Origin of the sequence: Blautia sp. HCP3S3_C4 (assembly GCF_052064095.1) — a bacterium.
In the GTDB taxonomy this organism is placed as follows: domain Bacteria; phylum Bacillota; class Clostridia; order Lachnospirales; family Lachnospiraceae; genus Blautia_A.
Map to the genome: position 1 here is coordinate 173,015 of NZ_JBQHWF010000001.1, position 115,343 is coordinate 288,357.

A 115,343-nucleotide genomic window follows, 5' to 3' on the forward strand; every position below is an offset into this window, starting at 1 on the left:
GCGGTATGGCCAAATGCCCATGGGACAGAAACCCTGGGAGAGGTAATCGCCAATTCCTGTAATGATGCCATGATGCAGATCGGTGCAAAAATGGGAGCCAAGCAGTTTGTAAAAGCCCAGAGCCTGTTTAATTTTGGAACAAGAACCGGCATCGATCTTCCTAATGAAGGTGCCGGCATTATCCATACAGAGGAGTCCATGGGTGAGACAGAGCTGGCCTGCTCAGCTTTTGGACAGGGATTTACCTGTACTATGATCCAGGAAATCAATGCTATGTGTTCTGTTATCAATGGGGGCTATTATTATCAGCCTCATCTGGTGACAAGGATTCTTGACAGTGCGGGAAGTACAGTCAAAACCATGACACCGACTCTTTTGAAGCAGACGATCTCCTCAGGGATTTCCAGTGACATCAGAAGCTATATGGCTTTGAGTGTACAGCAGGGTACCAGCCGTCACTCCAAGGTACAGGGCTACAGCTCAGGCGGTAAAACAGGTACTGCAGAGAAATATCCCCGTGGAAATAATAAATATCTGGTATCCTTTATCGGATTTGCGCCGGTGGATGATCCGGCAGTGGTAATTTATGTGGTTGTGGATGAGCCCAATACAGAGGAACAGGCAAACAGTACTTATCCGCAGTACATTGCCCAGGGTATCCTCTCAGAGCTTCTTCCCTATCTGAATGTAAAGCCGGATGAATCCGAGGACGGAACCATTCCTGAGACAGAACTGTGGGAAGGATTTTCCGGACATCTGAAGAGTACTACAGGCAGTAACCTGGATGAGAATGGCAGACTGGTAGATGCCCAGGGAAATCTGATCGACTGGGATGGTAACCGTATAGATGAAAATGGATATCTTCTGGACAGCAATGGTGAACATCTGCTGGACGAACAGGGCAATTACAAATTGTCTGAAAATCTGCCGGAAGCTTCTTCTCAGAATGGAACAGCCACGGAATCAGCAGAGGACGGTGTTTCCAACCTGGATGCACCTGCACCCCCTGAGGGGGATGAATCAGATACCACTGAGGATAACAATGCAGAATCTGAAGGAATTACCAATGAGGAAGCAGGACTGGAATAAAATATTTTTTAAATAAATATTCTGTAAATAACAAGTAAAGTGATACCCCTGGGGAGAAAAATCATATATTACTATGACTTTTCTCTTCAGGGGATTTTTGATGAAAAAACTGATGACATTTCATAAGAAAAAAAGCTGGACTGTTTTTCTCTGCTGTGTTCTGATCATGGCAGGACTTATAGGAAGGCTGGCTTATCTTATGTGTTTTTGTCCTGAACGCTATTATGACAGGGCAGAAGAGCTTCATGAAAGAGAACGGGACATTAAGGCGGCCAGGGGGCTTATCCTGGATGCCAGGGGGAAAGTATTGGCTTCTAACCGGACAGTCTGTACAGTTTCTGTTATTCACAGCCAGATCAGGGATCCAGAGAAGATCATCCGGATTTTGGCAGAAAAGCTGGGAATGAAAGAAGAGGATGTAATGAAAAGAGTAGAAAAGATTTCTTCCATAGAGAGGATAAAGACCAATGTAGATAAAAGTACAGGAGATGCTATCCGGGAATGCAGGCTGGACGGGGTAAAGGTGGATGAGGATTATAAACGATACTACCCATATGGAAGCCTGGCTTCCAGGGTTCTGGGATTTACAGGAGGTGATAATCAGGGAATTATCGGGCTGGAAGTAAAATATGATGAAATATTGAAAGGAAAACCGGGAAAGATCCTTACTACCACAGATGCCAGAGGCATAGAACTGGACAGCCTGGGTGAGCGGAGAAAGGAGCCGGAGGAAGGGAAAAGCCTGTGGTTAAGTCTGGATATTAATATTCAGAAATATGCTCAGCAGGAGGCGTTGAAGGTAATGGAGGAAAAACAGGCAGAAAGAGTTTCTATTCTGATCATGAATCCTCAGAATGGAGAAATTTATGCCTGTGTTAATGTACCTGAATTTGATCTGAATGATCCTTTTACTCTGAATACCCCAAGGGATACAGCCGAAATGACAGAGGAGCAAAAGCAGGAACGTCTGAATCAGATGTGGAGAAATCCCTGCCTGAATGATACCTATGAACCGGGATCTACCTTCAAGATCATAACAATGGCTGCAGGGCTGGAAGAAGGGGTAGTATCTGTGGATGACAGGTTTTACTGCCCGGGATATATCCTGGTAAAGGATCGCCGGATCCACTGCGCCAAAAGAACCGGCCATGGTCCCCAGAATTTTGTAGAGGGAGCACAGAATTCCTGTAATCCGGTGTTTATCCAGGTAGGTCTTCGGCTGGGAGTGGACAGATATTACAGATACTTCCGAAAATTCGGGCTGCTTACCAAAACTGGTGTGGATCTGCCGGGAGAAGCCAGGACGATCATGCACCAGGAAAAAAATATGGGAGAGGTAGAGCTGGCTACGGTTTCCTTTGGACAGTCCTTTCAGATCACGCCCATTCAGCTGGCTGTTACTGTCAGTTCTCTGATCAATGGAGGACGGCGTGTGACACCGCACTTTGGAACTGCAGTATCTGACAGAGAACAGACAAAAGCAGAAGAACTGGTTTATCCTGTGAAGGAAGGAATTGTTTCTTCCGAAACCTCCGGACAAATAAGAGAAATTCTTGAAAAAGTTGTTTCTCTGGGATCAGGAAAAAATGCCGGGATCCAGGGATATCACATTGGCGGAAAAACAGCAACATCCCAGACACTGCCCAGAAGTTCCTGCCGATATATTTCCTCCTTCCTGGGATTTGCGCCTGCAGAAAATCCTCAGGTGCTGGGCCTGTGTATTATTCATGATCCAAAAGGAGTTTATTACGGGGGGACCGTTGCAGCACCGGTGATCCGTAGTATTTTTGAAAATATACTTCCCTATCTGGGAATCGAAAAAACGGGGGAAAACAGCTCAGAGGGTTGATAAATATAGAGAAAAGACTTATACTAAGAATTGCTTTAAAATCAAAAAACGAAAGAATGAATGAGGTGTGAGATGGAATTTCAAGTTGTAATCCCTGTACTGATCGCATTTGCCATCAGCGTTATATTAGGACCGGTCATCATTCCTTTTCTCAGGAAACTGAAGATGGGACAGACGGAGAGAACAGAGGGTGTACAGTCTCATCTGAAAAAGGCGGGAACTCCTACTATGGGCGGTGTGATTTTTCTGATTGCCACAGCTGTGACTGCTCTGTTTTATGTAAAGGATTATCCAAAGATCATTCCTGTATTGTTTCTGACACTTGGATTTGGAATCATCGGCTTTCTTGATGATTATCTGAAGGTTGTTCTGAAACGTTCGGATGGTCTGATGCCTGCACAGAAGTTTTCTCTTCAGGTTGTGCTGACTGCAATTTTTGTATTTTATATTGTCAGATATACAGATATTTCTCTGACTATGCGGATTCCGTTCTGGAGCGGACATTTTCTGAATCTGGGATGGCTTGCCTATCCGATACTGTTTTTTGCAGTGATCGGTACTGTAAACGGAGTGAACTTTACAGATGGACTGGATGGTCTTGCTTCCAGTGTGACTCTCATTGTAGCAGTGTTCTTTTCTGTGGTATCTATTGGACTGAAATCAGGCATTGAGCCGATCACCTGTGCAGTAGTAGGTAGTCTTATGGGATTTCTTTTATTCAATGTTTATCCGGCGAAGGTGTTCATGGGTGATACCGGTTCCCTTGCCCTGGGAGGCTTTGTGGCTGGTACAGCCTATGTGATGCAGATGCCTTTATTTATCCTGTTGGTAGGTCTGATTTATCTGATCGAGGTGCTTTCTGTTATGATCCAGGTAACATATTTCAAGGCAACTCACGGAAAACGTATTTTTAAGATGGCACCGATCCATCATCATTTTGAACTGTGCGGATGGTCTGAGACCAGAGTGGTCGCAGTCTTTTCTGTGGTGACGGCTGTGATGTGTATGATCGCTCTGCTGGCTTTATAAGGAGGAAATTATTATGGAATTACAGGGAAAAAAGGTTCTGGTGTTTGGATCCGGCAAAAGCGGGATCGGAGCATCTGATCTTCTGGCAAAGGTAGGTGCTGTTCCTGTTATTTATGACGGAAATGCAGATATTGATAAAGAGGCAGTAGTACATAAAACCAACGGAACCTATCCATTAGAGATTTATGCAGGAAATCTTCCGGAAGAAGTAATTGACAGTCTGGATTTGGTGGTTTTAAGTCCTGGTGTACCTACAGATATTCCGGTTGTAAAGAACTTTTATTCAAAGGGGATTCCGGTCTGGGGAGAGGTAGAACTTGCTTTCCGGGTGGGGGCAGGCGAAGTACTGGCCATCACCGGTACAAACGGTAAGACAACTACCACTGCGCTTCTTGGAAAGATTATGCAGGATGCAAGGGAATCTGTATTTGTGGTAGGAAATATCGGAACCCCTTATACTTCCAAAGCGCTGGAGATGAAACCTTATTCTGTAACAGTGGCAGAAATCAGCAGTTTTCAGTTAGAGACCATTGATCTGTTTGCACCGAAGGTTTCTGCGATTTTGAATATTACAGAGGATCATCTGAATCGTCATCATACTATGGAGGAATACATCCGGGTAAAAGAACTGATCACCAAAAATCAGGGAACTGAGGATATCTGTGTCCTGAACTATGAGGATGAGGTTCTGCGTGAATTTGGTAAAAATCTGGTGCCGAGAGTGGTATATTTCTCCAGTGAGAGAGAACTGGAACAGGGTATCTATCTGGATGGTGATAAGATTATTCTGAAAGATGGAAAAGAAACCATAGAAGTGGTGAGAACAGAAGAACTGAAGCTCCTTGGTAAGCATAATTTTGAAAATGTAATGGCTGCAGTAGCCATGGCTTATTATGATGGGGTCAGTATGGAAAGTATCCGTAAGAGTATCTGCGAATTTACTGCAGTGGCTCACAGAATTGAGTATGTGACAGAGAAGAACGGGGTAGTTTATTACAATGACTCCAAGGGAACCAATCCGGATGCTGCGATCAAGGGAATCCAGGCTATGAATCGCCCCACACTGCTTATTGGCGGAGGTTATGATAAAGAATCCGGTTATGATGAATGGATAGAAGCTTTTGATGGAAAAGTGCGATACCTGGTACTGATCGGGCAGACAAAGGAGAAGATTAAAGAAGCAGCAGAGAAACATGGTTTTCATCATATTATTCTCTGCGAAGATCTGAAAGAGGCTGTTAATGTATGTGCCCGGAAAGCAAATCCCGGAGACGCGGTACTTCTTTCTCCTGCCTGCGCAAGCTGGGGACAGTTTGATAATTATGAGCAGCGTGGAGATATGTTTAAGGAATATGTGAGAAATCTGTAGAATATGATTAGATAAGGCCCTCTTGAGGAGACTGTGATGGTGTCAGAGAGACGGACAGATTTTGAAAAAACAGATATTGTAATGCTGGTGCTGGTGGTAGTGCTGACTGTGTTTGGTCTTGTAATGCTGCTTTCTGCCAGTGAATATAACGGCAGAGTGCGCTTCGGCGACTCTGCCTACTATTTTAAGAAACAGCTGTTTGCAGCAGCTCTGGGACTGGGAATCATGTATCTGATCATGAACCTGGACTATCATTTTTTTGTAAAGCTGGCTCCGATGGCATATCTGGTTTCTGTCGTGTTGTCTGTTGCTGTTCTTTTTGTTGGACAGGAGATCAACGGTTCCAGAAGATGGCTGAATCTGGGCCCCTTATCCTTTCAGCCTTCAGAGTTTGCAAAGGTAGCAGTTATTCTTTTTCTGACCTGGCAGATAGACAGATGGAAAAAGAAAACAGACAGTCTGTGGTTTATGTTCAGAACCATGCTTACACTGCTTCCTATTGTGGGGATTGTGGGATCCAACAATCTGAGTACTGCCCTTATTATTCTGGGAATTGGTGTGGCGCTTATTTTTGTTTCAAATTCCAGATATCTGCCTTTTATAGGAGTAGGAGTACTGGGAATCGGTTTTGCTGTTATTTTTCTGGCTGCAGAAAGCTATCGCCTGGAACGGCTGGCAATCTGGCGAAATCCGGAAAAGTATGAAAAAGGATTTCAGACAATTCAGGGTTTATATGCCATTGGCAGTGGGGGGATTTTTGGAAGAGGACTGGGAAACAGTCTGCAGAAGCTGGGCTTTGTCCCGGAAGCCCAGAACGATATGATATTTTCTGTAATCTGTGAGGAACTGGGGCTTGCAGGAGGCGTAGTACTGATCCTCTTGTTTGTATTGCTCTTGTGGAGACTTTGTGTGAGTATTATGCATGCCCCGGATCTTCAGGGTGCTTTGCTCTGCGGAGGGATTATGGGGCATCTGGCTATGCAGGTGATTTTGAATATAGCGGTAGTTACCAATACCATACCAAACACGGGAATAACGTTGCCCTTTGTCAGTTATGGAGGCACCTCTGTGGTTTTTCTCCTGGGTGAAATGGGGCTGGCACTGGGAGTGAGCAGTCACAGAAAAGGAGTTTATACATATAATAGGAAGTAAGAGGCCCTTTAGGGGTGAAAAATTTGACGGAAATACATGTGGTAGGTGGAAAGTCACTGGCAGGAAATATTTCCATACAGGGATCAAAAAATGCAGCATTGCCTATGATGGCTGCAGCACTGATGCACAGGGGACTCAGTATACTGAAAGGATGCCCAAAGATTTCTGATGTATTCTGCATGGAAGAGATACTGGAAAATCTGGGGGCTGTTACCTGGTGGGAGAATCATGACCTGTATCTGGATTGTACCAATGCGGACAAAACAGAGATACCAGGGGAATTTACCAGAAGAATGCGTTCTTCCGTTATTCTCCTGTCAGCAATACTGGCACGAAACCACAGCTGCAGAATGGGGTACCCGGGAGGCTGCGTCATCGGAAAAAGACCTATAGATATTCACCTGATGGTATTAAAGAAGCTGGGAGCTGTTATCCGGGAGGAAAAATCCGGACTTAAGGGGAAATGCATCGGATTCACAGGTGGATACATCTGCTTTCCCAGAGTAAGTGTGGGGGCTACACAACAGGCGGTGATGGCTTCTGTTCTGGCTGAGGGAGATACTGTCCTGGAAAATTGTGCCAAAGAACCGGAGGTGGTCTGGCTTTGCCGTTTCCTGAAATCCATGGGTGCCAATATAAAGGGAGAGGGAACAAAACAGATCCGAATATGTGGAGTAAACAGGCTGGAATCCGGGAATTTTGTGATACCGCCGGACAGAATCGTAGCCGGAACCTATATCTGTGCAGCTGCAGCAGCAAGAAGTGAGATTACTCTTTCGCGGGTACCAGTGGAGGAAATGAAGGCCTTCCTGGAAGTATATCAGAAAATAGGTGGACAATATTACGGGAAAAGTGGTACACTAAAAATCAATGGAAGAGAGGCGTGTCGTCCTGTGCCATTTGTGCAGACAGAAATCTATCCCGGATTTCCCACAGATCTGCAGGCACCGCTTATGGCTGTTCTCACAGGAAATCCTGGAGAGAGTGTCATACAGGAGCAGATTTTTGAGGACAGATTCGGCAGCGCCTGTCAGATGAGAAAAATGGGTGCACATATTGAGATAACAGGAAACCGGGCCAGGATCACCGGAGGATTTCCGCTAAGAGGAACAGAAGTGGAAGCAGGAGATCTGAGAGGCGGGGCAGCACTTGTACTGGCCGCACTGATGGCAGAAGGAGAGACCTGTATCCGTGGTGCTGAGCTGATCGGACGGGGATATGAACATATCTGTGAAGATCTGAAAGCTTTGGGCTGCAGGATATGGCAGTCCGGTACCAGAAAGAAGGAATATGAATAAAAAAACAAAAAAAATAACAGCATATATTGTTGGCCTGGGCCTCCTGGCAGCAGCAGTTGTTTTATTTACTTATTATAAAGTAGATTCTGTGCAGGTCAGAGGAACCACTCATTATTCAGATGAAGAAGTAAAAAAGATGGTGCTGCGGGGACCGCTGGCCTCTAACTCTGTGCTTGCACCGATGATATACAGCACAACAGATACAGATGATGTTGCTTTTGTAGATGCATTCAAGGTGACCCAGATCAACCGGAATACAATCTGTATCAGTGTAAAAGAGAAAAAGCCTGTGGGGTGTATTCATTATCTGGACAGTTATGTTTTTTTTGACAGAAATGGTATTTTTGTGGAGGGCTCCAAAACCAGGGATGAGTCTGTACCTTATTTTGACGGGATTCAGGTAAACAGTGTTGTTATGGATGAGAAGCTGGATATCAAAGGAGACTCTGTACTGAATACAGCAGTTGCGCTGTCCACTATTTTCCAGAAAAATGAAATGATACCGGATCACATCCAGTTTGACAGCAGTTATTCCATCAGTCTGATTTACGGTGACATTACGGTACAGCTGGGCAAGGATGAAGATTTGGAGGAAAAGATGAACCGGGTGATTGCGATTCTGCCTAAGCTCACGGGCAAGAAAGGAATCCTTCATATGGAAAGTGTTTCTACAGATACCAATACCTTTGAGGAAGAGAAGGAGCCTGTGACAGCAGAAAACTGGAATGGCGGATATGATGAGCAGGGAAATTATACCGGGGACGGTGAATATGATGAAAATGGTAATTATGTGGGTGCCAGACCCCGGACTGCCCTGGATGAAGCCATAGAAAACTGGAATGGTGGATATGACGAAGAGGGAGATTATACAGGAGAAGGCGAATATGATGCCGATGGCAATTATGTAGGACCAAAGCCAACCCAGGAGTCACTGGATGCTCAGGAAAACGAATCTGATGGCACTTCCGCAGATGAGGAAAGTTCAGGGGAAGAAAGCCAGAGTGAAAATGAAAGTGATTATAACGGGGATGACAGCGGAGATTACGATGAAGATAATGAAGATTACAGCGGCGATTATGACAGTGGGTACAATGACAGCTATGACAGTGAGTATTGAGAGTCTCCTGTAAACCCGGAAAAACAGGCTCCCGCAGCATAAAAGAGAGAAGTTTCCCGAAAAAAAGTAGAAAAAAACGAAATTAATGGTTGATTAATTTCCGAAAAAAATATATGATATATCTATATGTAGCTATGACATAAATTACTGAGAAGGATATCAGATAGAAATAAAGGAGGAAGTACATTGTTAGAGATTATGTCAAATGAGGCTGAATCATCTGCAAAGATTATTGTAATTGGCGTAGGTGGAGCCGGAAATAATGCAGTAAACAGAATGGTGGAGGAATCCATCGGGGGAGTAGAGTTTGTAGGTGTAAATACTGATAAACAGGCTTTAACTCTCTGCAAAGCTCCGACTGTACTTCAGATTGGCGAAAAGATAACTAAGGGACTTGGTGCAGGAGCACAGCCTGAGGTTGGGCAGAAAGCTGCAGAAGAGAGCATTGAAGAAGTGAAACAGTTAATGGAGGGCGCAGACATGGTGTTCGTTACCTGTGGTATGGGTGGCGGAACCGGAACAGGTGCTGCACCTGTAATCGCTGCTGCAGCGAAGGAAATGGGTATCCTGACAGTCGGCGTAGTTACCAAGCCTTTCCGTTTTGAGGCAAGAACACGTATGAATAATGCCCTTGCAGGTATTGAGAATCTGAAGAAAGCAGTTGACACACTCATCGTTATTCCAAACGATAAATTACTGGAAGTTGTAGACCGCCGGACAACCATGCCGGAGGCTCTGAAGAAAGCTGATGAGGTTCTTCAGCAGGCTGTACAGGGTATTACAGACCTGATCAACCTGCCGGCACTGATCAACCTTGACTTTGCTGATGTTCAGACAGTTATGACAGATAAGGGAATTGCCCACATCGGTATCGGTGAGTCAAGAGGAGATGACAAGGCTATGGAGGCTGTTCAGCAGGCTGTATCCTCACCTCTTCTGGAAACTACCATCAAGGGTGCTACTCATGTAATCATTAATATCTCCGGAGACATCTCTCTTATGGATGCAAATGATGCAGCAAGCTATGTACAGGAGCTTACCGGAGAGGATGCAAATATTATCTTTGGTGCTATGTATGATGATACTGTTGCTGATTACTGCAGAATTACAGTAATTGCCACAGGTCTGAATGATGAGAATCTTCAGGCAGCCCCTTTCGGAAAAAGAAACACAGCTTCTTCCTTTGGTGCAAGAAGACCTTCTTCCCAGCCATTAGGAGCTAGTAGTACAGTTGCTTCAACAACTGCTGCACCTACTCTGAATATGCCGAGCTTCAGTCTTCCGACTATGAATGCAACACCATTCGGAACAACGAAGACACCTTCCAGCACAGTTCAGAAAAAGGATATTCAGATTCCGGATTTCCTGAAAAACAGATAATCATATGAGAAATGCAAAGGCATGTCTGATGGGACATGCCTTTTTGTATTTTTTCGGAAAAAATCAGAGGTACTGGAAAGTGCTGCATTTTGTATCAGCAGAGCTGTGGGCACCGGAACCCTCTACCTGAATAGAAGAGGCTGTACATTTACAGTCACTGTTATAGGTGCAATTGTGGGCCTGACAGTCAATCTGAATTTTCTCACAGCCACAGCCGCAGCTGTAGCGGTCAGTCACAGAACTGCCGGAACGTTCCTGGAAACTGTCGCAGTTGGTTTCATTGGGGGAAGCTGCATTTTTACCATTGATGTCAATATTACCTCTGGAACAGAGCTGGTCCTTGTTGTAAATACAGTTTGCTGCTGAACATTTCAGAATAGTCATAATTTTGATATCCTCCTTTGGTTGGTATTATTATTGGGCCAGAACAGATTTCTGCTCCTGACCTTCTACAGAATAAGGATGCCCGGAAAAAATAAAAATATGTATACAGAAAAATATTCGGAAAAACAAAAAAGTACTTGACTTACGGGGTGAAACGTGATAGTTTATATGAGTACGTAAGAAAACAAAGCAGAGTTCCACTCTCACCTTAGCGCATTATGGCTGCGGCTTGGGTTTATATTACACAGTGACCAGGGGCAGATTCTGTCAGTGGGTGTGATAACAGAGTGTGGATTTTGTCCACGCTTTTTTTCTGCGTAGATGACAATGAGGGCGACGAGAAGTTATGAAAGTCTATCTAAGGTATGGAGGTGCACTACAATTAGCAATTTAATGATTAATGAACAGATCAGAGACAAAGAGGTACGCTTGATCGGATCGGACGGAGAACAGCTTGGCATCATGTCCGCTAAGGAAGCGATGTTTAAAGCCCAGGCAGCAGGACTTGACCTGGTAAAAATTGCCCCTCAGGCAAAACCACCGGTATGCAAGATCATTGATTATGGTAAATACCGTTATGAGCTTGCGAGAAAAGAGAAGGAAGCAAAGAAAAAGCAGAAGACCATCGATGTCAAAGAAGTGCGACTTTCACCGAACATTGATACCAATGACCTTAATACGAAAGTCAACGCCGCCAGAAAGTTTCTTTCCAAGGGTGACAGAGTAAAAGTAACCTTACGTTTCCGCGGAAGAGAGATGGCACATATGGCAAACAGCAGACATGTGCTGGATGATTTTGCTGAACTTCTTGCTGATGTGGCAACAGTGGAAAAGGCACCTAAGGTTGAAGGCAGAAGCATGACTATGTTTTTAACGGAAAAGCGTTAAATATAATAGAGATACAGATTAAGGAGGAAATTACAATGCCAAAAATTAAAACTTGTAGAGCAGCAGCAAAGCGTTTCAAAAAAACAGGTACAGGAAAGTTAGTAAGAAATAAAGCTTATAAGAGCCATATCTTAACAAAGAAATCTCAGAAGAGAAAGAGAAATTTAAGAAAATCTACTGTTGTTGATTCTACTAATGTTAAGAGCATGAAGAAAGCATTACCATATTTATAAGATCTAATAGAAGAAGACGAACAGGAGGAAATTTGAGAAATGGCAAGAATTAAAGGCGGATTAAACGCAAAGAAAAGACATAATCGTACATTAAAGCTGGCTAAAGGTTACAGAGGAGCCCGCTCCAAACAGTATAGAGTAGCAAAACAGTCTGTAATGAGAGCCCTTACAAGCTCTTATGCAGGAAGAAAGCAGAAAAAACGTCAGTTCAGACAGCTCTGGATCGCTCGTATCAATGCAGCTGCAAGAATGAACGGTTTATCCTACAGCAAAATGATGCATGGTCTGAAAGTTGCTAATGTAGATATCAACAGAAAGATGCTTGCAGAGCTTGCAGTAAATGATGCAGAGGGATTTGCAGCACTTGCTGAGATCGCTAAGAAAGCAATCGCTTAATTTTTAATTTATCATAAGAATTTTGTAGTAATTAAAGATGTATGGAGAAACACAGATGTGTCTTTCCATATGTCTTTTTTTATGTTAACCGGATTCTTTTCCCGGTTTGCAGGAAAAGGTTTTGGAAAAAATGGTAAAAATGCAACAAAAGCAGGTATTGAAATATTGCCATAGACGGTCAAATGTCCCTATATGACGGAAAAAAATATTGGAATTTCACAAATTTCCCTTGCACAGGGAAATATAAGATGTTATAATTCTTACATTATAAATAAGGATGTCAGGGAAGCCAAAGCCGGCTGAAGCATACCGGCTGGCTTTTTGCTTATATGCCATTAGTAAAGAGGGTAAAGATGTCCGGCAGACCCCTGACAGAGATAATCAAGGAGGAATTATTATGAAAAACTGGAAAAAAGCAGTAAGCCTTACTGCAGCTGCAGCAATGGTAATGGCAACAATGGCTCCGGTATCTGTATTTGCAGAGGACGAGACATTCAAAATCGGCGTAATCGGACCTATGACAGGTGATTATGCACAGTATGGTACAAACGTATATAATGCTACCAAGATTGCAGTAGATGAGATCAATGCAAACGGTGGATTCAACGGTTATCAGGTAGAGGTTCTGGATGCAGGCGATGACCAGGGAGATCCGGAGAAAGCAGTTAATGCATATAATGACCTTCTTGACAAGGGAATGCAGATGCTTTGCGGAACAGTAACTTCCGGTTCCTGTATTGCTGTAGGTGCTGAAGCTGCTGAGAGTACTTTCCTTTTCACACCATCCGCAACTGCACTGGACAGCATCACATCCGGAAGCAATGAATTCCGTATGTGCTTTACTGATCCGGCTCAGGGAACCAAATCTGCACAGTTTATTTCCGAACATAAGATTGCTACAAAGGTAGCTGTTCTTTACGATTCAGCTGCAGATTATAATTCAGGTGTTCATGATGCTTTTGTAGAAGCAGCAGCTGAGGGCGGACTTGAGGTTGTTGCAGATGAAGCTTATACAACAGACAGCAATACAGATTATTCTGTACAGCTTTCCAAGATCAAAGACAGCGGCGCAGAGCTTCTGTTCCTTCCGAACTATTATTCAGACAATGCCCTGATCCTTCAGCAGGCATCTGAAGCTGGTATGACAGATATTAAATTCTTCGGTGTAGATGGTATGGATGGTATTCTGAATGTAGAGAACTTTGATACTTCTCTTGCAGAAGGAGTTATGCTTCTGACACCATTCTCTGCTACAGCAACAGATGAAAAGAGCCAGAATTTTGTAAAAGCTTACGGTGATGCCCATAACGGCGAGGTACCGAACCAGTTCGCAGCAGATGCATATGACGTTGTTTATGCAATGCAGCTTGCAGCAACAGATGCAGGAATTACACCGGATATGAGCAACGAGGATATCAGTGCAGCAATGGCAGCATCTATGCTGAACATTGAACTGGATGGTATCACAGGTAAGGCAAAATGGACCGAGGATGGAGAATGTGATAAAGAACCAAAAGCATTCGAGATCAAAAACGGTGAGTATATTGAGATGAAATAATCCAGACAGTGGATCTATAACATTAATATCAGAAGACATTGGGGGTCGGGGGACGGTTTCCGGTATGGAGACCGTCTCCCTTCTCTGTTCTGTCTGATTTACTTATTTATTTAAGAGGTGCGTTATGAGTTTTATATCTTATCTGAAAGACGGCATCAGTCTTGGCAGTATTTATGCGATCATTGCACTGGGATACACCATGGTTTACGGTATTGCAAAAATGCTGAACTTTGCTCATGGTGATGTTATCATGGTAGGTGCTTATGTGATTCTGACCTGCATTACACGTGGGGGAATGTCACCGGTTCTTGCAGTGATTCTTTCCGTTGTAGTCTGTACTGTTCTTGGTGTTGTAATTGAAAAGGTTGCCTACAGTCCGCTGCGAAAGGCTTCTTCCAACCTGGCAGTACTGATCACTGCTATCGGTGTCAGCTATCTGCTCCAGAACCTGGCTCTTCTGATCTTCGGAGCAGATGCCAAGAGCTTCGTGTCGGTAGTGAAAGTTCCGTCTGTTTCTCTGTTTGGAGGACAGCTGGTGATCAAGGGAATTACTATTGTGACAATTCTTGCATGTATTGTTATCATGGTAGGACTTTCCCTTTTTGTAAAAAAGACCAAGCCCGGTCGTGCCATGCAGGCAGTATCTGAGGACAGAGATGCAGCACAGCTGATGGGTGTCAATGTAAATGCTACTATTTCCCTGACCTTTGCTATTGGTTCCGGACTGGCAGCAATTGCAGGCCTTCTTCTGTGTCAGACATATCCTACCCTTACTCCTTATACAGGAGCTATGCCTGGTATCAAGGCCTTTGTGGCAGCGGTATTCGGCGGAATCGGTTCGATACCGGGAGCTATGGTGGGCGGAATCCTTTTGGGTATCCTGGAGATTTTCGGCAAGGCCTATATTTCTTCTCAGGTTGCAGATGCAATTGTGTTTGCAGTGCTGATCGTCGTGCTCCTTGTGAAGCCTACCGGTTTGTTCGGCAAGAACATCCAGGAGAAAGTGTAAGGTGGACGGTATGAAAAAAGTAAAAAATAAAACAACACAGAATAATATGATCAATTATGGGATTGTAATCCTGTTATTTGTGATCGTACAGGTTTTGAGTTCTACAGGCAACCTGTCCAGACTTCTCACAGGACTTCTGGTTCCCATTTGTGTCTATACGATTGCAGCGGTTTCCCTGAATCTTGTGGTAGGATTTTCCGGAGAGCTGAGTCTGGGACATGCAGGATTTATGTGCGTAGGTGCTTTTTCCAGTGCTTTATTTTCCCATGCAATGTCAGATATTCCCCAGATTCCCAGATTTATCCTGGCAATCTTGGTAGGTGCAGCTGTAGCAGCTGTATTTGGTCTGATCATTGGTATCCCTGTACTTCGTCTCAGGGGAGACTATCTGGCTATTGTAACCCTGGCCTTTGGTGAGATCATTAAAAATCTGATCAATGTCCTGTATATAGGGGTTGATGACAATGGACTTCATGTGGCAACAAGCTCAGCAGGACTTCATCTGGAGGCAGGCGGAAAGCAGATTCTCAAAGGTGCATTAGGAATTTCCGGTACAGGTGCGCTTTACAAGGATATTAAGAGTTCCTTCTTTATTATCGGTGTGATCCTGCTTCTGATCACTCTTTTCATTGTACAGAATCTGGTTCATTCCAGAAGTGGACGTGCAATCATGTCTACCAGGGACAATCGTATTGCAGCAGAGTCTGTGGGAATCAATATTACGAAATATAAGCTGCTGGCGTTCACCATTTCAGCAGCCCTGGCAGGTGTGGCAGGTGTGCTTTATGCCCACAACCTTTCCCTGCTGAAGGTTTCTGTATTTGATTATAATATGTCCATTCTGGTTCTGGTTTATGTAGTTCTGGGTGGAATCGGAAATATCCGCGGATCTATTATTGCAACCATCATTCTTTATGCTTTACCGGAGCTTCTCCGTGGATTTGCAAATTATCGTATGCTGATTTATGCCATCGTACTGATCGCCATGATGCTCTTTAACTGGGCACCTGCTGCCAGAAACTGGAGAGCAAGGGTGATGGAGAAAGTTCGTGGATCAAAAAATAAAAGGGAGGTGGCCTGATCATGGCAATGCTGGAAGTAAATCATCTGTCTATTCAGTTTGGCGGTCTCCGCGCAGTAGACGGATTTAATATGACCATTGAAAAAGGTCAGCTCTATGGTCTGATCGGACCTAACGGTGCAGGAAAGACTACCGTATTTAACCTCCTTACAGGTGTGTACAAACCAACAGAGGGAATTATCCGTCTGGATGGCGAGGACATTACCGGAAAAAGCACTATTGAGATCAACAAGGCCGGAATTGCCCGAACCTTCCAGAACATCCGTCTTTTCAAAGAGCTTTCCGTGTTGGATAATGTTAAAGTAGGGCTTCATAATCATCATACATACTCTACTCTTACCGGTATTCTGAGATTGCCGAAATATTATAAGGTAGAAAAGGAAATGAATGAACGTGCCATGGAAATCCTGAAGGTTTTTGATCTGGACAGGGAGGCAGAGACCCTGGCCGGCAATCTGCCTTATGGTAAGCAGCGTAAGCTGGAGATTGCCAGGGCACTGGCCACAGATCCCAAGCTTTTGCTTCTGGATGAGCCGGCTGCAGGTATGAATCCCAATGAAACTCAGGAACTGATGGATACCATCCGTTTTGTGCGTGAGCATTTTGATATGACGATTCTTCTCATTGAGCATGATATGAAACTGGTTGGCGGTATCTGTGAGAAGCTGACAGTCCTGAACTTTGGTCAGGTTCTGACTCAGGGAGAGACTGCTTCAGTGCTGAAGGATCCTGCGGTTATCACTGCATATCTGGGAGAATAGGAGGAACAAATCAATGGCAATGTTGGAAGTAAAGGATCTCCAGGTGTATTATGGCGTGATCCAGGCATTGAAGGGGATTTCTTTTGAGGTTAACCAGGGTGAGGTTATTGCACTGATCGGTGCCAATGGTGCCGGCAAGACCACTACTCTGCAGACTCTCACAGGAATTCTTTCCCCAAAATCCGGAAGTATTGTATTTGAAGGCAAGGATCTGACCAGAACGCCTGCCCATAAGATCGTAGAGATGGGAATGGCCCACGTTCCGGAGGGACGTCGTGTATTTGCAGATATGAGTGTATATGAGAATCTGCTTATGGGTGCTTATACCAGAAAAAATAAGGCGGAAATAGAGGACAGTCTGAAAAGTGTATATAAAAGATTCCCAAGACTGGAAGAACGTAAAGGCCAGAGAGCCGGAACTCTTTCAGGCGGTGAACAGCAGATGCTTGCCATGGGACGGGCACTGATGAGCAAACCAAGGATTATTCTTATGGATGAGCCGTCTATGGGACTTTCCCCCATTTTTGTAAATGAAATCTTTAATATCATTAAAGAGGTAAGTGACAGTGGAACTACAGTTCTGTTGGTGGAACAGAATGCAAAGAAGGCATTGTCCATCGCTGACAGAGCTTATGTACTGGAAACAGGCAGTATCACCCTGGAGGGAAAAGCCAGTGACCTGCTGAACAATGAGTCTGTGCAGAAGGCTTATCTGGGTGAGTGATACCACATAATAATAGAATGGAACAGGAGGGGTTTTTATGGAAAATTTTGCAATTACCATTGCAAGGCAGTATGGAAGTGGCGGACGTACTGTTGGAAAAATGCTGGCAGAGAAGCTGGCAGTGCCTTTTTATGACAAGCAGATTATTCAGATGGCATCTGATGAGAGTGGCATTGATGTAAAGCTCTTTGGACAGGTAGAGGGAGGTATGAGTGTGAAGCCTTCTCTGTTTAATAAGAGTGGTCTGTATAAGGGGGATTTGATTCCACCTACAGATAAGGGATTTATTTCAGATGAAAATCTGTTTAATTATCAGGCAAAGGTTGTAACAGATTTGGCTGATAAGGAGTCATGCGTAATCGTTGGACGGTGTGTAAATTATGTGTTTAAGGACCGGCCGAATACTCTTCGTGTGTTTGTTCATGCTCCCTGGGATTTCCGTGTAGAGAAATCCAGAGGAAAGATCAGCGGCGGTGATGAGGAAATTGAGAAGTTTCTGCGTAAGGATGATAAGCGGAAACAGGAATATTACAGGAGATTCGCAGGCGGGGACTGGAGTGATGCCACGAATTATGATCTGTGTCTGAATGCCGGGAAACTGGGATTTGAGAAGTGTGTGGAGGCTATTCTGGCACAGATGGAAGTGATGGGAATAGGGAAGTAAGATAAAGTAAAGAGGGACGCCGAGCAATCATATTTGATTTTCTGTGCGGTTTCGGTGTCTAAGTAAATCTAGGTATAAAAAAAGCTGCTAAATGCGTTCATAAAAAATCCAAAACTCGCCTTACGGCTCAGACAGTTGGATTTTTTATGAACAACGCAGCTTTTTTTATACTAAGATTTACTAAGACGCCTGCAAATGCACTGAAAATCAAATATGATTGCTCGGCTGTTTTATTACTTTATACGGAAGGTACAAGGTAAATCATGAGGGGGACTTGATTTTTTTCTGGTAGTCTTTTAGGGTTTTTTCGTAGCCTATGTCGCTTAGTTCGTAGAAGTGATCGTTTGCAATCTCATTGGGGAGGTATTGCTGGTCTACGTAGTGGTTGGGGTAGTCGTGGGCGTATTTGTAGCCGATGCCGTGGCCGAGTTTTTCGTGGCCGCCGTAGTGGGCGTCCTGGAGGTGGGGTGGGACTGTTGTTTGGGTTCGTTTGACGGAGTCCATGGCTGCGAAGATGGCGTTGACTGCGGAGTTGCTTTTGGGAGCGCAGGCCATGTAGGTGACTGCCTGGGAGAGGATGATCTGGGATTCGGGCATTCCTACCCTCTCTACTGCCTGGGCTGCTGCGACGGCTACGCAGAGGGCCTGAGGGTCTGCATTCCCGATATCCTCGGAGGCTAGGATCATAATCCTGCGGGCGATGAATTTAACGTCTTCTCCGGCGTAGAGCATTTTGGCCAGGTAGTATACGGCTGCATCGGGATCAGAGCCTCGCATACTTTTGATAAAGGCGGAGATGATGTCGTAGTGGTTATCTCCGTTTTTGTCGTAGCGTACGACCCGTTTCTGGATGCATTGGGATGCCACATCAAGAGTGATATGGATGAATCCGTCTTCGCTTCTGGGAGTGGTAAGGATGCCAAGCTCAATGGCGTTGAGGGCATTTCTGGCATCTCCCCCGGCCATGTCTGCAAGGAAGTCCAGAGCATCAGTATCTATTTGAGCTTTGTAGTTTCCCATTCCTTTTGTCTTATCATTGATTGCACGAAGGATGAGTTCTTTGACTTCGGAAATTTCAAGGGATTTCAGCTCAAAGATGATAGAACGGGAGATCAAAGCGGCATTGACTTCAAAATAAGGATTTTCGGTTGTAGCGCCGATGAGAATAATAGTTCCATCTTCCACGAAAGGAAGGAGGTAGTCCTGCTGGCCTTTATTGAAGCGGTGGATCTCATCAATGAAGAGGATGGTTTTCTTTCCGTACATGCCCAGATTCTGCTGTGCTTCTTTTACTACGGCTTCCATATCTTTTTTTCCTGCTACAGTGGCATTGATCTGAGTAAATTCTGCGCTTGTGGTGTTGGCAATAACCTTTGCCAGAGTGGTTTTTCCTGTTCCTGGAGGACCGTAGAAGATAACAGAGGTCAGTTTGTCTGCTTTGATGGCTCTGTATAATAAGGTATCCTTTCCAATGATATGCTGCTGGCCTACCACTTCGTCCAGAGTAGCAGGGCGCAGCCTGGATGCTAATGGGGATTCACGGTCAAGGGTTTTTGATTTTGCATATTCAAATAAATCCATAGTATTTCTCCATAATAATATAATAAAGAAAATGTGTGAGCTATAAAAGCTCCTCCATTATTTTACCGTATATTTCCTGGCTGTGGGCAGGCCATTTCTGGCACATGGATTTGGCAGCTTCCAGATTGGGGGCAGCGATGTTCAGGTCAATGAGAGAATTCCCTTTCTCTATAAGCTGACATCGCACAGAATAATCTCCCTGCTTGGTAATATAGTAATCAGCAGAGGTGACAATTCTGTCTTCTGCCTTAAATCCTGCAGAGTTCAGATATTCCTTTACTTCCTGCTTGATTTCGGAAGACAAATCCTGCTGGAAAAAGGAGAGGGTTTTGCACCCATCTTCTGTAATCCGGTAATGTGAGGTGTTAGAGCGGGTATCCTTATTTACAAGCTCTGCTTCTACAAGCTCTGAAAGAGCCTGCTGGAGATGAAAATAATTGGTGTATCCCCGATCAAGGATAAATTCGGAAATCTGGGAATTAGTCAGTGTATCATCTGCGTTCTGAAGCATGTATAATACGATGAGTTTATAAATAGTATAAGGTGTTGCCAATTGGAATCCCTCCCTTTCAATTGATCTGCCAATTTGTTTGCCTGCCCTGATAATTATGGCTTTCTTTCATCTGATGGTGTAAAAGATTCAGTACCTCCCGCTTCCTGCTGGCCCACAATGGGGCTATGAGGAGATCCTTGGGACCGTCACCGGTGATTCGGTGGATCACCATATCCGGTCTGAGGTGTTCCAGACAGCTGATTACCAGAGAAATATATTCGTCTCGTTCATAAGTGCAAAACAGGCCCTTTTCATAATCAGAGGCCAGATCAGTTCCCCGGAGTACATGGAGCAGCTGTAGCTTGATCCCCTGGATGTCCTGGTGATTCAGATACTCCATAGTGTTCAGGATATCCTGGGTACTTTCTCCGGGAAGACCGAGAATGGTGTGAACGATTACTTCTATGTCTTCACTGCGTAAGCGCCTGACTGCATCTTCAAAGCAAGACAGGGGATAGCCCCTGCGTATGTAGGCCGCAGTTTTTTCGTGAATGGTCTGCAGTCCCAGTTCTACCCACACAGGCTTCTGCCGGTTCAGCCTGGAGAGAAGTGTTACCACATCCTTCCCCAGACAGTCAGGTCTGGTGCCTATGGATAATGCTGCAATACCCGGATGTGACAGGGCTTCTGTAAATATTTTTTCCAGATATTCCACAGGTGCATAAGTATTGGTAAATGCCTGGAAATAAGCGATATATTTATGTATGGGTCTTTTGGCCGAAAGGATGGAAATCTGTCTGTCAATCTGTTCGGTGATGGACAGACTGCTGTCTGCGGCGAAATCTCCGCTTCCTCCTGCACTGCAGAAAATGCAGCCTCTGGTTCCAAGCTTTCCGTCCCGGTTGGGACAGGACATCCCACCGTTTAGTGTTACTTTATAAACTTTTTCTCCGAACCGTTCCCTGAGCATATAGTCCAGAGAGTGGTAAGGCTTTTCTCCCCATTTCATCATACAGCCGGTGTATTCCGTGAAGTATCATCAGGAGTTTCCTCAGAACCTTCTGCTGAGATTTCGTCCTTTTCGGGAATGATATAATTATCGAAAATCTTTACCAGGAAATGCCCGTTGATAAAAGCAAGCAGGGCAAAGCCCACCAATATAAAAAGCAGAATGGCCACGGACTGTACCCGGAAGTCCGGAATAAAGAAAATGGCGGCAGGTGCAATGGTGATCAGAGCCATAAGGATGGTATAGGGCAGATGCATGATGGACATCAAAAAAGCATTCCGGAAAGTATTTTTTACAGAGTTGTAAAACTTTGCCAGTACCGGATAAATGTACAGGAATACTGCCAGATAAATAATACCTAAGGCGATAAAGATGATATATAATACGTTGGACATGGAACCGCCCATCTGTCTGACGATATTCGTATCAAAATATAATACTCCGGCTATAAGGAGCATGATAAGATTGATAATGGTTGACTGCTTGAAGTTCTGCTTAAAGGACTTGAAAAAGCTTCTGATAATGTAGGATTCCTCATTTCGTGCCATTTTCAGGGTGACATAGTGAAGGGCTGTCAGGGAAGCTCCGATAGTAACAACCGGGAGACAGCAGATGACAAAAACCACATTCAGCATAAACAGATCTGCAGCCCTTCCCATAAAGCTGAAAAATTTGTTGTCCATATTAAAAAGTTTATCCATTTTAATAACTCCTCGTATAATAAGTTTGTATTGGGTTTACCTATAAGTATAACCAATCACACTGGAAAAAGCAAATTTTTTTATGGATCAAGAAGCTGGTCAGCAGTGACAAAATCATAGCCTTTTTCTGTAAGCTCATCAGCGATGGCAAGTGCTGCCCTGACAGAGCTGTCATAGCTGTCATGCATGAGGATGATGGAACCATCCTGCACATTTTTGCGCACAATATCCAGAATACTTTCGGGATTCTGACTTTGCCAGTCCAGAGTATCCACATCCCAGAATACGGGAAGCATGGTGACAGGAAGCTCCAGATCCTTTTTCCAGGCTCCGTAAGGTGGTCTGAGACAGGTAGGGTAGGTTCCGGTAATATGGTAGATCAGGCTGTTTGTCTTTAGAATTTCCCTGCTGGCTCTGGAAGGAGAAATTTTGTCCAGCTGTACATGACTCCAGGTGTGGCAGCCGATCAGGTGACCGTCCTTCTGCATCCGGAGAAGCAGCTCTTTATTTTTCAGGATATTTTCGCCCAGGAGAAAAAAGGTGGCATGTATGTTTCTTTTGCGTAAGCCCTCCAGCAGAAGTGGAGTGTATTTGGCATTGGGGCCATCGTCAAAGGTCAGGGCAACCCGTGGAGCTTCTACTTTTGTAACAGATGTTCTGCCGGCAGTTTGGTTGAGAGAATTTTCAGTGGTTGTATAAAAATGGCAGAACAACAGAAAAATACAGAGAAAAACCGGAATGATCCAAAACAGGAATCTGTGAATTTTCATATTCTATTTTCCGCGGCAAAGCTACTGTTTACGCTGTGTCCAGTAACCTGGCAAATTATTATTTAATTATATATATAAAAAAAGAAAGCAAATGATGCAGATTTATTGTATAATGAAATTTATCAAACAAAAGGAATGACAATTATGAAAAAGAAAGGGATGACTCTCGGGCTGCTCCTGTCAGGAGCGGGGATTCTGATTTTGCTGTATATGACAGGAGAGTCTTATTTAAATGGTCTGGCAGGTTCAAACCGGCAGATGCAGGCAGATACAAAGGAATATATGTATAAATATGATATGATCGTGGATAATCCGGAGTCGTCTTTTTGGCAGGCTGTGTATGCAAGTGCAGAAAAGTGGGCCAGGGAGAACGACAGTCTTCTGGAGCTTAAGGGAACAGATGAGGAGTCTCAATATACCAAATTGGATTATATGAATGTAAGTATTGCATCCAGGGCAGATGGAATTATCCTTCAGTACAGTGGGGAGGATGGCCTGGAAGATAAGATTGATGAGGCTGTTGCAGATGGAATCCCGGTGGTGACTTTGATGAATGATGCTGTTCACAGCAAGCGCCAGACCTTTGTAGGGGTAAGTGATTATCAGCTTGGAAGTGCCTATGGCGAAAAGGTGGCAGATTATGTTACCCGGGATACGAAGAATATTCTGATTTTATTGAAAAGAAACATTGATGATATGAATCAGAGTCAGATATACACGCAGATCAGCAATGCTGCCCAGGCAAAAACAGGAGCCGGACAGCCGGTAACTGTAAGTGTGAAAAATCTCCTTTCTTCCGGTACCTTTGGGACAGAGGAAGCGGTTACGGATATCTTTCAGCAGAGAAATAAAGTGCCGGATATTCTGGTATGTATGGATGCAGACACTACAGAGTGTGCCCGCCAGGCAGTGCTGGACTTTAATCTGGCGGGAAAAGTAATCATCATCGGCTATTATACCTCTCCGGATATCCTTACAGCTGTGGAAAAAGGAGTACTTGCCCTGACCTGTGATGTGGATACAGAACAGATGGGAAAATACAGTATAGAGGCACTGACAGAATTTCAGAAAGATGGCAGATCCAATTCCTATTATAATGTAGATATTAATTTCCTGGATAAGGATGCAGCCAGGTCATTACGAAGGGAGGGATTGTCGGAATGAAGCGAATCCGCTGGAAAGATTTTTCCCTTGTAAGTAAAATTGTCATAGAGGTGGGACTGATCGCAGGACTGCTTTTTACGATGAACCTGTTATTCTATGTGCGGATCAATATTTCCATGCAGAAAATGGATAATGTATATGCCAGCAATGCCCAGCTGACAGATTTGTCTCAGGTATTTGAGCAGGTACAGGACAATATGTATGAATATCTGAAAGTAAAAAGTTCTCAGTCCCTGATGGATTATTACCAGAATGAAGCCAGGTACAGAAATGAACTGGAGAAGCTCAATGACAAAAATATCAATGATTCGGTAAAGCTTCTGGAGCGTAATATCCGGAAAATGTCTGAGACCTATCTGGACTGTACTGCTGAGACAGTCGCAGCCAAGAGAGGCAGGAATGTAGAAAAATATAAGCGGAAATATGAGGATTCCATCAGACTCTACAGTTATATTCAGACAGCCATTGATGAATTAAATAATCAGCTTTTTAAGGAGAATACCAGCAGCTATTCTGTATTACGTCAGATGATGCGGTATCTGGAGACCAGTAATATAATTTTTATGCTTGTGATCGTGGCAGTGGGAATGCTCCTGCTGATCATGGCAACCAGAGGAATGTTCCGTTCGCTGACCAGTATGGCAGAGACTGCCCAGCTGGTGGGACAGGGAAATTTCCATATGAAAATGCCGGATACTGATTCTCAGGATGAGCTGGGGGAGGTAACCAGGGCTTTTAACACTATGGTGGAGAATCTGGATGTCTATATGGCGAAGACAAAGGAAAGTATGGAGAAGGAGCAGCAGATGATGGAAAGAGAACTCCTGATGGAGAATCATCTGAAGGAGGCTCAGCTAAAATATCTTCAGTCTCAGATCAATCCTCATTTCCTTTTTAATTCCCTGAATGCAGGCGCGCAGCTGGCCATGATGGAGGATGCGGAGAAAACCGGAATCTTTGTGGAAAAGATGGCAGACTTTTTCCGGTATAATGTAAAGAAGGGACAGGAGGATGCTACTCTGGGAGAGGAGCTGGAGGCAGTAGACAACTATATTTATATTTTGAATGTGCGGTTTGCAGGGGATATTCATTTTAGCAGTGACGTGGATGAATCTGTGGAGAATGTCCGTGTGCCAAGTATGATCCTTCAACCGGTAGTGGAGAATGCAGTGAACCATGGAATCAGGGATATTGACTGGGAAGGTCAGATTCATCTTACGGTGACCAGGGATCCAAGGGGAATCTGTATCAGTATCTGTGATAATGGCAAGGGTATGAGTGAAGAAGAGATTCAAAATGTGCTTTCCGGAAATAAGGAACACAGTACCCAGGAGGGAGATTCTACTGGAATCGGCATGAATAACGTGATCAGCCGTCTGGAGCTTTATTATGAGCAGCCGGATCTGCTGGAAATTTACAGTGAGGGTGCAGGAAAGGGAACAGAGGTAGTGATTCACATACCTCTCATAAGGTAAGAGTGACATGTACAGAATTTTGCTTGCAGATGATGAAGGTATCATGCTGGAATCATTAAAAAAAATCATAGAATCTAATTTTGGAAATGAATGTGAGATCCACACTGCCAAATCAGGCAGAGTGGTGGTGGAACAGGCGCAGGCTTATCCGCCGGATATCTGTTTTATGGATATTCAGATGCCGGGGATCAGTGGAATCCAGGCTATCAGGGAAATCCAGAAGTTTAACAGCTCAGTGGTTTTTGTGATTATTACTGCTTATGATAAATTTAATTATGCCAAGGAAGCAGTAAATCTGGGGGTAATGGAATTTCTCACCAAACCGGTCAATAAAAAGGTGATTCTGGAAGCCTGTATGAAGGCTATGGAAAAGGTAGACCAGACCAGGCAGAAACGCAGTGATGATTTGAAAATCAGGGAAAAACTGGAAACCGTGGTACCTATGATCGAGAGTGGATATATCAATAATATCCTGCTTCAGGATGATTTTGTTACCTACCAGGATAATTATACAGAGCTTCTGAATATTCATCAGAAATATGGATATATGGTAGTGGTAGAGTTTGGAGATTCCATGGAAAATGGAGTTTTGAGTAATGCTGTGGGAGCCGGTGTGAGAGCGAACCGTTTTTATTCTACTTTCCGGGAGATTGCCCAGGATTTCTTTGAATGTCTGGTGGGGCCTATTATGGGAAACAGAATTGTGCTGCTGGTGCCCTATGAGGAGAATACAGAGGATTATGAAGAACGTGTGGCAATCGTTACCAGAGCCAGAAACATGGTACACAAGCTGGAAAACCGTATTGACAGTATGTTCCGCTGTGGTATTGGAAGGGTGAAGGAGCTTGGAAGTGTGAAGGAATCCTTTCAGGAGGCTGTGGTAGCTCTCAGGGAGAGTGTCAGCCATGTGGTGCACATTGAGGATGTACCGGTAGCCCAGAAGTATGACGGTGAATATCCTAGAGATCTGGAATCCAGGTATGTGCGGAGGATCCTTGACAAGGATGCTGCTGGTGCCCTGAATTGCGTAGAGGGATTTTTTACCTGGATGATGGGACAGCCATCTGTTTCCAGAGAAGATGTGGAAATCAAGATCCTGGAACTTGTGATGGATGTAGAACGCCGTGCCTTTTTGGCAGGTGCTATGAAATATAATGTAAACTACAGGAGAAGCTACATCCGTGAACTGCAGTCCTGTGCTGACATGAATGGACTGAAAAACTGGTTTCTGGATAAGACCAGGGATATCTGTGCCAGAATGGAGGACTCCAGGGAGAAAGAAGAACTCAGTATTATTGAGAAGGCACGAAGTTATATTAATGAGAACTTCCGCAGGGACATTTCCCTGGATGATGTTTCCAGGGAAGTGGATATCAGTCCCTATTATTTCAGTAAGCTGTTCAAACAGGAGACAGGTAAGAATTTTATTGAATATCTTACGGAGATCCGTCTTCGCAGTGCCAGAGAGCTTTTACAGAATTCACAGTATTCCATCAAGGAGATCTGTGCGCAGTCCGGTTACAGTGATCCTAATTATTTCAGCAGGATATTCAAAAAGTATGAAGGTGTGACACCCAGTGAATTCAGAGAACATCGGAGATAGATGGCTGCGATGGTGGGAAGATCAGGCAGAAAACAGACAGCGGAGAATTGTTCAGGAAGAGGATAAGGTAAGAAAAAAGATGAAATGGCAGGTCGAAAACAGCAGGAAAAAAAGAAAATTTGTGACTGGGATCTTATGGATCGTGTTATGCCTAGGAATTTTACTTCTCACAGGCTGCGGTACTTCCGGAAAAACAGAAGCAGATCAGAAGAAAGCAGATTCCGGAGAGGAAGTGCAGACTGAGAAAAACGATAAAGTCCAGATCGGACTGACTGTGGACTCTTTTGTGATCGAGAGATGGATCCGGGACAGGGATGCTTTTGTAGCTACAGCCAGAGAACTGGGAGCTGAGGTAAATGTGCAGGATGCAGGGGCTGATTCCAAAGAACAGATCAGCCAGATTGAATATTTTATCAGTAAACAGATGGATGTGATCGTAGTGATCGCCAGAGACTGCGGAGCACTCAGTGAGGTGATCCAGAAAGCGCATAATGCGGGAATTAAGGTGATTTCCTATGACAGACTGATCCACAATGCAGACGCGGATCTGTATATTTCCTTTGATAATGGAAAGGTAGGGGAGATTATGGCCCAGTCCCTGATAGATGCTATTCCTCAGGGGGGAGATATTTTTATGATCCAGGGCTCAGCTGCAGATAATAATGTTACTATGGTCAGGAAGGGCTTTGACAAGGTTCTGAAAAACAGTAATCTGAAAGTGGTTTATGAAGCGAATTGTGATGCCTGGACAGCGGAGCTTGCTGTGGGCTATGTGGAGGAGGCACTGGAAAAGTATCCTCATGTTCAGGGAATTATGTGTGGAAATGATGATATTGCCAGCCAGGTGGTACAGGTGCTGGCAGAGAATCAGCTGGCCGGAAAAGTGGTTGTGGCAGGACAGGACTGTGACCTGGCTGCCTGCCAGCGGATTGTAGAGGGAACCCAGTATATGACTGCGTTTAAATCCATTGAGGATCTGGCCAGGGAAGCTGCTCAATATGCAGTTGAAATGGGAAAAGGAACGGAGGTATCCAGTATGCCCGGCGTGACGGATACCATCAATGACGGAACCTATAATGTGCCGGCAGTGATCCTGACTCCTATAGCAGTGACCAGGGACAATATTGATGAAGTGATTATTGACGGAGGTTTCCACAGAAGGGATGAAGTATATCTGAATGCAGATTATAATTAGACTGGTATTTCGAAAACGATATAGCACATTTTAGTGACAAAAATGTCTTGTATGATACAGGACATTTTTTATTTTCAAAAAAATGTCTTGTTGTTTGCCAACCATGTCCAGATGTCTCTGTGTTATAGTAACATCATCAAAGAAAACGTATCAAACGTATAAAAAGAAACGGAGGTTTTTACAATGAAAAAGAAACTGGTATCTGCAATCCTTTGCGCATCAATGGTAGCTGGAATGGTAGTCATCCCGGGTGTGGCTGTTAAAGCGGATGACAAGAAGCTGATCGGTGTTACAATGCCTACCAAAGACCTTCAGAGATGGAATCAGGATGGCGAGAACATGAAGAAAGAGCTGGAAGCAGCAGGCTACGAAGTAGACCTTCAGTATGCATCTAATGACGTAAGCACACAGGTTTCACAGCTTGAGAACCAGGTAGCTAACGGATGTGACCTTCTGGTTGTAGCATCTATCGACGGAAGTAGCCTTGGCGAGCCACTGAAACAGGCAAAAGAAGCAGGAATCCCGGTTATCTCTTATGACCGTCTGCTTATGAACTCAGATGCAGTTACATACTATGCAACATTCGATAACTACAAAGTAGGCCAGAAACAGGGCGAATACTTAGTAGATGCACTTGATCTTGACAATCAGGACGGACCGTTTAATATTGAGCTGTTCACAGGTGATCCTGGTGATAATAACTGTAACTTCTTCTTTGGCGGAGCAATGGATGTACTTCAGAAATACATCGACGAAGGTAAACTGGTAGTAAAATCCGGACAGACAGAATTCGAGCAGGTTGCAACTGCTAACTGGGACAGCGCAAAAGCTCAGGACAGAATGGATACTATTATTGCCGGTAACTACTCTGACGGAACAAACCTTGACGCAGTTCTCTGCTCCAATGACTCTACAGCACTTGGTGTAGAAAATGCTCTTGCAGCTTCCTACACAGGAGAATATCCGATTATTACAGGTCAGGACTGTGACACACCAAACGTTAAGAACCTTGTAGCAGGAAAACAGGCTATGTCCGTATTCAAGGATACACGTGCTCTTGCATCTGCAGTTGTTAAAATGGTTGATTCTATCATGAAGGGTGAAGAACCGGAAGTGAACGATACAGAATCCTATGACAACGGCACAGGAATCATCCCAACATATCTTTGTGACCCGGTTGTTGTAACTGTTGACAACTACAAAGAAATGCTGATCGACTCCGGATACTATACAGAAGATCAGATCAAATAATACAAATTATGCAGTAAAACGGATGAAATTATCCGTTTCAGATACAGGCGGGGAATTCCCGCCTGTATCAATCTTGGAATCCTGTTATCAGGATTCTTTCATGAAAAGGGAGGGAAACAGAATTGGCTAAGATACTTCTGGAAATGAAAAATATCACCAAAACTTTCCCAGGTGTAAAGGCATTGGACAACGTCAATCTTCAGGTAGAAGAAGGCGAGATCCACGCTCTGGTAGGCGAGAACGGAGCAGGTAAATCTACTCTGATGAATGTATTAAGTGGTATTTATCCGTATGGAACTTATGAAGGCAACATTATTTATAACGGTGAAATCTGTAAATTTAATACAATTAAAGACAGTGAAGAAAAAGGAATTGTAATTATCCACCAGGAACTGGCGCTGATTCCATATATGACGATCGGTGAAAATATGTACCTGGGTAATGAAAGAGGAAAATCCTTCTCCATTAACTGGAATGAAACTTATGGAGAAGCAGACAAGTATTTGAAAATAGTAGGACTGGAGGAATCCTCCAGAACTTTGATCAAGGATATTGGTGTAGGTAAACAGCAGCTGGTAGAGATTGCAAAAGCACTGGCAAAGAATGCAAAGCTTCTGATCCTGGATGAGCCCACTGCATCCTTAAATGAGGATGATTCCAAGGCACTGCTGGATCTGCTGCTGAAGTTTAAAGCCCAGGGAATGACTTCTATTATCATTTCCCATAAATTAAATGAAATTTCTTATGTTGCGGATAAGATTACTGTTATCCGTGATGGTTCTACCATTGAGACTCTGGATAAGAAAAAGGATGATTTTTCCGAGCAGCGTATTATTCAGGGTATGGTTGGCCGTGAGATGACTGATCGTTTCCCGAAACGTCCGGATGTAAAGATCGGAGATGTTTCCATGGAAGTGAAAAACTGGAATGTTTATCATCCTCTGTATTCAGAACGTAAAGTAGTGGATAATGTATCCTTTAAGGTGCATAAGGGAGAGGTTGTAGGTATTTCCGGACTTATGGGTGCAGGACGTACAGAGCTTGCCATGAGTATTTTCGGAAAGAGCTATGGAACAAAGATTTCCGGTCAGGTATTCATGAACGGAAAAGAAGTGAAGCTGAATACTGTACAGGAAGCAATTGATAATAAACTTGCTTATGTTACAGAAGACAGAAAAGGAAATGGTCTGATCCTTTCCAAATCTATTAAGATGAATACTTCCCTTGCAAATATGAGGGGAATCACTAACGGAAAGGTTATTGACGCAGATAAAGAGTATGCGGTAGCAGAGGAATACAGAAAGAAACTGAAAACGAAATGTCCGTCTGTGGAGCAGAATGTAGGCAACTTAAGTGGTGGTAACCAGCAGAAGGTCCTTCTTGCAAAATGGATGTTTGCAGAACCGGATATTCTGATTCTGGATGAGCCTACCCGAGGTATTGACGTAGGTGCGAAATACGAAATTTACTGTATTATTAACGATCTGGTGGCAGCAGGAAAATCTGTTATCATGATTTCTTCTGAACTTCCGGAAGTACTTGGAATGTCAGACAGAATCTATATTATGAATGAGGGCAGGTTCGTAGGCGAAGTCGGCAAAGAAGAGGCTACCTCTGAGCTGATTATGTCCAAAATCGTAAAATCAGGAAAAGGAGCGTAAAGAAGATGGAAAAAAAGATTAGTTTTTCAGAGATATTAAAGAAATATACCATGGTGATCGTTCTTGTTCTGGTAGTCATCATGTTTGCAGTAAACACAAAGGGTGTTATGCTTCTTCCGCAGAATGTGAATAACCTTGTGGCTCAGAATGCATATGTATTTATCCTTGCAACAGGTATGCTGTTCTGTATTCTGACAGGTGGTAACATCGACCTTTCTGTTGGTTCTGTTGTATGCTTTGTGGCAGCTGTTGGTGGTAAGATGATGGTTCTTAACAGCATGAACCCATATCTTACAATGCTGGTTATGTTAATTACAGGTATTGCCATCGGTGCATGGCAGGGATTCTGGATTGCATATGTGAGAATTCCTCCGTTTATTGTAACTCTGGCTGGTATGCTTGCATTCCGTGGCCTTTCAAACGTAGTTTTACAGGGACAGACACTGGCACCAATGCCGGATTCTTACCTGGCACTGTTTAACAATTATATTCCGGATCCATTTGGGAAAGAGGGATTTAATCTTATCTGTTTTGTAGTTGGTATTATTGTCTGTATTGCATATGTGTTACTTGTTCTGAAGAACCGTGCAGACCGTGTGAAGAAAGGATACAGTGTAGATCCTTTTGGCGGTGTTGCAATTAAGATGATCCTGATCTGTGTAGTTATTCTTGCTTTTATGTTCCGTCTGGCTCAGTATAAGGGTATTCCCAATTCTCTGATCTGGGTAGCTGTGATCATTGCAATTTATACATATATTGCTTCTAAGACAACTACAGGACGTTATTTCTATGCAGTTGGTGGTAATGAGAAGGCTACAAAGCTTTCCGGTATTAATACAAATAAGGTTTATTTCCTTGCTTATTTAAATATGGGTCTTCTGGCTGCTATTGCAGGTATGGTTACTATGGCTCGTCTGAATTCTTCCAATCCTCAGGCTGGTACAAACTTTGAGATGGATGCGATCGGTGCTTGTTTCATTGGTGGTGCTTCTGCTTATGGCGGAACCGGTACAGTTCCGGGGGTTATCATTGGTGCGTTACTGATGGGTGTTCTGAACTTAGGTATGAGTATTATGGGTATTGATCAGAACCTGCAGAAGGTTGTTAAAGGTCTGGTTCTGCTGGCAGCAGTTATCTTTGATGTTGTTAGTAAGAGGAAATCCTTTATTGTGAAATAAAAAATTGTATATTCCTCCTTGAATAGGAATTTTTGGCAGGGCTTGCAGGGTGCAGGTCCTGTTTTTTTACCGAATCAAGTAAGTCTCCTGCTTTAATTGCGAATATCTGTTTGACTTGACAGGGGACGCGCAGAAAAATAGTGTGTTTGATGTGCGGTTTCGGCATCTAAGATATTCTAAGGTCAAAAAAATCTGCTAAAGGCATGAGCCGGCTTCTCAAACTCGCTTCGTCGCAGACTCCGCTCAGACAGTGATACAGCCGGCTCATAACGCAGATTTTTTTGACCTAAGAATATCTAAGATACCTGCAAATGCACATCAAACACACTATTTTTCTGCGCTGGCTGCTGGCAATTTTTGGGGTGTTGGCTTGAGTAAAAATGGATGGATTGAAAATTTGCTTGTGGAAGGGTGGAGGATGGTCGTATAATTAGAGGGAATATTGTACGAAGTGAGGAGTGGGTTGTTATGAGATATAGTTCTGTGTTGGATTTGCATACGCATACGGTGGCCAGTGGGCATGCGTATTGTTCGTTGAGGGAGATGGCGAAGGTTGCTTCTGAGAAGGGGCTGGAGGTTCTGGGGGTTACGGAGCATGCACCGGGGATGCCGGGGACTTGTCATCAGTATTATTTTGATAATCTCAGGGTGGTGCCCAGGGAGATGTATGGGATTCAGCTTCTTCTGGGATCTGAGGTGAATATTCTGGATGCCTGGGGGACTGTGGATCTGCCGGAGAGGACTTTGGAGAGGATGGATGTGGTGATTGCCAGTCTGCATATTCCATGTATGAAGCCGGGGTCTAAGCTGGAGAATACAGAAAGCTATCTGAATGTGATGAAGAATCCTTATGTAAATATTATCGGTCATCCGGATGATGGGAGATATGAGATTGATTATGAGGCATTGGTTCAGGGAGCGAAGGAGTATGGGAAGGTCCTGGAGCTGAATAATCATTCTATGGAGCCGGACTGTAACAGGCAGAATGCGGTGGAGAATGACAGAGAGATGCTGGAACTGTGTAAGAAATATCAGGTTCCGGTGGTGATGGATAGTGATGCTCATTTTGACTTGCTGATTGGGGAGTTTGATCTGGCGAGAAATCTTTTGGAGAAACTGGATTTTCCGGAGGAACTGGTGCTTAATCGTTCTGTAGATGCGATCAGAAAGTATGTAAATCGAAAAATCTGACAAACTGCGGAGCAGCTATTGGGTGTAGAGCCATGTAGAGAAGTGGATTGCGAATATCCGCTTGACGTTTTGAACAAATATGGAATATTTTGACCAAATTTGATTAAATAATTCCTTATAAACTACTTGCCTCGCATATTTTAACGTGTTAAAATAGCACTGTTAGAAATATAATACGGACACAATAAAAACAAATGTCCGTGTGGCAAAGACTAGAGTTCTAAAAGGAGCGGGAAAAATGAGTAAAAAAATCAGAACAGAGGCCGTGGATCATCTTTTTGAAGCGATTCTGTGCCTGAAGGATAAGGAAGAGTGCTATACTTTTTTTGAGGATGTATGTACGATCAATGAGCTGCTTTCCTTGTCACAGCGTTTTGAAGTAGCAAAAATGCTGATGGATAAAAGAACATATCTTGATATTTCAGAGAAGACCGGAGCTTCCACTGCAACGATCAGCCGTGTGAATCGTTCATTGAATTATGGAAATGATGGTTATGAAATGGTATTCTCCAGGATGGATGAGAAGGAATCTAAAGGGGAATAAGATAGTATAAGAATAAATAAGTGCAGAACTCTCCCATATCAATCGATTTATGAAGATTGATGTGGGAGAGTTTTTGGATAAACAGGAAAAAAAGTTATGAAAAAAAAGAAACCTAAAATAGAATTACGCTATTATTACATGCCTGCAGGAAGTCCTATCCTTCCTCTTCTGGGAGAGCGCTGGGTGCAGAATTATGGGACGGGTGTGGAGAATCTGCATTTTCATAATTTTATGGAAATTGGGTTTTGTTATTATGGGGATGGGATTCTTATGCTGGGTGAAGAAGAAAATATGTTTTCGGGACGGGAGTTTAGTGTGATTCCGGAGAGATTTCCGCATACAACGGACAGCAGAGAGGGTACTATTTGTAAATGGGAGTATCTGTTTGTGGATGTTGAGGGATTTTTGAAAAAGAATTGCGAGACACCGGTGCAGGCGGAGAAAATGATACGCAGAATCAATTCAAGAGCATTATTTTTGAAAGCAGAAGAAGAGCCGTTTGTAGCGCAGTGTATTCTTAAAATTATGGATATTATGCGTTATGAGGAAGAATTTTATCTGCAGGAGGCCAGTGGTCTGTTGTTGACATTGTTGGTGCAGATTGCCAGAATGAATGGAACGCCGGAGCAGGAGAGGCTTTATGAAGAGCAGAGCAGGAGTATGCGGATCATCTCGGATACTCTGGATTATATTGCGGATCATTACAGGGAAAATATAAAGGTATCGCAGTTGTCTGCGAACTGCCATTTAAGTGAATCTCATTTTCGCAGGTTGTTTTCGAAATGTATGCATATGAGTCCTGTAGAATATATGAATCTGGTGAGAATACGGACTGCCTGTGAGTATCTGAAAAAAACAGACAGGGCTGTAGCTGACATTGCGACAGAATGTGGCTTTACAACGGATTCTACTTTTAACCGAAATTTCCGGAGTCTTATGGGAATATCACCGGCGGAGTGGAGAAAAAAAGGGGAAAATTATGAGCAGCAGCTGTTGAAGTTTGATATTCGAACGGAAGAAGGCTGGTAAGTCGGAATATTCAAAAATTGTAAAGATTGAAAATAAATATTATATGATCGAATTTGCAAACTGAATAGAAAAATGAGATGTTATAATCGGAACTATAAAGAGAACTTATAACTATTTGATGGGTCGTTACAGATTTAAATGAATAATTGAGAAGCAGTTATTCGGTATAGAGCCACGCAGCGAAAGCGGATGATTTTATCCGCTTGACGAGATTTTGAATCGGATAGTAAGAATAAGGAATTAATAGAAATTCTCAGCACATTAATATCAGGAGGAACAAGATGAAAACATTTGATTATTCACTGGTAAAAGATCCGCAGTATTTTTGCGATAACCGAATGGAAGCTCATTCAGATCATGTATATTATAAAGATAAAAAAGAAATGCAGACTGCATTACAGGAAGGGGATGGGACTTCTTTTCGTTACTGTCTGAATGGTCTGTGGAAGTTTCATTATGCCCGTAATTATGCAAATGTGATTCCGGGGTTTGAAAAGGAAGAGTATTGCTGTTATGACTGGGAGGATATTCATGTACCGGCACATATCCAGATGGAAGGATATGATGCACCCCAGTATGCTAATGTCCAGTATCCATGGGAAGGACATGAGGAAATTTATCCCGGTCAGATTCCGGAGAGATTTAATCCGGTTGCAAGCTATGTGAAATATTTTACAGTGCCGGAACATATGAAGGGAAAGAGATTGTTTATTTCTTTCCAGGGAGCAGAGAGCGGATTTGCACTATGGATGAATGGAGCCTTTGTTGGCTACAGTGAGGATTCTTTTACTCCATCTGAGTTTGAACTGACAGATTATCTTAAAGATGGACAGAATAAGCTGGCAGCACAGGTATTCAAATGGACTTCCAGTAGCTGGTGCGAAGATCAGGACTTTTTCCGTTTTTCCGGGATTTACAGAGATGTGTATCTTTATACAGTTCCGGATACTCATGCATATGATCTTCAGATCCGTGCAATCCCAGAAGAGAATCTGGATGCAGCAGATCTTGAAATTAAGGTAAAGACATGGGGAAAAGGAAGCATTGTTTTCAGACTTGAGAAAGATGGAGAATGTGTGCTGGAAGAGAAAAAATCTCTTACAGAAGCTGGAAATGAAGAAGCAAATGCAGAGCCATTTTATATTCAGAAAACAAATAGCAGCAAGACTGTACAGAACAGCTTTGCATGGAAAATCAATAATCCAAAATTATGGAGTGCAGAAGATCCGCAGCTCTATGATCTTACAATTGAACTTTATGACGAAGCAGGAAATATTCAGGAAGTGATTCCTCAGAAGGTTGGATTCCGCCGTTTCGAGATGAAGAACGGCATTATGACTCTGAACGGAAAGCGTATCGTGTTTAAGGGCGTAAACCGTCATGAATTCAGTTCTGTCAGCGGCAGACATGTATCAGAGGAAGAACTACGCAAGGATCTTCGCATTATGAAGCAGAATAATATCAATGCTATCCGTACCTGTCATTATCCGGATACATCACTGATCTATCAGCTTTGTGATGAATATGGTATTTATATGATCGATGAGACAAACCTGGAATCCCATGGTTCCTGGGATGTGGCGGAATTTACAAAGGATTATACTCATGTTGTTCCTCACAACAAACCGGAATGGCTGGATATGATGCTTGACCGTGCCAACTCCATGTATCAGAGAGACAAGAATCATCCGGCAATCCTGATCTGGTCCTGTGGAAATGAATCTTTTGGCGGAAAAGATATCTATGAAATGTCTCAGCTTTTCCGTAAGAATGACTCTACCCGTCTGGTACATTATGAGGGACTTTTCCATGACCGCAGTTATAATGATACCAGTGATATGGAAAGCCAGATGTATCCGTCTGTAGAAGCAATCAAAAAGTTTCTGGCAAAGGATGACAGTAAACCGTTTATCTGCTGTGAGTATACACATGCCATGGGAAATTCCTGCGGTGCCATGCACAAATATACAGATCTGACAGATACAGAGCCAAAATATCAGGGGGGATTTATCTGGGATTACATTGACCAGTCTATTTATAAGAAAGACCGCTATGGACAAGAGTTCCAGGCATACGGCGGCGATTTCGGAGAACGCCCTACAGACTATAATTTCAGTGGTAACGGAATCGCATATGGCGGTGACAGAGAGCCATCTCCCAAGATGCAGGAAGTGAAATTCAATTATCAGAATATTACAGCAGAGGTGACAGCTGATACAGTAAAAGTGATTAACAAGAACCTCTTTGTAAATACAGATACTTTTGACTGTAAGGTAACACTTGCAAAGAATGGAAAAGTGATTTGTACAGAAGCACTGGAAACAGCAGTTGAGCCATTGAGTACGAAAGAATATAAACTGCCTTTTGAAAAGGCTGAGGCAGCCGGAGAATATACAATTACTGTTTCCTTCCATCTGAAAGAGGAAGAAATATGGGCACCTGCAGGTCATGAAATTGCGTTTGGACAGTATGTATATCAGGTGAAAGAGGATGTTCCGGATGGAAAATCAGATTCAGCAGAAACAGCGATTACAGCGGAAAAAGATGTATGTGTATCAGATGCGTTTGTAAAGAAGCCACAGATCATCCGAAGCACACACAACATTGGTGTCCGCGGCGAGCACTTCGAAGTAATGTTCTCCGTCCTCAATGGTGGTCTGGTTTCCTATAAATATGCGGGCAAAGAGATGATCGAGGCAATCCCGAAACCAAACTTCTGGCGTGCACCAACAGATAATGACTGTGGAAATCTTATGCAGATGCGCTACGCACAGTGGAAAATTGCCAGCATGTATTTAAGCCACAAAGAATACAGAAAAGGTGCATACGGCCCATCCAATTTACTACAGGCAGAAGAAACAGACCACTCTGTAAAAGTAACATTTACCTATCTGATGCCAACCACACCAGCCAGTGAGTGTCAGCTCACCTACGAAGTATTCGGCGATGGAAAGGTGAAGACAACTTTAACTTATGACCCTGTAAAAGAACTTGGTGATATGCCGGAATTTGGGGTGATTTTCAAATTCAATGCAGATTACGACAATGTTCAGTGGTATGGACTGGGAGAAGCTGAAACCTATGCAGACCGTAAAAAAGGTGCAAAACTGGGCGTTTATCAGAACAAAGTTGTGGACAACATAGCAAGATACATGGTACCGCAGGAATGCGGAGCAAAAGAGGAAGTACGTTGGGCGAAAGTCACAGATCGCAAGGGCAGAGGAATGTACTTTGAAATGGATGGAGAATCAATGATGTTCTCTGCACTCCCATACACTCCACATGAGATGGAAAATGCCATGCATCCATATGAACTCCCACAGATTCATTACACAGTAGTACGCGTAGCCAAAGGCCAGATGGGAATCGGCGGTGACGACAGCTGGGGAGCATATACCCATCAGGAATATCTGCTGAATGCAGACGGAAAGATGGAATTCTCCTTTAGCTTTAAAGGGATTTAATATAGTTTATTTGTTAAAAAAGCCATTTTCAGTCAGAAAGTGGCTTTTTAATAATGCTAATAATATTTGTTGAAAATAAGTGGAACAGGATGTATGATTACAGAAAAAGGAGAAATTATCTTATGTATCAGGCAGATGAAAAACGTTATGAAACTATGAAATACCACCGCTGTGGTGCCAGTGGGCTGATGCTGCCGGAGTTATCTCTGGGTTTATGGCATAATTTCGGAGATACCGGTGTTTATGAGAATATGAAGCAGATGTGCTTCACAGCATTTGATAATGGAATTACACATTTTGACCTTGCAAACAACTATGGCCCACAGCCTGGAAGTGCGGAGGCAAATTTTGGAAAAATCCTGAGAGAGGAATTTTCTGCATACAGAGATGAGCTGATTATCAGTACAAAGGCCGGTTACGACATGTGGCCGGGACCTTATGGAAACTGGGGAAGCCGTAAGTATCTGATCGCCAGTCTTGACCAGAGCCTGAAACGTCTTGGTCTGGATTATGTAGATATCTTCTATCATCACAGAATGGATCCGGAGACTCCTCTGGAGGAGACTATGGAGGCTCTGGCACAGATTGTCAGAAGCGGAAAGGCATTGTATGTTGGAATCTCCAACTACGATGGTGAGACAATGAAACGCGCCGCAGATATTCTGGAAGAACTGCACTGTCCGTTTATCATTAATCAGAATTCGTATAATATTTTTAACAGAACGATTGAGAAAAATGGTCTGAAACAGGCAGCAGCAGAGAGGAGAAAGGGAATTATTTCTTTCAGTCCTCTGGCGCAGGGAATGCTCACAGACCGATACCTGAATGGAATCCCAAAAGACAGCCGTGTCAACACAGACGGACGTTTTCTCCATGCAGACCAGTTCAGTGAGGAACGTCTTAACAGTATCCGCAGCCTGAATGCAATTGCAGCAGAGAGAGGCGAAAGTCTTGCTCAGATGGCACTGAAATGGATTCTCCGCGACGGAATCGTAACCAGCGTTCTCATCGGGGCATCCCGTCCACAGCAGATCCTTGAGAATCTGAAAGTGCTGGACAGTGCATCCTTCAGTGAAGAGGAATTAAAGAAGATAGATGAGTGTTCACTGGCCTTATGATATAGCCGGGAGTTAATGGTTGTTTATAAAACAGGAGAGCAGACTATATATTATGGAAGATTCATATGTCTTACAATTACAGGAACCAAAATTCAAAGAATTTTATCTAAGCTACAGCGGCTACGCACAATGCGGGCCGCTGCATTGCTATGGCCCGGCATCCCGTCCACATTATCTGATCCATTTTGTAGTGAAAGGAAAAGGAATGTATCAGGTGTCCGGACAAAAACATTATCTCACTGCTGGACAGGGGTTTCTGATCGAGCCGGGCACACAGACTTTCTATCAGGCAGATAAAGATGATCCCTGGAGTTATCTTTGGATTGGAGTAGGCGGCACCAATGCAGGAAAATATATTCGGGATATCGGATTAAACAGCGAGCAGTTGATCTTCCGTTCGGAAAGTGGAGAAGAGTTAAAGAAAATTGTGCTGGATATTCTGAAACATACAGAAAGTACCACCTCAAATCTGTATTATCTGCAGGGACGATTATATGATTTCTTTTCAGTTCTTACAAAAGATGTGGTGATTGATACTTATCTGGGTAATTCAAAAGAAAAGAAATATAGAAGCGAAAGCAAGTATGGAGCATATATCAAAGAAGCTATGGCATTTATAAAAAATGAATATGCCTGTGGAATCGGAGTACAGGAACTGGCAGAGCATTTAAATGTTAACCGCAGTTATCTGTACACGATCTTTATGAATGAACTTCATATTTCACCAAAGGACTTTCTGCAGAAATACCGTATTACAAAGGCAAGGGAATTGCTGGTTCTTACGGAATTGTCTGTAGAATCAATTGGAAAATCCTGTGGCTATGGAAATGCAGAACGATTTGCCAGGGCATTCAAACATGAAACAGGACTGACACCAACGCAGTTTCGCAGGCAGGACAGAAGTAAAAACCGCAGAAACCTGGAAGTATCAGAGGATGGGCTGGAACAGCTGATCAACAGTTAACATTTTAAAGGTTCAGACAAACATAATGCCATAACGCCTCAGAATAACTTTCTCTATAATAATGTATATGATATCAGCACAGCCGCGGAGCAATCCGTGATATCAAGTTAGGGTCAAAAAACCTTTTGCCCCTGACATCATGCATATTGAATCTATTATAAAAAGGGGACAGTTATGAGTATTATTTTTCATGAAAGTTCAAACACATTCCATTTATACAACAATGACATCAGTTATATTATGTGTGTGCTTCCAAATGGACATCTTGGAAATCTCTATTTTGGGAAAAGAATCCATGACAGAGAAGATTTTTCATATCTTCTTGAGATGAAGCAGCGACCAATGACAGCCTGTGTTTATGAGGGAAACCGCAAATTTTCGCTGGAGCATCTGAAACTGGAATATCCGGTGTATGGTAGTTCTGATTACCGTTATCCGGCAATGGAGATCCTTCAGGAAAACGGCAGCAGGATTTCTGATTTTACTTATGTAAGTTATACAATTGCAGCTGGAAAACCAAAACTTCAGGGACTTCCGGCTACATATACTGAGAAAGACGAAGAAGCCCAGACCTTATGTGTAAAATTGAAAGATGAAGTAACAGGAATTGTATTGGAATTGCTTTATACTATTTTTACACAGAGGGGAATCATCACCAGAAGTGCCAGATTTACAAACGAGGGTGCATCATCAGTACATCTGTTAAATGCAATGAGCCTCAGCCTTGATCTGCCGGACAAGGATTATGTGTGGATGCAGTTTTCAGGTGCATGGTCCAGAGAACGTCATGTGAAAGAACGCAGATTAGAGCAGGGAATCCAGTCTATGGGAAGCATCAGAGGAAATTCTTCCCATGAACATAATCCCTTTATTGTGCTCCGACGTCCGTCAGCAACAGAAAATGCAGGAGAAGTGATGGGATTCAGCCTGATCTACAGCGGAAATCACAGAATGCAGGCAGAGGTGGATACTCATGATACAACCCGCATCACTGTGGGAATCAATCCCCAGAATTTTGACTGGAAGCTGGACTGTGGTGAGAGCTTTCAGACTCCGGAAGCAGTAGTAGTATTTTCTGATAAGGGTCTGAATGGAATGAGCCAGACCTTCCATAAATTATATCAGAAGAGACTGGCAAGAGGTTACTGGAGAGACCGTCCCAGGCCAATCCTTAACAATAACTGGGAAGCTACTTATTTTGATTTTACAGAGGACCGTCTGGTGGAAATTGCTGCAAAGGCAAAGGAATGTGGTGTTGAATTATTTGTGCTGGATGACGGATGGTTCGGTGCACGAAGCAACGATTATACAGGACTTGGTGACTGGGCGGCAAACAGAGAGCGTCTTCCGCAGGGAATCAAGGGAATTGCAGACAGGATTGAAGAGATGGGTATGAAATTTGGTCTGTGGTTTGAGCCGGAGATGGTGAATAAGGATTCCGATCTTTACCGTGCACATCCGGACTGGATCCTGCAGACACCCCAGAGGCATTCCTGTCATGGCAGAAATCAGTATGTGCTGGATTTCTCCAGAAAAGAAGTGGTGGACTGTATTTATGAGATGATGTACAAAATCCTCTCAGAAGCAAAGGTTTCCTACATTAAATGGGATATGAACAGAAGTATTACGGAATGTTATTCAGCTGCACTTCCTGCAGACCGTCAGGGAGAAGTGTTCCACAGATATATTCTCGGAGTTTATGATCTGTATGAGCGGTTAAATACTGCATTTCCGCAGATTCTCTTTGAGTCCTGCGCAAGCGGTGGCGGACGTTTTGATCCGGGAATCCTTTATTATGCACCACAGGGATGGACCAGTGATGATACAGATGCGGCAGAGCGTGTGAAAATCCAGTACGGCACAAGCATGTGTTATCCCGTAAGCTCCATGGGAAGTCATGTTTCTGTAGTACCAAACCATCAGTTAAACCGCAAAACTCCGTTACATACAAGAGCAAATGTAGCTTATTTTGGAACTTTCGGATATGAGCTGGATCTGAATAAACTGTCTGATGAGGAAATCAGTGAAGTAAAACAGCAGATCACTTTTATGAAAGAATACAGAGAACTGATCCAGTTTGGAACTTTTTACAGACTGAAAAGTCCTTTTGAGGGCAATGAAACAGCGTGGATGACAGTCAGCGAGGACAAAAAGACAGCGCTGGTATTCTGGTACAGAGAAAGAAATGTAGTAAACGCAGATTTTACCCGAGTACGGCTTCAGGGACTGGATCCGGATCTTATCTACAGAAATGAGTATAATGGAACAGAAAACTACGGGGATGAGCTGATGAATCTGGGACTGCTCACCACAGACTGTACAGCAGGTGAACCTACAAGTGAAGACGAACCATGCACAGACTATGAGTCCAGAATTTATGTTTTAACTGCAAAATAATAACCGAATCAGGTAAGCTCCTTATGAAGGTTGCGAAAAGCAATAGACAGAAATAAAAAATCAACAAAAAGCAGGCAGAACGATCACACGGGATCGTCTACCTGCTTTTCGTTAAATTTATCCATCATTTCTTTATGAGTCTTATAATTCTTCGGACTCATTCCAAACTTCTTCTTAAAAGCTTTTGAAAAAACAAGTTGGTCTTCATAGCCCACATTATTAGCAATCTCTTTAACAGACAGACTGGTGCTGACCAGAAGACTGGCTGCTTTATGCATCTTATAATCAATGAGGAAGGTCTGTGCGGACATTCCAAGCTCTTTCTGAAAGGAACTGTTCAGATAGGCACGGCTGATTCCGATATTATCTGCAATATCAGAAATCCCGATTCCCTTTTGATACATATCTTTAATATATTCAATGGCAAGCTCCACATAGACACTGGTGCTGTAGGCATATTTGGCATTTTTTTTGTTCTGTGCAGACTGCTTTTCATGAAAGCCGGCAAGCTCGGCTAACAACAGAATCAGATAAGCCTGGCGCCTTAGATCATTGGCTTTGGAAAGCTGCTTATGATTCAGCATATAATCGATGTGTTTCAGGATTATTTTCTGATCCGGTGCAGGAAGTACTAATTGATTTTTGGAAAATCCACATTCTTTTACCATTGAGTGAGCTCGGATTCCGCGAAAACCGATCCAGGCATAAGTCCAGGGATTGGTTTCATCAGCACCGTATGTGACTGGTTCATTTGGATAAATTACAAACATCTGTCCGGGAGTAAGGCTCCAGGTCTGACCTCCGGCAGAATAGAATCCGGTACCGTCCAGCACAAAATGGATGATGAACTCATCTCTTGGCATGGAACAGATATGTCCGGGCGGGCAGTGTTCTTTGCCCGTATGGATCAGACTGATATCAAGGGAGCCTTCTTTCAGGTTTTCAAGACAGCGGAAAGTAGCGCTGTCCGTATATTTTACATTTGGCATTTGCGCAATTCCTTTTTCTATTTTCATTGACTGCAGATATTGTTGATATAAAGACATAAGGGCTGATATCATGCAAATACGCATAAATTCAAGCCTTAGTTGACATTTTACCATAAATTCAGCGTTTTTTCCATAACGATTATGACATAAATTCATTTCATTAGTCCATTTAAAAAAATAGACAAAAACGTATAATAAGAATCACAAGGAACACGTCGAAACGACGAATAAAGGAGGATGTATATGAGAAAAAACATGAAAAAACTCACAGTCGCAACAGTGATCGGTGCTATGACAGTTACTGCACTTGCACCAGTAAGCGCACAGGCGAAAGACAAAACTCTGACAGTTGCAATCTGGGATAACGGACAGAAAGCCGGACTTCAGGAAATCATGGATGAGTTTACAAAAGAGACCGGAATCAAAACGGAACTTCAGGTAGTAGAGTGGAGCAGCTACTGGACACTTCTTGAAGCAGGTGCATCAGGCGGAGACATGCCGGACGTATTCTGGATGCATTCCAATGAAGCTGTAAGATATATGTCCAATGATATCTTACTTGATCTGACAGACAAGATTGCAGACAGCGATAAACTGGAAATGGACAAATTCCCGGAAGATATCAAAGAAATGTATCAGTGGGACGGAAAAACATACGCAGTACCGAAGGACATCGATACAATTGCTATGTGGTACAACAAAGATATGTTTGATGAAGCAGGAATTGACTATCCGGACGGAAACTGGACATGGGATGAATTCTATGACATTGCAGAGAAACTTACAAAAGAAGACGGAAGCCAGTACGGTTTTGCAGCAAACCCGTCTAACGAGCAGGATACATGGATGAATATTGTTTACTCCATGGGCGGATGTGTACTGACAGATGACAACAAATCCGGTTTTGATGATCCAAACACTATCAAAGCAATGGAATTCGTTGACAAATGCGTTAAAAATGTAATGCCTCCTGCATCTACAATGTCCGAAACAGGTACAGACGTACTCTTCGGATCTGGCAAGGTAGCTATGATTTCTCAGGGATCCTGGATGGTATCTGCTTTCAAAGACAACGATTACATCAAAGAGCACTGTGATGTGGCAAGACTTCCGAAAGATGCTGAAACAGGAGAGAGCGTATCTCTTTACAATGGTCTTGGATGGGCAGCATCTGCAAACACAGATATGCCAGACGAAGCTTTCCAGCTTATTGAGTGGTTCGGTACAAAAGATATGCAGCAGAAACAGGCTGACCTTGGTGTAACAATGGCAGCTTACGAAGGAATGTCCGATGGATGGGTTAACAGTGTTGACTGCTTCAACTTACAGCCATACATGGATGCAATGGACAATATCGTATTCAGACCACACACAAATGCAACACTTGCATGGTGGAACCCAATGTGTGAAGAACTGAAGAAACCATGGAATGATGAAGAAAGCATGGATGATGCATGCAAGAATATCGTTACTATTATGAACGATGCCATCGCAGAAGAGTCTTATTAATTGATATTCAGCAAAACTATTTATAAAAAATAAGAAACGGAAAAGCTGCCGCAGAAAAGATTCCGATTATGTGATAACCGCAGAAGTCACAAAGGGTATGCTCATATGCGGCAGTTTTCCATTCAAATCAGCAACAAAATTTTACGATAAGAAGGAGTGAGAGCCGTGGCAAATCCAAAAAAAGGTACCAGTCAGGCGCGGAATGAATTCATCTGGGGATGGGCGTTCATTCTTCCTACAATGCTTGGCCTGATCATCTTAAATATTTATCCCATATTTAAGACCATTTATGAGAGCTTTTTCAAGACCGGAGATTTCGGTAAGGGAAATATCTTCATTGGTTTTGACAACTATGTAAAGCTGTTCCACGATGCGGAAGTATGGCAGGCATTATTAAATACATTTAAATATGCCATTGTGGAAGTTCCGTTTTCTATTGCTATCGCACTTGTACTGGCAGTTTTATTAAACCGTAAAATGAAAGGCCGTGCTGTTTACAGAACAATTTTCTTCCTGCCTATGGTTGCTGCTCCGGCTGCGATCGCCATGGTATGGAGATGGCTGTTTAACTCAGAATTCGGTCTTCTCAATCACATTTTTCACACAAAGATCAACTGGATCTCTGATCCGAGGATCGCAGTTTATGCGATCGCAGTGATCGGTGTATGGTCTATCATCGGCTACAATATGGTTCTTTTCCTGTCCGGTCTGCAGGAAATCCCAAGAGATTATTATGAAGCAGCAAGCATTGACGGAGCAACTGGTGTGAAACAGTTCTTCCATATTACAATCCCGCTGCTTTCACCGACCATCTTCTTTGTAATGGTTACCCGTGTTATCGGTGCCATGCAGGTATTCGACCTGATCTTCATGGTTATGGACAGAAATAATCCTGCACTTTACAAAACACAGTCACTTGTTTACCTGTTCTACCAGAATTCCTTTGTACAGAATAACAAAGGTTATGGTTCAACAATCGTCGTACTTCTTCTGGTTGTAATTATGATCATGACAGTATTCCAGAACATTGCTCAGAAGAAGTGGGTTCACTATAACTAAGGAGGGATAATTATGGCAGCAAGAGATAAAGCAAACAGAGTTCTGATCCATGTTATCCTGATACTGGTATCTATTACCATGCTGGTTCCTTTCTTATGGATGATCCTGACAGCTTTCAAAACCATGACAGAGGCAACTTCTGTCAACCCGTTCGTAATTCTCCCGTCTACATGGAGATGGGACAGCTTTAAAGAAGTTATTGAAAATATGGATTTCTTACATCTGTATATCAATACATTGCTTCTGATCCTGGGCCGTGTTGTATGCGCGGTTCTGACAGCAACACTGGCAGGCTATGCATTTGGACGTCTGAACTTCAGGGGGAAAAACCTGATGTTCTCTCTGGTTCTTTTCCAGATGATGGTTCCTGGACAGATCTTCATTATCCCACAGTACTTAATGGTAAGTAAAATGGGAATGCTCAATACCATTTTTGCCCTGGTATTTCCCGGTATTGTTACTGCATTTGGTACATTTCTCCTCAAACAGGCTTATATGGGACTTCCGAAAGATCTGGAAGAGGCAGCACGTCTTGACGGATGTAACATCGGTCAGACCTTCCTGTTCATCATGGCTCCTCTGACACGTTCTTCCATGGTGGCACTGGGAATCTTCACAGCAGTATTTGCATACAAAGACCTGATGTGGCCTCTGATCTGTAACAAAGATGTAATGCCTCTGTCAGCAGCACTTGCAAAAATGCAGGGACAGTACACCAACAATTATCCGCAGCTGATGGCAGCATCTCTGCTTGCATGTATCCCGATGATCGTACTGTATCTGATCTTCCAGAAGCAGTTCATCGAAGGTATTGCAACATCCGGTGGTAAGCTGTAATAAAATCTGAGCAGCACAGGCAGGCTTTGTTATAAAATCAGACCAGAGATTGTAGCAGGGCTTGCCTGAAACTGGATTTAACTGATAAACTGCGGAGCAGTTATTCGGTGTAGAGCTACGTAGCGAAGCAGATTGCGAATATCCGCTTGATTAAAGTTCAGAGAAAGTAAACTGAATATAAAATAAAAAAAGATAAATGACAGGAAAGGAAGAGGTAGATAGAAATGAAACCAGGAAGTCTCTTTGACAGAATATTTGGATTTTTAGGTCAGTTGATCGCATTAAATTTGCTGTGGATCGTGTGCTCTCTTCCGATTATCACAGCAGGGGCATCCACCACTGCATTATTTTACTGTACATTGAAACTCCATAAAGATGGAGATATCAGAGTACTTCATGATTTTTTTAAGAGTTTTAAGCAGAATTTCAGGCAGTCCACACTGATCTGGATTCTGATGGCTGCAGCAGGAATATTTATTTATATGGAAAAAGAAGCTCTGGCAACAATGCCGGTATCCATGTCACAGATTTTTAATTATGTGATCTTTGCTGTATATATTCCTCTGGTGGCAGTTGCACTGTATGTATTTCCAACAGTTGCAGCATTTGAAAATAAAACAATGACTTTGATCACAAACGCATTTTATTTTGCGGTTAAACATATAGGTTATGCCTTAGCTGTGGCAGTGATCACAATCCTGCCAATGACAATGACACTTGTAGATGCAAAACTTTTCCCGGTATATCTGCTGATCTGGCTGATGTTTGGGTTCTCCCTGACTGCCTATGCAGATTCCTGGTTTATGTGGAAACTGTTCAAGCCCTACTTCAAAGAGGAGGAAGAGGAACATCACTACGTGGACACAGAACCTGATCAGTATGCGTTTTAACCGAAACAAACAGCGATACCTGGTTACATAAAAAATAGATAGAACATCTATAAAATAGAAAGAACAAAGAAATGAGAGGTACAGAGTATGGAATGGATCAAATATCACGAGGCAGAGAAAGTATTCGACCTGAGAACAGAGCACAGCACTTATCAGATGCAGGTAAGAGAGTATGATACTCTGGTTCATCTGTATTATGGAAGTCCGGTAGGCGATGCGCTGATCACAGACAGGATCGTATGTGTGGACAGAGGATTTTCAGGAAATCCTTATGAGGCAGAAAAGGACAAAACATTTTCATTAGATACCCTGCCACAGGAATATACTGCATATGGAAATGGTGATTATCGTATCAATGGCCTGGAGACTGAGCAGGCAGACGGCAGTGATACTGCAAATATGAAATTTGAGTCCTATGAGATTACAAAAGGAAAGTACAGCCTGAAAGGGCTTCCGGCAATGTTTGCAAAGGAAGATGAGGCAGAGACACTGGAAATTGTTTTGACAGACCGTGTCAGCGGACTGAAAGCACATCTTCTCTATGGTGTATTTCCTCATCTTGATGTGATCACCAGAGCGGTACGCCTGGAAAATACAGGTACAGCACCGGTTACAGTAAAAAAAGCAATGTCTATGGAAATGGACTATGAATACAGAGAACTGGATGCAGTCCATTTCTATGGCAGACACAATATGGAACGCCAGATGGAGAGAACTCATCTTGGACATGGCAACTGGTCTGTAGGAAGTATCCGCGGTACCTCCAGCCATCATCACAATCCATTTGTAATCCTTTGTGACAGAAATACAGAGGAAACCTATGGAGACTGCTATGGATATGCACTTGCATACAGTGGAAACTTCTTATTTGAAACAGAAGTGGACCAGGTAGGACATACCCGTGTGGCAATGGGAATCCATCCATATCATTTCTCCTGGACACTGGAACAGGGAGAGAGCTTTGAGACACCGGAAGTGATCATGGCATATTCAGCAGAAGGCTTTGGAAAACTTTCCAGAATCTATCATGATGCATACAGAAGTAATCTGATCCGCAGCAAATATACAGAGCAGCCAAGACCAATCCTGGTAAATAACTGGGAAGCAACTTATTTTGATTTTGACGCAGATAAGATTTACCACATTGCAGAAGAGGCAAAAAATATCGGACTGGATATGTTTGTCTTGGATGACGGATGGTTTGGAAAGAGAGACAATGACTGGTGTGCACTTGGTGATTGGGAAGTAAATGAAGAGAAGATTAAAGGCGGACTTCCCGCACTTGCAGAGAAGATTCATGGACTTGGACTGAAATTCGGTCTGTGGGTAGAGCCGGAGATGATCTCTGAGGACAGTGATCTGTACAGAGAACATCCGGACTGGGCACTAAAGATCCCGGGACGTGCCATGAACCGAAGCAGACATCAGTTAAATCTGGATATTACCAGAAAAGAAGTACGCGAACATATTATGAACCAGATTTTTAAGGTTCTGGATGCATGCAAGGCTGATTATGTGAAATGGGATATGAACCGAAGCGTAGATAACGTATTCTCAGCAGCTCTTCCAAAGGAACGTCAGGGAGAGGTTTACCACAGATATGTGCTGGCTGTTTATGAAATGATGGAAAGCCTGGTGCAGAGATATCCGAATCTTCTGTTTGAGTCCTGCTCAGGCGGAGGCGGAAGATTTGAGGCAGGAATGCTTTACTATTCTCCGCAGATCTGGTGCAGTGACAATACAGATGCTATTGACAGACTGAAAATCCAGTATGGTACATCCTTCGGATATCCCATAAGTGCAATGGGCGCACATGTCAGCGTATGCCCGAACCATCAGTCCGGAAGAACGACTCCTTTTGAGACAAGAGGAATTGTTGCATCCGCAGGTACCTTTGGCTATGAGCTGGATCTGATGAAGATGTCCGAAGAAGAGAAAAAGACAGCCAGAGAGCAGATTCTGAAGTATAAAGAAATGGAGCATCTGGTACAGTCCGGAGACTATTATCGTCTGGTGAATCCATTCGAAAACAACAACCATGTACTCTGGCAGTTCGTATCAAAAGATAAGAAAGAAACGGTTGTATGCGGAGTAAGACTCCACAGTGAAGCAAATCCTTATATTTATCTTTTCTACCCACAGGGGCTGGATGCTGATATGAAATACGAAGACACAGCAACAGGAAAAGTATATACAGGTGCAGCTCTTATGAAGGCAGGTCTGCCTTTGCCATTGACAACAGGAGATTACCAGCCGGTTAAATTTACATTCAGAGCGGTAGAAAAATAATCAGTGATGTTCGCAGGGTAAACTATAAAAACCAGGAATCACTTATCAATAACAGATAGGTGTATTTCTGGTTTTTTTATTATGGAAATGGCAAAAATTCGTTCTTGAACAGTATTCGTTTGATTATGAGCAGTCAGTTATTTCTTCTTTTTGGAATCCTGTTCTGCTGGTGGATTCATCCCATCGATCAGATGCTCGATCATCATCTTTTTTACATAAACATCGAAGCTTAAAAGACAGATAAAGGAAAAGCGTTTGAGAATTTCCTGGTCTTCTTCATCTGCATCTTTGAAAGTCCCCTGTGCTGTTTTATATTTGCGGAGCAGATCCTTTTTCAGAGATTCGATCTGATCCTTCTCCATGCTGAAAACTTCATTATATATATAGGTCATATCCTTTTCTGTCATAGACTTGAAATATTTCTGCACAATCGGTGTGAATAAAGTCTGTATGTCATTGATAGACAGGATATTCTTGAAATAGTAAATAAAGATCAGCATAAGTACATGCTCTTTGGAATAACGCTTCTTTTCCGGCGAGGGAAGAAGCTTATTTTTGGCGTAATTATTAATCATGGTCTTGGTCAGAATCTTGTCATCCCCGTAGCGCTTGGTGGCAGCCAGCTGTTCTTCCATGAAGGTTGTGACCTGATCCATGTATAAGTCAATATTTGGAATATCTTCCGGTTTAATATAGTCAATCCTGGAAATACTGGACAGAATACTGTTGATCATGTCTTTTTCATCGATTGTCATCTTTCATCACCTCTGTCCCCTATTATATAGTTTCAAATACTACTTGTAAATGTTTTTTTTACTGAATTAGCAAAATGGATTGTAAAAACGTCCGCATTTTATAGTTACTGTCAGACTGAACAATAACAGCAGTACGCCCAGCGCCAGCGTGAGAAAATCTCTGCGTGCAAAAGGCCTTTGGGTGTACCAGGTGCGTTTTTTGTTTTTGCCGAAGCCCCGAAGTTCCATTGCATTGGAGATGGTATCGATCCGGTTCAGACTGGTAAGAATCAACGGCAGCAGTATATTAACGGAGTTTTTTAGCCTGGAAAAGAATCTTTCATTTTTTCCCAGCTCCACACCTCTGGCCTGCTGAGCCTGGCTGATGCTGTGATAATCTCTCTGGATATCCGGAATATAGCGCAGGGCAATGGACACAGAATAGCCTACCTTATAGGAAATACCGATACTGTTTAAGCTTGCCGCAAATTCGCTGGGATCAGTGGCAGAGATAAACAGGATGGCTACAGGCAGGGCTACAAAGTATTTCAGAGAAATATTGACCATATAAAACAGCTGCTCTGCGGTCAGGTCATATCGCCAGAATAAATGGCATAGTACGTGGTGTGTGCCGTACAGATGGGTTCCCTGATTGGGGTCGAACAAAAAGATAAACAGATTGTTCAGCAACAGGAACACTAGCATAAAGATCATCATAAACCGTACTTCCCGAATCTTAATTTTGCTTAGTCTGAAAGCAGCTATGCTTACTGCCAGGAGTCCGAGCAGCACCCAGGTATTGTAGGTGATCATACTTGCAAAGGTAAAGAGCAGGAAGAATGCCAGTTTGGTAGTTCCGGTCAGTCTGTGAATCACACTTTTTCTTGGAAGATAATTTAATACAGTATTAGCGGCCATTGTCCCGTACCTCCCTGTCTTCTTCAATAAAACGTTCCACAAAGGCTTCCGGCGGAGTGATACCGCATCGGTTAGCGAGAGTGAAAAGACTGGTTTCTTTTAACGCGGCCTGAGTGATCAGGGATTCATCACAGAGAACTGCGGCTGCACTTCGGTCTGCGATCAGCTGCCCGTCAGAGAAGACCAGAGCTCTGGGCGTATATTCCAGCATCAGATGCATATCATGAGTGATCATTATAACGGTAACTCCGCGTTGGTTGAGTGTACGGAGAAATTCCATGATCTCTGTATAATGATGAAAGTCCTGTCCTGCAGTAGGCTCATCCAGAATGATCAGTTCCGGATCCTGTACCAGCACGCTGGCAATGGTTACACGTTTTTTCTGACCAAAGCTGAGGGCAGATACCGGCCAGTTACGGAAGGGATAAAGTCCGCAGATTTTTAATGTATTTTCCACTTTTTCGCGAATCTGGTCTTCTGCCATACCGGTATTTCTCAGACTTAGGGCTACCTCGTCAAAAATCATGGTCTTTGAAATCATCTGATTTGGATTTTGCATGACATATCCGATATATTTAGCGCGGCGACGGATATTTTCTCCGGAGAAATCTTTGCCATTAAAAAGTAAGGTTCCCTGATCAGGTGTTTCGAACCCGCAGATCAGCTTGGACAAGGTAGATTTACCTGCACCGTTGCGTCCTACAATGCTGACCATTTCTCCCTTGTATATGGTAAGAGTTACATCCTTTAGTGTGGGGCGGTTCCGGGTATATCCAAAGCTTAGGTTCTTTATCTCAAGGAGCGGTTCCGGTGTGCCGGAAGTCTCAGAAAGTTCTTTTTGATGAAACCAGTTTTGAAGCATTTTCTGATCTGTCTGATCCAGAATCAGAGAATTTACATGTGAGGGCTTTTTGCATGGCGCAATTTCAATTCCGGCATAACGCATAGCGGTCACATACAGAGGCTCACGGATTCCGTTATCTGCCAACAGGGTAGTGGAGAGCAGTTCGTCGGGATGAAGGTCTGCCAGGATTTTTCCCTCATTCACCAGAACGATCCGGTCCACATTTTTCCAGAGGACATCCTCCAGACGGTGTTCAATGATCAGAACAGTGGTGTCAGTTTTCTGCTGGATCTCATCGATCAGCTCGATGGCCTGTTTGCCTGTAGCAGGATCAAGGTTTGCCAGTGGTTCGTCAAAAAGCAGGATCTTTACCTGGTCTACCATGACTCCGGCCAGGCTGACGCGCTGTTTCTGTCCACCGGATAATTCGTGAGGTGCATAGTCCAGGTGATCCTGGATTCCCACCAGTTCAGCAGCATGTCTGGTGATACTGTGCATTTGTTCTTGTGGCATACAGCTGTTCTCCAGCGCAAAGGCAATATCCTCTCCCACAGTCAGACCGATAAATTGTCCGTCTGGATCCTGGAGTACAGTGCCTACATGTGCAGAGAGTTCAAAGATGCTGCTGTGTGGAGCATCTACACCGTCTACAATAAGAGAACCTGTGCATTCTCCGGGATTGGAGAAAGGGTTCAGACCATTGATACAGCCTGCAAGCGTGCTCTTGCCACTTCCGGAGGGGCCGGCAATGAGAACACGTTCTCCCGGATAAATATCCAGATTAATTCCGGTCAGAGTTGGCTTTTTCTGGGCACGGTATTGAAATGAAAAATTTTTAAATGAAATAACAGGTAAGTTTTGTTCTGTCATCTGTTTAACCTCAAATTAATTTCTATAATAATCGAAAAATTGTTCCTATAATAATCACGTACTTTAGAGGGTGAGTCCTGAAAAAGAAAAAGCCCTATCACATAAGCTTTTCGCTAAATGACAAGGCTTTTTGTCTGAAGCTTATTCCTGATCCAGAGATCCTTTTTTTGCGATGGTCTTGGTATATGCCAGAACCAGAAGTCCGCCTACGATTACTGCTGTGATCGTATTGGAGATGGCTGCAAAAGCACCCTGTGCGAATACTTTATTAGCAGGTTCTGCATAGATGAGAATATCCAGTACAGGGGCAACAACGATCCATCCGATCACATGTGCTGCAATATTGGCAATGGTGAAAAGAGTAACCTTTCCTTTGCCAAATTCTCCCTCCTGTACATTCAGTTTTTTGGCAAAGAGACCTACGATCACACCTACGAAAGCAGAAGTGATCACCCAGCTCCACCATGGACTTCCACCCCAGGAAAGGTCGATTAGAGTATGACCGATAAATCCGATAAGTCCCCCTGCTACCGGTCCGTACATAACGGCCAGCAGAGCCAGGACTGCGTACTGGAGACTGATATTGGTGTTAGGTACCGGACTTGGGATTGCGACAAAACGTCCAAGTACAAAGAACAGCGCTGCACCGATACCAACGGCTACAACGGTTTTAATGCTATTGTTGTTTTTCATGACTTATTCCTCCTCAAAAGTGTATGTATGCAGTAGAATCAATTTACTGCAAGTCAGTGTCAGTATAAGGCATTTAATTGTGGATTGTCAATGGACAAACAGGGGTGTATGTTGAAAACTGTTGTGGTATGGTCCGCTTTTGTGTATAATTGGGAGAGAACTGAAATAGCTATCGAATACAGGAGCAGAAAATGAGAGATATTTACAATACATTAAATTCCAGACAGCAGGAGGCAGTATTTCATACAGAAGGACCACTGCTGATCCTGGCAGGGGCGGGCTCAGGAAAGACCAGAGTGCTGACTCACAGAATTGCATATCTGATAGATGAGAAAGGGGTCAATCCCTGGAATATTCTGGCTATCACCTTTACAAACAAAGCTGCCAGTGAGATGAGAGAACGTGTGGATAAGATCGTAGGTTTTGGCTCAGAGAGTATCTGGGTATCTACCTTTCATTCCACCTGCGTGCGTATTCTCAGAAGGCATATTGACAGACTTGGATATGATAACAGTTTTACTATTTATGATACCGATGATCAGAAAACCCTTATGAAAGACATCTGCCGCAGACTGAATGTGGATACCAAGATTTATAAGGAACGTTCCCTGCTAGCCCAGATTTCACATGCAAAGGATGAGCTGATCACTCCGGACGAAATGGAGATGAATGCTGCAGGGGATTACAATAAGAAGAAAGTGGCTGCTATTTACCGGGAATATCAGGCATCTCTGCGTAAGAATAATGCGCTGGATTTTGATGACCTGATTGTGAAAACAGTAGAGCTTTTCCAGAATTGTGGGGATGTGCTGGAAAATTATCAGGAGCGTTTTAAGTATATTATGGTAGATGAGTACCAGGATACCAATACTGCACAATTTAAATTCGTAAGTCTGCTGGCATCAAAATATGAGAATCTCTGTGTAGTAGGAGATGATGACCAGTCCATCTACAAATTCCGAGGCGCCAATATTGGCAACATTCTTGGTTTTGAGCATGTTTTTCCGGATGCTGCAGTGATCCGGCTGGAACAGAATTACCGTTCTACCCAAAATATTCTCAGGGCTGCAAATGAAGTCATTGCCCACAATAGGGCACGTAAGCCCAAGACTCTCTGGACAGAGAATCAGGAGGGAGAGAAAATCCATTTCCGCCAGTTTATGAATGGATATGAAGAGGCAGAATATGTAGTGGGAGAGATTGCCGGAGCGCGCCGGGAAGGAAAAGGAATGTATAAGGATTTTGCCGTCCTTTACCGTACCAATGCCCAGTCCCGCCTTTTTGAGGAAAAATGTCTTCTGGCAAATATTCCTTATAAAATAGTGGGTGGAGTAAACTTTTATGCGCGTAAGGAAATCAAAGATCTTCTCTGTTATCTGAAAACCATCAATAATGCCAAGGATGACCTGGCAGTGCGACGTATTATCAATGTGCCCAAGAGAGGAATCGGAGCTACTACTCTGAGCAGGGTGCAGGATTATGCAGATCAGATGGATATCAGTTTTTATGATGCATTACGTGTGGCAGAGGAGATTCCCTCTATAGGAAGAAGTCTGTCAAAGATTGATGGATTTGTTACTTTTATTCAGGGCCTGAAAAGTAAGGCAGAGGCTTATACAGTCAGAGAGCTTTTGGAAGAAATAATCCGCCTTACCGGTTATGTGACGGAGCTGGAGGCAGAGGATACAGAGGAATCCAGGGCAAGGATTGAAAATATCGATGAATTGATTTCCAAGACGGAAGCTTATCAGGAAGCAGGGGAGGAGAGAGGAGAACCTGCAACTTTGTCCGGATTTCTGGAAGAAATTGCATTGATCGCAGATATTGACAGTGTAGATCCGGATCAGGACTATGTACTTCTTATGACTCTTCATAGTGCGAAAGGTCTGGAATTTCCCAATGTATTTTTGGTAGGAATGGAGGATGGGATTTTTCCTTCTTATATGTCTATTATGTCAGATGACCGTTCTGATCTGGAGGAAGAGCGCCGTCTGTGTTATGTAGGGATCACCAGGGCAATGAAGGAGCTGACCATGACCAGTGCCAGACAGAGGATGATCCGCGGAGATGTCCAGTATAATAAGGTATCCAGATTTGTTCGTGAGGTTCCCAGGGAACTGGTGGATCTGGGCTATAAGGTAGAAGAAAAGAAACCGAAGATCTCAGAATCCCTAACCGGAGACAGCAGTCTTTCCAAAATGAAGCAGGTGTTTGCTGCCAAGCCTTTTCAGGCAACTCAGTTTAAGGTCACCAAGGCGGATTCTTTGGACTATCAGATAGGAGATACTGTGCGCCATGTGAAATTTGGAGTAGGTGTGGTGAAAAATATCGTAGAAGGAGGAAGAGACTACGAGGTCACAGTAGATTTCGATAAAGTAGGAGTGAAAAAAATGTTTGCCGGATTTGCAAAGCTGAAGAAAATCTGAGCAGAAAAGAATACAAAAGAGCGCTCTATGTCAGAGGAAAAGAATCTGACATAGAGCGCTCTTTTTTCTGGGGGAAAATTATTCTGATGTTAAGGTACGCTTTAATAAAGCCACTGTCTCCACATGGACAGTCTGGCAGAACTGATCTACACAGCAGGCTTTTTCCAGGCGATATCCTGCCTCCAGAAATGCGGGAAGATCTCTGGCCAGGCTGGTGGCTTTGCAGGAAATATAGACAATATGATCTACCCCATAGGAGAGGATTTTAGGCAGTGCTTTGGGATGAATGCCGTCTCTGGGCGGATCCAGAATGATCACATCCGGTTTTTGAGTCAGATCATCCAGTACCTTCAGTACGTCACCTGCAATAAATCTGCAGTTTTTCAGATTGTTAAGTGCTGCGTTTTCTCTTGCTGCTTCTACAGCTTCCTCCACAATTTCGACACCGATTACTTCATCTGCTACAGAGGCGGCAAGCTGGGCGATGGTGCCGGTTCCGCTATAGAGGTCAAAGACTACCTTATCTTTGGTATCTCCAATATATTGCCGAACAACGGAATACAGAACCTCAGCTGCCAGAGAGTTTGGCTGAAAGAAGGAAAAGGTGCTGATTTTAAAGCGCAATCCCAGCAGAGTTTCATAGAAGTAATCCTGACCATAAAGGATACGGGTCTCATCACTCTGTACCACATCTGAGAGAGAATCGTTGATAATGTGCATGATGCCTACGATTTTTCCTTCCAATGGAAGGGCGAGAAGCTGATTCTTCAGCGGCTCCAGATCATATTCCTCCTGGCTGGTGGTAATAACATGTACCAGAATTTCTCCGGTAGTTACTCCCCGTCGGAGCAGAAGATGTCGGAGATAACCTGTGTGCTGCATCTTTTTATAATAGGAAGCATTCAGCTTCAAAAAATATTCGTGGACACAGGAGAGGATTTTTGTCATATCCTCATGAACCAGCTTACAATCTGATGCTGTAAGTACATCATAGGTGCTGCCTTTCTTATGAAGACCAAGAGTGAGGGGGCCATCTTTGTAAGCGTCTCCGAAAGAAAATTCCATTTTATTGCGGTAACGGAATTCCATAGGGCTTCCATGGATGCCTTCCCAGCTATAGTCTGCGTTTTCCAATGCTGCGTTCAGAAGCTCCCGGACCTGGCGTTCCTTCATTTCCAACTGTTTTTCATAGGACATGGTCTGGTACATACAGCCGCCGCATTCCGGAAAAATGGAACAGGCAGGGTCTCTGGTTTCCTGAGGAGATTTCTCCAGAACTTCCAGCAGACGTCCTTCTGCCCTGCCGGAACGCTTTTTGTTGATCATAAAACGGATCTTTTGTCCGGGAATGCCATTTTTGACAGTGACCTTCTGATCTCCTATCATCACAGTCCCTTTGTTGGGAAAATCTACTTTTTCAATTGTGCCCTCATATATTTCGCCTTTTTTCATAAATAACTTAAATCCTTTCGTTAAAAAAAAGCTCCGGGTTCAGCCGGAGCTTTCTGATTGCTGTACAGTCAACGAAGACTGCTGATCATATTCTGGATTATTCTTCATCCTCAAAATAATCATCAAAGTCATCATCCAGGTCTTCTTCAAAATCCTCCAGATAATCCGGAGCAAAGAAGCGATAAACAGCAAAGGCAATACCTGCTACTGCTGCGACAGCACCGATGATCGCCAATACCCAGAGAACTGTATTTTTATCCTGCTCTTCTTCTTTTTTCTTTAAAGCTGCTAATAATTCATCAATTTTAATATTCATAACCGCACCATCCTCTCAATCATTAAGTCGGCTGAAGCCATTAAAAGAACAGCCAAATCTGCCGTCTGTTATATTAATGGGATTATTATACCACCTTTGCCTGGATTTTACCATAAGTATCTGAAATTAAATTGATATTAAATTAGAAACCATTAAATTAGAAATACAAATTATAATAAAAATATGTTATAATAAAAGCCACGAAAAAGAACCAGAGGTCTTTTGTTCAAACACAGGGAGGTTATAATATGAAAAATATTAAGAAATTAGGTGCATTGCTCTGCAGTGCATGTCTGGTGGTTTCCGGGACCACAATACCGACAATGGCAGATTCCATGAAGGTTGTAACACTGGGGGCTGACCTTACAGATGCACAGAAGAACACTATGATGAAATATTTTAATGTAAGCAGTGACCAGGTACAGATCCTGACGATCACCAATCAGGATGAGAGAGATCATCTGAGCGCATACGTTCCTATTGAGCAGATCGGAACCAGGACAGTAAGCTGTGCTTATGTAAAGCCAACCACATCCGGCGGAATTAAAGTCCGTACAGCAAACCTGAACTGGGTAACCTGTAATATGATTGCTACATCTCTTTCTACTTCCGGTGTAAAGAATTGTGAAGTTGTTGCAGCATGTCCTTTTGAGGTTTCCGGTACAGGCGCACTGACTGGAATCCAGATGGCTTATGAGACTGCCACAGGCGAGCAGCTGGACAGCACCAAGAAGGAACTGGCAACAGAGGAAATGGTAGTGACAGGAAATCTGGCTGATGAGGTAGGCAAGAATGATGCAACTACTGTTATGAACAATTCCAAGATGCAGGTCATTCAGAACAATGTACAGAATGCGGATGATATCTATAACATTGTAGTGAATGTGGCTCAGCAGAATAATGTAACTCTGGATTCTGACCAGATCAACAAGATCGTAGAGCTTCTGGAGCAGATCGCACAGCAGGATTACGATTATGATGATGTAAAAGCAACTCTGGAACAGGTGGATCAGAATACTTCCGGAAACAGTGATGAGATTGGTGAAGTGGACGAAGAGGAAGATGATACTGTAAATGCAGGGGATTCCGCAGATGGAGATGACATTCTGGGAAGCGTAGATAACAGTGTGCTTGGAGGAGATGTACTGGAGAGCTCCACAGAGGATACCGCTCTGGAACAGGAGACAGGTATGGACACAGGCAGTGCAGATAGCCAGAACGAAGATTCCTCTGATACAGAAGATATGGATAATGGGGACTGGGACGGCAGTGAGGATACAGACGGATCCCTTGATGGCAGTGAAACTGCAGATACAGCAGATGAACTGGATACCTCCTCTCTGACAGAGGATCAGAAAACATTATTTACCCAGACAGAGACATTCTGTAAGGGTGAGTACGAGGGAGATGCAGCTTCTCTTCAGACTGCTATGGGTGATGAAACTGCAGTTTCCACAGTTGTGCTGGATGCAGAAAACGGAGCAACTCTTTCTAAGGATGTAGAGAAAGCATATCTGGATGTACTGAAACAGGGAACTGAGTCCTACCAGGCAGACGGTACAGAGCTTTATATGACTCCTGAGCTGAATATGATCGATAAGGCACTGAAGGACCTTTTCGGACTGAGTGAAGGTGTACAGGCAGTTCCAGAGCTTAGCGAACTTACAGATGAAGACAGACAGACTCTGTATGATGATACTATGAAATTCTTCCAGAAGCTGTATAATGAGACAGTACAGACCAGTGAAGAGGCGGCTGTGGAGAATGAAGATGGTACAGATGCTGCTGAAGAGGCACAGGTTGAGGAATAAGTAAGGACTTATGGAGTTTCAGATCAGAAAAGCAGAGCCTGCAGATGTCTGGGGGATTATGCGGATCATGGAGCAGGCCGGGAAATGCCACATCCATCCGGAATGGTTTGTGGCAGATGATGAGGCTTATGTAAGAGCACATTTGGAGCAGAAGGGCTTTAGTGTAGTGGCAGAAGCTTCAGATGGAGAGATTGCAGGCTTCTTTATTATCAAGTATCCGGATAAGGATGATAATCTGGGAACCTACCTGGGATTTGACGACAGACAGCTGTCTCAGGTGGCGGTGATGGATTCGGCAGCAGTGGACACTGCTTTCCGGGGAAATGGACTTCAGGGCAGGATGCTGGAAGCTGCAGAAAACCTGTTGGATCCGGACAGATTTGTATATCTGATGTGTACCGTTCATCCGGAGAACAGATTCAGCAGATATAATATGGAGAGTCATGGCTATCAGGTAAAAAAGATTGCCAGATGCTACGGTGGACTGGAACGCTGTATTCTTTTGAAGGAGCGCAGAAGATAAATAAGGGCAGTCAGTGGAATGGAAATTTCACTGGCTGCTTTTTACATTTTGGACGCGAACAAACAATGGGTAGAAAAAAATAAAGTTCTGTGTTAGAATGAATCGTAAAAGTGAAAGAAGAGAGAGTTTATTACGGATTGTTTATGAGCAACAGGAGGATAAAATATGGGTTTTGCAGTGGTAACCCTGAAAAAGGGTGAAGGCAGACTTCTGAAATCCGGAGGTATGTGGATTTTTGATAATGAGATAGATACAATTATGGGCAGCTTTGTAAATGGAGATACAGTGCTGGTTCATGATTTCGATGGATATCCCATGGGAAAGGGATTTATCAATACAAATTCCAAAATTGCGGTGCGTCTTTTTACCAGAGATGAGAGGCAGGAGATTGATGAGGAATTTCTTGAAAAACGTGTGAGGGATGCATGGGAATACCGTAAGAAGGTAGTGGATACAGGAAGCTGCAGACTTATTTTTGCAGAAGCAGATTTTCTGCCGGGAATTGTAGTGGATAAGTTTTCGGATGTGCTGGTGGTTCAGTCCCTGGCTCTGGGAATTGACCGTTATAAGGAACAGATTGTTGAACTTTTGAAAAAAGTACTGGCTGAGGACGGTATCATAATCCGTGGAGTTTATGAGCGAAGTGATGTGAAGGTCCGCAGACAGGAAGGAATGGAACTGGTCAAGGGCTTTATCGGACCGGAATTTTCTACCCTGGTACAGATTGAAGAAAACGGCGTCAAATATGAAGTAGATGTAAAAGACGGTCAGAAAACAGGATTTTTCCTGGATCAGAAATATAACAGACTTGCCATCCAGAAGCTGTGTAAGGGCGCAAAAGTGCTGGATTGCTTTACCCATACCGGTTCCTTTGCATTGAATGCGGGAATTGCAGGCGCTGCCAGTGTGACAGGTGTGGATGCTTCCCAGCTGGCTGTAGATCAGGCTACTGCAAATGCAGCGTTAAATGGATTATCAGACAGAGTAAAATTTATCTGTGAGGATGTATTTGAGCTTCTTCCGGAGCTGGAGGAGAAGGGTGAGAAGTTTGATGTAGTGATCCTGGATCCGCCGGCCTTTACCAAATCCAGAAATTCTATAAAAAATGCAGTAAAGGGATACAGGGAGATTAATCTTCGGGCTATGAAGCTGGTGAAGGATGGAGGCTTTCTGGCAACCTGCTCCTGCTCCCATTTTATGGATTATGAATTATTTACCAGAACCATCGGACAGGCAGCAAAAAATGTACATAAGAGACTGCGCCAGGTGGAGTACAGAACTCAGGCACCGGATCATCCCATCCTGTGGTCTGCAGATGAATCCTATTATTTGAAATTTTATATCTTCCAGGTTTGTAATGACAGATGAAAGAGAGGAAAAATAAATGAGCTTTAGAGAAGTGAAACCAGAGGAACTGACAATGAATCCGTTTACCAAGATTGGTAAGGAATGGCTGCTGATCACAGCAGGAAATGAGGAAAAATGCAACACAATGACAGCCAGTTGGGGTGCCATGGGCGTTATGTGGGGAAAAAATGCAGTAACTGTTTATATCCGCCCTCAGAGATATACAAAGGAATTTGTAGACAGGGAGGAAACCTTTACGATTTCTGTGCTGGGAGAGGATTATCGTAAGGCACTGAATTACTGCGGAACTGTTTCCGGAAAGGGAATTGATAAGATCACAGAGGCAGGACTGACTCCTTATTTTGTAGATGGAACAGCTGGCATTCAGGAGGCGGATATGATTATGGTATGTAAAAAAATGTATCATGATACTATTAAGCCGGAATGCTTTGATGAGACAGAAAATGATACAAAATGGTATCCACAGAAGGATTACCATACAATGTATATTGCTGAAATTCAGAAGGTTCTTGTGAGAGAATAAGGTGTGCTTTTGCTGCTGAACAGGCAAAAATCCTTAAGGGATTTCAGAGAGACTTGAAAAGAGGTAAGGATGAGAGACAAACTGAATAAATTTATGCAGGGACGTTATGGTGTAGACCAGTTATCAAGATTTACCCTGGGTGTGGCGCTTTTTATAGTTGTGATCGGATCTTTCTGCAGAAGAAATATGGCAGGCGGAGTCTTGGATCTGTTAGGCTTTGTACTGATCATATATACTTATGTCAGAATTCTGTCCAGAAATATTCAGAAGCGTTATGCCGAAAATCAGAAATATCTGGCAATGACCCAGAATATCCGTGGCCGTTTCATGAAAGAAAAGCGTATGATGGAGCAGAGAAAAACCCATCATATTTACACCTGCCCGGGCTGCGGACAAAAGATCCGCATTCCCAGAGGAAATGGTCAGAAGATAGAAATTGAATGTCCGAAGTGTCACAGTAAGTTTATCAAGAGGAAATAAAATGTTTGGCTATGTGGTAATGAATAAACCGGAGATCAGGTTTAAGGATTTTGATCTGTATCGATCCTTTTACTGCGGTCTCTGCAGAGAGCTGAGAGAAAAATATGGGATATCCGGGCAGATTACCCTGACTTATGATATGACTTTTGTGGTTGTACTTCTCAGCGCACTTTATGAACCACCGACTCAAAAGGGAACAACCAGATGTGTGATCCATCCTGTATGCAGACAGCCGGTCCGGAAAAATGCAGCCACAGAATATGGAGCAGATATGAATGTCCTTCTCACATATTATAAATGTATGGATGACTGGGAAGATGAGAAAAAGTTTGCTGCATTGGGATATGGGAAAATTCTGCAGAGGAAAAATAATCGGCTGAGCCGCCGGTATCCGGAGAAAGCAGAGAAAATCAGAAAATTACTTGAAAAATTATCTCAGATGGAAAAGGCAGGAGAAACAGATATTGACAAAATGTCAGGCTGTTTTGGCCAGATCATGGAGGAGATTTTTGCCTGGAAAAAGGATGCGTGGGAAGACTCTCTGCGCAGAATGGGATTTTATCTTGGAAAATTCATTTATATTCTGGATGCCTATGATGATGTGGAAAAAGATGTAAAAAATGGAAATTACAACCCTTTTGCAGAAAAATATATAATGAAAGGGTTCGATGAGCAGGTACGGCAGCTTTTGATCATGATGATGGCTCAGACCTGTAGAGAATTTGAAAAGCTTCCTATTATAAAGTATACAGATATTTTGAGGAATATTCTTTATTCCGGTGTGTGGTGTCGTTTTGAGACGATTGCCAGGAAACGAAGGAAAGCAGGGGAGAAAAAACATGATTGATCCGTACAGTGTGCTGGGAGTGTCCCGGGACGCGTCAGATGATGAGATAAAAAAAGCATACCGTCGGATGAGCCGCAAATATCATCCGGATGCAAATATTAATAATCCCAACAGGGAACAGGCTGAGGAGAAGTTTAAACAGGTCCAGCAGGCCTATGAGCAGATCATGCGGGAAAGGGAACAGGGAAGCAGTTATGGAGACTCTTATAGTGGATTTGGAGGCTTTGGCGGTTATTCCGGAAATTCTGGCAATGCTTATCAGGATGAGGAAAGTGTTCGCAGGCAAGCGGCAGCAAATTATATTCAGAGCAGTCACTTCCGAGAGGCTATGAATGTGCTGCAGTCTCTTTCTCAGCGTAATGGCCAGTGGTATTACCTTTCATCAATGGCAAATATGGGGCTTGGAAATAATGTGAACGCTCTCAGCGATATCAGGGAGGCAGTCCGTCTGGAACCGGATAATATGCAGTATCAGATGCTTCTTCAGCGAATGGAAGGGGGCGGCAGCTGGTACCGGGAAATGCAGAATCCTTTTGGGGGCATGCCGACCGGCGGTGATGATTACTGCATGAAGCTTTGTCTGGCAAATCTGGCCTGCAGTCTCTGCTGTCCAGGTGGAGGTGTATTTTGTTGTTGATTTTTGTAACAAATTGGTTACTGTTCACAAACTGCACACGGAATTATAAAACTTCCATTAATGGATTGACAATCAAAATGGAAAATATTACTATAGTAAAGTGATAATGCGCAGCCGTGATGACGAAAAATAGCTGCGATAATAGAAGAAAGGTTACAGGAGGAAATCATAATGAGTATTCGTATTGGTATTTTGGGCTACGGCAATCTTGGCCGTGGTGTAGAGTGCGCAATCAAACATAATCCAGATCTGGAGCTTGTGGCTGTGTTTACACGTCGTGCTCCGGAAACCGTTAAGATTCTTACAGAGACAGCAACAGTATATTCTGTCAGTGATGCTGAAAAAATGAAAGATAAGATAGATGTTCTTATTATCTGCGGTGGAAGTGCAACAGATCTTCCGAAACAGACGCCGGAATATGCAAAGATGTTTAACGTAATTGACAGCTTTGATACACATGCAAGAATTCCGGAACATTTTGAAGCAGTAGATGCGGCAGCAAAAGAAAGCGGTCATATCGGTATTATTTCAGTAGGCTGGGATCCGGGAATGTTTTCACTGAACCGTCTCTACGCAAATGCAATTCTTACAAACGGAAAGGATTACACATTCTGGGGCAAGGGTGTAAGCCAGGGACATTCAGATGCAGTACGCCGTATCAAAGGTGTAAAAGATGCAAAACAGTACACAATTCCTGTTGAAACAGCACTGGAAGCGGTAAGAAACGGAGAGAATCCAGATCTTACAACAAGACAGAAACATACAAGAGAATGCTTCGTAGTTGCAGAGGAAGGTGCAGATCTGGCACAGATCGAGAACGATATTAAGACTATGCCGAATTATTTCTCAGATTACGACACAACTGTACATTTCATTTCTGAAGAAGAGCTGAAGCGTGATCACAGTGGAATCCCCCATGGTGGTTTTGTGATCCGCTCCGGAAAAACAGGATGGAATAATGAGAACAATCATGTGATTGAATACAGCCTGAAACTGGATTCAAATCCGGAGTTTACTTCTTCTGTACTGGTTGCTTATGCGAGGGCAGCATACCGTATGAACAAAGAAGGTCAGACAGGTGCCAAGACAGTATTTGACGTGGCTCCTGCATATTTAAGTTCTGCCGATGGGGCTGAATTGAGAAAACATCTGCTGTAAAATCGAAAAGAGACAGGGCTTTTTTGTTAGCTTTGTCTCTTTTTTGCTGGAAAAACCTGTGGTGATTTAGTGAAAATTTAACATATTTTTACTTCAATGTTGACTGTATGTTGAAGGTGTAATATAATAGGGTCATACAAACGTAACAACATTGTAAAGACTTTACATTTCTGAACATGAAAATGAAACATAATGAAATGTAATAAAAAGAAAAGGAAGGTATGTATGCAAAACGTAAACAAGAAGTTCAGAACCTGGGGGGCGTTTCTGTTCCTGCTGTTTTTTGCTGTATGTGTATCTGTATTTTTTTCAGCTGCGCGGGTTAAGGCCGACACAGAGACTGGATTTGTAACGATTAACGGTAAATCATACTACATAAATAAGGATGGTTCTAAACAGAAAGGCTGGCTGGAGCTGGACGGCAAGAAGTACTATTTTAATGCAAGCACAGGCGTACAGGTAAAGGGCTGGGCCACAGACAGCAAGGGAAGAAAGCGCTATTTCAGCAAAGGCGCCGGAATCATGATGACCGGTTGGCTGACAGACTCCAAGGGACAAAAGAGATACTTCGATGAGTCTACTGGATTTATGCAGACTAAGTGGCTGACACTGAAGGGAAAGAAATATTATTTCTACAGTAAGAGTGGCGTTGCTGCATGTAAAGAGTTTCTGACAGACAGCAAAAAGAACACCAGATATTTTACAAGTGCCTGTTACATGCTGACAGGATGGGCAAAAAATACAAAAGGTGAAGCCAGATTCTTCGAAGAAGATGATGGTATCATGGCAAAGGGCTTCCAGAAGATTGATGGTAAGAACTATTATTTCAGCACAGAAAGCGGTAAGATGGCGACAGGCTGGCAGACCATTAATTATAATAAATATTATTTTGATACTAAGACCGGTGAAATGGCAACAGGCCAGGTTACCATTGACGGTAAGAAATATACTTTTGATTCCAACGGTATTTTGCTGATCACTCCGGAATCAAACGGAAGTAAGACGATTAAGAATTATCTTGCGGGAGCATTGCTTCCGGTAGGAAAAGCCCTTTATGTATGGGGTGGTGGATGGAATGATTCTACCCGTAAGGGACTTAGTCCTACCATGACTGCTTTCTATAACAGTCAGACTGCAGATTATAATTATAATAATTACAGAGACCTGAGTACTGAAAACAGAGCAAAAGGTTTTGACTGTTCCGGTTTTGTTGGCTGGGCTGCATATCAGGTGATGCAGACGAAGTCAGGAGTTGGAAGCGGATATACAGTTGTTTCCGGTGAAGTTGGATCTACCTATAAGGCAAGAGGCTGGGGAAGCATTCTTACACAGTCTGATCTGTCAAAATCCGACTGGACATTCAAACCTGGTGATATTGGTTATAATGAAGGCCATGTATGGATTGTTCTGGGACAGTGCAGTGATAAGAGTCTTGTAATTGTTCATTCTACACCAAATGCAGGTGTACAGATCGCAGGAACTCCTACACCGAATGGAACGTATGGAAGTCAGGCAATTGCACTGGCACAGAAATATATGTCCAGATATCCGGGATATGCAAAATATGGTTCTGCATATCACACATCCAGCGGTAATTACAGCCGTAACGGAAACTATTTCAGATGGAACAGAAATACACTTTCTGATCCGGATGGATATCTGAGCAAGACCGCAGATCAGATTCTGGCAGATCTTTTCAGTTAAGAAATTGAGAGATGCATTCAAATTCAATATGAAATGAAAGAAGCAGCTTGTCCGTTGGGACGGCTGCTTTTTTGCGTAAACATTACTAAATGTTACGGAAATTTAAAATAATTTATAAAAAATCCTTGCATTCATGGAAATGATGTGTTAATATGAATAAGACTTAAAATAAATATTACGAAACTATTACATAAAAAGAAATAAAAGGTTACGAGGACGAGAGACCATGAAGAAAAAAATTGTATGTCTTACATTAGCACTGCTTATGACTGCATCACAGGCCGTAAGCGTAAGCGCTTCCAGAGAAGATGATTTAAGAGAAGAACAGGCGATTACAAGCCAACAGCTTGATGCCACATATTCCCGCATGGATGAACTGGCAAATGCAAAAGCACAGCTTGAGAGTGAAATTTCAGAGTTGGATTCCAATCTTGTTAATGTTATGGTTTCCATCGATACTCTTAAAAATGATATCAGCAATAAAGAGGTTGATATCATCAGAACAAAACAGGATCTTGCAAAAGCGCAGAAAGCCAGAGATAAGCAGTACGAGAGTATGAAGAAGCGTATCCAGTGTCTGTATGAGCAGGGTGGTGATTCTGCATGGTTCCAGATGATGTTGAATTCCGAAGATCTCAGTGATCTTCTTACACGAGCTGAGAATACCCAGCAGATGTATGAACAGGACAGAAAAAATCTGGACAAATATGTGAAGACCATTGATGAAGTAAATAATTTAAAAACACAGTATGAGTCTGATAAGGCAGAGCTGGAAGAGATGAAATCTTCTTATGAAGAGCAGTCTTATACTCTTCAGTACCAGATTGATCAGAAAAAATCTGAGTCTGCTGATTATGAAAATGAAATCGCATATGCACAGCAGCAGGCAACAGAATATGCAAATCTTCTGGCAGAGCAGACAGCAGAGATCCAGCAGTTGGAAGCAGAGCGTATTGCGGCAGAGGAAGAGGCCAGACGTCAGGCAGAGGAAGAAGCTGCAAGACAGGCGGCAGAAGAAGCTGCTGCAGCAGAGGAAGCTGCAAACTCAGAAGATGTAGAGTATGATGAGGATGGAAATCCGGTTGAAAATACAGATGAGGATACAGACGAAGATAACTATGAGGGATCAGACGATGTAGAATATGATGAAGATGGCAATGTCATTGATAATGCACAGTCCGGTGAGGATGTGGAATATGATGAGTATGGCAATGTTATTGATTCTGACAATACAGTATCAAAGGAAGATTATGAAGAAGAACAGTCTTCTGATTCTGACAATTCTTCTTCTGGTTCAGGCTCAGGCTCTTCTGTAGTGGATTATGCTACACAGTTTGTGGGAAATCCATATGTATGGGGAGGAACAAGTCTTACAAGTGGTGCAGACTGTTCTGGATTTGTACAGAGTGTATATGCCAACTTTGGAGTAAGCCTTCCGAGAACTTCTTATGAACAGCAGAATTGTGGAACAGAAGTATCTTACGCAGATGCGCAGCCAGGTGATCTGATCTGTTATGGCGGCCATGTGGCAATTTATATGGGAAATGGACGTATTGTACATGCATCCAACTCTGTAGACGGCATTAAGATCAGCGACAACGCTGCATACAGAACAATTGTATCAGTAAGAAGACTTGTATAATCTGCAAAAGATTATATCCGATAAAAAATAATGAGGAAAGACCGGGTGACGTCCATATGTGTTGTTGCCTGGTTTTTTATTTGAAAAAATTTTTAAAAAGTATATAAAAAAGTTTCTGAAAAACTTTGACAAATAGTTGACATTCTCTAACAGTGATGCTATTATAAGGACAGTATAATTCCATATAGAACATATTAAGTGCTGATACTGTTATTTATACAGTACAGAGAGAGGGAATCAGGTGAGAAACCTGAGCGATCCGGTCACTGTAACAGAGGAGCAAATCTCGCAGATCCATTGTGCCATAGCATGAGAAGGAGAGAGGAGCGATGAGCCTGGAGCCAGGAAACCTGCTTAGTATGGCGAGGTTAAACTTCCGTGTAAAGTGTAACAACCAACTCCGTTGAATCCGCAGCTTCGGAGCGTTGTCTGCTTTTTCGAAGGCAGACATTTTTTATGGAATGCGCCTGTTCTTTATGAATTATACATGATTAAATGGCAGGCGATACTACTTCGGAAATATTCGTTCCCTCCGCGCACTCATGAACGGATTAATCTTCTACCCCGGAGTAGCATCGCTCCCTCTTTATTATGGAGAAAATCATAGATTGATCTGTTGTCTGCCTATTTGGAAGAAGGGAATAAGATATGGAAAAACCATATTGGGAAGATAAAGAGTATTCTTTTTTCAGTCATAAAAAATGTGAGTTTTTTCCCTGCCATAAGGGAGCAGATCCTGAGGATTTTAACTGTTTGTTTTGTTATTGCCCTTTATATGCACTGGGGGATCAATGCGGTGGGAATTTTCGATATACAGACAGTGGGCTGAAGGACTGTACCAACTGTCAGCTTCCTCATAAGAGAAAGAACTATGGATATGTGACCGGGAAATATCAGGAACTGGCTGAGCTGATGAAGAAAATGCGTGCAGATCAGCAGTAAGGCTGGCTGACCGGTGAAAATAAAAAAGATCATCAATGGATATTTATATGAGAAATATCTGTTGATGATCTTTTTTTGTATACCTGCATAAGAAATGGTATGAACACATATTGGAAACAACTAACGGGTTTGAAGAAATACCTTCAGTCTGGGAATCTGATTGTTCAGAATCAATGATTCGGGAAAGCCGGTTTGGTGAACGAACTCTGCTGCATAGGTAAAATCTCCTACATGCTCTTTTCCATGGCTGTCGCTGGATAAAACAATGGGAAGCTGATATTTAAGGCAGCAACGAAGGATTTCTGCGTTATTTGCCCTGGTGTCACCGCGGTATCCGCCGGGAGTCAGTGAGACTTCGTTGATTTCAAAAATTACATTTTCTCTGCTGGCTGTATAAGCCAGTGCATCGTAATCCACCGGAAAAGCCGGGTTATCACAATGGCCCAGAACCTTTACGGCAGGATACTTCATTGCATTCTGGTATGCAAGAGTATTCTCTTTGACAGTTCCGGATCTGTAGTTCTGGCCATGCATACTTATGATAGCGTAGTCCAGATTAGACAACAGCTCATCACTTAGATCTACATGTCCCTGAATGTCCAGAATATTGAGTTCTACGCCATAAAGTACTTCTACACCAAAACGCTTTCTGGGGCAGAATGGCAACCCGCGGAAATAAGAAGATGTGCCGGAAGCAAGAGTACCGGGACCGTGATCAGTGATGCCCAGAAGCTTCATGCCTTTGCGTCCGGCTTCTTTTGCCATATCGGAAATTGTGCAGGAAGTACCGTGTCCGCTTGCAATGGAATGTGTATGGATATCTGCAAGATACGTAAGGATCATCCCCTTTTAAATAAAATTAATGACTGTTTTGCAGAGATATTCTGAAAAAATATATATAACAATTATGACAGAAAGAAGAAAGGTTGTCAATTGGGGTTCGGAATAAAAACAACTAAATTTTACAAACAATTCAAACAAAAAACAACATAGAAACAGTTTGAAATATGTTGTTTTTTGTTGACCTTATGAGGCGAATGAGGTATAATGGTTTTACATGAGTACATGAAAAAAAGTGAAAGAAATTTGTCTGAGCGCCGGGAATGGCAATGCGAAGATAAAAACTCCTCTTTCATGAGAAAGGAGAAACATGGAAAAATTTCAAACATCAGATATTCCCAAATCTCCGAGAATCCAGAAGCTGGTAGATGCTCTTTATGAGCATATGCCGGTGATTGAATCTTCCAGAGCGAAGCTTCTGACGGAATCTTATAAGGAGACGGAAGGCGAACCGATCATTACCCGTAGGGCCAAAGCATTTGCACATATTCTGCATCATATTCCGATTATCATCCGCGATAATGAATTGATTGTAGGAAGCAGTACCATTGCTCCCAGAGGATGTCAGACCTTCCCGGAATTTTCCTATGAATGGCTGGAGGCTGAATTGGACACAGTTGCTACCAGAACAGCTGACCCATTTGATATTGCAGAGCAGACTAAAGCTGATCTGCTGGAAGCAGATAAATACTGGAAGGGAAGAACAACCAGTGAACTTGCTACTTCCTATATGGCACCGGAAGCCATTAAGGCTATCGAACATAATATCTTTACACCTGGAAATTATTTCTATAATGGCGTAGGACATGTTACTGTAAAATACTGGGAGGTACTGGAAATCGGTTTCGAGGGTATTATGGAGAAAACCCGGGAAGAACTGAAAAAATGCAATGTAGGTGATGGTGATTATGCCCGCAAATCTCATTTTCTGGAAGCTGTACTGATCAGCTGCCAGGCAGTGATTGATTATGCACATCGCTATGCACAGCTTGCAGAGCAAATGGCGTCACAGTGTACAGATCCTGTCAGAAAACAGGAACTGCTTCAGATTGCTGCAAACTGCAGCAGAGTACCGGGAAAGGGTGCAGACAGCTTTTATGAAGCCTGCCAGTCATTCTGGTTTATACAGCAACTGTTACAAATGGAATCCAGTGGCCACTCTATTTCTCCAGGACGTTTTGATCAGTATATGTATCCATATTATAAGAAGGATGTGGAGAGAGGTGCTCTCACCAGAGAGTACGCACAGGAACTGATGGACTGTATCTGGGTGAAACTGAATGATCTGAATAAATGCCGTGATGCGGCATCAGCAGAGGGATTTGCAGGTTACAGCCTTTTCCAGAACCTGATCGCAGGTGGTCAGAACAGTGAAGGGGAAGATGTGACAAATGATCTTTCTATTATGTGCATTCAGGCTTCCATGCATGTAAGACTGCCTCAGCCTTCCCTTTCTGTAAGAGTGTGGAACGGTTCCCCTCATGAATTCCTGATCAAGGCTGCAGAGCTTACCAGAACAGGAATCGGACTGCCGGCATATTACAATGATGAGGTGATCATTCCGGCATTGCAGAACAGAGGACTTTCCCTGGCAGATGCCCGTGACTATAACATTATCGGATGTGTGGAACCGCAGAAAGCAGGTAAGACAGAAGGCTGGCATGATGCTGCATTCTTCAATATGTGCCGTCCGCTGGAGCTTGTTTTCTCCAATGGTATGGACAAGGGTGAGATGGTGGGTATTCCTACCGGCGATGTGACTCAGATGAACACCTTTGAGGAATTCTTTGATGCTTACAAGAAACAGATGGAATATTGTATTTCACTTCTTGTAAATGCGGATAATGCCATTGATGTGGCACATGCGGAGAGATGTCCGCTACCATTCCTTTCCTGTATGGTGGATGACTGCCTGAAAAAAGGCAAATCCGTTCAGGAAGGCGGTGCAGTTTATAATTTCACAGGACCACAGGGCTTTGGTGTCGCAAATATGGCAGATGGTCTTTTTGCAGTACGCCAGCTGGTTTATGATGAAAAGAAGATTTCCATGAAAGAGCTGAAAGAAGCACTGATATGGAACTACGATAAAGGATTGGATGCCCAGTCTGCCGGAGATATTGGAACAGAGATCCTGAAGGCTATGAAGGCGGCAGGACGGAATGTGGATGCATCTACAGCGGCTGCAGTGCTTAACAGTCTGATCGGCATGAAGCCGGAACCGGATAAGCTTTCCAGATTCAAAGAAATCCACGACATGATCGATGAGGTTCCGAAATTCGGAAATGACATTCCGGAGGTTGACTATTTTGCCAGAGAGGTTGCCTATACATATACCAAGCCTCTTCAGAATTATAAGAATCCAAGGGGCGGACAGTTCCAGGCAGGACTTTATCCGGTATCTGCAAATGTTCCGCTGGGCGGACAGACAGGAGCTACTCCTGACGGCAGATATGCACATACTCCTGTGGCAGATGGAGTTTCTCCGTCAGCAGGCAAGGATGTAAAGGGACCGACAGCAGCAGCATCTTCTGTTGCAAGACTGGATCATTTTATTGTATCCAATGGAACCTTGTTTAATCAGAAATTCCATCCGTCTGCTCTTTCAGGACGGGAGGGACTTGAGAAATTTGTGGCACTGATCCGTTCCTACTTTGACCAGAAGGGCATGCACATGCAGTTTAATGTAGTTGACAGACAAACTCTGCTGGATGCACAGGAACATCCTGAGAAGTATAAACATCTGGTCGTACGTGTGGCTGGCTACAGTGCACTGTTTACAACACTTTCCAGATCTCTGCAGGATGATATTATCCGCCGTACAGAGCAGGGATTTTAACAGAGAGGGGAAAACATGGACTGTTTGGATACAAAGGGCAGGGTGTTTGATGTCCAGCGATATTCTATCCATGACGGACCTGGAATAAGAACTATTGTTTTTCTGAAGGGCTGTGTGCTCAGATGCAAATGGTGCTGTAACCCGGAATCCCAGGAATACAGAATTCAGAATATGAAGGTTCTGGGAGAAAATAAGGTGATTGGTTATGACGCTACAGTCAGAGAGATGATCGAAGAGGTGGAAAGGGACAGGCCTTATTACTATCGTTCGGGGGGCGGTATGACGCTTTCGGGAGGCGAGTGCCTGTGCCAGCCTGATTTTGCCAGGGATCTGCTCCGTGCAGCAAAGGAACGGGGAATCACTACAGCAATTGAGAGTATGGCCTGCGCACCCTGGGAGACCATAGAAGCGATCCTTCCTTATCTGGATACCTATCTGATGGATATTAAGCACACAAACCATGAAAAACATAAAGCCTTTACCGGGAAATCCAATGAATTGATGATGGAGAATGCCAGAAAGGTTGCTGTTTCAGGTAAGACTCACCTGGTGATCCGGGTGCCGGTAATTCCTACTTTTAATGATACGGTAGAGGAGATTCAGGGGATTGCCAGATTTGCGTCAACTCTTCCCGGAGTGGATAAGATACATCTTCTGCCTTACCACAGATTAGGACAGGATAAATATGAAGGCCTTGGAAGACCCTATCTCATGGGAGATATCGAACCTCCGACAAAAGAGCATATGGAAACCCTTAAAAAAGCGGTACATGCTGTCTGCGCACTTGACTGCCAGATCGGAGGATAAAAATAAATATTATATGTGGAATCCAGAATCCACATAAATATAAAACAAACAAAAACAACACAGAAAAGATGTGAAAAACAACACAAAACAACGCTGTTCTCTTGACTTTTTATGCGGATTATGTTATGATCAGTGAAGAAACGTCAAAGAACCAAATGCCTTAAGGAGGAAAATGAGCATGGTAAACGAATTTGAAATCAAAAAACAGATCTGTGACATCGGAAGAAGAATCTACAACCGCAACATGGTGGCAGCTAACGACGGAAATATCTCCGTAAAATTAAATGACAATGAATTCCTTTGCACACCAACAGGTGTTTCCAAAGGCTTCATGACACCAGAGTTTATCTGTAAAGTTGATGCCCAGGGTAATGTGATCCAGGCTAATCCGGGATTCAAACCATCATCCGAGATCAAGATGCATATGAGAGTATATGAGAAGAGACCGGATGTAGGATCTGTTGTACATGCACATCCTATATATGCAACATCTTTTGCAATTGCAGGTATTCCGCTTACACAGCCGATCATGCCAGAGGCAGTTATCGCTCTTGGATGCGTTCCGATCGCTGAATATGGTACACCTTCTACAATGGAGATTCCGGACAATCTTGAAAAATATCTTCCATATTTTGATGCAGTTCTTCTTGAAAACCACGGAGCATTGACATGGAGCACAGACCTGAATGCAGCTTACATGAAAATGGAATCTGTAGAATTCTATGCACAGCTTCTGTATCAGAGTAAATTACTGGGTGGCCCGAAGGAATTCGATGAGAAGAATATTAAGAAACTGTATGAAATCCGTCGTAAATTCGGTATGGCTGGTAAACATCCGGCAAACCTTTGCCAGAACAAGGGCGGTATGAACTGCCATAACTGTGGCGGAGCATGTCATGATGGCGGCGAATTCAAAAAATTCCCTGGATATCAGTATGATTTTGTTGGCGGTGACTGTGGATGTACAGAAGAAACTCCTGCACAGAACGATGCACAGGTAGTTGCTGAGATCACAAAAAGAGTAATGGAACAGCTGGGAATGAAATAAATATTTGAATGATTAAGGAGGACAGTCTCATGCCAATTAATGAGAACATGGTACAGTCAATTGTACAGGAAGTAATGGCAAAGATGCAGATTGCAGACGCTCCGACCGGTAAACATGGAATCTTCAAAGATATGAATGATGCTATCGAGGCTGCGAAGAAATCTCAGCAGATCGTTAAGAAGATGTCCATGGATCAGAGAGAGAAAATTATTACCTGTATTCGTAAAAAAATCAAAGATAATGCAGAAGTTCTGGCACGTATGGGTGTTGAGGAAACAGGAATGGGAAATGTAGGAGATAAGATCCTGAAACATATTCTTGTTGCTGATAAGACACCTGGAACAGAAGATATTACAACTACTGCATGGACAGGAGACAGAGGTCTGACTCTTGTTGAGATGGGACCTTTTGGTGTGATCGGAGCCATTACTCCGTGTACAAATCCAAGTGAGACAGTACTGTGCAACACTATGGGTATGCTTGCAGGCGGAAATACAGTTGTATTTAATCCTCATCCTGCAGCTGTCAAAACATCTATTTATGCGATCAATCTGCTGAACGAGGCTTCTCTGGAAAACGGTGGCCCGGACAATATCGCAGTTACAGTTGAAAAACCTACTCTGGAAACAAGCAACACTATGATGAAGCATAAGGATATTCATCTGATCGTAGCAACAGGTGGCCCTGGTGTAGTAACTGCAGTGCTTTCTTCTGGTAAACGTGGTATCGGAGCCGGAGCAGGTAACCCGCCGGCACTGGTTGACGAGACCGCAGATATCCGTAAAGCAGCTCAGGACATTGTAAATGGATGTACATTTGACAATAACCTTCCATGTATTGCTGAGAAGGAAATTGTTGCAGTATCTTCTATTGTAGATGAACTGATGCATTACCTGGTAAGCGAAAATGACTGCTATCTTGCATCCAAGGAAGAGCAGGATAAGCTGACATCAGTTGTTCTTGCAGGCGGTAAACTGAACCGTAAATGCGTAGGCCGTGATGCAAAGACTCTTCTTTCTATGATCGGTGTACAGGCGCCGGCAAATATCAGATGTATTGTATTTGAAGGACCGAAGGAACATCCGCTGATCACAACTGAGCTTATGATGCCAATCCTGGGTGTTGTAAGAGCCAGAGACTTTGATGATGCCGTAGAACAGGCAGTATGGCTGGAGCATGGCAATCGCCATTCCGCGCATATTCATTCAAAGAATATCGATAATATCACAAAATATGCAAAAGCAATTGATACAGCAATTCTTGTAAAGAATGCTCCGTCTTATTCAGCACTTGGATTTGGCGGTGAAGGATATGCTACCTTTACAATTGCCAGCCGTACAGGCGAGGGTCTTACCAGTGCAAGCACATTTACAAAGAGAAGACGCTGCGTAATGGTAGACAATTTATGCATTCGTTAATCAGTGTATTAAAGGAGAGAAAAGAACATGGATATGAATAACGTGAATATTGAAGAAATCGTAAAACAGGTTCTCTCCGGCATGACAGGAACAGCACCGGCAGCAGCTGCATCCAGCAACAGCGGTGCAATTCCTAAAACAGCCAGAGTAGCAGTGTTAACAGAAAAAGAGCATTTTGAACTGAAAGAATACCCGATTCCTCCAATCGGAGATGATGACATCCTGGTTAAAGTAGAGGGATGCGGTGTCTGCGGTACAGATGCACATGAATTCAAGAGAGATCCGTTTAATCTGATCCCTGTAGCTCTCGGACATGAGGGAACAGGTGAGATCGTTGCAATGGGTAAAAATGTTAAAGTAGATACAGCCGGAAAACCGGTTAAGGTTGGTGACAAGGTTGTTACCTGTATGATCTTTAAAGATGATCCTGATATCACAATGTTTGACCTGAACAAGAAAAACGTAGGCGGTGCTGACGTATACGGACTTCTTCCGGATGATGATATACATCTTAACGGATGGTTCTCAGATTACATCTTCTTAAGAGGCGGAAGCTTTGGAACTACATTCTTTAATGTAAGTGATCTGGATTTGGATTCCCGAATCCTGATTGAGCCATGTGCTGTACTTGTACATGCAGTAGAGAGAGCAAAAACAACAGGAATCCTTCGTTTCAACAGCAGAGTTGTTGTACAGGGATGCGGACCGATCGGTCTGATCTGTATCGCAGTACTTCGTACTATGGGTATCGAAAATATCTGCGCTGTAGACGGAAATGAGAAACGTCTTGAGTTTGCCAAGAGAATGGGCGCAACAACAAGCGTTAACTTTATGAACTTCAAGGAAACAGAAGCACTGGCTGAGGCTGTTAAGGAAGCACAGGGCGGACATCTTGCAGATTTCGCTTTCCAGTGTACAGGTAACCCGAAGGCTCATGCAAATATTTATAAATTTATCCGCAATGGCGGCGGTCTTTGCGAACTTGGATTCTTTATCAATGGTGGAGATGCAGTGATCAATCCTCATTTTGATCTCTGCTCCAAAGAAATCAATCTGGTTGGATCCTGGGTATATACTCTGAGAGATTATGTTACAACCTTTGATTTCCTCAAGAGAGCAAATGCAATCGGTCTGCCAATGTCCGAACTGATCACTGACAAATTCCCGTTAGAGCAGATCAATGAGGCGCTTCAGACAAACCTGGCTATGACAGGATTGAAGATCGCGGTAGTAAATAAATAACAGGCCTGGCAATAGAGGAGAAACAAAATGGCAGAAGCTGTAGGAATTTTAGAGGTATTTGGACTTACAACAGCCTTTGTAGCAGGCGATGCCGGATGCAAGGCAGCAAATGTCCATCTGGAAGTGTTCGATAAGAATAAACCAGCTAATGCTGACAGCCTGCCGGTGCCGCTCCTTGTCTGCATCAAGTTCAGAGGAAGTGTAACGGACGTTACAGCGGCTGTGGAAGCAGGCATGGAAGTTGCGAACAGAATGACTGGTGTGGTACAGCATTATATCATTCCGAATCCCGAAGAGGGAACGGAGAAAATGCTGAAGATCAGCGCCCTGGATAAGCAATAACAGTTGCATATCCTTGAATTATAAGATAAGATGTAACTGTTCAGTACTCAGCTGAATACGGAACAGTTATGATAAGACATCAATAGAAAACCGAAAACGTAGCTGCAGAACAAGAACAGTTATCGTTGATTCAGGAAATTCAGGAGGAATAGAAAATGGCACAGGAAGCATTAGGAATGGTTGAAACCAGAGGACTTACAGCAGCAATTGAAGCAGCTGATGCAATGACAAAGGCAGCTGAGGTTTCACTGGTAGGAACAGAGAAAATCGGATCCGGACTTGTAACAGTTATGGTTCGCGGAGATGTAGGAGCTGTTAAGGCAGCAGTAGAAAGCGGAAGCGCAGCAGCATCCAGACTTGGCGAATTAGTAGCTACACATGTAATTCCGAGACCTCACAATGATGTAGAGAAAATCCTTCCAAGCATCTGACCAGTCACGGTAGTATAAATTATAGAGTGCTGTACATATCACATTGTGCAGTGATCTAAAAGGAGTTCGCTCATGAGTAAATCATATGGTTTTATAGAAATCACTGGTGTTGTAGCAGCGATTGACGCTCTTGATATCATGTGTAAAACTGCAGACGTTGAGCTGGCGTCATGGGAACGTAAGCTGGGCGGACGACTGGTTACTATTATAATTGAAGGTGATGTGTCTGCCGTAACAGAAGCTGTAGAGGCTGCTGTGGCAGGCGCGATTAAGAAACCGGTAAGTTATGCAGTGATTGCCCGACCACATGAAGAGATTGTCAAGATTGTGGAATTAAGTGCAAGCCGCTGGAAGAACCAGGCGAAACAGGGGGATGAATGATGGCTGAAGAAAAGAAACCTGAAGCAGAGAATAAAGCTCCCGGAAAGGCTGCTGCTCCCAGAAGAACAGGGAGTACAGCTTCAAAAGCAAAAACTGCTGTGAAGAAAGAAACGTCAAATGAAACAAAAGCTGCAGCAGCTGGAACGGCGGCAAAAACTACAGAAACATCGAAGAAAACGGCAATAAAAAAAGAAACAGTAAAAGAAGAAATTCGTGGAACAGTATTTCATAAGGAGGAAAAAATCATGACACAGGAAGCATTAGGAATGGTTGAAACCAGAGGACTTACAGCAGCAATCGAGGCAGCTGACCAGATGTGTAAAGCAGCTAATGTTGCATTAGTAGGAACAGAGAAAATCGGATCCGGACTTGTAACAGTTATGGTTCGTGGAGACGTAGGAGCAGTTAAATCTGCAGTAGAGAGCGGAAGTGCAGCAGCATCCAGACTTGGCGAATTAGTAGCTACACATGTAATCCCAAGACCACACACAGATGTAGAGAAAATCCTGCCTGTATTAAAATAATTTAAAGTCAGTTCTGACGGAAAGCAGGTGTATTCTTGGAAACAAATAATATTGAAATGATTACCAGATTGGTACTTCAGGCAATTGACCAGAATAAAGAAACGGGAAATGGCTTTGTTGTTCCTATTGGAGTTTCCGCAAGACATATTCACTTGACACAGGAGCATGTAGAAGCATTATTCGGACCTGGATATCAGCTTACAAAGAAGAAAGCACTTATGGGCGGACAGTTTGCATCTAATGAGACTGTTACTATTGTAGGGCTGAAGCTTCGTGCTATTGAGAATGTGAGAATCCTTGGACCTGTACGTAAGGCTTCACAGGTTGAGGTATCTGCTACGGATGCGATCAAACTGGGAATGAATGTACCGGTTCGTGAATCAGGTGATATTGCCGGAAGTGCTCCGATTGCTATCGTAGGACCTAAGGGTGCTATTTATCTGAAGGAAGGCTGTATTGTGGCTATGCGTCACATTCATATGTCTCCGAAGGATGCTCAGGCTGCTGGTGTAAAGGATGGAGATATCGTATCCGTGAAAGCTGATAATGAAAGAGGAACTATCTTTAATCAGGTTAAGATCCGTGTGGATGACAGCTTTACTCTGGAAATGCATATTGACACAGATGAAGCAAATGCAGCAAAAATTGCCACAGGCAATACAGTAACGATCATTAAATAATATATTCATTCATTTGATAACCGTATATGCTGAGGAACAGCTATACGGTTATCGGTGAATGAGTTGACATAACAATAATAATTCGGAGGCTCATATGATAGTAGGCAAAGTGGTTGGGAGTGTTGTTTCCACCCGTAAATGTGAAAAATTAATAGGAAATAAGTTTATGATCATCGAGCCTGTGCATCATATGAAGGGTGACCTCAGCCAGCTTGTTGCGATCGATATGATCGGAGCAGGAGTGGGAGAATATGTATTGGTGGCACAGGGTAGCGCAGCAAGAATTGGCTGCGGCGTAGAAACAGCACCGGTAGATGCGGCCATAGTCGGAATCATTGATGACGGTGCGGGATTGGAGTAACGCCATGGAAATCAAAGAATTACAGGATATTATACAGCAGAATGGTGTAGTAGGTGCCGGTGGAGCGGGATTTCCTACCTATATGAAGCTCACAGATAAGGCAAATACCATTCTTATGAACTGTGCAGAGTGTGAACCATTACTGAAATTACACAGACAGTTATTGGAAAAACATGCATATGAAATTATGAAAACATTCCATATGATCCAGGAAACGGTAGGGGCTTCTGAAGCAATCATTGGAATTAAAAAATCTTATGTACAGACAATCAATGCGCTGAACCAGCACATTGAGGAGTTCCCGGGAATGAGACTTCATCTTTTGGATGAGGTATATCCCATGGGCGATGAAGTTGTACTTATTTATGAAGCTACAGGACGAGTGGTACGGCCGGGCGGACTGCCTATTGAGCAGGGAGTAGCCGTATTCAATGTAGAAACTGTTTATAACGTATATCGTGCGGTTGAGGAGAAGCAGCCGGTAACTGATAAATATGTATCTGTTGTTGCTGAGGTAAGTGATCCGGTTACAGTGAGAGTTCCTCTGGGATGTACACTAGAGGAAGTTGTTGCCCAAGCTGGAAATACAACAGTAAAAGATCCGGTCTATTTTGTCGGCGGCCCAATGATGGGACGTATCGGAAATGGTTCTGATCCGGTGACTAAGACAACAAATGCGATTTTGGTACTGCCAAAAGACCATCTTATTGTAGCGAAGAAGCAGCGGACTTCTTCCATAGATTTAAAACGTGCAGCATCTATCTGCTGCCAGTGTAATACATGTACTGATTTATGTCCCAGACATAATCTGGGACATCCCATTGACCCGGCAAAATTTATGCGTGCAGCAGCAAATCAGGATTTCAGGGATCTGAATCCATATATTGATGCATCCTTCTGCAGCTCCTGCGGTGTATGTGAGATGTATTCCTGTCCTCAGAGTCTGGCACCCAGAAGCCTTCTGGCTGATATGAAGGGTGGACTTAGAAAAGCAGGTATCAGACCGCCTCAGGGCGTACAGCCAAAGCCGGTTCAGGAATCAAGAGAATATCGTAAAGTTCCTGAAGAACGTCTTATGGCACGTCTTGGTCTTACAAAATATGACAAGGATGCACCTCTTCATGAAGATCTGGTACAGGTTAAGAAAGTAAAAATCCTTCTGAGCCAGCATATCGGAGCACCTGCTCAGGCAATAGTAAAAGCAGGTGATACGGTAACCAGAGGACAGATGATCGCTCAGCCTGCACAGGGCTTAAGCGTAGGAATCCATGCTTCTGTCAATGGAAAAGTGACAGAAGTGACAGACCGTTATATCATAATTGCAGTAAATTAGAAAGGACGTGCACAAAATGAGTAAAGCAATCGGAATGATTGAATTTAAAACTACAGCTACCGGCGTTACCGCAGCAGATGCTATGGTAAAAACATCTGAGGTAGAGATCATCGAGGCTCAGACCGTATGTCCTGGTAAATATATTGCGATTATTACCGGTGACTTAAGTGCGGTAAAGGCAGCTGTTGATGCAGCAGTTACTACATATGAGGATAAGTGTATTGACAGTTTCGTACTGGGTAATCCTCATGAATCTATTTTCCCGGCTATCTATGGAACCACACAGGTGGATGAAATCAGTGCACTGGGAATTCTGGAAACCTATGATGCGGCTTCTATCATTGAGGCTGCAGATCAGGCAGCGAAAACAGCAATCGTTGATCTGATCGAACTTCGTATTGCAAAAGGTATGTGTGGAAAATCATATATGATGATTACAGGTGAGGTTTCAGCTGTAGAGGCTTCTATTGAGAGAGCAAAGCAGCTGGTATCTGCAAAGGGAATGTATCTGGATTCTTCCGTGATCGCACATCCTGACAGACGAATGATTGACAGTATTTTGTAAAATCCGGGATTACTAATATTCTCTTGATTATTGAATCTTCGGTATTAAATGTTTGGAAAATTCCTCAGTAAAGGGGGCAACGAGTATGCTTGCATTGGAGAGACGGAAACTGATTCTCGATAAACTACAGGCAGAGAAGCGGGTTGTAGTCAGTGAACTCAGCCAGCTTTATAATGTCTCTGAAGAGACCATTCGCCGTGATCTGGACAAGCTTGAAAAAGAAGGCCTTGCCATAAAAAGTTACGGTGGAGCGGTAATAAATGAGGATATAAGCATTGATTTACCTTTTAATGTCCGTAAAAACCAGAATGTTTCGGGAAAGCAGAAAATGGCGGAAATTGCAGCTTCTCTTGTAAACGATGGAGATCATATTTTTCTGGATGCAAGTACCACGGCAGTTTTTGTGGCAAAGGCACTGAAAGGAAAAGAAAGACTTACTGTGATCACAAATTCCCTGGAGATCCTGCTGGAGCTGGCAGATGTGTCCGGATGGAATATTATTTCAACAGGCGGAGTCATGAAGGAAGGCTATCTGGCCTTCCTTGGCTCTAAAACTGATGAATCTATCCGGTCTTATTATGTAGATAAGGTTATCATTTCCTGCAAAGCTCTGGATCAGGAATGGGGGATTATGGAATCACAGGAGGCATTTGGCTCAACCAAAAGAGCCATGATGAAATCGGGACGCAAGAAAATTCTGGTTATAGACAGTACGAAATTTGACCAAAAAGCTTTTTCAGTTGCAGGAAGTATGAAAGAAGTAGATATGGTTGTAACTGATAAAAGACCAGAGGACAGGTGGAGGATATACTTTGAAAAACTGGGTATAGAGTGCAGATATCCTGTCTGAAACCAGAGAAAGGGTTACTGCGCACCAAGTGGGCAGTAACGGAAAAGGAGCATTATAAATGAATAACTTCAGTACGTTCGAAATGAAAACAGCCATCCATTTTGGCGATAATGCCCTGGACAGACTGAAAGAAATCCCATATAAAAGGGTTTTGATCATTACCGATCCATTTGTAGTACAAAGCGGAATGGTGAATCTTATTACTGCACCGTTAAGCAGTGCAGGAATTGAATATGATATTTTTTGTGATGTGGTGCCGGATGCACCACTGAATAAGATTGCAGAAGGTGTAAAGAAGTTCCTTCAGTATCAGCCTGAGGCAGTTGTTGCAGTTGGAGGCGGTTCTGCCATTGATTCTTCCAAAGCAATCCGTGAGTTTGCCCTGAAGATCAATAATTATGGAAAAGTAGGTCTGATTGCCGTTCCTACTACCAGCGGTACCGGATCTGAGGTTACATCTTTTGCTGTTGTAAACGATACAGAGGCACATGTGAAATATCCGTTGATTGCTGACAGTCTGACTGCAGATGAGGCAATCCTGGATGCTGAGCTTGTGAAAAGTGTACCGCCGGCTATCACAGCTGATACAGGTATGGATGTATTTACCCATGCGCTGGAATCCTATGTCAGTACAGCGCATAATGAGTTTTCTTCTGCTCTTGCAGAGAAAGCAATTGAAATCTGTGGAGTATTCCTGCTGCGTGCCTATCTGGATGGCAGTGACATGCATGCCCGTAAAAAAATGCATGTAGCATCCTGTCTGGCCGGATTGTCTTTTAATACAGCAGGACTTGGAATTACTCACAGTATGGCACACCAGCTGGGAGCTGTGTTTCATATTCCGCATGGAAGAGCGAATGCTATGCTTCTTCCCCATATTGTTGAATTCAACTCTGATATTAATAAACATAGTAAAAGCCAGAAAGAATATCTTCCGGCAGTGAAGAGATATGCCAATGTAGCCCATATCCTTGGACTCAGTAACTATAATAAGGTTATGACAGTGCGCTCCCTGGTAAACTGGATTCAGTTTATGCAGAAAGAGATGAACATTCCGCTGACCATTCAGGAACTGGGAACGATTACACCAGATGCTTATTTTGGAGCAATTGATAAGATGGCAGATGCTGCACTGGCAGATGCCTGCACAGCCAATAACCCCAGAGTACCAGCCAAAGAAGATATCATCAGGATTTATAAAAAACTGTGGTCATTTTGACCAGTTTATAAGGCTTGCTGAAAGCCCTTTGGGCCCGGACATTGTGCCGGGCTCTTGAAAAAGGTAATTTATTGCCGCTGAAATCAGAAACTCAGTTAACCGGAAACATTCTGCACATTACAGGAGATGAAAAATATGAGCGTATATACAAAACGGGGAGATAGGGGAATTACAGATATGGCCCGTACCAAAAACGTCTCCAAGTCGGATGACCGTATCCAGCTTGTAGGAGCAATTGATGAGCTGAACAGTCATATCGGGCTGGTAAAGTGTATGCTGAAATGGGAAGAAACGGTAAAAATGTTGAGTAGTATACAGGATAATCTGGATCTGATCGCAGCGGGAGTAGAGGACCCATACAGCAAAGATTTTAAAGTCAATGAGGAGATTGTTGACAATCTTGAGAAAGAGACGGACAGACTGGAAGAATTATGCGGACAGCAGGCTGGAAAAAAAGTATCCGGGCAGAACAGGACTGCAGCAGAAATAAACGTAACCCGGGCGGTAGCCAGAAGAACGGAACGGTGTCTGGCACAGGTTGCTGTAAAATTTGGAGCAGATACTGAAAGCAAGAAATATCTGAACAGATTATCAGACTATTTATCCCTTCTTGCGAAATATGTGGAGTTATCCGATGCCCTGGGACTGACAGAGGATCAAAATGTGGAGAAACAAAATATAAAAAAGCAGGATGTGGAAAAACAGAAAGTGAAAACGCAGAATACAATTTCAGAGATAAGCAATGGGATTGATGAAAAAGTTGTCCGTGAAGTGCTGGCACAGATGGGAATCCAGTCCAGAATAACTCTCAAAAAAGCCAAGGCGCTGATTGAAAAAATTGAAGAGGAATCCATACGCCGGGGCATGAATTCTGTAATCGCAATCTGTGGACCTGAGGGAAATCCAATTGCAGTTCATGTAATGGATGGTGCTTATCTGGTAAGCTATGATGTAGCTGTAAAGAAAGCATATACCTCAGTAGCCGTAAAAATGTCTACTAGAGAACTGGGTGAGCTTGCCGGGCCGGGTGGTACATTTTATGGAGTGGATACACTTGAAAGCGGAAAGATTGCAATATTTGGAGGTGGAGTGCCGTTAAAATGTGGTAATACCATCATAGGCGGCCTGGGAATCAGCGGTGGTACCTCAGAAGAAGATCACAGTCTGGCAGAATATGGATTGACTGTTTTGGGTGACATAATGTAGAAATTGTGAGAAACTTGTGTGGCTGCAATGATCCTGCAGTTACTGGCTGGAAAGGATTTGAAAATTTTGACAAAAAATCAAATACTGAAAAAATATTTTGGATACGATACATTCAGAGAAGGACAGGAAGAGGTGATTGATGCCATTCTTTCCGGAAGGGATGTTGTGGGTATTATGCCTACAGGGGCAGGAAAATCCCTGTGTTATCAAATTCCGGCGCTAATGATGGGAGGAATCACTTTGGTGATTTCTCCTTTGATTTCTCTTATGAAAGATCAGGTAAGTGCCTTAAATCAGGCTGGAATACTGGCTGCATTTCTTAACAGTTCATTGAGTGAAATGCAGTATTATACAGTGCTCAGGCTTGCGAAAGCAGGAAGATACCCTATTATCTATGTAGCTCCGGAGAGATTGCTTAATGAAGAATTTCTGGATTTTGCCTTTCATGTAAAGATTTCCATGATTGCAGTGGATGAAGCTCACTGTGTGTCTCAATGGGGACAGGATTTTCGCCCCAGCTATCTGAAAATCATGGAATTTATAGAAAGGCTTCCTAACCGTCCGGTTGTAAGTGCCTTTACAGCTACTGCCACACAGGAGGTTAAAGAGGATATTATTGATATCCTTCAGCTTCAGGAGCCTTTTGTGACCACTACGGGATTTGACAGGCAGAATTTGTTTTTTTCTGTGCAAACACCCAGGGATAAATATGAATTTATAAGGGATTATGTATCAGAACACAGGACAGAAAGTGGAATCATATACTGTATTTCCAGAAAGCTTGTGGAAGAAGTGTGCCAGAAGCTGATTCAGGAGGGATATTCTGCAACCAGATATCACGCAGGGCTTTCTGATGAAGAAAGACGGAACAATCAGGATGATTTTATTTATGACCGTTGCCAGATTATGGTTGCCACCAATGCATTTGGAATGGGAATTGATAAGTCTGATGTCCGGTATGTGCTTCATTATAATATGCCTAAAAATATGGAAAGCTATTATCAGGAAGCAGGACGTGCAGGGCGTGATGGAGAACCGGCCAGATGCATATTGCTTTACAGTGGGCAGGATGTGATCACCAATCGCTTTTTTATTGAAAATAATCAGGAAAATCAGGAACTGGATCCTGTAACCAGAGCTATTGTGCAGGAGCGGGATGAGGAACGGCTGAAGAAAATGACATTTTACTGTTTTACCCATGAATGTCTCAGAGAATATATTCTGAGATACTTTGGAGAGTATGGTCCTAATTATTGCGGAAATTGCCAGAACTGTCTTACGGAATTTGAAGAAGTAGATGTGTCTGCAGAAGCATGTAGTATTGTCAGATGTGTGGATGAGTGCAGACAGCGATATGGAGTAAATGTGATCCTGGATACATTGCGCGGTGCTAACACAGCAAAAATCCGCCAGTACCATATGGAGGAGAATAGTTGTTATGGAAAATGCAGAGAAATCCCCATATACAGGCTGAGACAGATTTTTAATTTCCTTCTGGAAAAAGAATACATCAGGCTTTCCAATGATGAATATACATTGGTGAAGCTTACAGACCGTTCGGAATTGCTTTTGAATGAAAAATATATTCTGACTATGAAAATGGCAAAGGAAGAGCCGAAAAAAATTAAGAAAAAGGAATCCAAAGAAAACAATAAGTCTAAAGCTTCAGGCATTTTGCATGAGGAGGATGAACCTCTTTTTCAAAAACTGCGTCAGCTTCGTATGGAAATTGCAAGAAAAGAAAAAGTGCCTCCTTATATTGTCTTTTCAGATAAAACACTGGTACATATGTGCATGATCAAGCCTCAAAATAAAGAAGAAATGCTGAGCGTTTCAGGGGTAGGGGAACATAAATATGCGAAATATGGACAACAGTTTCTGGAGGCTGTCAATCAAAATGTACTGAAATGTGGCGTTGTTTTTGAAAAAAAATATAAAAAATAACCAAAAAGCAACATAAAAGGAAATGCAGGTGGGATTTTGCTGTCAGATTATCCAAGATAATGATGAACGATTCTAATTGAAATATATATGTTGGTCTGCTAGAATAAATACAGTAGCAAAAGAAAAGATTAATAATAAAAGTCTGTTTTCTTAAAATCCAATTTGAATCAGGGATTTCTTCTGTTACAAAAGAAAATGTCGCTCAGACATTTGCCATAGCTTCTGTTGAATAAAATCAGAGGAAGTACATAAAAAGGGGGATGCGAAAAAACTCAATCGAGTTTTTTACATCCCCCCTTTTTAGTGAATGGGACAAATTTCAGGTCTGGAGGGAAAATATCTGTGGTGATTTTATCTTCGTTTGTATTTTCCGGGGGTAGTTCCCTTATATTTCTTAAATGTCCGGATGAAATAACTGAGATCATTAAATCCATTTCTATAGGCAATCTCAGTGATGGAATCATCGGTGGCTGCCAGCTGGTAACAGGCTTCCTCGATCCGCTGTCGGTTTAGATAATCCATTGGTGTCTGATGAGTCATCTCCGAAAAGAACCGGCAGAAATATTTGGGAGACATGGACACAGAGGCAGAAAGCTGCTGTAGAGTCAGAGGGTTGGCGTAATTCTTTTCAATAAATTCCAGCACCTGTTTTAGCTGCAGAATACGTTTGTAATCTTTGCGGTTTTGTGTGGGATTGTCCAGACAGTAATGATTACTAAAAATAAGACCGAAAAAGTGGTAAAATTGTCCAAATACAATCAGCTCATAACCGGTTCTTTTCTCACTGATTGCGCGAAAAAGAGAGGAGATGCAGGAAAGAATCTCCGGTTGTTCTTCTGTAAAATGAGGAAAAATCATCATTTCCTGGTGAAGAATCATCTGTATATATTCTGCACAGGCAGAATTGATTTTCAGAAAAGTATTCATATCAAAAACAATGCACTGGTAAACACAGTCTTCAGGAATTCCGGAATGGAGAATTCCACTATGTATAAAAATAACATCATTTTCATTTGCAACAAAACTTTTTTCGTCTAAAGTGACAGTGAGTTTCCCTTTCAGGATCCGTATGATCTCATATTCTACATGCCAGTGATAAGACATGACATATCTGGGATGGGTATGGTCAATGTGATGAAACTCAAAAGGAAAGGAATAGGTTCCTCTTGGCCGGTCCTCATTACGTCCTAAATCATGCAAAAAAATCTCCTCCTTTCAGAAATTTACAGAAATTTTATAATCATTACAGAAAAAGCGAATATTGTACTATTTTTTGCTATTATAACACAAGTAAATTATGGAATGCAAATGTATAATAATAACAGAAACAGTCAGGAAAAACCATGATTTTTAAAAGTACTGTGTTTTCCTGATAAATAGGGGTAAAGACACAAAATAAATTCAGGAGGTATTTTTATTATGGCAAAGAGCAGATTAATTGGCAGCTATCCGGTAATCGGAATCAGACCTACTATCGATGGTCGTAGAGGAGCATTGGATGTTCGTGGATCTCTGGAAGATCAGACAATGAACATGGCAAAATCAGCTGCCAAATTATTCGAAGAGAATTTAAGATATTCCAACGGAGAACCGGTTAAGGTTGTAATCGCTGATACAACTATCGGACGTGTTGGTGAGAGCGCTGCATGTGCAGATAAATTCCGTAAAGAAGGCGTAGATATCACTCTTACAGTTACACCATGCTGGTGCTACGGTGCTGAGACAATGGATATGGATCCACAGACAATCAAAGCTGTATGGGGATTCAACGGAACAGAAAGACCTGGTGCTGTATACCTTGCATCTGTACTTGCAACACATGCACAGAAAGGACTTCCGGCATTTGGTATCTACGGACATGATGTTCAGGAAGCTGATGACACATCTATTCCGGAAGACGTTAAAGAAAAATTGTTAAGATTCGGCCGTGCAGCAGTTGCAGCAGCATCTATGAGAGGAAAATCTTATCTGCAGATCGGTTCTGTAACAATGGGTATCGGCGGATCTATCATTGATTCCGATTTCATCGAATCTTATCTTGGAATGAGAGTTGAGTCTGTTGATGAGGTAGAAATCATTCGTCGTATGACAGAAGGCATCTATGATCACGCAGAATTTGAGAAAGCTCTGAAATGGGCAAAAGAGACCTGTAAGATCGGATGGGACAAGAACCCTGAAGAACTTCAGTTCTCAGCTGAGAAGAAAGAAGAGCAGTTCGAGTTTGTTGTTAAGATGGCAGTTATCATCAAAGAGCTGATGAACGGCTGTGACAATCTTGATCCTGCATTCTCCGAGGAAGCAATCGGACACAACGCTCTGGCAGCTGGTTTCCAGGGACAGAGACAGTGGACAGACTTCTATCCGAATGGTGACTTTGCAGAAGCTATGCTGAATACTTCCTTTGACTGGAACGGAGCACGTGAGCCATACATCCTGGCTACAGAAAACGATGTTCTGAACGGACTTGGAATGATGTTCATGAAACTTCTGACAAACAGAGCACAGATTTTCGCTGATGTTCGTACATATTGGAGCCCAGAGGCTGTTAAGAAAGCTACAGGATATGACCTTGAAGGCGTAGCTAAAGAAGCTGGTGGATTCCTTCACCTGATCAACTCCGGTGCTGCCTGCCTCGATGCTAACGGCGAAGCTAAAGATGAAAATGGCAATGCTGTTATGAAACAGTGGTGGGATATCACAGAAGAAGACCAGAAAGCAATCATGGATAACACAGAATGGTGTATGGCTGACAACGGATACTTCCGTGGAGGCGGATACTCCAGCCGTTATGAAACAAAAGCTCAGATGCCTGCAACAATGATCCGTCTGAACCTTGTGAAAGGACTTGGACCGGTTCTGCAGATTGCTGAAGGATGGACAGTAGCTCTTCCTGAAGAAGTATCTGATAAACTGTGGAAACGTACAGACTATACATGGCCATGTACATGGTTCGCTCCAAGATGTGATGGAAAAGAAGGACCGTTCAAAACAGCTTATGATGTAATGAACAATTGGGGTGCTAACCACGGTGCAATCTCTTACGGACACATCGGTGCAGATCTTATCACAATGTGCTCTATGCTGAGAATCCCGGTATCCATGCACAATGTTCCTGAGAAAGATATCTATCGTCCGGCAGCATGGAATGCATTCGGCATGGACAAAGAAGGTGCCGACTTCAGAGCATGCAAGAACTACGGACCACTTTATAAATAATAAGGTGAAACAGTTATAATAAGTAAATAACATGATAAAACCTCAATACCCGTCTCTCCTTTTTCGGAGAGGCGGGTATTTACGTTACTGTTTACATTTTCCTGATAAATAGATATAATAATATTCAATACATAAAGATATCATGAAGTGTTTGGATTTATATTACTTTATCAGAAAAGGAGGAACGGATTTGAAGAAAAGAAGAGCTGCCGGAAAGCGGACTTTTTCTCTGCTCCTTGCGCTTGCTGTGACAATATCTTCTGTACCTGTTTCTGCAGGTGAGTTGTTTGCTTCCGGTGCAGAAGAGGTGCAGCTGCCCATAGAGAATGAAGAGGATGCGTTTGATGTCCCCATAGCAGAGGATGAATTTAATATCACAGAGGAAACCTTTACTGCAGATGACAGTGAAGATAAATTTCAGGATGCAGAAGAGGATGTAACTGGAGATACTGATGAAATCCGGTATATCAAAGGACGGCCTCTCACAGAGGAAGAGAGGGAGGAACAGCTGGATCCGATCAGAAGCCTGACAGAACTGGATCCCGGTCCTCAGGTAGACAGTGACTTAAGCTCTGTACCTGCGGCATATGGAATGAGATCATCAGCTTTTCCATCGTTTTATGATTCCAGAAAGTATGGCTATATTACATCAGTAAAAAATCAGCACCCTTTTGGAACCTGTTGGGCTTTTGGCATGGCTTCTCTTCTGGAGTCTTCTCTGCTGGCCCAGGGAAAGGGAAACTATGATCTGTCAGAAGAACATTTATCCTATTTTTTTTCCAACAGACAGAATGATCCCTTGGGAAATACTCCCTATGACCAGAATGGGGTAGCCGGAGATTATCATAAAATTGGGGGAAATGATTATCTGGCAGCATTATTTCTTTCTACCTGGTCCGGAATGACCACAGAGGAAGATGTGCCGCTGCCTACAGATGATACCCATACCCAGGATCTGTCAGAGGTCATCCCGGATATTAAAGCATATAACAGTGTGGTACATCTGAAAAATGCCAGCTTTTCTGACTATTCTCAGGAGAGAATGAAGGAAATGATCACCCGGGACCAGGCAGTGTCTATTATGTTTGATATGTCTACCTCCTATTACAACCCGGATACAGGAGCCTATTGTTATCCTGTCAGAGATAATCCTGTCAGATATATTAATCATATTGTAACTGTAGTTGGCTGGGATGACAATTATTCCAAGGCGAATTTTAAGACTTCCTCCAAGGTTACACAGGATGGTGCCTGGATCGTCAAAAACAGCTGGGGCACGGATTGGGGAGAGGATGGTTATTTTTATCTCTCTTACCAGGATCAGAACATTAGTAATCTGGTTACTGCAGAGGCGGTTACTGTAAATGATGAAAAATATCCCAATAATTATTTCTACGATGGCTCTTCTGCAATTTCCAAGGCCGGTATTAAGACCGGGCAGTCTGCAGCAGCTGTTTTTGAAGCCAAAGCAGCTCCGGAGAAAGATGAGGCACTGGGGGAAGTTAATGTAGTGACCATGAGTGATGATGCGGTTTACCGGATTCAGGTGTATACCAATCTGACAGATTCTTCAGATCCTTTCAGTGGAACTCCTGCATATTCTGCTCCGGTTACTTACACCCAGGATCTTGCAGGCGTGCAGACAGTGGAGGTTCCGGAAGTAGTTCTTATGCCAGGTTCTTCCTATTCAGTAGTATTGACAAATGCCGGTTCCAAAACAATTCAGTTTGGTGTGGAGAACAGTACCCGGTATAAGAATACCAATGATTCTGTATGGTTTACTTCTACAGCCGGAGTGACAGAGAACCAGACCTTTTTCAAGGGGGCATCTGCCAGCGCTGAGTGGAAGGATGTGGTATCTTCAGGCTATAGTTTTAGGATCAAGGCGCATACCAGAACTCTGAATACCAAAAGTACGCTGGATACCCCGGCATTTACTGCAAAGGCAAACAATAATGGATATAATCAGATTACCTGGAAAAAGGTGACCGGTGCCCAGGGGTATAACATTTATCGCCAGGCAGCGTCCGGAGGAAAATGGACAAAGCTGGCAGCAGTAAAGGGAACAGTGCTGAAGTATCAGGATAAAAAGATAACAGCCACTGCTTCTTACCGCTATACAGTGCGGGCATGGTACAAATCCAGCACCAGAACCTATATGAGTGCGTATACTCCGGGAAAGGTTATAAAGGCAGCTCCTGCACTGCAGAAGGTATCTTCTGTAAAAAAAGAGAAAAATGGAATCCGTATTCGCTGGAAGGCGCAGAAAAACTGTGACGGATATCGGATATACAGAAAGAAGAAGGGCGAAAAATACAAATTACTTGCGACAATTTCTAAAGGAACTTCTACTTCTTATCTGGACAAGAAAGCCCAAAAAGGTGTATTATATTCCTATGCAGTAAAAGCGTATGTAAAGGAACCCTATGGCAAGGTATACAGCAGGTATACGGGATCATCGTATATAAAGTGCTGAAGGATGAAAATTGAAGGAAATAATCATGAAGAAAAAGACAAGGAAGAAAACATTGAGAACACTTTTGGGGTTTTTGATATGTATATTTACCATGACAGTATGTGTATGGGCAGATGAGGGTACCAGCCAGAATCCGGATTATGTGACTGATTATTACATGCTTGTGGAGAGCCCGGAGGGAGGAATTGATATCTATTCAGAGGCAGATCCTCAGAGCACAAAGCTTAATGGTGAACTTATCCCTAATGGGATAGCAATCCGAATCCAGGGAGAGAAAACCGGAACAGATAATAAAAAATGGGGATATACCCAGTATCATGGAATGAATGGCTATGTACCTATGGATAACCTGGATCCTGTGTCCCGGTCTGAGGCTGTAAAATCAGAATATAAGGTACTTGGCGGACAGGATGCAGATTTTGATGTAAAGATAAACAGCCAGGATAAAGCTGCTGTACTCTATAACGGACCTGGAGAAAAGTTTGGAGAGGTGTCTGGCACAGGAGAAATTGCAAATGGTACTTCTGTCCATATTTCCCAGTATGTAGAGAGCGAAGATGGCAGCAGCTGGGGAAAGACATCCATAGATGACAAAGAAGGAAGCAGCACAGAGGGATGGCTGAATCTGGATAAGGGCACAGATTATAAGCCGGCAGCTTCTGGTGATATGACGACCGTACCGGAAGCTGCTTCTGCTGAGAACGGAGCTGCTACACCGGAAGCAACTCCTACAGCAAAGGTAACTCCAACAGTAGAAGCAACCCCAACAGCAGAGGCGACTCCTACAGTAGAAGCAACTCCGACAGTAGAAGCAACCCCAACGGCGGAGGCAACCCCGACAACAGAGGTAGCTCCCACAGAAAAGGCAGAGAAAGCATCTTCCGGGAATATAAGCGCTTCCCTGGGTGGAAATGTTGCCGGAATTTGTATCAGTATTGCAGGGGCGGTTTTCCTTGCAGGATTATTGTTTTACTTCCTGAAAAAGAAAAAATAATGCAATATAAAAAGAACAGTGCACATTGTGTGCAACTGTTCTTTTTTTAGGAAAATGTGTGTGTATGTGTATAATTGAGACAGTTCAGAGGAGCACTCCGATTGCCTGGAGTATTGATCATTAAGTAAGAAGTGTTTGTTATTCAGAATTATTTATTGATAACAACACCCTTCTGAAGCATAACATTTGCGTACAGAGCTTTCTCACCGGTAGAGATGATGCAGTATGCTGTCTTTGCCTGCTCGTAGAATTCAAAACGTTCAATATTTCCGATTGCTTTTGCACCGCGGTCATCATGTTTTGCTACGATTTCTTTGTAAGTATCCCAGATTGGTGTTTCTACAGTATCTCCAGGCATAACTTCCATAAGATTTACAGGTTTCTCTACATAAGTATCCAGTGGGAAGAGTTGAAGGATGGCATCCAGGAGCTCCGGCACGCCATGTCCGTCACAGCGGATTGTAATTGCATTCTTGCCCATAGATTCTACAGGAAAGTTGCCGTCTGCGATGACAAGACGATCACTATGTCCCATTTCACATAATACTTTTAATAATTCTGGTGATAAAATTTCAGGAATACCTTTTAACATAATTTTTCCCCTTTCAACAATACATTCATAGTTACTGCGTTGTTATATGTTGTCTGCATATAACAACACAGTACACGCTTATTACTACTCATCAGTTTACAGGCTTCGGGCAGATTATTCAAGGCAATATTTTCCGTAAAATGTTTATTTTTTTATGCTGATCAGGAATTGTTAATATTTACAGATGATATCTGTGAAATATTTTGTGGAATGAGCAAAGTTTGCTAAAAACCAGATACATAAAATTGTAAAAATCGTCAAAATATGGTATGATATTTTACATGTAATGAACTATGAGATACCATAGGCATGATTTATGAACGGCATATGGCAAATGTTTGCGGGATAACGATATTATGGGGGAAGATATAATTCTATGTACAAAATTTTATTGGTGGATGATGAAATCCTTGTCAGGGATGCCATCAGGGAGAACATTGACTGGGGAAAGCTGGATTGTGAACTGATAGGAGACTGTGAGAACGGTAAACAGGCTGTGGAGTTTGTAAAAACACATGAGGTAGATATTGTTCTCACAGATATTCTCATGCCTTATATGGATGGAATGGAACTGAGCCATTTTCTCCATGATAATTATCCGGATATTCTGATCGTGATCTTCAGCGGTTTCGGTGAGTTCGAGTATGCAAAAAAAGCAATACAGTATAATGTAAGCGAATATATGCTGAAGCCGGTTACTGCCATGGAGCTGACCAAGGTTATTGAAAATATGAAGGAAAAACTGGATTCCAGGAAAAAGGAACAGAGGAAGATGGAGTCTCTGACTCAGGTTTCCCAGGATTATCATAAGAATGCAAATGTAATCCGTTCTAAGGCGCTGGACTGTCTGGTGAAATGTACCAGAGAAGTACAGGTCAGCCTGGATGAGCTGGAGAGAATGGGAATTACTTTCCAGGCTGCCAGCTACAGAGTGGCAGTGTTTGATATAGATACGTATTCGGAAATGTACCAGATGGATATGGATAAGCAGCAGGAGAGTGCACTTATGGCTTTTGTGCTGTTTAATGTAGGTGATGAGATTGTGGTACGGGAGAAGGCGGGAGTGGTATACCAGGAGGGAAACAACCGTGTGTGTATCATCTTTGCCGGAAACAGGACAAAGGAATTTTCTGAGAGCATCCACAGAATCTGCCATGAAATCCAGAAGAAGGTAAAGGAGGTAATCGGGCTTGAGACCTCCATTGGAATCGGAAGTTGGGTGCGGTCACCTTATGAGCTGATCTATTCCTACAGGCTGGCTGCCAAAGCCATTGATTACCGTTATCTTTTAGGTGGAAATCTGCTTTTTGATATGGAAGAGAAAAAAACAGACAATTCTATTTTCCTGATAAATGATCTGGAAACACTTACAGAGGCAATCAAGTCCGGAGACCGAAGGCTTATGGAAGAAACACTGGGACAGATTGAGACAGAGATTAAATCCGCATTAGTGGAAAAAAGTTATGCCTGCATTTATCTGCAGCAGGTGATCCGTGCAATTGGAAATACCTGTCAGTCTCTCAGTGAGGAGCCGGAAAAGATTATAGCCCAGAGAGAGGCTCTTTTGAAAGCAGTTACAGAGCAGAGAATGTTCTCTCAGGCAGCGGCCCTGGTGGAGAAGTATGCACAGGAGGTATTTGACGAACTGCAGGAGCTGAACAGCTCCAGCGGACAGAGACAGGGAATGCTGGCAATGGATTATATACAGAAAAATTATATGGATCCGGGCCTGAGCCTGAACAGTATCTGTTCTTATCTGAATATCAGCACCAGCTATTTCAGTACCATATTTAAGGAAATGACAGGAGAGACTTTTATTGAAGTGCTGACCAGGGTCAGGATGGAGAAAGCCAAGGAACTTCTGGAGAATACCACTATGAAAAATTATGAGATCGCAGAAAAGGTAGGCTTCTCAGACCCTCATTATTTTGGAATTTCCTTTAAAAAGATAACAGGGAAAACACCTACTGAATATGCAAGGGAGAAACGCCGATGAAGAAAAAAGGAATAGCTGCAAGGCTTCCTGTGAAATTTAAGAGTATTCAGAACTCAATATTCTGTGCAGTTTCAATTCTGGTGTTAAGTGCAGTGCTGGTAGTGACTGTTGTTTCTCTGAGATATACCAATTCCTCCATTTATGAGAACTCCGTTATGTATACACAGAAAATTATCGGGCAACTGAATCAGAATATAGATTCCTATATCAGCTATATGGATAATATTGCGTCCCTGGTAGCTGGAAGCGGAGATGCCTATAAATATCTGTACAGTGAAAGCGGAATAGATGCTCTCTCTCTGAAGGAGTATAATCAGTGCAGACAGCGTCTGACAGAACAGTTTAAGACCATACTGAAGGGCAGGTCTGACATCCGCAACATTGGAATTGTGCGCAGAGAAAATGGAAGTTCATCCCTGTTTAATAACGGGATGTCTACCCGTAATCAGAACCTGAAGCTTGATACTCAGCACTGGTATGCAGATGCTGTGGGAAAATATGATCATTATAACCTGACCTCTTCCCATGTGCAGAATGTGATCAGTGGGGAGCGCCCCTGGGTAATCACTCTCAGCCGAGGAATCCGTAATTATACAGGAGAAGGAGACAGTGATGGAGTAGTTTTTATTGACCTGAACTACAGTGCCATCAGTGAGTTGTGTACGCAGAACAGTGTGGGAACCAAAGGCTATGTGTTTATTCTGGACCAGGATGGGAATATTGTGTATCATCCACAGCAGCAACAGCTTTATAATGAACTGCAGACGGAAAATATTTCCCTGATTATGAATGCCAAAACAGATGTGGTTACAGCAGGAAAGGGTGATGATGAGAAAATATATGCTCTGTCCCATTCTGAGACAACCGGATGGACCATTGTAGGCTGTATGAATATGTCTGAGCATTTGAAAAACAGCAGAAAAGCCAGAAGCATTTATGTGCTGGTAGCTCTGGGACTGATCGCAGTAGCCCTGGTGATTTCCAGCGAGATTGCCAGAAATATTACCTTCCCGATCCAGAAGCTACGCGATTCTATGAAAAGAGTGCAGAAGGGAGATTTTTCTGCAGCGGAAATTGAGGTGTATTCGGATAATGAGATCGGAAGCCTGACCCGGTCTTTTAATGTGATGACTCACAAGATCCAGGATCTGATGGCTCAGAACATTCAGGAGCAGGAGCAGAAACGAAAAATTGAACTGAAAGCACTTCAGTCCCAGATCAATCCTCATTTCTTATATAATACACTGGATTCTATTATCTGGATGGCAGAAGGAAAAAAGAATGAAGAGGTAGTACTTATGACTGCTTCTCTGGCGCGGCTTCTCAGGCAAAGTATCAGTATTGAAAATGAACTGGTGACCATTGGGCAGGAAATCGAGTATGTAAGAAGTTATCTTACGATTCAGAAAATGCGATATAAGGATAAGCTGGAATTTGAGATCAATGTGGATCCACGGATCACCCATGCACAGATCATCCGTCTGGTGCTGCAGCCCATTGTGGAGAATGCTATTTATCATGGCCTGAAATACAAAGAGAGCAAGGGAATGCTCAAGGTTCATGGCTATGAACTGGGAGAACGGATTATTATTGATATTACAGATGACGGCGTAGGCATGGATGAGGAAACACTGAAGCATATCTATGATAAGCATAAGGTCAATTACCACTCAAACGGAGTGGGAGTATACAATGTACAGCAGCGTCTGGTCCTTTATTATGGAAAGGAATATGGAATTATCTATCACAGTGAAAAAGGAAAGGGAACTACAGCTACTGTTGTGATCCCCAAAAGGCAGGAGGATGTCCATGAGAAAATATAGAAAAGTGATTATCATTATAATAATCCTTATGGCTGCACTTCTGGTGGCTGTGACAGGGCTGATGTCTCCCGGAGTGACGCAAACCAGAGAGTGTTCTCTGATCTATATTCCAAAGATTAAGGATGATGCCAATGATTTCTGGTCATCATTGATTTCCGGATGTAAAATGGCTGCAGAGGAATATGGCTCAAAACTGGAGATTATGGCACCGGACAAAGAGGAAAATATTGAAGAACAGAATCGTCTGCTTAAGGCAGCCATTGAAAAGGAACCGGATGCCATCCTGTTCTCTCCTTCCAGTATGAGTGCGTCAGATAAACTGCTGAAAAAGGCAAAGGAAAAGGGAATCCGCATTACCTATATTGACTCTTATACAGAGGAAGAGCTTCAGGATCTTACTGTTGCCACAGATAATGTGGAGGCAGGCAGACGTCTGGGGGAATATGCCAGAACCCTGCTGGATAAGGATTCCAGGCTTGCCATAGTCAGTCATGTAAAAGGGGTTTCTACTGCAGTGGAAAGAGAACAGGGCTTCAGAGAGGGCCTGGGGGATTATGCAAAAAATATTGTAGAGGTGGTTTACTGTAACTCCCTTTTTGAAAAATCCTATGAGCTGACCAATGAATTGATGAAGAAATATCCAGATCTGGAAATGATCGCAGGAATGAATGAATATTCTGCTGTAGGCGTGGGACGTGCAGTCAGTGATGCAGGGGCAAAGGACAGGATTGCAGTAGTCGGTGTGGATTGCTCCCAGGAGGCCATTAATCTGATGGAAATGGGAGTTTACAAGGGGATTATTGTTCAGAAGGCTTTCCGTATGGGATATATGGGAGTGGAGGAGACAATCCATATGCTGAACGGAGACTCTGTGGCGAAAAATATTGATTCCGGCTGTGAACTGGTGACACCGGACAATATGTATGACAGTGATATTGAGCGGCTGATCTTCCCTTTTTACTAAAAAACTTCTTATTATATATAGCAGACAAATGTAAAAGTAAATGGTTATTATGTTACAGAAAAGGTTAAATATTTCCTATGCACAGACAGGAAATATTTAACCTTTTTTTGGAAAATATTCCATTACAATTATCCTGGTATTAAGGTAAGATAGACTCAACAACAAGAGAGATAAAATGTAAGGAGGGTGTATAACTTGGAAAAGTTGAAACAAAATCCAGTGGTTAAGAAGCTTGGACTGAACAGAATCCTGCTTGTCTGTATTCTGATTCTTATGTTCATTGTTTTCAAAGTAGTTCTGGGAAGTAAATTCCCTGTGTCTGACAGTATTAAATCTACTTTGAACTATGTATACTTCCTTGGCTTCCTGTCACTTGGAGTAACATTCGTAATTGCAACCGGAGGAATTGATTTCTCCATTGGACCGGTAATGTTCTGTTGTGCCCTGATCTCAGGATACTGCATGACAGCTTACCATGTACCATGTGCCCTGGCAATGGTGATCTGTGTGCTGATCGGATTTGCCTTTGGTATGTTTAATGGTTTTATGGTATCTTACATGTCAGTTCCGGCGTTTATTATTTCCATGGCGTCTATGAACATTGCAAAAGGTCTTGCATCTGTATTTACCAAAACTCAGTCTGTAAGCTGGCCACAGTCTTCAGATCCTGTAAATGGATGGTTCAGAAATATCATTTCTTACAAGGGCTTCCCTGTAGGACTTGTAATTTTCCTGATTGCAGCTGTGCTTTGCGGTATTATTCTTTACAACACAAAACCGGGACGTTATATCCTTTGTCTTGGTTCTAACAGCGAAGCGGTTCGCCTTTCCGGTGTTAATACCAGAAAATGGAAGATGCTTGCTTATGTAATCTGCGGTGTTCTGGTTGGAATCGCAGGACTGTTCTTCGTAGGAGCTTATACAACTGTTCAGCCTGGATACGGCGACCAGTACAACAACGAAGCAATTGCAGGTTGTGTAATGGGTGGTACTTCCATGGTTGGTGGACTTGCTTCTATTGGCGGTACAGTAATCGGTGTGTTTATCATCTCACTTCTTCAGCAGGGAATCATGGCATTTGGCCTTGGTAAAGGACAGCAGATGATCATCACAGGTCTCATTGTAATCGCAGCAGTTTACGTCGACGTATCTGCAAGACGCAGAAAGAACTGATCGGAAGGGAGGATGTAACAATGGGTGAAGTTATTTTAACTATGAAGGACATTGATAAGTCCTTTCCTGGAGTTCATGCCCTTGATCACGTTAATTTCGAGGTGAAACGCGGCGAAGTACATGCACTTATGGGAGAAAACGGTGCCGGTAAATCTACACTGATGAAGGTTCTTACCGGTATTTATCAGAAAGATTCAGGCAGTATTACATATAAGGGTAAGGAAACAGAGTTTCACAGTACCAGAGAAGCACAGGATGCAGGTGTTGTAATCGTGCATCAGGAGCTGAACATGGTAGGTGACCTGACAGTTGCCCAGAATATTTTCATCGGACGTGAGCCAAAGAAGGGATTACGTATTGATGACAAGAAAATGATCGAAGATTCTAAGAAGCTTTTCAAGGATCTGAATATTGAAATCAATCCAAGAGAAAAGATGAAAAACCTTACAGTAGGTAAGCAGCAGATGTGCGAGATCGCAAAGGCAATTTCCCATAAAGCGGAGGTTATTGTTTTCGATGAGCCTTCCGCTGCACTGACAGAGAAGGAAATCGCTGATTTATTTGAGATTATCCGTGACCTGCGTAAGAAAAATTTGGGAATTGTTTATATCTCACACCGTATGGATGAGATCAAGGTGATTACAGACCGTGTAACAGTCATGCGAGACGGTGGTTATGTGGGAACACTGGTTACAGCAGAAAGTACAAAAGAAGATATCATCAACATGATGGTTGGTCGTGTTATTTACGAAGATCCGAAGGAACACAGCATGGTTGCACCGGATGCACCGGTTGTTCTGAAAGTAGAACATCTGAATGCAGGTAAGATGGTTCAGGATGTAAGCTTTGAGCTTCGTAAAGGAGAAATCCTTGGTTTCTCAGGACTGATGGGTGCAGGACGTACAGAGACTGCCAGAGCATTATTCGGAGCTGACCCGAAACAGAGTGGAAAGATTTCCATTATGGGCAAGGACGGACAGCTTCATGAGGTTACCATCAACAGTCCACAGGATGCAGTTAAATACGGTATCGGTTATCTGTCAGAGGACAGAAGAAGATATGGTTGTGTTGTACAGAAATCTGTAACAGAGAATACGACACTGGCAACTATGGAAGAATTTACCAGTGGTCTTTTGATCAATAAGGCGAAAGAAAAAGAAGTTGCAGAGAGATATGTAAAAGAACTGGCAACTAAAACTCCAAGCTGCGATCAGCTGGTAGTCAATCTTTCCGGTGGTAACCAGCAGAAGGTGGTTATCGCAAAATGGCTGACACGAGACAGTGAGATCCTTATTTTCGATGAGCCCACCAGAGGTATCGACGTTGGTGCCAAAAATGAAATTTACAAATTAATGAACAAACTGGCTGCAGAAGGTAAATCCATTATTATGATTTCTTCTGAAATGACAGAAGTTCTCCGAATGAGTGACCGAATCATCATCATGTGTGAAGGTAAAGTAACTGGAAATATTGATATTTCCGAAGCTACACAGGAACACATTATGAGTAAGGCTACACGAAATATTGATTAAGGAGGAAAGTCATGACTAAGAAGAAAAAAAGTATTTTAAGTGATCAGAGATTTATTGTATTGCTGGTTATCATTGTACTGGCTGCATTCTTCTCTTTCAGAAGTGCTGAGTTCAGAAAATACACTACACTTCTCAGTATGCTGGATTTCTCATACTATGACCTTCTGATGGCAATAGGTGTTACATTCCCGCTTATTACCGGAGGTGTAGACCTGTCAATTGGTACTGGTATGGTATGTTACGCATTGATTTCAGGATCTCTGATAAGAAATAACAACCTTCCGGTTGCAGCAGCAATGTTACTTTGCATTGTACTTGGACTTATTGTAGGAGCAGCAAATGGTGTGCTGATTGGTGTTATGAACCTGCCTCCATTCCTTGCTACCCTTTGTACCTGTATGATTACCCGTGGTGCTGGTTCTCTTTGCAGTGCTACACCATGGCCGGCATTATCACAGGATGGTGGATGGTTCCACACAATCTTCAAAATTACAGTTGGTACAGGAAGAAGCGCTTCCCGTTATCCAATCGGTTTTCTGTGGATGGTTATCCTGGTTCTGGTAATGGAGTTCGTACTGAATAAGACAAAATTCGGACGTTACACCATTGCAATCGGTTCCAACAAAGAAGCAGCAGCTCTTTCAGGAATCAACGTTAAATTCTACCATGTAATGGTATATGTAGTCTGTGGTCTGTTTACAGGTCTTGCAGCTATCGCATATGCAGCAGTTACACCTACTGTACAGCCTGGTACAGGTGCCGGACTTGAGATGGACGCCATCGGCGGTGTATTCGTAGGTGGTGTTGCAGCAACAGGTGGTTACGGTTCCGTAATCGGTACATTTGTTGGTATCTTTGTCATCATGCTCTTAAAGACAGGTCTTCCATACATCGGCCTGCAGGCAAACTGGCAGCAGATCATCACAGGTATCGTTCTGATCGTAGCAGTCCTGATCGATATTATGAAAGAAAAGAAAGGCTCCCACTAATAGCCGGGTAGCCATACTGCGATAGGAATCGCAGAAATGTAAGGGATAATGAAACAACGGAGGAGCAAGGCTGCTTTTCATGAAAATAGGGATAAGAGTAGTGAAAGGCAGTAGTTCTTCTGGGGTATCATCATAAAAACTATATAATTTTTTCTTAAAAGGAGGAAGTATTAAATGAAAGCAAAGAAAGTGATCGCATTAGTTATGTGTGCAACAATGGTAGCAGGAATGTCAGCTACATGTGTTATGGCAGCAGATGATATGCCAGAGCAGTTCAAAGATCTGAAAGCAGCTGAAGCTTATGAATTCCCGATGATGGTTAAATCTTTCCAGTCTACATACTGGGATGCAGCTCAGGAAGGTATGAAGAAAGCAGCTGAAGAACTTGGCGTTACATATACAGCACAGGGACCAAACAGTGAATCTGATATTGCTGACCAGGTTAACATGATCAACACAGCAATCGCTTCCAATCCTAAAGGAATCGGTATTGCAGCATGCGATACATCTTCTGTACAGGACGCTCTGAATACTTGCGTTGAAAAGGGAATCCCGGTTGTAACATTCGATACAGGTATTGCTGATGCTCCGGAAGGATCTGTTGTTTGTGAAGTTTGTACAGACAATGCACAGGCTGGTTCTGTAGCAGCCGAGCATATGTATGATGCGATCAAAGACGTTATTGCAAACGCTGAGGGACAGGTTATCATCGGTGAAGTTAACCAGGATGCTACAGCTCAGAACATCCAGCAGCGTGGTACAGGTTTCATTAACAAAATGATCGAACTTGTTAAAGCTGATGGCAAAACAGTAGCAGTTAAAGGTAATGATTTCTATGTAAACGCAGCAGAAGGCGCTGACGCTGAAGAAGCTGATGCAGATGTTGTTATCCAGGTAGGTGTTCCTGCACAGACAACTGTAGAGCTTTGCTCCACAGAGGCTCAGGCAATCCTTTCCCAGGAAAACTGTATCGCAGTTTTCGGTTCCAACCAGGTTTCTGCAGAAGGTGTTCTTGCAGCAAACAACAACCTGAACGTTCTTGGATCTGACGCAGCAAACGGTGATGTAATCGGTGTTGGTTTCGATGCTGGTACAACAATCAAAACAGCTGTACAGGATGGTACACTTCTTGGTGCAGTTACACAGTCTCCTCTGATGATGGGATACTATGCAATCTACGCTCTGACAGCAGCAGCTAACGGACAGGAGCTTGAAGATGTTCCTACAGCTGGTTACTGGTATGATTCCACTAACATGGAAGATGAAACCATCGCTCCTAACCTTTATGACTAATTTTTAATTAGTGATAATGAAAGAACGGTAAATAGTTAAAATAACGCCGCACTGCCCATGGCTGTGCGGCGTTACTGGTTACTGGGAGACGATAAAATGAAGGTGACAGAAGAACTGCTGAAGGAAAAGAAAAAGACAGATCTTAATTTTTCTGACGGAATTATTCTTCCGGACGGAGACTATCGTCCTATCAGTAAGGGGGGACATCTTCACAGGCTGATGGAGCTTTTGCCACAGACCGAGGATGAAATCTGGAAGCTGATCCCGGAGGATGATTCCCCATTATTCTGGCTGATCGAGAAGACCGGCTGTGTCCTGACAGATTACAATAACTCCATAGGAATGAAGATGACCGCTGAACAGCAGAGAGTATTTGATGCAATGCGCAGACATGGTTTTATTACAGATGATTACTATGATCTTACAAAGCAGCGCGAAAAAGTAAGAAAAGAAAAGTCTGAAAAATAGAAAAAGTTAAGCAATAAAGCGCTTCATATGAAAGATAAGCCGGGAGTTAGCAAATAAGGACTCTTTTTTAAACAAACCAGGTTCTTAAACTGGGGCTGGAAATAGTTTAAAATGGTATTATCAAGTATGGAGAGAGTGTTTTTGGTTATTGTTTACGGGCAAACAATAACTGTTCCAATTACAATGATCTTACATATTGAGGAGGATTTAAAATGGCAACATATTATTTAGCAGTAGATATCGGAGCATCCAGCGGACGTCATATTCTTGGACATATGGAAAACGGAAAAATGGTTCTGGAAGAGATTTACCGTTTTGAAAATGGAATGGTAAAGAAAGACGGAGAACTTTGCTGGGAATTTGACCGTCTTTTTAAAGAGGTTGTAAATGGGCTGAAAAAATGTAAAGAAATCGGTAAGATTCCGGTAAGCATGGGCGTGGATACCTGGGGTGTTGACTTCGTACTGCTTGACAAAGATGACAAAGTTCTTGGAAATACAGTAGGATATCGTGATCACCGTACAGAGGGAATGGATAAAGAAGTTTATAAGGCTATTTCCCTGAAAGATCTCTATGCAAGAACAGGTATCCAGAAAGCTGATTATAATACCATCTATCAGCTGATGGCAGTGAAAAAGAAACATCCGGAATATCTGGAGCAGGCAGAGACACTTCTTCATGTGCCGGATTACTTCCATTTCCTTCTTACAGGACAGAAAACCTGTGAGTACACAGAGGCTACAACAGGACAGCTTGTAAGCCCGATCACCAAGGACTGGGATTATGAACTGATCGATATGCTCGGTTATCCGAGAAAAATGTTCCAGAAACTGATCATGCCTGGCACAAGCATTGGACATTTGTCAGATAAGATCAGAGAAGAAGTGGGATTTGATCTGGAAGTAGTTGCACCTGCAACACATGATACAGGATCCGCTGTACTGGCAGTTCCTGCAAATGATGATGACTTTATCTATATCAGTTCCGGAACATGGTCACTGATGGGCATTGAAAGAAAAGAAGCAGACTGTTCAGAGAAGAGCTGTGAGATGAACTTCACAAATGAAGGTGGTTATGCAGGCCGTTTCCGTTATCTGAAGAATATTATGGGACTCTGGATGATCCAGTCTGTACGTCATGAAGTAAATGATGCATACAGCTTTGCAGAGATATGTGCAATGGCAGAGGAAGCAAAGGATTTCCCGTCAAGAGTAGAGGCAAATGATGAGTGCTTCCTTTCTCCTGACAATATGACAGAGGAAGTTAAGGATTACTGCCGCAGAACAGGACAGAAGGTTCCGGAAACTCTGGGAGAGATCGCAACAGTTATCTATACAAGCCTTGCAGAATGCTATGCAAAAACAGCAAAAGAGCTTGAAGAGATGACAGGCAGAACTTACAGCCGTATCCATATCGTAGGCGGCGGCTCCAACGCAGGATATCTCAATGAGCTGACTGCAAAGGCAACAAAGAAAGAAATTCATGCAGGCCCAGGAGAGGCTACTGCAATCGGAAATATCACAGCACAGATGCTGAAAGCAGAAGAGTTTAAAACAATCGAAGAGGCTCGTACTATCATTCATGAGTCCTTTGGTGTAAAAGTTTATAAATAATAAAAGAGCAGGAATGCAGACTGCATAATGCATAATGAATCCCCGCTCTGAAAACAGGAGGAATCATATTATGTTAGTAAACACAAAGGCAAAAGTTGGTGTATTTTCTATCGCTTTAGGTGCATATCTGCCTCAGTTCCCGTCACTGGTACCGGAATTTGAGTCACAGTATGCAGCATTCAAGAAAACAATCCCGGATACAGTAGAGATTATTGACGGTGGAATGGTAACTACAAAGGAACAGGCAATGGAAGCAGGGGACAAGTTCCGTGCAGCTGATGTTGATCTGGTATTTCTTCAGATGCTTACCTATGCCACATCCTATAACATGCTTCCGGCAGTCCGTGACTTGGATGTACCGGTTGTTCTGGTGAATGTGCAGAAGCTGAAAGCCCTGGATTATGACCATACCGATATTGCCTCCTGGTTAGGAGAGGGGTATGCATGCGGTGCAGTAGGCGAAGCTGTAGCAGACCTGGAGAGAGCAGGCAAGAGACATGCGGTGATCACAGGTGTTGTAGAAGGTGGAGATCCTGGAGTTCAGGCAGAGATCGAAGACTGGTGTAAGGCTGCTCAGGTAAGAAGAAGATTCCGTGATACCAATATCGCACAGATCGGAAGACCATATCCGGGTATGATGGATCTCTATATTGATGAGACAAATCTGTACAACAGAATGTTCCTGTATACCAAACAGTTTGACTGGGAGAAAATGTGGGCTATTGCTGATGATATTACAGATGAAGATACTATCCGTGCAAAAGCGCAGGAAATCCTGGATACCTTTGAGATCGAAGGCGGCGGAACCATTGAGAAAGTATGGGATATGGCAAAATATGTGGTAGCCTTTGAGAAATGGGTAAAGGACGAGCATCTTGGAATGATCGCTTCCCATTATGATGGATTTGCACAGGGTAAAGCAGGAGTTCTGGACAGTATGCTGATCCCGGCATTTTCCATGCTGATCAAACAGGGTACAGCCTGCGCTGTAGAAGGGGATATGAAGGTTGCCATGGCAATGAGTATCTTAAAGACCATTTCAGGAACAGGACAGCTTTCTGAGATGTACTCCATTGACTTCAATGATGATATCTGTATTATCGGTCATTCCGGAAGCGGTGATGCTGATATCTCTGATAAGAAGCCAACCATGAAGATCGTAAAAGTATTCCACGGTAAGACAGGCGGCGGATATCTGACACAGTTCTATCCATACACAGGTCCTGTTACTTATCTGGCAATCACACAGGATGCAGACGGACACTTCAAATTTGTTGTCGCTGAAGGTGTAAATGAAGAAGGTAAGATTCTTTCCTTTGGTGATACAAATATGAGAACACGTTTCACCTGCGGTGCAAGAGAATTTGTTAACCGTTGGAGTGAAGCTGGCCCAACACATCATATGGCAGCTGCTACAGGAAGACATATCGATACAATTCTGAAGGTTGCAAAGATTTTCAATGTACCGGTAGATATTGTTACAAGATAATAAAATAGTAAGATTTCTCCATGAAAGTGGAATCATATAAAACACATATTCAAAAAGAAAGAAACCCGGCAGATTGTCAGGTTTCTTTTTTTGCAGGAATACGGATTTGTACTTCAGTGCCCTGTCCGGGCTTGCTTGTGTAGGTAAGTCCGTATTTTGGTCCATACAGGATCTGCAGCCTTCGGTGCGTGTTGTAAATAGCAATATTGGTACCGCCGGTGCGGCTGTGGCCTGTGCCGGAAAGAATTGTAGGCATTTTCTCCGGAGAAATTCCCACACCATCATCGGAGATCAGCAGAACCACATCCTGATCCTCCAGCCATCCGGTGAGTACGATAGTGCCGGATTTGCTTTCTTTTTCCAGAATACCATGGAGAATTGAATTTTCTACTACAGGCTGCAGGGTCAGCTTGGGAATCTGATATTCCATCAGCTCATCAGGAATATCAGAGATCAGGTCAATGCTGTCATGATATCGCATATTCTGCAGACTTATATAAATGGAAACATGCTCTTCCTCATGGGCTATGGTGGAGATTCCCTTCTTGCGGCTCAGGGTGAGCTTATAGAACCGGGACAGATTCTGTACAGCTGTGCTGACCTCCTCCGTATGTCCCTGCAAGGCCTGCCAGTTGATCATATCCATAGTATTATACAGAAAATGTGGGTTGATCTGGGCCTGTAGGGAATTGAATTCTGCGATGCGCAGGTCTTCAGAAGCTTTTGCCTGTTTCTGGATCAGTTCATTCATTTTTCGGGTCATATAGTTATAGGTGTCAATGAGATCACCTACTTCATCGTGATAAACAGGACTATCCATAGGTACCGGTGGTCCCTGCCGTACTTTTTTCATCTGCCGGATCACGGAGGAAAGGCGGCTGGTGATAGAACGGGACAAAAGGCTGGCCAGTATAATGGCAAAGACCAGGATTGCCAGGTAGATAAACAGCAGCTGAAAGATCAGCTGATTACTCTGGGTGATCAATGGTCTGGAAGGAAGGATCGTTACCATGTACCAGTTAGGAACAGTAATGCTGTAGAAGCCTGCGTATACAGTTTCCCCCAGAATATTCTGCTCGATGAAATTATTAGAGGACATAAAGGAGTCCTTGATGGTATCATAGTCCAGCCAGTAAATACCGGAGAGGGAGTCATCAGAGGAAGCCACAGCACTGTTACGGTCATTAATAATATAGGATACACTTCCCTCAAGAGCCAGATTTTCTGAAAGTATTTTTTCGAAAGTGGAACTGGAATAATAAACAGCAACATAGGCATCGTAGACTGTATTGTAATAATTAACGGAGATCTTACGGATATAGGCCAGATCCCCATAGCTCTCTTTTTCCTTTGCGCCCAGATAAAAGGGAGGACAGTAAAGCTCTGTCATATGACTGCCCTGAAAAATGCCATACCAGTAGGTTCCCCTTGCCTGGGAAATCGGCAGAAATAGATCACAGGTATTCTCACTGACCAGAAGACTGTTCTGGTCTGCCGGGGTATCCACATAAATTCGGATTCCCTTGATCTGGTGACTGTCGCAGACTGCGCTGACTTTTTCTTTAAATTCTTCTGCCTGTTCCCCGTGGGTCACATATCCCAGGGGAGTGCTTACCGGATTGTGAAAGATGGTTTTAAAAAAAGGAATGGATGCCAGATCATCATAGGCAGCAGTTACATCATCCACAGTGTCTTCAATAAGAGGTGCAGTTTTGGCAGAACTGATCTGTTCTTTGCGGATTGTGTTGGAAACCACCATGTCATAAAGCTGGTGATAAAAAAATACAGCAACCAGAATAGCAGGCACTACAACGATCAGCGTGAGGGCAAGGGTGAATTTGCTCTGAAGCTTTAGATCTCCATACCACGCCCGGAATCCCCGGGGATTTTTCTGTGTCATTTTGATTCCCCTATCTGTTTGATTTTTCTCTGTATTCAGAAGGCGACAGTCCGGTATATTTGCGGAAACTTTTTCCGAAATAATTTCCGTCACTGTAACCGACTCTGGAAGAGATGTCTGCAATTTTATATCGGGGATCTGCCAAAAGAGCCTTAGCCTTTTCCATTCGGAATTCGGTCAGATACTGATTGAGAGTCTGCCCGGTTTCATTTTTGAAAAAGGTACATACATAGGAGGCAGACAAAAACACATGATCGCTGATATCCTTGACGGATAAGGTCTCATTCCCGTAATTTTTGCTGATATAGTCCCGGATAAGGAAAATGGTGGAATTCTCAGGGACAGCATCCTGCAGATCAGAAAAATAGTTGTCCACCTGGCTGCACAAAGTATTATGAAGCTCCTGAAAGGTAAAACAGTTTTCCAAAAGGGACATCATGCTTCCGGAATTTGAGGAATGTAAGGGTAGCTTTTGCTGTCTGCGGGCATTTTCCAGAGAAAGAAAAAGCTTATAGTACAGATCCTTGGTCTGGTCAGGCAGAACCTGTGTATTCCGGAAATACTGTTCTTCAAGGTCTTTTAAAATCTGTCCGCATTTGTCAGAGTCCTGAGAAGAAAGAGCTTCTGACAGAAGCGATTCCGGAGCAAAGCCGGGGGCAGATTTTGCACTGGAAGAATTTTGGGAAATTTCTGGTGTAAGATAGGAGTTTGCCGGAAAGAAAAAGCTGCTTTCCAGCAGGATCACGGCAGAGGTATAAGCCTGATATGCCTTGGAAAATCCATGGTAGCTTTCGCCCATAGCAATAAAATGATCTTCATAGGAGCCAAACTGTTCTTCCAGAAAATTCTGGATATCTGATGCCATAAGTGAAGAAAAAGAATCCGGGCTGAAGATAAAATATACCAGAAATTGAAGCTTTTTTGTCACATACACACAGTCACTGTGATAATGCTGAAGCAGATTAAGGAAACCATGGTAAATCTCTTCCGGGGAAGGTTGTACAAATTCCGGGGCGGTGCGCAGACGGATGATCACGCATGTAACCTGGGTACTTGATCCATAGGGGAGAGCGAGCTCTTCTGCCAGCTGCTCTGCAGCCTGAAGGGAATCTATTCCCGGAGTGGTGAGAAGCTGGGCCAGGCGGGAGGCGTTTTCCATAGACTGCAGAGTTTCGCCTCTGTGTGAGCGGATCTTCTTTGTATAAAGCTCTATGGCTTCCAGCACAGCCTCACGGATTTCGGCTGGATTCAGTGGCTTTTCGATATAGTTTACAGCCTTTAATTTGATGGCGGCTTTCAGATAGTCTTTATCGGAATATCCACTCATAAAAATAGGGATGGTATCCGGCAGGATTTTTTCCAGCCGTTCCAGCATGGCAATACCGGTCATGCGGGGCATCCGCACATCACAGAGGATAATCTCCGGGCGGTGTCGCTTTGCCATTTCCAGACCATTTATTCCATCGTCAGCCTGGAGGACTTCCCCAATCCCCAATGCTTTCCAGTCAATAGAGGAGATCACACCGGTACGGGTTAGCTCCTCGTCATCTACGATCAGTAATTTCATATCATTTCTCCATTATATATGTGTAGAAGTTTTTGCTCCTTATGGTCATAGAAACGGGATGACCACATTTTTCATAACTATTTTACCATAAAAAGGTATAAAATACGACCTGTTAAAAAACTTCTTTTGTATAATCTTACAATACCAACAGGAAAATATTTTACCCTGATTCTAAATATTTTCCCATTACCCAAAAAGAAACGTGATGCTATGATAAAGCTACATTAAGAAAGAGGGAGGAATCAATAACCGTGTCTGATTATGTTCTTGAGTTAAAAGGCATCACTAAGATTTTTCCGGGCGTGAAGGCATTGAACAATGTTCAGTTTCAATTAAAACCCGGTGAAGTTCATGCACTGATGGGCGAAAACGGTGCAGGTAAATCTACGTTTATCAAGGTTATTACCGGTGTACATAAAGCAGAAGAGGGAGAGATGTATCTCTTCGGTGAGAAGGTAGACTTCAAGGGACCGAAGGATGCGCAGGCAGCAGGAATCGCAGCCGTTTATCAGCACCCCACATCTTATCCACATCTGTCTGTAGCAGAAAATATTTTTATGGGTCATGAGATCATCAAACATAAGATGATTCAGTGGAAAGCCATGAATGAAGAAGCCAACAAGCTTCTGAAACAGCTGAATGCAGATTTTGATGCTACGGCTGAGATGGGTACCTTAAGTGTGGCACAGCAGCAGATGGTAGAGATTGCCAAGGCTCTTTCCACACATGCTAAGATCGTTATTCTGGATGAGCCCACTGCATCACTGACAAGAAGAGAGTCTGAGGAGCTGTACAGGATCGTAGATCAGCTGAAAGAAGAGGGCGTTTCCATTATCTTTATTTCTCACAGATTTGAAGATATGTACCGTCTGGCTTCCAGAGTTACCGTATTCCGTGATTCCCAGTATATCGGAACTTACGATGTAGATGGAATTACCAATGCAGATCTGATCAAAGCTATGGTTGGCCGTGAGATCAAGGATCTGTTCCCTAAACCAGAGGTAGAGATCGGAGAGGAAATGCTTCGTATAGAAGGACTTTCCAGAACCGGTTATTATAAAAATGTATCCTTTAACGTTCATGCAGGAGAAATCGTAGGACTTACCGGTCTGGTAGGTGCAGGACGTACAGAGGTAGTTGAAAGTGTCTGTGGAATTACCAGACCGGATGAAGGTAAGGTATACCTGGAAGGTCAGGAAGTCCACATCAAACAGCCTTCAGATGCAATGGAAAAGGGAATTATCCTTCTTCCTGAGGACCGTCAGAAAGAGGGTCTGATCATGAGCTGGGGACTGGGAAGAAATGTTACTCTTCCAACAATCAGTAAATATGCAAAGAACGGCTTAAATGATGAAAAGACAGAGAGAGATCTGGCAAAGAAGCTTCTGGAGGAAGTGGATACCAAGGCTGTGGATATTTTCCAGCCTGCAAGCTCACTTTCCGGCGGTAATCAGCAGAAGGTAGTTGTTGCCAAGGCTCTGAGCCAGGAAATGAAGGTCGTAATCATGGATGAGCCTACCAAGGGTGTTGACGTTGGTGCAAAGGCTGAGATCTATGCGATTATGGGAGATCTGGCAAAGAAAGGCTATGCCATCATCCTGATTTCTTCAGAAATGCCTGAGATCCTGGGAATGGCAGACAGAATCATCGTTATGTGTAATGGACGTAAAACCGGTGAACTGGACAGAAACGAGGCAACACAGGAGAGAATTCTTGAACTGGCTATGGAGAAAAGCCAGAATGCAGGAGAGGGGGCAGCTAAATAATGGAAAAGAAATCCATCATGAAGAAAATTACAGGCTCTCGTGAAGCGTTGCTGGCAGTGATCCTGATCCTTCTGTGTCTGGTAGTCACAGCAATCAGTCCATCCTTCCTGACACCGAAATCAATCATAGAGCTTCTGAAAAATAACGCAGTCACACTGGTTATGTCACTTGGTATGTTATGTGTTATGCTGGTTGGCGGTATTGATATTTCTATCATGTCAACCCTGGCACTGTCCGGTATGTCCATTGGTATGTTATTGAAATACGGACATATCTCCAATACTTTCCTGGTATTTGTAATCGCCATTGCTATCGGTGCAGCCTGCGGAGCAGTTGTTGGTCTGGTAATCTCCAGAGCAGCGGTACCTCCGATTATTGCAACCATGGGCTTTATGTATGTATTCCGTGCTATGGGATATCTGGTATCCCACGGTGGTGAATGGGCAGGTGCAGCAGCACTTGGAAGCTTCAAAAATTTTGCAACATCTAAATTTCTGGGACTGAACTGTGTTATCTGGATCATCATCCTCTGCTATGTATTCTTCTTCTGGTTCATGAAATGGACAAGAACAGGACGTAAGATTTATGCAGTAGGAAGTAATCCCAGTGCAGCAGAGGTTTCCGGTATTAATGTAAAAAATATTAATTTACTGGTTTACACCATCATGGGTATTCTGGCAGGTCTGGGCGGAGCCCTTCAGGTTTCCATCTATGCATCAGCCATGCCGGACATGCAGTACGGCGGTGAGATGGATGTTATCGCAGCCTGCGTAATCGGTGGTGTAAGCATGAGCGGTGGCCGCGGTACTGTAGTGGGAGCTCTCTTAGGTTCCCTGATCCTGGCAACCATTGCCAAGGCACTTCCTCTGGTAGGAATCGGTGCTCTGTGGCAGAATACGATCAAGGGTGTACTGATCCTGGTGGTAGTTGTAGTGAACGTAGTATTACAGCGAATTGCTGACAGAAATGCATTAAAAGGAAGGGAGATGTAATTCATGGCTGGAAAATCTGGAAGAAGTATTAACAATGTGCCGGAAAGTCCGATCAAACATATGATATTCAGCTGGGAAGGCATCCTGGTAGTCCTGTTTATCCTGATTAACATTTTCTGTAAAGGCTTTTCAGAGTATTATAATTTAGAGAATCTGCTCCGTCAGATGCCGGTATATCTTGCTGAGGTATTCTTGATGATCCCTATGGCATACATCCTGGTACTGGGAGAGATTGATATTTCC

The 115,343-nt window shown here is 43.1% G+C and carries 99 protein-coding genes and 1 riboswitch (2 of these 100 running past the window's edge); of the genes, 81 read left to right on the forward strand and 18 right to left on the reverse strand.

All coding sequences use genetic code 11. The features are described 5' to 3' along the window. The 8 genes from ACTNC6_RS00840 to ftsZ form a co-directional block, all read left to right on the forward strand. Positions 1-1,089: the final stretch of a peptidoglycan D,D-transpeptidase FtsI family protein gene (locus ACTNC6_RS00840; protein ID WP_441033805.1), read on the forward strand. It extends 1,143 nt beyond the left edge of the window; only the last 1,089 of its 2,232 coding nucleotides appear in the window; its start codon lies off the left edge, out of view; the stop codon is at positions 1,087-1,089. A gap of 100 nt (positions 1,090-1,189) precedes the next feature. Beyond that, a complete protein-coding gene (locus ACTNC6_RS00845) occupies positions 1,190-2,938 on the forward strand; it encodes a peptidoglycan D,D-transpeptidase FtsI family protein (protein WP_441042960.1) in 1,749 nt (582 codons plus the stop codon). A 72-nt stretch (positions 2,939-3,010) separates the two neighbouring features. Beyond that, entirely contained in the window at positions 3,011-3,967 is a 957-nt protein-coding gene (mraY, locus tag ACTNC6_RS00850) for a phospho-N-acetylmuramoyl-pentapeptide-transferase (RefSeq protein WP_019162778.1), read from the forward strand. Between the two features lie 13 nt (positions 3,968-3,980). Beyond that, positions 3,981-5,336, forward strand: coding sequence for a UDP-N-acetylmuramoyl-L-alanine--D-glutamate ligase (murD, locus tag ACTNC6_RS00855; RefSeq protein ID WP_173742249.1), 1,356 nt, complete (start codon positions 3,981-3,983; stop codon positions 5,334-5,336). A 36-nt stretch (positions 5,337-5,372) separates the two neighbouring features. Continuing rightward, positions 5,373-6,488 (forward strand): FtsW/RodA/SpoVE family cell cycle protein, encoded by a 1,116-nt coding sequence (locus tag ACTNC6_RS00860; protein ID WP_441042961.1) that lies wholly within the window; start codon positions 5,373-5,375, stop codon positions 6,486-6,488. A gap of 14 nt (positions 6,489-6,502) precedes the next feature. After that, positions 6,503-7,786, forward strand: a complete 1,284-nt coding sequence (gene murA, locus ACTNC6_RS00865; RefSeq protein WP_441033815.1) for a UDP-N-acetylglucosamine 1-carboxyvinyltransferase — start codon at positions 6,503-6,505, stop codon at positions 7,784-7,786. Beyond that, positions 7,779-8,903, forward strand: a complete 1,125-nt coding sequence (locus tag ACTNC6_RS00870) for a cell division protein FtsQ/DivIB (RefSeq protein ID WP_441033817.1) — start codon at positions 7,779-7,781, stop codon at positions 8,901-8,903. The genes murA and ACTNC6_RS00870 overlap by 8 nt, the downstream gene beginning before the upstream one ends. A gap of 198 nt (positions 8,904-9,101) precedes the next feature. Continuing rightward, positions 9,102-10,283, forward strand: coding sequence for a cell division protein FtsZ (gene ftsZ, locus ACTNC6_RS00875; RefSeq protein WP_441043084.1), 1,182 nt, complete (start codon positions 9,102-9,104; stop codon positions 10,281-10,283). A 63-nt stretch (positions 10,284-10,346) separates the two neighbouring features. On the opposite strand, the gene ACTNC6_RS00880 is transcribed toward ftsZ, so the two are convergent. Next, on the reverse strand, positions 10,347-10,667 hold the full coding sequence (locus tag ACTNC6_RS00880; RefSeq protein WP_019162772.1) for a DUF1540 domain-containing protein: 321 nt from the start codon (positions 10,665-10,667) through the stop codon (positions 10,347-10,349). A 393-nt stretch (positions 10,668-11,060) separates the two neighbouring features. Here ACTNC6_RS00880 and infC point away from each other — a divergent pair, with 393 nt between their 5' ends. From infC to ACTNC6_RS00925, 9 genes are all read left to right on the forward strand, one after another. After that, positions 11,061-11,555, forward strand: a complete 495-nt coding sequence (gene infC, locus ACTNC6_RS00885) for a translation initiation factor IF-3 (protein ID WP_019162771.1) — start codon at positions 11,061-11,063, stop codon at positions 11,553-11,555. Between the two features lie 35 nt (positions 11,556-11,590). Beyond that, complete coding sequence (gene rpmI, locus ACTNC6_RS00890; RefSeq protein WP_019162770.1) at positions 11,591-11,788, forward strand: 50S ribosomal protein L35; 198 nt, start codon at positions 11,591-11,593, stop codon at positions 11,786-11,788. 39 nt (positions 11,789-11,827) lie between these two features. Beyond that, positions 11,828-12,184, forward strand: coding sequence for a 50S ribosomal protein L20 (gene rplT / locus ACTNC6_RS00895; protein WP_019162769.1), 357 nt, complete (start codon positions 11,828-11,830; stop codon positions 12,182-12,184). A 397-nt stretch (positions 12,185-12,581) separates the two neighbouring features. Beyond that, complete coding sequence (locus ACTNC6_RS00900) at positions 12,582-13,742, forward strand: ABC transporter substrate-binding protein (protein ID WP_441033821.1); 1,161 nt, start codon at positions 12,582-12,584, stop codon at positions 13,740-13,742. A 124-nt stretch (positions 13,743-13,866) separates the two neighbouring features. Beyond that, positions 13,867-14,751: a branched-chain amino acid ABC transporter permease gene (locus tag ACTNC6_RS00905; RefSeq protein ID WP_303241846.1), complete on the forward strand. Its 885-nt coding sequence runs from the start codon at positions 13,867-13,869 to the stop codon at positions 14,749-14,751. A 10-nt stretch (positions 14,752-14,761) separates the two neighbouring features. Beyond that, positions 14,762-15,832 carry a branched-chain amino acid ABC transporter permease gene (locus ACTNC6_RS00910; protein ID WP_441033823.1) on the forward strand — a complete coding sequence of 357 codons (1,071 nt, stop codon included), beginning with the start codon at positions 14,762-14,764 and terminating at the stop codon, positions 15,830-15,832. A gap of 2 nt (positions 15,833-15,834) precedes the next feature. Further along, on the forward strand, positions 15,835-16,593 hold the full coding sequence (locus ACTNC6_RS00915; RefSeq protein ID WP_173742242.1) for an ABC transporter ATP-binding protein: 759 nt from the start codon (positions 15,835-15,837) through the stop codon (positions 16,591-16,593). 13 nt (positions 16,594-16,606) lie between these two features. After that, positions 16,607-17,317: an ABC transporter ATP-binding protein gene (locus ACTNC6_RS00920; protein WP_019162764.1), complete on the forward strand. Its 711-nt coding sequence runs from the start codon at positions 16,607-16,609 to the stop codon at positions 17,315-17,317. A gap of 37 nt (positions 17,318-17,354) precedes the next feature. After that, positions 17,355-17,981, forward strand: a complete 627-nt coding sequence (locus ACTNC6_RS00925; RefSeq protein ID WP_303241849.1) for an AAA family ATPase — start codon at positions 17,355-17,357, stop codon at positions 17,979-17,981. 261 nt (positions 17,982-18,242) lie between these two features. On the opposite strand, the gene ACTNC6_RS00930 is transcribed toward ACTNC6_RS00925, so the two are convergent. The 5 genes from ACTNC6_RS00930 to ACTNC6_RS00950 form a co-directional block, all read right to left on the reverse strand. Continuing rightward, positions 18,243-19,562: a replication-associated recombination protein A gene (locus ACTNC6_RS00930; RefSeq protein WP_441033826.1), complete on the reverse strand. Its 1,320-nt coding sequence runs from the start codon at positions 19,560-19,562 to the stop codon at positions 18,243-18,245. A 40-nt stretch (positions 19,563-19,602) separates the two neighbouring features. Next, entirely contained in the window at positions 19,603-20,115 is a 513-nt protein-coding gene (locus ACTNC6_RS00935) for a DUF4364 family protein (protein WP_303241851.1), read from the reverse strand. A gap of 16 nt (positions 20,116-20,131) precedes the next feature. Next, on the reverse strand, positions 20,132-21,067 hold the full coding sequence (locus ACTNC6_RS00940) for a TIGR01212 family radical SAM protein (RefSeq protein ID WP_441033828.1): 936 nt from the start codon (positions 21,065-21,067) through the stop codon (positions 20,132-20,134). Next, entirely contained in the window at positions 21,064-21,765 is a 702-nt protein-coding gene (locus ACTNC6_RS00945) for a YesL family protein (RefSeq protein WP_441042962.1), read from the reverse strand. Before ACTNC6_RS00945 ends, ACTNC6_RS00940 begins: the two co-directional genes overlap by 4 nt. Before the next feature lie 80 nt (positions 21,766-21,845). Next, positions 21,846-22,535: a polysaccharide deacetylase family protein gene (locus tag ACTNC6_RS00950; protein WP_441033832.1), complete on the reverse strand. Its 690-nt coding sequence runs from the start codon at positions 22,533-22,535 to the stop codon at positions 21,846-21,848. 144 nt (positions 22,536-22,679) lie between these two features. Here ACTNC6_RS00950 and ACTNC6_RS00955 point away from each other — a divergent pair, with 144 nt between their 5' ends. The 14 genes from ACTNC6_RS00955 to ACTNC6_RS01020 all read left to right on the forward strand — a co-directional run bounded on the left by ACTNC6_RS00955 (position 22,680) and on the right by ACTNC6_RS01020 (position 42,769). After that, a complete protein-coding gene (locus ACTNC6_RS00955; RefSeq protein WP_441033834.1) occupies positions 22,680-23,699 on the forward strand; it encodes a substrate-binding domain-containing protein in 1,020 nt (339 codons plus the stop codon). Then, on the forward strand, positions 23,696-25,174 hold the full coding sequence (locus ACTNC6_RS00960; RefSeq protein WP_173742233.1) for a sensor histidine kinase: 1,479 nt from the start codon (positions 23,696-23,698) through the stop codon (positions 25,172-25,174). Before ACTNC6_RS00955 ends, ACTNC6_RS00960 begins: the two co-directional genes overlap by 4 nt. A 7-nt stretch (positions 25,175-25,181) precedes the next feature. Next, positions 25,182-26,777 carry a response regulator gene (locus tag ACTNC6_RS00965; RefSeq protein WP_441042963.1) on the forward strand — a complete coding sequence of 532 codons (1,596 nt, stop codon included), beginning with the start codon at positions 25,182-25,184 and terminating at the stop codon, positions 26,775-26,777. A gap of 79 nt (positions 26,778-26,856) precedes the next feature. Then, positions 26,857-27,972, forward strand: coding sequence for a sugar ABC transporter substrate-binding protein (locus ACTNC6_RS00970; RefSeq protein ID WP_173742231.1), 1,116 nt, complete (start codon positions 26,857-26,859; stop codon positions 27,970-27,972). Between the two features lie 222 nt (positions 27,973-28,194). After that, a complete protein-coding gene (gene chvE / locus ACTNC6_RS00975; protein ID WP_441033873.1) occupies positions 28,195-29,223 on the forward strand; it encodes a multiple monosaccharide ABC transporter substrate-binding protein in 1,029 nt (342 codons plus the stop codon). A gap of 122 nt (positions 29,224-29,345) precedes the next feature. Next, positions 29,346-30,884, forward strand: coding sequence for a multiple monosaccharide ABC transporter ATP-binding protein (gene mmsA / locus ACTNC6_RS00980; protein ID WP_441042964.1), 1,539 nt, complete (start codon positions 29,346-29,348; stop codon positions 30,882-30,884). Between the two features lie 5 nt (positions 30,885-30,889). Continuing rightward, positions 30,890-32,062 (forward strand): multiple monosaccharide ABC transporter permease, encoded by a 1,173-nt coding sequence (gene mmsB / locus ACTNC6_RS00985; RefSeq protein WP_303241860.1) that lies wholly within the window; start codon positions 30,890-30,892, stop codon positions 32,060-32,062. 468 nt (positions 32,063-32,530) lie between these two features. After that, positions 32,531-33,253, forward strand: a complete 723-nt coding sequence (locus ACTNC6_RS00990; RefSeq protein ID WP_441034652.1) for a phosphatase — start codon at positions 32,531-32,533, stop codon at positions 33,251-33,253. 238 nt (positions 33,254-33,491) lie between these two features. Further along, on the forward strand, positions 33,492-33,797 hold the full coding sequence (locus ACTNC6_RS00995; protein WP_019162748.1) for a YerC/YecD family TrpR-related protein: 306 nt from the start codon (positions 33,492-33,494) through the stop codon (positions 33,795-33,797). Between the two features lie 96 nt (positions 33,798-33,893). Next, positions 33,894-34,826, forward strand: a complete 933-nt coding sequence (locus ACTNC6_RS01000; RefSeq protein ID WP_441034650.1) for a helix-turn-helix domain-containing protein — start codon at positions 33,894-33,896, stop codon at positions 34,824-34,826. Positions 34,827-35,107: 281 nt separating this feature from the next. Further along, the gene (locus tag ACTNC6_RS01005; protein ID WP_441042965.1) at positions 35,108-38,290 is read left to right on the forward strand and encodes a glycoside hydrolase family 2 TIM barrel-domain containing protein; all 3,183 of its coding nucleotides are present in this window, start codon (positions 35,108-35,110) and stop codon (positions 38,288-38,290) included. 122 nt (positions 38,291-38,412) lie between these two features. Further along, positions 38,413-39,408, forward strand: a complete 996-nt coding sequence (gene mgrA / locus ACTNC6_RS01010; RefSeq protein WP_291806173.1) for an L-glyceraldehyde 3-phosphate reductase — start codon at positions 38,413-38,415, stop codon at positions 39,406-39,408. 52 nt (positions 39,409-39,460) lie between these two features. Beyond that, positions 39,461-40,372, forward strand: coding sequence for an AraC family transcriptional regulator (locus ACTNC6_RS01015; RefSeq protein WP_441034644.1), 912 nt, complete (start codon positions 39,461-39,463; stop codon positions 40,370-40,372). Positions 40,373-40,546: 174 nt separating this feature from the next. Continuing rightward, positions 40,547-42,769 carry an alpha-galactosidase gene (locus ACTNC6_RS01020; RefSeq protein ID WP_441042966.1) on the forward strand — a complete coding sequence of 741 codons (2,223 nt, stop codon included), beginning with the start codon at positions 40,547-40,549 and terminating at the stop codon, positions 42,767-42,769. Between the two features lie 83 nt (positions 42,770-42,852). Here ACTNC6_RS01020 and ACTNC6_RS01025 read toward each other — a convergent pair whose 3' ends face one another. Then, entirely contained in the window at positions 42,853-43,758 is a 906-nt protein-coding gene (locus tag ACTNC6_RS01025; RefSeq protein ID WP_008706567.1) for an AraC family transcriptional regulator, read from the reverse strand. Between the two features lie 243 nt (positions 43,759-44,001). Between ACTNC6_RS01025 and ACTNC6_RS01030 the strand changes: the two genes are divergently transcribed. The 5 genes from ACTNC6_RS01030 to ACTNC6_RS01050 all read left to right on the forward strand — a co-directional run bounded on the left by ACTNC6_RS01030 (position 44,002) and on the right by ACTNC6_RS01050 (position 50,342). After that, a complete protein-coding gene (locus ACTNC6_RS01030) occupies positions 44,002-45,267 on the forward strand; it encodes an ABC transporter substrate-binding protein (protein WP_441042967.1) in 1,266 nt (421 codons plus the stop codon). A gap of 165 nt (positions 45,268-45,432) precedes the next feature. Next, positions 45,433-46,326, forward strand: a complete 894-nt coding sequence (locus ACTNC6_RS01035; RefSeq protein WP_227194799.1) for a carbohydrate ABC transporter permease — start codon at positions 45,433-45,435, stop codon at positions 46,324-46,326. 12 nt (positions 46,327-46,338) lie between these two features. After that, a complete protein-coding gene (locus tag ACTNC6_RS01040) occupies positions 46,339-47,163 on the forward strand; it encodes a carbohydrate ABC transporter permease (RefSeq protein ID WP_019162740.1) in 825 nt (274 codons plus the stop codon). Positions 47,164-47,387: 224 nt separating this feature from the next. Then, on the forward strand, positions 47,388-48,053 hold the full coding sequence (locus tag ACTNC6_RS01045; RefSeq protein WP_441042968.1) for a YesL family protein: 666 nt from the start codon (positions 47,388-47,390) through the stop codon (positions 48,051-48,053). Positions 48,054-48,140: 87 nt separating this feature from the next. Then, positions 48,141-50,342 (forward strand): alpha-galactosidase, encoded by a 2,202-nt coding sequence (locus ACTNC6_RS01050; RefSeq protein ID WP_441042969.1) that lies wholly within the window; start codon positions 48,141-48,143, stop codon positions 50,340-50,342. A 137-nt stretch (positions 50,343-50,479) separates the two neighbouring features. On the opposite strand, the gene ACTNC6_RS01055 is transcribed toward ACTNC6_RS01050, so the two are convergent. From ACTNC6_RS01055 to ACTNC6_RS01070, 4 genes are all read right to left on the reverse strand, one after another. Continuing rightward, a complete protein-coding gene (locus tag ACTNC6_RS01055) occupies positions 50,480-51,097 on the reverse strand; it encodes a DUF1836 domain-containing protein (RefSeq protein WP_173742221.1) in 618 nt (205 codons plus the stop codon). A gap of 66 nt (positions 51,098-51,163) precedes the next feature. Further along, positions 51,164-51,994, reverse strand: a complete 831-nt coding sequence (locus ACTNC6_RS01060; RefSeq protein WP_173742220.1) for an energy-coupling factor transporter transmembrane component T family protein — start codon at positions 51,992-51,994, stop codon at positions 51,164-51,166. Continuing rightward, positions 51,984-53,708 carry an ABC transporter ATP-binding protein gene (locus tag ACTNC6_RS01065; RefSeq protein ID WP_441042970.1) on the reverse strand — a complete coding sequence of 575 codons (1,725 nt, stop codon included), beginning with the start codon at positions 53,706-53,708 and terminating at the stop codon, positions 51,984-51,986. Before ACTNC6_RS01065 ends, ACTNC6_RS01060 begins: the two co-directional genes overlap by 11 nt. A 141-nt stretch (positions 53,709-53,849) precedes the next feature. Next, entirely contained in the window at positions 53,850-54,401 is a 552-nt protein-coding gene (locus ACTNC6_RS01070; protein WP_441034626.1) for an ECF-type riboflavin transporter substrate-binding protein, read from the reverse strand. A gap of 191 nt (positions 54,402-54,592) precedes the next feature. On the opposite strand from ACTNC6_RS01070, the gene pcrA reads away from it, so the two are divergent. After that, complete coding sequence (gene pcrA, locus ACTNC6_RS01075) at positions 54,593-56,827, forward strand: DNA helicase PcrA (RefSeq protein WP_441034624.1); 2,235 nt, start codon at positions 54,593-54,595, stop codon at positions 56,825-56,827. Between the two features lie 78 nt (positions 56,828-56,905). On the opposite strand, the gene rlmD is transcribed toward pcrA, so the two are convergent. Further along, complete coding sequence (gene rlmD / locus ACTNC6_RS01080) at positions 56,906-58,279, reverse strand: 23S rRNA (uracil(1939)-C(5))-methyltransferase RlmD (RefSeq protein ID WP_441042971.1); 1,374 nt, start codon at positions 58,277-58,279, stop codon at positions 56,906-56,908. A gap of 97 nt (positions 58,280-58,376) precedes the next feature. Further along, the gene (locus ACTNC6_RS01085; RefSeq protein WP_019162731.1) at positions 58,377-58,595 is read right to left on the reverse strand and encodes a hypothetical protein; all 219 of its coding nucleotides are present in this window, start codon (positions 58,593-58,595) and stop codon (positions 58,377-58,379) included. 248 nt (positions 58,596-58,843) lie between these two features. Here ACTNC6_RS01085 and ACTNC6_RS01090 point away from each other — a divergent pair, with 248 nt between their 5' ends. From ACTNC6_RS01090 to ACTNC6_RS01140, 11 genes are all read left to right on the forward strand, one after another. After that, complete coding sequence (locus tag ACTNC6_RS01090) at positions 58,844-60,406, forward strand: DUF1002 domain-containing protein (RefSeq protein WP_441042972.1); 1,563 nt, start codon at positions 58,844-58,846, stop codon at positions 60,404-60,406. 10 nt (positions 60,407-60,416) lie between these two features. Next, entirely contained in the window at positions 60,417-60,929 is a 513-nt protein-coding gene (locus ACTNC6_RS01095) for an N-acetyltransferase family protein (protein ID WP_441042973.1), read from the forward strand. A gap of 165 nt (positions 60,930-61,094) precedes the next feature. Next, entirely contained in the window at positions 61,095-62,297 is a 1,203-nt protein-coding gene (locus ACTNC6_RS01100) for a class I SAM-dependent rRNA methyltransferase (protein WP_441034616.1), read from the forward strand. Between the two features lie 16 nt (positions 62,298-62,313). Next, positions 62,314-62,820, forward strand: coding sequence for a flavin reductase family protein (locus ACTNC6_RS01105; protein ID WP_173742212.1), 507 nt, complete (start codon positions 62,314-62,316; stop codon positions 62,818-62,820). 69 nt (positions 62,821-62,889) lie between these two features. Then, positions 62,890-63,300: a hypothetical protein gene (locus ACTNC6_RS01110; protein ID WP_173742211.1), complete on the forward strand. Its 411-nt coding sequence runs from the start codon at positions 62,890-62,892 to the stop codon at positions 63,298-63,300. 1 nt (position 63,301) lies between these two features. Then, positions 63,302-64,147 carry a DUF5685 family protein gene (locus tag ACTNC6_RS01115; protein ID WP_441042974.1) on the forward strand — a complete coding sequence of 282 codons (846 nt, stop codon included), beginning with the start codon at positions 63,302-63,304 and terminating at the stop codon, positions 64,145-64,147. Further along, positions 64,140-64,784 (forward strand): DnaJ domain-containing protein, encoded by a 645-nt coding sequence (locus ACTNC6_RS01120; protein WP_441042975.1) that lies wholly within the window; start codon positions 64,140-64,142, stop codon positions 64,782-64,784. The genes ACTNC6_RS01115 and ACTNC6_RS01120 overlap by 8 nt, the downstream gene beginning before the upstream one ends. 171 nt (positions 64,785-64,955) lie before the next feature. Beyond that, positions 64,956-65,942 carry a diaminopimelate dehydrogenase gene (locus ACTNC6_RS01125; RefSeq protein WP_441042976.1) on the forward strand — a complete coding sequence of 329 codons (987 nt, stop codon included), beginning with the start codon at positions 64,956-64,958 and terminating at the stop codon, positions 65,940-65,942. 225 nt (positions 65,943-66,167) lie between these two features. After that, positions 66,168-67,646: an N-acetylmuramoyl-L-alanine amidase family protein gene (locus tag ACTNC6_RS01130; protein WP_441042977.1), complete on the forward strand. Its 1,479-nt coding sequence runs from the start codon at positions 66,168-66,170 to the stop codon at positions 67,644-67,646. 226 nt (positions 67,647-67,872) lie between these two features. Continuing rightward, on the forward strand, positions 67,873-69,288 hold the full coding sequence (locus ACTNC6_RS01135; protein WP_441042978.1) for a C40 family peptidase: 1,416 nt from the start codon (positions 67,873-67,875) through the stop codon (positions 69,286-69,288). Positions 69,289-69,467: 179 nt separating this feature from the next. Continuing rightward, positions 69,468-69,660, forward strand: a riboswitch (cobalamin riboswitch). A 276-nt stretch (positions 69,661-69,936) separates the two neighbouring features. Continuing rightward, complete coding sequence (locus ACTNC6_RS01140) at positions 69,937-70,230, forward strand: cysteine-rich small domain-containing protein (protein ID WP_186994693.1); 294 nt, start codon at positions 69,937-69,939, stop codon at positions 70,228-70,230. A 120-nt stretch (positions 70,231-70,350) separates the two neighbouring features. Here the strand turns inward: ACTNC6_RS01140 and ACTNC6_RS01145 are convergent, their stop codons facing one another. Next, the gene (locus ACTNC6_RS01145) at positions 70,351-71,073 is read right to left on the reverse strand and encodes a phosphatase (protein WP_173742204.1); all 723 of its coding nucleotides are present in this window, start codon (positions 71,071-71,073) and stop codon (positions 70,351-70,353) included. A 307-nt stretch (positions 71,074-71,380) separates the two neighbouring features. Here ACTNC6_RS01145 and ACTNC6_RS01150 point away from each other — a divergent pair, with 307 nt between their 5' ends. From ACTNC6_RS01150 to recQ, 17 genes are all read left to right on the forward strand, one after another. Beyond that, positions 71,381-73,906 carry a glycyl radical protein gene (locus tag ACTNC6_RS01150; RefSeq protein ID WP_441034605.1) on the forward strand — a complete coding sequence of 842 codons (2,526 nt, stop codon included), beginning with the start codon at positions 71,381-71,383 and terminating at the stop codon, positions 73,904-73,906. A gap of 15 nt (positions 73,907-73,921) precedes the next feature. Beyond that, a complete protein-coding gene (locus ACTNC6_RS01155) occupies positions 73,922-74,713 on the forward strand; it encodes a glycyl-radical enzyme activating protein (RefSeq protein ID WP_441042979.1) in 792 nt (263 codons plus the stop codon). A 178-nt stretch (positions 74,714-74,891) separates the two neighbouring features. Further along, positions 74,892-75,761, forward strand: a complete 870-nt coding sequence (locus ACTNC6_RS01160) for a class II aldolase/adducin family protein (protein ID WP_441042980.1) — start codon at positions 74,892-74,894, stop codon at positions 75,759-75,761. A 29-nt stretch (positions 75,762-75,790) separates the two neighbouring features. After that, positions 75,791-77,179, forward strand: coding sequence for an aldehyde dehydrogenase family protein (locus ACTNC6_RS01165; RefSeq protein ID WP_019162715.1), 1,389 nt, complete (start codon positions 75,791-75,793; stop codon positions 77,177-77,179). A gap of 27 nt (positions 77,180-77,206) precedes the next feature. Beyond that, entirely contained in the window at positions 77,207-78,421 is a 1,215-nt protein-coding gene (locus ACTNC6_RS01170) for a zinc-binding dehydrogenase (protein ID WP_019162714.1), read from the forward strand. Between the two features lie 27 nt (positions 78,422-78,448). Next, positions 78,449-78,763, forward strand: coding sequence for a BMC domain-containing protein (locus tag ACTNC6_RS01175; protein ID WP_441042981.1), 315 nt, complete (start codon positions 78,449-78,451; stop codon positions 78,761-78,763). A 155-nt stretch (positions 78,764-78,918) separates the two neighbouring features. Next, positions 78,919-79,194 carry a BMC domain-containing protein gene (locus ACTNC6_RS01180; protein ID WP_019162712.1) on the forward strand — a complete coding sequence of 92 codons (276 nt, stop codon included), beginning with the start codon at positions 78,919-78,921 and terminating at the stop codon, positions 79,192-79,194. Positions 79,195-79,266: 72 nt separating this feature from the next. Next, positions 79,267-79,575, forward strand: a complete 309-nt coding sequence (locus ACTNC6_RS01185) for a BMC domain-containing protein (protein ID WP_019162711.1) — start codon at positions 79,267-79,269, stop codon at positions 79,573-79,575. 245 nt (positions 79,576-79,820) lie between these two features. Continuing rightward, positions 79,821-80,099 (forward strand): BMC domain-containing protein, encoded by a 279-nt coding sequence (locus ACTNC6_RS01190; RefSeq protein WP_005427721.1) that lies wholly within the window; start codon positions 79,821-79,823, stop codon positions 80,097-80,099. 56 nt (positions 80,100-80,155) lie between these two features. After that, entirely contained in the window at positions 80,156-80,779 is a 624-nt protein-coding gene (locus tag ACTNC6_RS01195; protein WP_330699333.1) for a phosphate propanoyltransferase, read from the forward strand. Positions 80,780-80,873: 94 nt separating this feature from the next. Continuing rightward, on the forward strand, positions 80,874-81,140 hold the full coding sequence (locus tag ACTNC6_RS01200) for a EutN/CcmL family microcompartment protein (protein WP_019162708.1): 267 nt from the start codon (positions 80,874-80,876) through the stop codon (positions 81,138-81,140). A gap of 4 nt (positions 81,141-81,144) precedes the next feature. Then, positions 81,145-82,473: a 4Fe-4S dicluster domain-containing protein gene (locus ACTNC6_RS01205; protein ID WP_019162707.1), complete on the forward strand. Its 1,329-nt coding sequence runs from the start codon at positions 81,145-81,147 to the stop codon at positions 82,471-82,473. A 16-nt stretch (positions 82,474-82,489) separates the two neighbouring features. Next, on the forward strand, positions 82,490-83,038 hold the full coding sequence (locus tag ACTNC6_RS01210) for a BMC domain-containing protein (protein ID WP_173742199.1): 549 nt from the start codon (positions 82,490-82,492) through the stop codon (positions 83,036-83,038). Between the two features lie 85 nt (positions 83,039-83,123). Further along, positions 83,124-83,888, forward strand: coding sequence for a DeoR/GlpR family DNA-binding transcription regulator (locus ACTNC6_RS01215; protein WP_019162705.1), 765 nt, complete (start codon positions 83,124-83,126; stop codon positions 83,886-83,888). 58 nt (positions 83,889-83,946) lie between these two features. After that, on the forward strand, positions 83,947-85,107 hold the full coding sequence (locus tag ACTNC6_RS01220; RefSeq protein ID WP_441042982.1) for a 1-propanol dehydrogenase PduQ: 1,161 nt from the start codon (positions 83,947-83,949) through the stop codon (positions 85,105-85,107). A 135-nt stretch (positions 85,108-85,242) separates the two neighbouring features. Then, entirely contained in the window at positions 85,243-86,313 is a 1,071-nt protein-coding gene (locus tag ACTNC6_RS01225; protein ID WP_441042983.1) for a cob(I)yrinic acid a,c-diamide adenosyltransferase, read from the forward strand. 66 nt (positions 86,314-86,379) lie between these two features. Further along, positions 86,380-88,257 carry a DNA helicase RecQ gene (gene recQ / locus ACTNC6_RS01230; RefSeq protein WP_441042984.1) on the forward strand — a complete coding sequence of 626 codons (1,878 nt, stop codon included), beginning with the start codon at positions 86,380-86,382 and terminating at the stop codon, positions 88,255-88,257. A 351-nt stretch (positions 88,258-88,608) separates the two neighbouring features. Here the strand turns inward: recQ and ACTNC6_RS01235 are convergent, their stop codons facing one another. Continuing rightward, positions 88,609-89,457: an AraC family transcriptional regulator gene (locus ACTNC6_RS01235; RefSeq protein ID WP_303241886.1), complete on the reverse strand. Its 849-nt coding sequence runs from the start codon at positions 89,455-89,457 to the stop codon at positions 88,609-88,611. Positions 89,458-89,676: 219 nt separating this feature from the next. Between ACTNC6_RS01235 and ACTNC6_RS01240 the strand changes: the two genes are divergently transcribed. From ACTNC6_RS01240 to ACTNC6_RS01250, 3 genes are all read left to right on the forward strand, one after another. Continuing rightward, the gene (locus ACTNC6_RS01240; RefSeq protein WP_441034581.1) at positions 89,677-91,473 is read left to right on the forward strand and encodes an L-fucose isomerase; all 1,797 of its coding nucleotides are present in this window, start codon (positions 89,677-89,679) and stop codon (positions 91,471-91,473) included. Positions 91,474-91,663: 190 nt separating this feature from the next. Beyond that, complete coding sequence (locus tag ACTNC6_RS01245; protein WP_441042985.1) at positions 91,664-93,949, forward strand: C1 family peptidase; 2,286 nt, start codon at positions 91,664-91,666, stop codon at positions 93,947-93,949. A 25-nt stretch (positions 93,950-93,974) separates the two neighbouring features. Then, a complete protein-coding gene (locus ACTNC6_RS01250) occupies positions 93,975-94,943 on the forward strand; it encodes a hypothetical protein (protein WP_441042986.1) in 969 nt (322 codons plus the stop codon). Positions 94,944-95,091: 148 nt separating this feature from the next. On the opposite strand, the gene ACTNC6_RS01255 is transcribed toward ACTNC6_RS01250, so the two are convergent. After that, on the reverse strand, positions 95,092-95,535 hold the full coding sequence (locus ACTNC6_RS01255; protein WP_173742184.1) for an RbsD/FucU family protein: 444 nt from the start codon (positions 95,533-95,535) through the stop codon (positions 95,092-95,094). Between the two features lie 376 nt (positions 95,536-95,911). Here ACTNC6_RS01255 and ACTNC6_RS01260 point away from each other — a divergent pair, with 376 nt between their 5' ends. The 10 genes from ACTNC6_RS01260 (at position 95,912) to ACTNC6_RS01305 (ending at position 108,875) form a co-directional block, all read left to right on the forward strand. Continuing rightward, the gene (locus tag ACTNC6_RS01260) at positions 95,912-97,531 is read left to right on the forward strand and encodes a response regulator (protein WP_441042987.1); all 1,620 of its coding nucleotides are present in this window, start codon (positions 95,912-95,914) and stop codon (positions 97,529-97,531) included. Next, a complete protein-coding gene (locus ACTNC6_RS01265; RefSeq protein WP_441034573.1) occupies positions 97,528-99,354 on the forward strand; it encodes a cache domain-containing sensor histidine kinase in 1,827 nt (608 codons plus the stop codon). Before ACTNC6_RS01260 ends, ACTNC6_RS01265 begins: the two co-directional genes overlap by 4 nt. Further along, complete coding sequence (locus ACTNC6_RS01270) at positions 99,341-100,318, forward strand: substrate-binding domain-containing protein (protein ID WP_441042988.1); 978 nt, start codon at positions 99,341-99,343, stop codon at positions 100,316-100,318. Before ACTNC6_RS01265 ends, ACTNC6_RS01270 begins: the two co-directional genes overlap by 14 nt. Positions 100,319-100,513: 195 nt before the next feature. Then, positions 100,514-101,491, forward strand: a complete 978-nt coding sequence (locus ACTNC6_RS01275; protein ID WP_441034569.1) for an ABC transporter permease — start codon at positions 100,514-100,516, stop codon at positions 101,489-101,491. Positions 101,492-101,511: 20 nt separating this feature from the next. Continuing rightward, on the forward strand, positions 101,512-103,023 hold the full coding sequence (locus ACTNC6_RS01280) for a sugar ABC transporter ATP-binding protein (RefSeq protein ID WP_441034567.1): 1,512 nt from the start codon (positions 101,512-101,514) through the stop codon (positions 103,021-103,023). Between the two features lie 11 nt (positions 103,024-103,034). Beyond that, a complete protein-coding gene (locus ACTNC6_RS01285; protein ID WP_173742178.1) occupies positions 103,035-104,012 on the forward strand; it encodes an ABC transporter permease in 978 nt (325 codons plus the stop codon). Between the two features lie 174 nt (positions 104,013-104,186). Continuing rightward, entirely contained in the window at positions 104,187-105,305 is a 1,119-nt protein-coding gene (locus ACTNC6_RS01290) for a substrate-binding domain-containing protein (RefSeq protein WP_441034565.1), read from the forward strand. 96 nt (positions 105,306-105,401) lie between these two features. Continuing rightward, positions 105,402-105,773 (forward strand): hypothetical protein, encoded by a 372-nt coding sequence (locus ACTNC6_RS01295; RefSeq protein WP_441034563.1) that lies wholly within the window; start codon positions 105,402-105,404, stop codon positions 105,771-105,773. Between the two features lie 212 nt (positions 105,774-105,985). Beyond that, complete coding sequence (gene rhaB / locus ACTNC6_RS01300) at positions 105,986-107,386, forward strand: rhamnulokinase (RefSeq protein WP_173742175.1); 1,401 nt, start codon at positions 105,986-105,988, stop codon at positions 107,384-107,386. A gap of 70 nt (positions 107,387-107,456) precedes the next feature. Next, the gene (locus ACTNC6_RS01305) at positions 107,457-108,875 is read left to right on the forward strand and encodes an arabinose isomerase (protein ID WP_441034560.1); all 1,419 of its coding nucleotides are present in this window, start codon (positions 107,457-107,459) and stop codon (positions 108,873-108,875) included. A gap of 76 nt (positions 108,876-108,951) precedes the next feature. Here the strand turns inward: ACTNC6_RS01305 and ACTNC6_RS01310 are convergent, their stop codons facing one another. Then, complete coding sequence (locus tag ACTNC6_RS01310; protein ID WP_441034558.1) at positions 108,952-110,775, reverse strand: sensor histidine kinase; 1,824 nt, start codon at positions 110,773-110,775, stop codon at positions 108,952-108,954. Between the two features lie 10 nt (positions 110,776-110,785). Then, complete coding sequence (locus ACTNC6_RS01315) at positions 110,786-112,342, reverse strand: response regulator transcription factor (RefSeq protein ID WP_441042989.1); 1,557 nt, start codon at positions 112,340-112,342, stop codon at positions 110,786-110,788. Positions 112,343-112,593: 251 nt separating this feature from the next. Here ACTNC6_RS01315 and ACTNC6_RS01320 point away from each other — a divergent pair, with 251 nt between their 5' ends. The 3 genes in view from ACTNC6_RS01320 to ACTNC6_RS01330 are tightly spaced (at most 3 nt apart) and all read left to right on the forward strand, a layout consistent with a single transcriptional unit that may run on beyond the window. After that, positions 112,594-114,108 carry a sugar ABC transporter ATP-binding protein gene (locus ACTNC6_RS01320; protein ID WP_019162675.1) on the forward strand — a complete coding sequence of 505 codons (1,515 nt, stop codon included), beginning with the start codon at positions 112,594-112,596 and terminating at the stop codon, positions 114,106-114,108. Then, positions 114,108-115,100 (forward strand): ABC transporter permease, encoded by a 993-nt coding sequence (locus ACTNC6_RS01325; protein ID WP_441042990.1) that lies wholly within the window; start codon positions 114,108-114,110, stop codon positions 115,098-115,100. The genes ACTNC6_RS01320 and ACTNC6_RS01325 overlap by 1 nt, the downstream gene beginning before the upstream one ends. 3 nt (positions 115,101-115,103) lie before the next feature. Beyond that, positions 115,104-115,343 carry the 5' end (the start) of an ABC transporter permease gene (locus tag ACTNC6_RS01330; RefSeq protein WP_441034552.1) on the forward strand. It continues 759 nt past the right edge of the window, so only the first 240 of its 999 coding nucleotides appear in the window; the start codon lies at positions 115,104-115,106; its stop codon lies beyond the right edge, outside the window.

Coding starts and splice junctions, on each gene's coding strand:
- ACTNC6_RS01265 (WP_441034573.1), top strand. CDS start 97,528: ATGAAGAAAAAAGGAATAGCTGCAAGGCTTCCTGTGAAATTTAAGAGT.
- ACTNC6_RS00905 (WP_303241846.1), top strand. CDS start 13,867: ATGAGTTTTATATCTTATCTGAAAGACGGCATCAGTCTTGGCAGTATT.
- ACTNC6_RS01310 (WP_441034558.1), bottom strand. CDS start 110,775: ATGACACAGAAAAATCCCCGGGGATTCCGGGCGTGGTATGGAGATCTA.
- ACTNC6_RS01015 (WP_441034644.1), top strand. CDS start 39,461: ATGGAAGATTCATATGTCTTACAATTACAGGAACCAAAATTCAAAGAA.
- ACTNC6_RS01140 (WP_186994693.1), top strand. CDS start 69,937: ATGGAAAAACCATATTGGGAAGATAAAGAGTATTCTTTTTTCAGTCAT.
- ACTNC6_RS01170 (WP_019162714.1), top strand. CDS start 77,207: ATGGATATGAATAACGTGAATATTGAAGAAATCGTAAAACAGGTTCTC.
- ACTNC6_RS01110 (WP_173742211.1), top strand. CDS start 62,890: ATGAGAGACAAACTGAATAAATTTATGCAGGGACGTTATGGTGTAGAC.
- ACTNC6_RS00940 (WP_441033828.1), bottom strand. CDS start 21,067: ATGATGAAATGGGGAGAAAAGCCTTACCACTCTCTGGACTATATGCTC.
- ACTNC6_RS01105 (WP_173742212.1), top strand. CDS start 62,314: ATGAGCTTTAGAGAAGTGAAACCAGAGGAACTGACAATGAATCCGTTT.
- ACTNC6_RS01045 (WP_441042968.1), top strand. CDS start 47,388: ATGAAACCAGGAAGTCTCTTTGACAGAATATTTGGATTTTTAGGTCAG.
- ACTNC6_RS01090 (WP_441042972.1), top strand. CDS start 58,844: ATGAAAAATATTAAGAAATTAGGTGCATTGCTCTGCAGTGCATGTCTG.
- ACTNC6_RS00990 (WP_441034652.1), top strand. CDS start 32,531: ATGAGATATAGTTCTGTGTTGGATTTGCATACGCATACGGTGGCCAGT.
- ACTNC6_RS00915 (WP_173742242.1), top strand. CDS start 15,835: ATGGCAATGCTGGAAGTAAATCATCTGTCTATTCAGTTTGGCGGTCTC.
- mraY (WP_019162778.1), top strand. CDS start 3,011: ATGGAATTTCAAGTTGTAATCCCTGTACTGATCGCATTTGCCATCAGC.
- ACTNC6_RS01240 (WP_441034581.1), top strand. CDS start 89,677: ATGGCAAAGAGCAGATTAATTGGCAGCTATCCGGTAATCGGAATCAGA.
- ACTNC6_RS01130 (WP_441042977.1), top strand. CDS start 66,168: ATGCAAAACGTAAACAAGAAGTTCAGAACCTGGGGGGCGTTTCTGTTC.
- mmsB (WP_303241860.1), top strand. CDS start 30,890: ATGGAAAAAAAGATTAGTTTTTCAGAGATATTAAAGAAATATACCATG.
- ACTNC6_RS00860 (WP_441042961.1), top strand. CDS start 5,373: ATGGTGTCAGAGAGACGGACAGATTTTGAAAAAACAGATATTGTAATG.
- ACTNC6_RS00870 (WP_441033817.1), top strand. CDS start 7,779: ATGAATAAAAAAACAAAAAAAATAACAGCATATATTGTTGGCCTGGGC.
- ACTNC6_RS01215 (WP_019162705.1), top strand. CDS start 83,124: ATGCTTGCATTGGAGAGACGGAAACTGATTCTCGATAAACTACAGGCA.
- ACTNC6_RS00965 (WP_441042963.1), top strand. CDS start 25,182: ATGTACAGAATTTTGCTTGCAGATGATGAAGGTATCATGCTGGAATCA.
- ACTNC6_RS00955 (WP_441033834.1), top strand. CDS start 22,680: ATGAAAAAGAAAGGGATGACTCTCGGGCTGCTCCTGTCAGGAGCGGGG.
- ACTNC6_RS01055 (WP_173742221.1), bottom strand. CDS start 51,097: ATGACAATCGATGAAAAAGACATGATCAACAGTATTCTGTCCAGTATT.
- ACTNC6_RS01115 (WP_441042974.1), top strand. CDS start 63,302: ATGTTTGGCTATGTGGTAATGAATAAACCGGAGATCAGGTTTAAGGAT.
- ACTNC6_RS01185 (WP_019162711.1), top strand. CDS start 79,267: ATGAGTAAATCATATGGTTTTATAGAAATCACTGGTGTTGTAGCAGCG.
- ACTNC6_RS00960 (WP_173742233.1), top strand. CDS start 23,696: ATGAAGCGAATCCGCTGGAAAGATTTTTCCCTTGTAAGTAAAATTGTC.
- ACTNC6_RS01030 (WP_441042967.1), top strand. CDS start 44,002: ATGAGAAAAAACATGAAAAAACTCACAGTCGCAACAGTGATCGGTGCT.
- ACTNC6_RS01295 (WP_441034563.1), top strand. CDS start 105,402: ATGAAGGTGACAGAAGAACTGCTGAAGGAAAAGAAAAAGACAGATCTT.
- ACTNC6_RS01280 (WP_441034567.1), top strand. CDS start 101,512: ATGGGTGAAGTTATTTTAACTATGAAGGACATTGATAAGTCCTTTCCT.
- ACTNC6_RS01190 (WP_005427721.1), top strand. CDS start 79,821: ATGACACAGGAAGCATTAGGAATGGTTGAAACCAGAGGACTTACAGCA.
- ACTNC6_RS01220 (WP_441042982.1), top strand. CDS start 83,947: ATGAATAACTTCAGTACGTTCGAAATGAAAACAGCCATCCATTTTGGC.
- ACTNC6_RS01175 (WP_441042981.1), top strand. CDS start 78,449: ATGGCAGAAGCTGTAGGAATTTTAGAGGTATTTGGACTTACAACAGCC.
- rlmD (WP_441042971.1), bottom strand. CDS start 58,279: ATGAAAAAAGGCGAAATATATGAGGGCACAATTGAAAAAGTAGATTTT.
- ACTNC6_RS01050 (WP_441042969.1), top strand. CDS start 48,141: ATGGAATGGATCAAATATCACGAGGCAGAGAAAGTATTCGACCTGAGA.
- ACTNC6_RS01250 (WP_441042986.1), top strand. CDS start 93,975: ATGAAGAAAAAGACAAGGAAGAAAACATTGAGAACACTTTTGGGGTTT.
- pcrA (WP_441034624.1), top strand. CDS start 54,593: ATGAGAGATATTTACAATACATTAAATTCCAGACAGCAGGAGGCAGTA.
- ACTNC6_RS01325 (WP_441042990.1), top strand. CDS start 114,108: ATGGAAAAGAAATCCATCATGAAGAAAATTACAGGCTCTCGTGAAGCG.
- ACTNC6_RS01305 (WP_441034560.1), top strand. CDS start 107,457: ATGTTAGTAAACACAAAGGCAAAAGTTGGTGTATTTTCTATCGCTTTA.
- ACTNC6_RS01285 (WP_173742178.1), top strand. CDS start 103,035: ATGACTAAGAAGAAAAAAAGTATTTTAAGTGATCAGAGATTTATTGTA.
- ACTNC6_RS00930 (WP_441033826.1), bottom strand. CDS start 19,562: ATGGATTTATTTGAATATGCAAAATCAAAAACCCTTGACCGTGAATCC.
- ACTNC6_RS00845 (WP_441042960.1), top strand. CDS start 1,190: ATGAAAAAACTGATGACATTTCATAAGAAAAAAAGCTGGACTGTTTTT.
- ACTNC6_RS01160 (WP_441042980.1), top strand. CDS start 74,892: ATGGTAAACGAATTTGAAATCAAAAAACAGATCTGTGACATCGGAAGA.
- rplT (WP_019162769.1), top strand. CDS start 11,828: ATGGCAAGAATTAAAGGCGGATTAAACGCAAAGAAAAGACATAATCGT.
- ACTNC6_RS01270 (WP_441042988.1), top strand. CDS start 99,341: ATGAGAAAATATAGAAAAGTGATTATCATTATAATAATCCTTATGGCT.
- ACTNC6_RS01125 (WP_441042976.1), top strand. CDS start 64,956: ATGAGTATTCGTATTGGTATTTTGGGCTACGGCAATCTTGGCCGTGGT.
- ACTNC6_RS01225 (WP_441042983.1), top strand. CDS start 85,243: ATGAGCGTATATACAAAACGGGGAGATAGGGGAATTACAGATATGGCC.
- ACTNC6_RS01095 (WP_441042973.1), top strand. CDS start 60,417: ATGGAGTTTCAGATCAGAAAAGCAGAGCCTGCAGATGTCTGGGGGATT.
- ACTNC6_RS00970 (WP_173742231.1), top strand. CDS start 26,857: ATGAAATGGCAGGTCGAAAACAGCAGGAAAAAAAGAAAATTTGTGACT.
- ACTNC6_RS01150 (WP_441034605.1), top strand. CDS start 71,381: ATGGAAAAATTTCAAACATCAGATATTCCCAAATCTCCGAGAATCCAG.
- rhaB (WP_173742175.1), top strand. CDS start 105,986: ATGGCAACATATTATTTAGCAGTAGATATCGGAGCATCCAGCGGACGT.
- ACTNC6_RS01100 (WP_441034616.1), top strand. CDS start 61,095: ATGGGTTTTGCAGTGGTAACCCTGAAAAAGGGTGAAGGCAGACTTCTG.
- murD (WP_173742249.1), top strand. CDS start 3,981: ATGGAATTACAGGGAAAAAAGGTTCTGGTGTTTGGATCCGGCAAAAGC.
- ACTNC6_RS01210 (WP_173742199.1), top strand. CDS start 82,490: ATGAGTAAAGCAATCGGAATGATTGAATTTAAAACTACAGCTACCGGC.
- ACTNC6_RS01290 (WP_441034565.1), top strand. CDS start 104,187: ATGAAAGCAAAGAAAGTGATCGCATTAGTTATGTGTGCAACAATGGTA.
- ACTNC6_RS01065 (WP_441042970.1), bottom strand. CDS start 53,708: ATGACAGAACAAAACTTACCTGTTATTTCATTTAAAAATTTTTCATTT.
- ACTNC6_RS01180 (WP_019162712.1), top strand. CDS start 78,919: ATGGCACAGGAAGCATTAGGAATGGTTGAAACCAGAGGACTTACAGCA.
- ACTNC6_RS01205 (WP_019162707.1), top strand. CDS start 81,145: ATGGAAATCAAAGAATTACAGGATATTATACAGCAGAATGGTGTAGTA.
- chvE (WP_441033873.1), top strand. CDS start 28,195: ATGGTAGCTGGAATGGTAGTCATCCCGGGTGTGGCTGTTAAAGCGGAT.
- ACTNC6_RS00950 (WP_441033832.1), bottom strand. CDS start 22,535: ATGAAAATTCACAGATTCCTGTTTTGGATCATTCCGGTTTTTCTCTGT.
- ACTNC6_RS01120 (WP_441042975.1), top strand. CDS start 64,140: ATGATTGATCCGTACAGTGTGCTGGGAGTGTCCCGGGACGCGTCAGAT.
- infC (WP_019162771.1), top strand. CDS start 11,061: ATGATTAATGAACAGATCAGAGACAAAGAGGTACGCTTGATCGGATCG.
- ACTNC6_RS01000 (WP_441034650.1), top strand. CDS start 33,894: ATGAAAAAAAAGAAACCTAAAATAGAATTACGCTATTATTACATGCCT.
- rpmI (WP_019162770.1), top strand. CDS start 11,591: ATGCCAAAAATTAAAACTTGTAGAGCAGCAGCAAAGCGTTTCAAAAAA.
- ACTNC6_RS01255 (WP_173742184.1), bottom strand. CDS start 95,535: ATGTTAAAAGGTATTCCTGAAATTTTATCACCAGAATTATTAAAAGTA.
- ACTNC6_RS00880 (WP_019162772.1), bottom strand. CDS start 10,667: ATGACTATTCTGAAATGTTCAGCAGCAAACTGTATTTACAACAAGGAC.
- ACTNC6_RS01070 (WP_441034626.1), bottom strand. CDS start 54,401: ATGAAAAACAACAATAGCATTAAAACCGTTGTAGCCGTTGGTATCGGT.
- ACTNC6_RS00925 (WP_303241849.1), top strand. CDS start 17,355: ATGGAAAATTTTGCAATTACCATTGCAAGGCAGTATGGAAGTGGCGGA.
- ACTNC6_RS01060 (WP_173742220.1), bottom strand. CDS start 51,994: ATGGCCGCTAATACTGTATTAAATTATCTTCCAAGAAAAAGTGTGATT.
- ACTNC6_RS01025 (WP_008706567.1), bottom strand. CDS start 43,758: ATGCCAAATGTAAAATATACGGACAGCGCTACTTTCCGCTGTCTTGAA.
- ACTNC6_RS01040 (WP_019162740.1), top strand. CDS start 46,339: ATGGCAGCAAGAGATAAAGCAAACAGAGTTCTGATCCATGTTATCCTG.
- ACTNC6_RS00900 (WP_441033821.1), top strand. CDS start 12,582: ATGAAAAACTGGAAAAAAGCAGTAAGCCTTACTGCAGCTGCAGCAATG.
- ACTNC6_RS01085 (WP_019162731.1), bottom strand. CDS start 58,595: ATGAATATTAAAATTGATGAATTATTAGCAGCTTTAAAGAAAAAAGAA.
- ACTNC6_RS01165 (WP_019162715.1), top strand. CDS start 75,791: ATGCCAATTAATGAGAACATGGTACAGTCAATTGTACAGGAAGTAATG.
- ACTNC6_RS00910 (WP_441033823.1), top strand. CDS start 14,762: ATGAAAAAAGTAAAAAATAAAACAACACAGAATAATATGATCAATTAT.
- ACTNC6_RS00920 (WP_019162764.1), top strand. CDS start 16,607: ATGGCAATGTTGGAAGTAAAGGATCTCCAGGTGTATTATGGCGTGATC.
- ACTNC6_RS01135 (WP_441042978.1), top strand. CDS start 67,873: ATGAAGAAAAAAATTGTATGTCTTACATTAGCACTGCTTATGACTGCA.
- ftsZ (WP_441043084.1), top strand. CDS start 9,102: ATGTCAAATGAGGCTGAATCATCTGCAAAGATTATTGTAATTGGCGTA.
- ACTNC6_RS01200 (WP_019162708.1), top strand. CDS start 80,874: ATGATAGTAGGCAAAGTGGTTGGGAGTGTTGTTTCCACCCGTAAATGT.
- ACTNC6_RS00995 (WP_019162748.1), top strand. CDS start 33,492: ATGAGTAAAAAAATCAGAACAGAGGCCGTGGATCATCTTTTTGAAGCG.
- ACTNC6_RS01155 (WP_441042979.1), top strand. CDS start 73,922: ATGGACTGTTTGGATACAAAGGGCAGGGTGTTTGATGTCCAGCGATAT.
- mgrA (WP_291806173.1), top strand. CDS start 38,413: ATGTATCAGGCAGATGAAAAACGTTATGAAACTATGAAATACCACCGC.
- ACTNC6_RS01315 (WP_441042989.1), bottom strand. CDS start 112,342: ATGAAATTACTGATCGTAGATGACGAGGAGCTAACCCGTACCGGTGTG.
- ACTNC6_RS01195 (WP_330699333.1), top strand. CDS start 80,156: ATGATTACCAGATTGGTACTTCAGGCAATTGACCAGAATAAAGAAACG.
- ACTNC6_RS01145 (WP_173742204.1), bottom strand. CDS start 71,073: ATGATCCTTACGTATCTTGCAGATATCCATACACATTCCATTGCAAGC.
- ACTNC6_RS01020 (WP_441042966.1), top strand. CDS start 40,547: ATGAGTATTATTTTTCATGAAAGTTCAAACACATTCCATTTATACAAC.
- ACTNC6_RS01260 (WP_441042987.1), top strand. CDS start 95,912: ATGTACAAAATTTTATTGGTGGATGATGAAATCCTTGTCAGGGATGCC.
- ACTNC6_RS00945 (WP_441042962.1), bottom strand. CDS start 21,765: ATGGATAAACTTTTTAATATGGACAACAAATTTTTCAGCTTTATGGGA.
- ACTNC6_RS01005 (WP_441042965.1), top strand. CDS start 35,108: ATGAAAACATTTGATTATTCACTGGTAAAAGATCCGCAGTATTTTTGC.